Raw genomic sequence first — 115,343 nt, 5'->3', positions numbered from 1 at the left:
CGAATGGGCGGAGATCACGAACACCGTCCTCGTCACGCAACTGGAAGAACACCTCGGGTTCACGAAGGTGCACGCCGGCGAGAACTGGCGCGTGCTGGCCGACGTGCGGTTCGCGCCGCGCACCTCGCCGCTGTACCGGACGGTGTGGGTCAAGCCCTTGCCGCGCAAGCAGATCACCTCCGTGCTGCGGCCCATGCGCCGTTACCTGCAGACCGTCGGCCTCGCAGCGGACCGGCCCGACACCGCCGCGCTCGCGCGTTCGTTCGTCTCGGTCGGCGTGCAGCGGATCACCACGCCGGGTTCGATGCTCGGCGGCTACAGCGGCGAGCCGCACGACGGCGTCTACGCGTTGCAGCGCTACAGCAACCGGGTGTCCGTGCGGCTCGACGACAGGTTCGCCGCGGACGCCTCGCTGGACGACCTGGCCGAGTCGCGCCAGCTTCCGGTTCCCCCGGTCCCGGTGACCCCGAAGGCGGACTTCGAGACGCTGCAGGACCGTCCGGCGGACGTGTACTTCCGCAGCGGTGGCAGCTCCGGCGCGCCCAAGCTGTCCGCGTACACCTGGGCCGACTGGGACGAGCAGATGTGGGTCGGCGCCGAGGCGTTGCTCGCCACCGGGCTCGACCCGCGCCACGACCGCGTCATGAACCTGTTCTTCAACGGCCACATGTACGCGAGCTTCGTGAGCTTCTTCTCCGCGCTGGAGCGGATGAACGCCGTGCAGTTCCCGATGGGCGGCGAGTGGGGCCAGCTCGACGCGATCGCCCAGGCCATTGTGGACAACCGCGTCGACACGCTGCTGACCGCGCCGTCGTTCGTGCAACGGCTCTTCGCCGAGCACGGCTCGATGCTGAAGGAGTACGGCGGCATCCGCAAGATCTTCTACGCGGGCGAGCACTTCGGCGCGCAGGCCATCGCGCGGTTGCGGGACGAGTTCGGCGTCGAGACCATCCGCTCGGCCGCCTACGCGACGGTCGACGCGGGGCCCGTCGGCTATCAGTGCCAGGCTTCGACCGGCAAGGTGCACCACCTGTTCACCGGTCTGCACACGCTGGAGATCCTTGATCGCGAGACGGACCGTCTCGTCTCGTCGGGCGAACCCGGCAGGCTCGTCTTCACCACGCACACGCGGCGGGGCCAGCGGCTGGAGCGCTACGAGATCGGCGACCTGGGCCGCTGGGTCCCCGGCGCCTGCCCGTGCGGCCGTCAGACGCCCCGGTTCGAGCTGCTGGGACGCACCGGAGACGTGTTCCGGGCCGCCGCGCAGACGTTGAACTACCGGCGGTTCCTCACGATCCTGGAGGACGAGCACAGCTACTCCGGCGCGTTCCAGGTCGAGCTGAACGAGGACGCTCGGGGCGAAGAGCTGGTCGTACGACTGGAAAACGGCCGCGCGCCGGAGCCCGCGGTCACCCATCGCACGCTGCTGTCGCTCTATCCGGAGGTGTCCGAGGCCGTCGAGCAGGACGGGCTGCTGACCGTGCGCGTCGAGAACGTGCCACTCGCGGACTTCCAGCGGACGAAGAGCAGCGGCAAGTTGATCGCGGTCGTCGACCGGCGCAGCAGCAGGAGTGTGTGAACGATGTCCGTGCTCGACCTCGTCTGCTACGCCCGCACGCACTCCCCGTTCTACCGGGACCTGTACGACGGCTACGACTCCTCGACGCCGTTGGCCGACCTGCCCGTGGTCGACCAGGCCGCGTTCTGGGCCGCGAACACCGTCCGCGACAACCAGGTGCTGACCAGCGCGCACACCGACGGCCTGATCTTCAAGACCGGCGGCACCACCAAGGCCCCTCGCGTCTCCTTCTACACCAACGGGGAATGGGACGCGATGTGCCGCACGTACGCGGAAACGCTGCCCGCGGCCGGACTGCGGCACGGCGACCGCATCGCGAACCTCTTCGCCGCCGGCGAGCTCTACTCCAGCTTCGTCTTCGCCCTGAACGCGTTGCAACACTCCCCGATCGACCTGGTGCAGCTGCCGATCACCGGCAGCGCGCCGGTCGAGTTCACGCTGACCACGATGCTGGACTTCGACGCCACCGTCGTCGCGGGCTTCCCGACGACGCTGTGCCGGCTGGCCGCGCACGTTCGTTCCGAGGCCGGCTCACTGCCGTCGGTGCGGCTGGTCCTGTTCAGCGGCGAGGCCCTGTACGACGACCAGCGCGCACTCCTGCTCGAAGCGTTTCCCGGCGCCGAGTTCCGGTCGTTCGTCTACGGCAGCGTGGACGGCGGGATCATCGGCACGGCGGTGCTCGGCTCGGACGACCCGAGGGTGTTCCGTTCCTTTGTGGACAGCTCGGTGCTGGAGATCGTCGACGCCGGCACCGGCAGGCCGATCACCTCGCCGGGCCGGCCGGGCCGGTTGCTGCAGACCGACCTCACCCGGCGGCTGCAGCCGATGATCCGTTACCCGGTCGGCGACCTGGCCGAATGGGTCGACGTGGAGGACGGGATCTTCCGCCTGCTCGGCCGCGCCGACGAGGGCGCGCGGGTCGGCCCCGTGACGTTGCACCTCGACCACCTGCGGGCCGCCGTCGACCGCGCCGGGATCACGCACAACGGCGTGCAGGTCGTCATCCGCCGGATCGACGCACGAGACCAGCTGGTGCTGCGCATCGCCGGTGCGGCGCAGGACGTCTCCGCCGTCCAGGACGAGGTGCACCGGATCAGCCCGCGGTTCGCACTGCAGGCCGGCCGGGGCGTCGTGGCACCGCTCGCGGTGGAGTGGGTGGCCACGCTGGAGGTGAATCCCCGCACAGGCAAGACCCTGCGGCTCCTCGACGAGCGCCCCGTGTAGTTAGTGTGTGCCGGTGCGAAAGATCCTGGTCATCGGTATCGGCGCGGGCAATCCCGACCACCTGACGGTGCAGGCCGTCAAGGCGTTGCAGACGGTCGACGTGTACTTCGTGCTGGACAAGGGTTCCGCGAAGCAGGAGCTCGTCGACCTGCGCGCGTCGATCCTGGCGGAGCACGTGACGCGCCCGTACCGCTGGGTCGAGGGCCGGGATCCGGAACGCGACCGCAACCCCACCGACTACAGGGCGACGATCGACGCCTGGCGCCGCGACCGCGCGGACGTCGTCCGGGGGCTGCTCTCGGAACTGGGCGAGGACGAGGTCGGGGCGTTCCTGGTGTGGGGCGACCCGTCCCTGTACGACTCGACGCTGGCGATCCTCGACGACCTGCTGGCCCGCGGCGAGTCGTTCGAGGTGGAGGTCATCCCGGGCGTGACGTCGGTGGCCGCGTTGACCGCGGGCCACCGCGTGTCGCTGAACCAGGTCGGCAAGCCGGTGCAGATCACGACCGGCCGCCGGCTGGCCGCCGGGTGGCCGTCCGATGTGGACGACGTGGCCGTGATGCTGGACGCGACGTACTCGTTCGAGGGCGTCGACCCGGACACGTGGATCTACTGGGGCGCCTACCTCGGGATGCCGGACGAGATCCTGGTGTCGGGGCGGGTCGGGGACGTGGCGGCGCGGATCCGCGAGGTGCGTGACGAGGCCCGTGCGCGCAAGGGCTGGATCATGGACACCTACCTGCTGCGCCGTAGCTGACGAGGAAACGCCCTACTCGGCGATCAGGCGGCTGACCGAGCGTTCGACGAGTGCAGGGGTCGCGTTCGGGGTGGTGAACGCCAGGATCGACATGTGCACGACCATGTCCAGGAGATCATTCCAACCAACCGGTTGGTCGGGACAACCAACCGGTTGGTTGACGGCTCGGGGCGCGGCCGATCCTGTTCGCGCAGGGTGCTGTCCGACCGGGCGTTCGACGCCCTGTTCGTCGGGGCGATGCGCCGGTTCGCCTAAGGCGGGTTCCTACTGTCCGGCCAGGTACCTTCGGTTCAGAACCACCGAGGGGAGTCGTGTGCACGAGGGGCTGTCGCCGGAGGCCGAGAAGCTCTACCTGGCGATGCTGCGCGGAGACGTCACCGAGCCCGGCCCGGCACATGAGGAGCTCGAACGGCTCGGGCTGATCCGGAACAACGACGTGCGCCCGCCGCGTTCCGCGCTGGCCGCGGTCGCCTCGGGGCACGAGGTCGCGGCAGCGCGGGCCAGGGAGACCGCTGAGGTCCTGGCCGCCGCCTATGCCGAGCGCGGTGCGAAGGAGGTCGACTTCGTCGAGGTCCTCACGGAGGCGGACGAGGTGATCAGCGCGTTCGAGGAGATGCAGAGCCAGGCCAAGTCGGAGATCCGGGCGCTCGATCCCGGTTCGTACCTGAGCCCTCAGCCGGAGGCGAGTCCCGCGCAGCCTCCGGCGCTGGCCCGCGGTGTCGCCTACCGGGTCGTGTACGAGTCGGCGTTGCTGCAGACCGAACGCGGATTCGCGTCCGTGCAGGAGAGCATCGCGGTGGGCGAGCAGGCGCGGACGTTCCCCGGCGTGCCGCTGAAACTCGTGATCGCCGACTCGGACCGGGCGTTGATCGCGGTGCCGACCGTCACGGGCGGGAACGTGGTCGCGCTTCTCATTCACCCGTCCGTGCTACTGAGCGCGTTGATCGAGTTGTTCGAGGCGTTCTGGCGGATGGCGGTGTCGATCACCCCCGGCGGCCAGGAGGACACCCAGCAGGAGCCGACCACGGCTACCCGGAGGCTGATGGCGCTGCTCAGCGCCGGTCTGACGGACGAGTCGATCGCGCGCGAGCTCGGCGTCAGCGAACGCACGGTGCACCGCCGGGTGAGCCGGCTGCAGCAGTTGCTGGGGGCGCAGACCCGGTTCCAGCTCGGCGTCCAGGCATCACGGCGGGGTTGGCTTTAGTCACCCGATGTCACAGAGCTGACGATCTTCATCACTCTGTGAACACGATCGGTGACGGTTTCCAGACATGGCGACTTTCTGCCATCACCCACGAGTGTTAAACGCGGTTTTTTCCTTTCTCCTCTGTTGCAAGCGCGGTCTTACCCAGGCCGTGCGGGGGCAGGAAGGGATCTACCGTGAGGCAGTACTTCAGAGGCGGCATCGCCGCGGTCACAGGGGCGCTGATCGCGACGAGCATCGTGCTCACGCCGACGGCGAGCGCGGCCGCCAAGCAGGACCCGGACACCCAGGCACTCGCGGGTGCCCTCGCCACGCAACAGGTGACCTGGGAGGAGTGCACCTTCCCCGGCGTGGCCGAGGAGACCGTCAAGAGGTTCAAGACCGTCAAGGGTCTCGCCTGCGCGACCATCCAGGTCCCGCGCGACTGGCACAACCCGGCCGACGGCAACACGATCGGCATCCGCGTCTCCAAGACCGAGACCGCGTACAAGGGCACCAGCCGTCAGGGCATCGCGCTGGTCAACCCCGGTGGCCCCGGCGGCTCCGGCCTGCCGTGGGGCGCGGCGATGGCCCTGCGCACCCCGGTCCTCGCCGGCCAGTACGACTTCATCGGCTTCGACCCGCGCGGTGTCGGCCTCTCCACGCCGCTCAAGTGCAGCTACACCGTCCCGAACAGCACCGACATCAACGTGCTGAACAAGGCGAAGGTCGACGGCTGCCTCGAGAACCCGCTGACCAAGTTCATCACCACCGAGCAGACCGCATACGACATGGACTTCATCCGCGTCGTGCTCGGCGAGAAGAAGATGAGCTACATCGGCTACTCCTACGGCACGTGGCTCGGCACCTGGTACGCCGCTACGTTCCCGGGCAAGGCGCACCGCTTCCTGCTCGACTCGGCCGTCGACGCCTCGCAGACGACCCTCGAGAACACCTGGGACCTGCAGCCGCGCACCCGCGACCGCCAGTTCCAGGAGGCGCTGCTGCCGTACATGGCGCGCAACGACGCCGAGTACGGCCAGGGCACCGACCCGATGGAGATCCGCCGCAACTGGGAGAAGGCCGGCGGCACGCGTGAGTTCCTGGGTCAGCTGTTCGTCGCGTGGTTCGTGATCCCGGCCATGTACGACACGTCCCAGTACCCGACCGCGGCCGCTGCGGTGTCCGCGGTGATCGGCACCCCGGCCGCCGGCACGGACGCGGAGAAGGTCGAGCAGCTCGTCTCGAAGATGCTGGCCACCAAGGGCCTCAGCGACGAGAACAAGGCGTTCATCGCGAAGGCCAAGTCCAACGCGCTCGCCGCCATCGCCAAGAAGGAGCGCGTCGCGGTGAAGACCACGACCGCCGCCGCCGAGGTCGAGACCTGGGACGCGACGTTCGAGGCGATCCGCTGCCAGGACGGTCAGTGGAACCAGAACCTGCACTACTGGAACTACTGGCTCGCCGACCTGACCGTGAACGCGCCGTTCATCGCGCCGTTCATGGGCACCCCGCTGTGCGCGTACTGGCCGACGAAGAACGCGATGCCGAAGCCGGACAAGAAGACGTTCCCGCGTCTGCTGGTCGCGCAGTCCGAGCTCGACGCCGCCACCGCCTACGAGGGTGGCCTCGCCACGGCGAAGGCGCTGCCGAAGGCCAAGCTGATCAGCGTCGACAACGAGGGCTCGCACGGCCTGTTCCCGTACAACACGGACTGCGTCGACGACCCGATCGTCTTCTTCTTCCAGACCGGTGCCACCCCGCGCAAGCAGTTCACGGGCTGCCAGGCGCTTCCGCTGCCCGGTGAGGACAAGACGTTCGAGGTCGGCGGCAAGCTCACCAACGGCAAGGTCAAGATCAAGATGATCACGCCCGCGGTGAAGGAAGCCAACAAGATCGTCAAGGACCTGCTGAGCGGTTCCTCGACGGCGGCTGCCGACGAGTCGGGCATGCCGGCCAACCTGTAACACCCTTGCAGAGCAACGGTCCCCGGCACGCTGTGCCGGGGACCGTTTCCATCTGCGGGCGGTCGCTCTCGCTTCCCGTCCCGCCGAGCAGCTTTCCCTAGCGCTGCCACCATTTCTTGCGGACCACGTCGATGACGACGCAGGTGATGTTGTCCGGGCCGCCGTTGCCGTTCGCCAGTGCGATCAGCTGCCAGGCCGCCTCTGTTCCGTCCTCCGTGGACAGCAGGATCTCGTGGACGTCACCGAGGTCGGTGTAGTCGGTCAGGCCGTCGCTGCAGAGCAGGTAACGGTCCTCGATCTTGGCCTGGTGCCACGAGAGATCGGGGTCGTGCGAGTTGCCGGACTGCAGGGCGCGCAGCACGTAGGCGCGGCGCGGGTGCACCAGGGCTTCTTCCGGTGTCATGCGACCGGCGTCCACCAACGCCTGGACCATGGTGTGGTCGTGGGAGATCTGGCGGAGTTCGCCTTCCCTGAGCACGTACGCGCGGGAGTCGCCGATGTGCGCCAGTTGGAAGGCGAGGCCCTCCCACCGGATGGCGGTCAGCGTGGTGCCGGCGCCCTGGGGCGTCTCGGCGTCGAGTCTGCGCGCGATCTCGGCCACGGCGGGCCCCAGGTCGCCCTCCCAGCCCGCGAGGACGTTGACCGCGAGTGCGCTGGCCACTTCGCCGTGCTCGTGGCCGCCCATGCCGTCCGCCACGGCCTGCAGATCCGCGCGGACGTAGACCGAATCCTCGTTGTGCTCACGGACGAGCCCAGGATCGGTCGCCACGGCGATGCGCAGCTCGTGTGTCATGTTCTCCAGTAGATCAGTTGTGAAGTGAGTTCACAAGCAATACGGTTGTGAACATGGATGAGACTGTCAATGCCGGTGACATAGCGCGCCTCGCCGATGTGGGGCGGGCGGCCGTGTCGAACTGGCGGCGGCGGTTCGAGGACTTTCCGTCGCCGGTCGGTGGGACGGCCTCCAGTCCGTTGTACCTGTTGCGCGACGTGGAGTTATGGCTTCGGCGCAACGGGAAGCCGTTCCGGGTCTCCCCGGCCGAGCGGCTGTGGACGCGGTTGCGGACCGCGGACGATCTGAAGCTCGGCCAGGCACTGGCCGCGGTCGAGGCCGACGCGGAGACGTTCGAGTACCTGCACGAGCGGTACCTGGAGGCCCACTCGCGGCTGCTGAACCCCACTCCGCCCGAGGTCGTCGAGGTCGTCCTGGCCACGACGGACGGCGACACGGTGATCGATCCGGCGTGCGGCACGGGGAGTCTGCTGAAGGCCTCCAGGGCGCGGAACAAGATCGGGCAGGAGCTCGATCCCGTGTCGGCCGTCATCGCGCGGCGCCGGATGCCGGCCGCGCAGATCTTCACCGGCGACTCGTTGCGGCACAACGGGGTGCAGGTGAAGGCAGACGCGGTGGTGTGCGATCCGCCGTGGCACGACCGGGCGTGGGGGCACGAGGAACTGGTCGGCGACGCCCGGTGGACCTACGGCCTGCCGCCTCGCGGCGAACCGGAGCTGGCCTGGTTGCAGCACTGCCTGTCGCTGGCGAAGCCCGGCGGGCTGGTGGCGGTGCTGCTGCCGTCGGCGGCGGCGTCGAGGAGGCCGGGCAAGCGGATCCGCGGCAACCTGCTGCGCGCCGGGGCGTTGCGCGCGGTGATGACCGTGCAGCCGGGGCGTGATCTGTGGCTGCTGCGCAACCCGATCGGCCGCGCACTCGAGTACATCGCGCTCCTGGAGACACCGGGCCCGCTCGACCCGAACACGCGGGTCATCGACCTGCTGGACGACGACGTCGACCTCAGTCCGTCGCGCCGCAGCGGCACCGACGCGTCCGCCTACCTCGCGGCACAGCCGACGTTCGGCCTGCCGCCGTTGCCCGAGCTGCGGCAGCAGGACGATCCCCCGATGACCACGATCGGCGAGCTGGTCCGCGCGGCCCCCGGCCGGCACGTCGTCACGTCCCCCACCGGCGCGACGTACGAGATCGACCCACGCAAGCTCGACCCGGACTTTCTCGAAGGCGTGCTGCGCGCCGCGTTCGCCAGGACGCCGACCGGCTCGACCCGGCTCGATGTGCGCCGGACGCAGGTCCCGTCGCTGCCGCTGGCGGGACAACAGCGGTACGGCCGGGCGTTCGCGCAGCTCAAAGCGCTGGAAACAGGCCTGGACGAGGCCGCCACGCTGGTCCGTCTGGGCTACAGTGGACTCCTGAGCGGACAGGTCGGGCCGGCGTGATGGCGGCAGATTCACCCGATCGGGATGTCCTGAAACGCTGTTACCGTCGCCTCGCGTACGAGGAAGCGCGGGGTGGGCGAACAGGTGACGGCAGTTAGGCTCCCGGGGTGCTGATCGCCGACCGCTATGAGATCGACGACCTGCCGCTGGGGCGGGGTGGCATGGGGGCCGTGCACAAGGGCCGGGACCTGCGGCTGGATCGGCGCGTCGCGGTCAAGCTGCTGCGGCTGCCCGGCAGCGACGACGAGGTGGCGCAGCGCTTCGCGCGTGAAGCGCGGATCGTCGCCAGGCTGGAACACCCCGGAGTGCCCGTCCTGTACGACTTCGGGACGTTCGAGCAGCGCCTCTTCCAGGTCATGCAGTTCGTCGACGGCGTCACGGTCGCGGACCTGGTCGGCGAGTTCGGCCCGCTGCCGCAGGCCTGGGCCGCGAACATCGCCGCGCAGACCGCCGCGGTGCTGGCCGCGGCGCACGAACGCGGCATCTGCCACCGCGATCTCAAGCCCACCAACCTGATGCTGTGCCCGGACGGGGCGGTGAAGGTGCTGGACTTCGGCCTCGCGCTGCTGCGGGAGAGTGACGTCGCGCCGTTCAGCCGAGCCGGTCAGATCCTCGGCACACCCTCGTACATGGCGCCGGAACAGATCCAGCGTGGCACCGCAGAGCCGCGCAGCGACCTGTACGCGCTGGGATGCGTGCTGCACGAGATGCTGACGGGCGAACAACTCTTCACCGGGCCGACGGCCTACGCGGTGTTCGACAAGCACGTCAAAGAGGTGCCCCGCGCGGTCGAGGGCGCGCTCGACCCGTTGGTGCAACGGTTGCTGGCCAAGGAACCCGACGGGCGGCCGGCGACGGCGCTGGAGGTTTTCGAGGACCTGCAAGGGTTTGCGCAGGATCCGCCGGCGTTGCCCGGTTTCGTGCGGGACGGCTCGACGGCGATGTACTCGAGCGTGCAGGTCAGGCCGGGATTCGGTTCACCTCGTGATCACCGGTCGCCCACAGGTGCTGCACCGCGTACGCACGCCACGGCCGCCACGCCTCCGAACGCCTGACCAGCGCCGCGGGCGTCGACGGCAGTCCGAGAGCCTCCGCGGCCAGCCGAATCCCGAGATCGGTCGGCAGGAACGCGTCGGGATCGCCCAAAGAGCGCATCAGGATCGACTCGACCGTCCACGGGCCGAAGCCCGGCAGCGACGAAAGCCATTCGCGCGCAACGGCTCGGTCCGCGCCGGGAGACAGGTCCAAACCGGACTCGAGGGCGTCCAGCAACGCGGCCATCGTGCGGCGGCGGGACTCGGGCATCGCCAGCGCCGCGGGATCGAACGACAGCGGGAACAGGTACAGGTCCCCCACCGGCGTACCGAAAGCCGCCACGAGGCGTGCGGCGTGCGTGCGCGCGGCTTTCGTCGACACCTGTTGACCCAGCACGGCGCGAATGGCGAACTCCGCGCCGTCGACCGTGCGCGGCACACGACGCCCCGGAGCAACCGAAACCAGCGGCGCCAAAAGAGGATCCGCGGACAACGCCGCATCGATCGCCAATGGATCAGCGTCGAGGTCCAGCAGAAACCGGCAAAGGTCTAGAGCACTAGCCGAATCGCGAGAATCCGACAGTTGCAGCGTGCACTCGACGTGATCCGGGAACGGCCGCAAAGACGCGATGCCGAAACCGCAAGGAAGCCGCAAGCTGCGCCGGTAGACACCGTTCCGCCACTCCTCCACACCGGGCACGGCGGTGGCGATGAGGTGGCCGAACAGGTTGTCAGGACACAATGGTGCTTGAAAGTGCAACTGTTCTGAGAACGTGGCCGGCGGCATACCCGCCAGCATGGCGCCATTCCAATCGGGACGCTGGCGGGAAAGCGACATCATTCCGGACGGGGCCAACCGGGTGACCTGCTTCGCGGCGCGAAAATCCGTGGCTAGGCTGACCGTCGCGCCGTGGCAAGAGTTGTCGGTTTCAGCATGGAAGGGCGGCGTCGCGTGCGATGAGAGCGGCCTGGACGCGGTTGTCGCACCGAAGTTTCGTCAGCAGTCGGCTGACGTGGGCCTTGATAGCCCCTTCTGAGAGGTACATGAGCCGTGCGATCCGTGCATTCGCCATGCCCTGCGCCAGGTACACCAACACTTCCTGCTCACGTCGGGTGAGCAGGCCGATGCGGCTGCGCGCGGCGTCACGGCGTTCCGAGTCGGCGCCGGTGAAGTGGTCGATCAACGCACGCGTCGCGGACGGCGAGAGGATCGCCTCTCCGGCGGCGACGGCGCGCACGGCGTTCACCAGCGCGTCGGGTTCACCGCTCTTGAAGAGGAATCCCGCCGCGCCGGCGCGCAGCGCGGGGAAGAGCATCTCCTCGGTCGGCGGGGTGCACAGCATGATCACCTGCGTGCCCGGCACGTGCCTGCGCACCAGCCGCACCGCCGCGAGGCCTTCCATGCCCGGCATGGAGGCGTCCATCAGCAGTACCTGCGGACGCTGGCGCCGCGCGAGTTCGAGCGCTCCGCCGCCGTCACCGGCCTCGCCGACCACCACGACGTTGCCGGCGCGCTCCAGCACACCGCGTACTCCAGTGCGGATCAGAACCTCGTCGTCGGCGATGCCGACGGTGATCGTGCGCGGTTTGTCCACCAGTTGCAGACCTGCGCTCGCCCACGAGGTGCTCGTCGTCAACGTCATGCGCACTCCCTGTCAGACCGGACCAGTCACCAGTTTGTTCCCGAACGAGGACTACGGGAAGGCAGGCATAACGAAGAGGTTGCGAACCGTCTCACGCACACGCAGGCGTAACGGGTTGCACATAACGGGTCACCACACACGACCTGCGAGAACGCCGGACCGAGACAGGAACAACCTGCCGTTACGGCTTGAGGAGAGGGACTCATGACCAGCAACGGGCGTTGCGCGCTGTGCGACGGCACGATGCCTCCCGCCACCTCCGAGCAACGCAGGTCCTACTGCTCCAACGCATGCCGCCAACGGGCGTATCGCCGCCGCGTCACCGTGTCCACGGCAACGCCCGTCACCAGGCAGAACATGCGGGTGCTCTCGAACCTGCCCGCCGCGCGCGACACGTTCGTCGGCCGCCAGCAGGAGCTCTCGAAACTCGACCAGCTCCTGCGCAGGCATCGTCTCGTTACGCTCGTCGGCAGTGCGGGTGCGGGCAAGACGAGGCTCGCACTGGAGGCCGCCGGAAGACTGCGACGCGGGAGAACCGACCGGGTCCTCCTCGTCGCGCTGGGCGAGATCACCGCTTCCCGAGACGTCATGCCAGCCCTCGCTGACGCGCTCGGGGTCACCGTTCAGTCCGACGAACCGTTGCGCGACACCGTGGTCGAGACGCTCGTGAACATGAAAGTGCTCGTGGTCCTCGACAACTGCGAGCACCTCCTCGACACGTGCGCCGAACTCACCGACATGCTGCTCAACCGCTGCCCCGGCGTCCGGGTGCTCGCGACGTCACGCGAAGCCCTCTGGATCACCGGTGAGGTCAGCTTCCACGTCGAGGGTCTGCCTGTTCCCTCAACGGATCGGGACCTGGTCACGACGGCGGCGCCGCGCTCGGAGGCCGTGAAGCTGTTCGTGGACAGGGCCCGTGAGCGCAAGCCCGACTTCCGGCTGACCCTCGACGACACCGCCGCGGTCGCCCTGTTGTGCGCACGGCTGGAAGGCATGCCGCTCGCGATCGAACTGGCGGCGCGCTGGGTGCAGTTGTTGCCGGTCACGGCCATCTGCGACCGCATGGACGAGCCGCTGGAACTGCTGACGCTGGGCTGCCGCAAGTCGCCGTCGCGCCAGAGTTCGCTGCGCGAGGCCATCGACTGGAGCTACCAGCTGCTGCGGCCGGACGAGCAGTTCGCGCTGCGGCGGCTTTCCGTCTTCGACGGCGGGTTCGACCTGGCCGCGGCCAACGAGGTCTGCTCGTCGGAACGCTCCGCGGAACCCGTGCTGGACGTGCTGTCGCGGCTGCAGGCGAAGTCGTTGCTGGCGGCCATCCCCGGCACGACGCGGTTTCGTCAACTGGAAACGATTCGCTTGCACGCCAAGGAGAAGCTGCTGGCGGCCGGCGAGCTGGACGTCGCCTACGAGGCACTGGCCCGCTGGTTCACGGACCTGTCGGACGTGCTGATCACCGCACCCCTGTCGATGCCCGCGGACGTGCAGCACAAGCTCGACAACCACGTCGACAGCCTGCTCGGCACCGTCGAGTGGGCGGCCGATCGCGCCGACGAACGGTTGCTGCTGCTCACCGCTGCCCTGGCGGACTGCACCGCTCGGCGCGGACTGCTCGGCCAGGCGCGGGTGATGCTGCGGGACGCGCTGCGGCGACCATCCACCCGGGACGACTACCGTTGCGTGGCGCTGAACCACGCCGCCAGGTTCGCGGCCGAGCAGGGCGATCACGACGAGGCCGCCGAACTCTCCGCCGAGGCGTCGCGGCTGGTCAGGGACATCGGACAGCCCGCGCTCGTGATGAGCAGCCGCAGCACGCTGGCGGCCGTCCAGCAGTCGTCCGGCGAGTGGGAGGCGTCGGTCGAGAACAACACCGAATGCCTGCGCGTCGCGGAGTTGCTGGGCGAACCCCTCGCCCGTGCGACGGCATTGGTCGATCTGGCACGCACGGCGTTGTCGCTGGGCAAGCACGAACGCGCCGAGAAGAACGTCATGTCCGCGTTGCCCATCTCGCGCGCGTCGGGCGTTCCCGCGCGCATCGCCTCCGCTCTCAACACACGCGGCGCCGTCGCGTTGGTGCAGGGCGACCTGGACGAGGCCACGCACGCCTTCCAGGAGGCGCTGCGGATGGACGGCCTCAACCCGATGACCGCTCCCGACGCCCTGGAAGGTCTAGCCGTGGTCGCCTTGACGCGCGGTCAGGCCGAGCGCGCGCTACGACTCGAAGCGACCGGACGGGCCATGCGCCGGTCTGTCGGTGTGGTGCCGAACCCGTTCTGGGCGGAAAAGGTCGCGGGGGCCATGCGAACCGCACGGCTGATGCTGCCCGTCGCGCGCGCAGAGGCCGCGGCCACCCCGTTGACCGCCGCCGACACCGAGGCGTTCATCCAGGACGAGGTGTGGCTGGACCGCACCGAGGCGGCGTTCGACTCGCTCGACGACCACGAGCGGCGGGTGATCGCGTTGCTGGCGAGCGGGCTCACGAACCAGCAGATCGCGAACCGGCTCAACGTGTCCGTGCGGACCGTGGCCTCCCGGCTGCAGCGGCTGCGGGACAAGCTGGGGCTGCGGAGCCGGGAGGACATCGCGGCCTGGGGTGCGGAGCGCGCTATCGGCTGAGCGTGTAGACGACCAACCACAGTCTGCTCGACGGGCTAGGCGGTTTGACCCGATGGTGCGAACTCGCCGGCCTTCACGGAGAGCAGGAACGCGGACCACGTGCCGGGCGCGACCGCGATGTGGGTGGCGGGTGCCTTGCTGTCCCGGATGCCGGTGTTGCGGCCGACCTCAACGCAGTTGCTGGTGTTCGCGCTATAGCTGCTCTTCCGCCACATGCCAGACGGCTCCTCAGATCGCGAGCTCGGAAATCCTCCTCCGGGATTCTTCCGCATCGAGCGCAAGCCGGTCGAGCGCTTCCACCACCTTCTCGTAGCCCTTGACCGAGTCCTTCCGCTCGACGATGAGGTTGGCCTTCTCGGTGTCCAGGAAGACCACCGGTTCGATCCTGTCGAACCGCATGAGCTCGAACGTCCCCGCAGCGCCTGGATGAGCCCCTACGGAGAGCGGCACCATCCGGATGTCGATGTACGGCCTTACAGACATCTGCAGCAGGTGGTGAAGCTGTGCGCGCATGGTGTCGGCACCGCCCACCGGCGCGAGAAGCACCGCCTCATGGATCAAGAAGGTGCACGCAAGCCTCTGCCTGAAGACTTCCTGCATCGCAGTCCGTGCAACGACAGCTTGATCGATCGCGTCCTGCGGAAAGCTGGCCGAGGCGAGACACACCGCCCGCATGTAGTCAGGGAGCTGAACCAGTCCAGGAACAACCAGCGGGCACCAGCTCACGAATTCCTTGGCTTTGAACAGGTGCTCAAGGAAGGTCCGCGGGAGGATCGGCTGCGTTGTGCCGTGGCGCTGCCACCAGTCCTTCTCATCCGTCTGACGGAAGACCTCCAGTATGTGTTCACGCTCTTCCGGCGGCGTACGGCAGAAGCCCAGCAACACGGCCAGGTCCACCTCTGAGCAACCACCCTTGCCGTTCATGAGGTCCGAGAGCTTGCCCGGGTCCCAGTCGATCTTCTCGCAGATCTCGCGCGCGGTCATGCCCGTGGCGGACAGCGCGGCTCGTACCGCGTCGCCGAACTCGCGCCCGCGCGCCGTGGAGAAACGCTTTGGCATGGAACGAAGTTAGGCCCGACCGTCCTCTTTGTGCACTCACCGGCCGAAACTCGACCCGAAGGGAGTTCGTCTCGGAACCCCTCCAATGGTTAACCAACCAGACCGAAACAGGACAACCCGACCTTACTAAACCGTTTTCGAACTACTCCATTCGAGTGACGGCAGAGGTCTAGACCTTGACCTTCGAGTGGTCTAAACCACATCGTTCCGGTACCCCCTGCGACTGAGGAGACCGATGTCCAAGTCCCGATGGCATCTAGCTGCTCTCTTCGCGGCTGTCGCCGCGATGGTCCTCGGAATCGTCGTCGTGCCCGCTGCTAGCGGCGCCGGTGGCGTTTCCGCCACGTTCTCCAAGGGTTCTGACTGGGGAACGGGCTTCGAGGGCAAGTACACGATCAAGAACAACAGCGCGGCGGCCCTGACCTCGTGGACCGTCGAGTTCACGCTCCCCGCCAACCACAAGGTCACCTCGCTGTGGGACGGCTCGTACACGACGAGCGGTCAGACCGTCACGGTCAAGAACACCTGGAACGGCAGCATCGCTGTCGGTGGGTCGGCGAGCTTCGGCTTCAACGGCTCCTACTCCGGCACGTTCGGTGCGCCGACCAACTGCAAGCTCAACGGTGGCTCGTGTGAGGCCGGCGGGACCAACCCGACGACGACCACGACGACCAGCACCACGACTACGACCACCACCACGACGACGACCACGACCGGTCCGCCGCCGCCTCCCGGGAAGATCAACCTGGGCTACTTCGCGGAGTGGGGTGTGTACCCGGCGCGCAACTACCAGGTGAAGAACATCGACACCTCGGGTTCGGCGTCGAAGCTCACGCACATCAACTACGCGTTCGGCAACGTGACCGGCGGCAAGTGCACCATCGGTGAGGCCTACCCCGCCATCGAGAAGTCGATGACGGCGGCGGAGAGCGTCGACGGCGTCGCTGACACCTGGGACGCGCCGGTGCGCGGCAACTTCAACCAGCTGATGAAGCTCAAGAAGAAGTACCCGCACCTCAAGGTGCTCTACTCGTTCGGTGGCTGGACCTGGTCCGGTGGTTTCGGGGAGGCGTCGAGGAACCTGCAGACGTTCGTCGACTCCTGCTACAGCCTGCTCGAGGACCCGCGCTGGGCGAGCCTGTTCGATGGCATCGACATCGACTGGGAGTACCCGAACGCGTGTGGTCTGTCGTGCGACACCAGTGGCTTCGCGGCATACAAGAACATGATGCAGAAGCTGCGCGAGCGGTTCGGCCCGAACTACCTCGTCACCTCGGCGATCACCGCTGACGGCTCCAACGGCGGCAAGATCGACGCTGCTGACTACGGTGGCGCGGCGCCGTTCCAGGACTGGTTCAACGTCATGACGTACGACTACTTCGGTGCGTGGGCGGCTCAGGGCCCGACGGCTCCGCACTCCCCGCTGACGTCGTACACCGGCATCCCGCAGGCCGGCTTCAACTCCGAGGCCGCGATCTCCAAGCTGCGCTCCAAGGGCATTCCGGCCAGCAAGCTCCTGCTCGGCATCGGCTTCTACGGCCGCGGCTGGACGGGTGTGACGCAGGCTGCCCCCGGTGGCACGGCGACGGGTCCGGCTCCGGGCACCTTCGAGGCGGGTATCGAGGACTACAAGGTCCTGAAGACCAAGTGCCCCGCCACCGGCACCGTCGCCGGTACGGCCTACGCGTTCTGCAACGGCCAGTGGTGGAGCTACGACACCCCGCAGACGATCACCAGCAAGATCCAGTGGGCACGCGGCCAGGGTCTCGGCGGCGCGTTCTTCTGGGAGCTCACGGGTGACACCGCGAACGGTGAGTTGATCACAGCGATGAAGAACGCCCTCGGGTAGTCCTTCTCAACGCCGGGAGGGGAGCTGGGTCAACCCAGCTCCCCTTTTGTTTTGCCGAAAAGTCAGCAGAACACCTGGTCCAGCAGCCTGCGGTAGCCGTCGCCAGGGGTACCGCCGCCGGCGGCCTCGGTGATGGACAGTTCGAGGCGCTTGCCGTTCGGCGAGCCGACCATCATCGTCCCGTAGCCGTGGATCTGGCCGTCGTGGCCGTAGATCTTCGTACCGCAGGGCAACGACGCGACCGCGACGCCCAGACCGTAGTCAGGGCTCACCGCCGACGTCTTCGTCAGCTCCTTCTGCTGCATGGGTTTGAGCAGCTTTCCGGCCAGCAGGGCCGTCAGGAACGTGTCCAGGTCGCGGGTCGTCGAGATCATCTCCCCCGCCGCCCAGCCCCACGACGGGTTGAGCCGCGTGACGTCCACGGGCTTGCCGGAGGCATCGGGGAAGTACCCGTGCGCGTGCGGTCCGGGCACCTCCACCGAGTTCCCCGGCAGCACGGTGTCCTTGAGTCGCAACGGCTTGAGGATCCGCTGCTCGACCTCTTGCTGGAACGGCCTGCCGGTGATCTTCTCGACCAGCAGGCCCGCCACGACGTAGTTCGTGTTGGAGTAGCTCCATCGCGTGCCGGGCTCGAAGTCGAGCGGCTTGCTCGTGGAGAACGCGAGCAGCTCCTGCGGAGTCCAGGTCCTGAAGCGGATCGACGGGAACCCGGCCGGGTCGAGCGGCATCGAGTCCGTGTAGTTGTGGAGGCCGCTGGTGTGCTGCAACAACTGCCGGACGGTGATGCGGTGGTCGACCAGGCCGGGCAGGTGGCGCGACACCGGCGCGTCCAGGCCGAGCTTCCCCTCCCCCGCGAGCTGCAGGACCACGGTCGAGACGAACGGCTTGGTGACGCTGCCGATGCGGAAGGTTCCGTTGTGCGGCACGGGTTTGCGAGAGCCCAGCTCGGCGATGCCGGAGCGGACGGTGTCACGGCCGTTGATCCGTGCCTGGATGCCCAGTGCGCCACCGGACTTCGTCAGCTGGTCGATGATCTCCTGCACGGCACCCTGCCGGGCCGGTGCCGCGGAGGCGACACCGGCCGTGGCGAGCAGGGTGGCCGCGGTGAGTGCGGCTACCAATTTCATGATCAGCAGAAGACCTCGGTCAGGAGCTTGGTGAAGGCGTCACCCGGGTCGCCTTCGGTGGGCCCGCTGGTGGCGTTCAACTCGAAGCGCTTCTTGCTGTCCGGCGTGGTCAGCAGCTGCGACGAGTAGCCCGGGATGCCGCCGCCGTGGCCCCACACCTTGGTGCCGCACGGCAGGGTCTCCACCTGCAGGCCGAGACCGTACTGCGGGCTCACGGCGGTGGTCTTGCTGATCTCCTGCTGCTGCGCGGGCTTGAGCAGCTTGCCGCTCGACAGGGCGGTGACGAAGGTGTCGAGGTCACGCGTCGTGGAGATCATCTCGCCGGCGGCCCAGGCGACCGACGGGTTCATGCGGGTGATCTCGGCCGGCTTGCCCGCCACGGTCCAGTACGCGCGGGCGTGCGGGCCGCTGATGCCGACCTTGCCGCCCGGCACCTCGGTGTCGTTGAGGCGCAACGGCTTCAGGATCCGCTGCTCGACAGCCCTCTCGTACGGCTTGCCGGTGATCTTCTCGATCAGCAGGCCGGCGACGACGTAGTTGGTGTTGGAGTAGCTCCACCGCGTGCCGGGCTCGAAGTCGAGCGGCTTCGAGGTCGAGAGGGCGAGCAGCTCCTGCGGCGACCAGTTCTTGTAGCGGATCTGCTCGAACTCGTCCGGGCTGAGCGGCAACGTGCTGGTGTAGTTGAAGAGTCCGCTCGTGTGCTGCAGGACCTGGCGGACGGTGATGCGGCTGTCGACCAGGCCGGGCAGGTAGCGGACGACCGGTGCGTCCAGGTCGACCTTCCCCTCGCCGGCGAGTTGCAACGTCACCGTCGACACGAACGTCTTGGTGATGCTGCCGACGCGGAACCTGCCGTTCTCCGGCACCGGCCTGGCGCTGTTCAGTGCGGCCTTGCCGGAACGGGCGGTGAAGCGCTGCCGTCCGTCCGTGATCCTGGTCTGCACGCCGAGCGCCGCCCCGCTCTGCGTGATCTGGTCCAGAGCCTGCTGGACGACCTGGCGGTCAACGCTCGACGTGTCCGCCGACGCGACGCCCACCGTGGTCAGAGCCAGCAGGCTCGTCGCGGTGACTGTGGCTACCAATCGAATCCCCATGCGCACACCTTGTCGGGGCGGGGCACCGGCGCGCATCCACCTTCAGTCGTACGAAGACCCTAGGGGTTTTGCTGAGAACGTCGGCGAAGACCCTTGCTCCGTTCAGTACGGGCGTTTTGCTGCGTTCATGGCCGAAACGAGCATGGGACGCACTTTCGGCCAATGCACGTCCTTCTGGCAGGAGAACGGCGGCAGGAAGCCACCGCACCTGCCGAAGCCGGCGCCGATCTCCCAGACGAAGCTCGGCACGCCCAGGTCGTCGTACACCCAGTCGTCGGTGGCTCCGGACGCGTTGTAGAGCACCTCGCCCGGCTGGCCGGCCGTGAAGCCGGACAGCGCGGCCATGTCGTTCGCGATCCTGCGCAGGGCGGCGTCGTTGCCCGTCTTCTGCGTGCTCCAGCCCCACGGGAAGAGCACGTAGTCGCCGTAGCTGTGCATGGAGATGACGGCGCCGGTCGTGTCGGCGGAGGCCGCCGCGGTGTCGCCCGGCGCGCGGGTGTCGCGGTAGAGCTTGCGCCACAACGACTCCAGTGCCTGCACCTCCACCTCGGAGTCGGCGCGCGAGCCCCGGTAGGTCTCGCTGCACTTGTTCGTGGACGAGCCGACCTCGCCCCAGTGCGAGCCCGCGTTGCGGTTGAGGTCGACGCCACGCGGGCCGGAGGTGCACGTGCCGTTGGCGTTCTTGCGCTGCAGCACGGGCAAGTCGCCGCCGGACTCTACGATCTCGACGCCGTCCGGGTTGGCGATCGGGACGACCCAGACCTCCAGGTCAGCGAGCATCGCGGTGAGGTCCGAGCCGACCAGGTCGTCGACGAACCGCCACGCCATGTCGCCGGTGGTGATCTCGCGGGCGTGCAGCTGGCCCATCACGAACAGGCGCGGTTTCGGCGCGGTGGGGGTCAACGCGCAGTCACCTGGGCTATTCCGGGTGATGCAGATGGCTTTCAGGTCGTGTCCGCCGCTGCCCTGGGTCTTGCGCCAGGAGTCGCCGTAGTCGACGACGGTCGCGAGTCCGGGGTGTGCCCGGGCGACTTCGTCGAGGTGGGCGAGATGCGCGGTGATCGTCCGGTAACCGCCGTAGTACGTCGTGTCTCCGAGTGAACGTGGTGCCCATTGGGCCGGGGGCATCGCGGTCTCGACGGTGGACGGGAAGCCGTCGGCGCGGAGCTCCTGAGAGGTCCGCGGGTCGCCGACGACGAACAGGTCGTCGCCGTCGCGCTGCTCCAGCACGTCGTAACCGAGGCCCAGCAACCGTTGCGCGGATTCACCCATCGGGGCGGGCACGCGCAGCACGTATGTCGCTTGTGGACCCTCCGCTGGAGCCGGGGCGGGACTGAACAGGAGGGCCAGGCAGGCGAGCAGGGCGACGGCGGTCCGCATGATCAACGATGATCGACCGTTCGGCCGAGTACCGCCAGTCCGTTCGACCGACCGGATGACTACCGGTCGGTGCTGAGGCGGTGGGCCAGTGCCGTGTGGCGGCGGCCCGCGCCGACGGTGCGCACGGCCTGGCCGATGGCTCTCTTGCTGCCCACGAGCACCACGAGCTTCTTCGCGCGCGTGACGGCGGTGTAGAGCAGGTTCCGTTGCAGCATCATCCACGCGCTGGTCGTGATCGGGATGACCACGCACGGGTACTCGCTGCCCTGTGAGCGGTGGATGGTCATGGCGTAGGCGTGGCTGAGCTCGTCCAGCTCGGAGAACTCGTAGTCGACCTCCTCGTCCTCGTCGGTGCGGATGGTCAGCTTCTGCTCGACGGTGTCGAGCGCGATGACGACGCCGAGGGTGCCGTTGAAGACGCCGTTCTTGCCTTTGTCGTAGTTGTTGCGGATCTGGGTGACCTTGTCGCCGACCTTGAACACCCTGCCGCCGAAGCGCTTCTCCGGCAGGTTGTCGCGGGAGGGCGTGAGGGCTTCCTGGAGCACCGTGTTGAGCGCGCCCGCGCCGGCCGGGCCGCGGTGCATCGGGGCGAGGACCTGGATGTCCTTGCGCGGGTCGAGGCGGAACTTGCGCGGGATGCGGTTCGCGACGACGTCGACGGTCAGCGTGGCCGCGTCCTCGGCCTCGTCGGCGCTGAAGAGGAAGAAGTCCGGGAGTCCCTGGATGATCGGGTAGTCGCCGCTGTTGATGCGGTGGGCGTTCGTGACCACGCCGGACTCCTGGGCCTGGCGGAAGATGTGCGTCAGGCGGACGTTCGGGATCGGGCTTCCCTGTGCCAGCACGTCCCTGAGCACCTCCCCCGCGCCGACGGACGGCAGCTGGTCGACGTCGCCGACCAGGAGGAGGTGCGCGCCGGGCGGAACGGCCTTCACGAGTTTGTTGGCCAGCAACAGGTCGAGCATCGAGGCCTCGTCGACGACCACCAGGTCGGCGTCGAGCGGGTGGTCGCGGTCGTACGCCGCGTCACCGCCGGGCCTGAGTTCGAGCAGGCGGTGGACGGTGCGGGCCTCGTGGCCGGTCAGCTCGGCGAGGCGTTTCGCGGCGCGTCCGGTGGGCGCGGCCAGCACGATCTTGGCGCCTTTCGCCTGGGCCAGGCGGACGATCGAGCGGACCGTGAAGCTCTTGCCGCAGCCGGGGCCGCCGGTCAGCACGGCGACCTTCCGAGTCAGAGCCAGCTTGACCGCTGCCTCCTGGTGTTCCTCGAGATCCGTGCCGAGCCAGGCGAGGGCCTTGTCCCAGTCGACGGTGGCGAAGCTCGGCATCCGGTCGGTGTCCGCGTGCAGCAGGCGTTTGAGCTGCGCCGCCATCGAGATCTCGGCGCGGTGGAACGGGACCAGGTAGACGGCGATCTCGTCGTCCGGGAGCTCCTCGCGGACCACGCCCTCTTCCTCGACGAGCTCCGCCAGGCAGTCGATGACCAGGCCGGTGTCGACCTGGAGGATCTTGATGGCCTCCGCGATGAGGGCCTGTTCCGGCAGGTAGCAGTTGCCGTCGCCGGTGGCCTCGGAGAGCGTGAACTGCAGGCCGGCCTTGACGCGTTGCGGGCTGTCGTGCGGGATGCCGACGGCCTTCGCGATCACGTCGGCGGTCTTGAAACCGATGCCCCAGACGTCGCCCGCCAGCCGGTACGGCTCCTCCCTGACGACCTCGATGGCCTTGTCCCCGTACTGCTTGTAGACGCGGACGGCGAGGCTCGTGGAGACGCCGACGCCCTGCAGGAAGACCATGACCTCCTTGATGGCCTTCTGCTCCTCCCAGGCGTCCGCGATGAGCTTGGTGCGCTTGGGGCCGAGCTTCGGGACCTCGATCAGGCGTTCCGGGGAGTGCTCGATGACGTCCAGGGCGTCCACGCCGAAGTGGGTGACGATCTTGTCCGCGAGCACCGGGCCGATGCCCTTGATCAGGCCGGAGCCGAGGTAGCGGCGGATGCCCTGGATCGTCGCGGGCAGGATCGTCGTGTAGTCGTCGACGTGGAACTGCTTGCCGTACTGCGGGTGCGAGCCCCAGGTACCGCGCATGCGGATCGACTCGCCAGGCTGCGCACCGAGCAGCGCGCCGACGACCGTGACCAGGTCACCGCGGCCGGTGTCGACCTTGGCGACGGTGTAGCCGTTGTCCTCGTTGGCGTACGTGATCCTCTCCAGGACCGCTTCGAGGACGTTCATGGTGCGAACCTACAGCGCGGGTCTGCACACGATCTTCACAACTTGTCCCGGCGTCCTCCACGACATACCCATAAAGTCGCCGTCATGACAGGTCAGCGCAGGGTGCTCGTCGTGGAGGACGACATCACGATCGCCGAGTCCGTGGCCGTGCGGCTGCGGGCCGAGGGGTTCCTGGTGTCGGTGGCTCATGACGGGCCCTCCGGGGTCGCCCAGGCGGCCGCGTTCCTCCCTGACCTGGTCGTTCTCGACGTGATGCTGCCGGGGTTCGACGGGCTCGAGGTGTGCCGGCGGATCCAGGCGTCGCGGTCGGTGCCGGTGCTGATGCTGACCGCGCGGGGGGACGAGACCGATCTGCTGGTCGGGCTCGCCGTGGGGGCGGACGACTACCTGACGAAGCCGTTCTCGATGCGCGAGCTGGCGGCACGGGTGCACGTGCTGCTGCGCCGGGTGTCGAGGGCGACGTCGACGCAGTCGATGGAGCTGGGTGACCTGGTGATCGACCTGGCTTCGCGGCGGGTGTCGCGGTCCGGGGTCGAGGCCCACCTGACGCCCACCGAGTACGACCTGCTGGTGTTCCTGGCCGAGCGGCCGTCCGCCGTGCAGGCCAGGGAACGGTTGCTGGCGGAGGCGTGCGGGTGGCACGAGGGAGCGTCGTCGCGGACGGTCGACAGCCACGTGAAGGCACTGCGGCGCAAGCTCGGGGCCGACCTGATCCGGACCGTGCACGGGGTGGGGTACGCGCTGGAGGTACCCGTGAAGAAGGTGTCCTCGTGAGGCGGTTGCTGGATCTGCTGGACATGCTGCCGCGGCCGCTGGACTCGGTGCAGTCGATCAAGCTCAAGCTCGGCATCGTGATCGTGGTGTCCGGGTGTGTTTCGTTCGCCTACTTCCGTTACGTGACCGGGTGGTTGCCGCCTCGGACGACGCTGATCGCTCTCGTGCTGGGGTTGCTGACCTCGCAGTTGCTCGCGCACGGCATGACCTCGCCGTTGCGGGAGATGACCTCTGCCGCCCGGTCGATGGCCTCCGGGGACTACTCGCGGTCGGTCCGCGCCACGTCGTCGGACGAGGTCGGGCAGCTGGCCGAGGCGTTCACGGTGATGGCCGCCGATCTCGCCGCCGCGGACCAGCAGCGGCGGGAGCTGATCGCGAACGTGTCGCACGAGCTGCGGACCCCGATCACGGCGTTGCAGGCCGTGCTGGAGAACGTGGTCGACGGGGTGGCGGTGGCCGACGCGGCGACCATGCGGACCGCGCTGGCGCAGACCGAACGGCTGGGGCGGCTGGTCACCGAACTGCTGGACCTGTCGAAGATCGACGCGGGCGTGCTGTCCCTGAACCGGGAGACGCTGTCCGTCTCGTCCCTGGTGGCCGACGTGGTGGCGGAGGCAGCGGTGGCCGCCCCTTCGGCCTCGTTCTCGATCGACGTCGCCGGGGACCTGACCGTTCTCGCCGACGGGGAGCGGCTGCACCAGGTGCTGGTGAACCTGGTGGACAACGCTGCCCGGCACGGACCCACCGGGGGGTTGGTGTCCGTGGCCGGGTACTCCACGGCGTCGTCCGTGGTGCTGGAGGTCCGGGACGAGGGACCCGGCATCGCGCCGGCCGACCGGTCGCGGATCTTCGAGAGGTTCACCCGAGGGGAGAGGGCGGGCGGTGGCGGGACCGGGCTCGGGCTCGCCATCGCCCGATGGGTGGTGGACCTGCACGGCGGAACGATCGCCGTGGTGGAGCCCGGATCCTGCATCCGGGTGACCTTGCCTCGCTGACGTTTGCCCCGAACTGACCGCTTGCTTGTGTGGCGATGAAGCACGCCCGTTTTCCGGGCTTGGGAGAGAGACATGACTGACGACAAGGCCGCTCGGCGGCCGAAGTACCGGAACTTCCGCAAGGCCGGGTATCGGCCGGTGTCCGGGAGCGGGAAGCCGGTGGGCGCTGGGGGCTCACCGGAACCCGCGGAGGGTGCGGATGTCGAGGCCCCGAAGGTTTCGGAGGCCCCCAGGGTTTCCGAGACCCCGAAGGTTTCGGAGCGGAAGCCCGTCGAGGTCGAGGAGGAGCCCAAGCCCGCCGAAGTACCGTCTCCTGCTCCTGTCGTCACCGCCACCCTGCCGCCGCCGTCTGCGTGGCAGGGCCAGCCCCGCTACCCGGCCCCGATGTCCGCCATGGCGACCCCGGGGGTTCCGTTCATGCCCTGGTGGCGGCCACCCACGACCGGCGCACCGGGCAAAGCCCTGGTCGCGGGCCTCGTGGCGGGGCTGGGTGGCGCGTTCCTCGCCGTGCCGAACAACGGCATCGGCTGGTTCCTGGCGGGGCTGGCCGGTGTCGGCGGGGTGCTGTTCTACGCGGGCAGGCCTACCGTCGAGCGGGCGCTGTGGCTGGCGGGTGCGCTGGCGTTCCTCGCGATGGGCTTCCTGCGCGCCGCGGAGTGGGTGTTCCCGCTGTCGCTGATGGCGTCGATGTTGTGCGGTTCGATCGCCATGGCCGGCGGCAGGACCGTGCGGGGGCTCGTGTTCGGCACGCTGGGTGTCGGGCTGGGTGGGCTTCGGTCCATTCCCTGGGTTGCCAAGGGGCTCCGCAGGCGGGGGCGGATCGGGATCCGGCCGTTCGTCTCCGCCGGTGTGGCGCTGGTGTTGCTGGTGGTCTTCGGGTCGCTGCTGGCCGGGGCGGACAAGGGGTTCAACGACTTCCTCGAAGGCCTGGTGCCGGACCTCGAACTCGGCACGTACGTGCAGAAGGCGTTCTTCGGAGTCGTTGCGGCGCTTGGTGCTCTGGGGGCCTGCTATCTGGTGGCGGCGCCGCCGGAGATCGACGAGGACGCCGAGGCGAAGCCGGGATCGTTGCGGCTCAAGGACTACGGGCTGCCCGTCGGTGTGCTCGTGGTGTTGTTCACCGGGTTCGTGGGCACGCAGCTCGCGGTGCTGTTCGGTGGCGAGACCTACGTGATGAAGACGGCGGGCGTGACGTTCGCCGAGTACGCGCGGACCGGGTTCTGGCAGCTGCTGTGGGTCGCCGTTCTCACGCTCGGCGTAATTGCCGGTGTCGCGCGGTTCGCCGTGAAGAAGACGAAGCAGGAACAGTTGTGGCTGCGGGTGTTGCTCGGTTCGCTGGCTGTTCTCACGCTGGTCATCGTGGCGAGTGCCTTGAGCCGCATGTGGTTCTACCAGCAGGCGTACGGCTGGACGGTGCTGCGGCTGCTCGTCGCGTCGTGCGAGCTGTGGCTGGCGGTCGTGTACCTGATGGTGATCGCGAGCGGGATCTCGTTGCGCGCCAACTGGTTGCCCAAGGCGATCGTCGCGAGCGGTGCCGCGTTCTTCCTTGCGGTGCTGGCGATGAACCCCGAACGGATGGTCGCCGACTACAACGTGTCGCGGTTCGAGGCGACGAAGAAGATCGACACGTACTACCTGTCGCAGTTGTCGGAGGACGCGGTGCCCGCGTTGGTCAGGCTGCCCGCGCACGAACGCTCGTGTGCCTTGCGGTGGATGAAGAATCGCACCGTCGAGCAGGACTGGCGGGAGTGGAACCTCGCGCGCCACAACGCAAGGAAGTCACTCGAAAGTGTTGCGGTGACTGAGGTCACCTGTGAACGTGCATACTCCGGAGAGAGGTAGTCCGTTACGCGGCTGTAAAGTTGTGCAGCTACCGGTTGCCGAGAGGGTGAGAAGTGACGCTGACGTGACGATCGCGGCTGAACCCGTTGTTCTTCGATCGATGTTCACCGCAGGCGAGGCGCCCACACCGCGCACCCTCCTGGACATCCTGCGCGCGAGTGCCGAAAAGCACCCGGACGCGCTGGCCGTCGACGACGGCACCACCGCGCTGACGTACCGCGCACTGATCACGGAAGTACTGGAACTCAAGGACAAGCTCGCCGCCGAGGGCGTTGGGGTCGGCGACCGGGTCGGCATTCGAGTGCCGTCCGGCACGGTCGATCTCTACGTCTCGATCCTGGCGGCCCTCGCGGCCGGCGCGGCCTACGTGCCGGTCGACTTCGAGGACCCGGACGAGCGGGCCGAGCTCGTTTTCGGTGAGGCACAGGTGGGTGCCGTGCTCGGCGAGGGCCGTTCCCTCGTGCGGCACGGCACCACGCTCGGCGTACCCGGCGAGCCGGGTCTGGACAACGACGCGTGGATCATCTTCACGTCCGGTTCGACCGGTAAGCCCAAGGGCGTCGCGGTGACGCACCGCAACGCCGCCGCGTTCGTCGACGCCGAGGCGCGCCTGTTCCTGCGGGACGAGCCGATCGGGCCGGAAGATCGTGTGCTGGCCGGGCTTTCGGTCGCGTTCGACGCCTCCTGCGAGGAGATGTGGCTCGCGTGGCGCTACGGCGCCTGCCTGGTGCCCGCGCCGCGCTCGTTGGTGCGCACGGGCATGGATCTGGGCCCGTGGCTGGTCGAGCAGGAGATCACCGTCGTCTCCACGGTGCCGACGCTGGCCGCGCTGTGGCCCGTCGAGGCGCTGGACGACGTCCGGTTGCTGATCTTCGGCGGCGAGGCCTGCCCGCCCGAACTGGCCGAGCGGCTCGCCGTCGACGGCCGCGAGGTCTGGAACACCTACGGGCCGACGGAAGCGACGGTCGTCGCCTGTGCCGCGCAGATGACCGGTATCGGTCCCGTGCGCATCGGCCTCCCGCTGGACGGCTGGGACCTCGTCGTCGTGGACGCGCAGGGCGAGGTCGTGCCGATGGGCGAGTCCGGCGAACTGGTGATCGGCGGCGTCGGCCTGGCGCGCTACCTCGACGACGAGAAGGACGCGCAGAAGTACGCGCCGCTGCCCTCGATGGGCTGGGACCGCGCGTACCGCAGCGGTGACATGGTCCGCGCCGAGCCGGAGGGCCTCGTCTTCCTCGGCCGCGCGGACGAGCAGATCAAGCTCGGCGGCCGCCGGATCGAACTGGGCGAGGTCGACGCGGCGCTGGCCGCACTGCCCGGTATCGCCGGAGCCGCCGCTGCCGTGCGCACGACGCGGGGCGGCAACCAGATCCTCGTCGGCTACGTGGTGGTCGACGGCGAGTTCGACCAGGAAACGGCTGTCGACCAGCTGCGTTCCGAGCTGCCGGCCGCGCTGGTGCCGTTGATCGCGGTGGTCGAGACCCTGCCCACGCGCACGTCGGGCAAGGTCGACCGCGCCGCGCTGCCGTGGCCGCTGGCGTCGATGGACACCGCGGGCGTGGTGTTCTCCGGTCTCGAAGGCTGGCTCGCGGAGCAGTGGGCCGCCGTGCTCGGCTCCGGTCCCGCCTCCGAGGGCGCGAACTTCTTCTCGTCCGGCGGTAGCTCGCTGGGCGCCGCGCAGCTGGTCTCCCTGATCCGCACGCGCTACCCGAGCACGTCGGTGCAGGACATCTACCAGAACCCGACGCTGTACAAGCTGGCCCGCCGCCTGGAGTCGTACGGCGAGACGGCCGAGGTGCGCGAGGTCGCGCCGACGCCCCGCTGGACCGGCGTCGTCCAGACGCTGCTGATGATCCCGCTGCTCACGATCTCCGGCGCCCGCTGGGTCGTCGCGCTGACGGCCCTGTCGAACGTGCTGGGCTGGACGTCCGTGTCGTGGTGGTGGGTGGCTGCGGGGTTCGCGGTGTTCCTGAGCCCCGCCGGACGCCTCGCGATCTCCGCCGGCGGCGCCCGGTTGCTGCTGCGCGGTGTGAAGCCCGGCGAGTACCCACGCGGCGGCTCCGTCCACTTGCGACTGTGGACCGCCGAGATGCTGGCGCAGATGTCGCGCGCCACCGAGCTTTCCGGCTCCTGGGTCACGCACTACGCGCGGGCGTTGGGCGCGAAGATCGGCCCCGGTGTCGACCTGCACTCGCTGCCGCCGGTCACGGGCATGCTGAAGGTCGGGCGCGGTGCCGCCGTCGAGCCCGAGGTCGACCTGTCCGGCTGGTGGCTGGACGGCGACCGGCTGCGCATCGGCCGCATCCGGATCGGCGCGGGCGCGACGGTCGGTGCGCGCAGCACGCTGTTCCCCGGCGCCCGGATCGGCAAGAAGGCCGAGGTGGCGCCCGGTTCGGGTGTCGTCAGGTCGGTGCCGACCGGTCAGCGCTGGTCCGGCGTGCCCGCCACCCGCGAGGGCAAGGCGGCGCGCTCGTTCCCGTCACGCCGCCCGGAGCGGTCGCGCTTCTGGAACCTCATGTACGGCGTCTCGTCCGGCCTGCTGGCCGCGCTGCCGCTGCTGGCGGCGGCTCCGGCCCTGCTCTACGTGCTGCGCCGGCCGGTCACCCTGACGTCGGCGCTGTGGGACGTTCCGGTCGCCTCGGCGATCTGGTTCGGCACCTACGCGCTGCTGATACTGGTCTCGGTGCGGCTGTTGGGCATCGGCATGCGCGAGGGCCACTACCCGGTGCACAGCCGCGTCGCGTGGGCGGCGTGGACGACCGAGCGGTTGATGAACAACGCGCGCACGGCCCTGTTCCCGCTGTACGCGTCGCTGTTCACGCCGGTGTGGCTGCGGCTGCTCGGCATGAAGGTCGGCCGCCACGTGGAGGCCTCGACCGTGGTCGCGCTGCCGAAGATGACCCGAGTGGGCGACGGCGCGTTCCTGGCCGACGACACGATGGTCGCGACGTACGAGCTCGGCGGCGGCTGGCTGCGCATCGCCACGGCACGCGTGGGCAAGCGGGCGTTCCTGGGCAACTCAGGCATGACGGCGCCCGGCCGCAACGTGCCGAAGGGCGGGCTCGTCGGCGTGCTGTCGGCGGCGCCGAAGCGGGCCAAGGCCGGCTCGTCGTACCTGGGCATGCCCCCGATGAAGCTGCCGCGCGCCGCCGAGGTGTCGGACCAGTCGCGCACGTTCAACCCGCCCAAGCACCTGATGTGGGCGCGGGCGCTGGTCGAGCTGTGCCGGTTCGTCCCGGTGATGCTGAACGTCGCTCTCGTCGTGCTCGTGCTGTTCGCACTGAAGGAGTTCGGGCTCTGGTGGTCCGGCGTCGTGCTGCTGGGCGCGGGCGTCGCCGCGTGTCTGGTCGCCGTCGTTGCCAAGTGGACGCTCGTGGGCCGTTTCAAGGTGCGTGAGTACCCGCTGTGGTCGGCGTTCGTGTGGCGCAACGAGCTGGCGGACACGTTCGTCGAGGTGCTCGCGGTGCCGTGGCTCGTCGGGTTCTCCGGTGGCACGCCGCTGATGAACCTGTGGCTGCGCTCGCTGGGCGCGTCGGTCGGCCGTGGCGTGTGGTGCGAGTCGTACTGGCTGCCCGAGGCGGATCTGGTGAAGCTGGGTGCCGGCGCGTCGGTGAACCGGGGCTGCGTCGTGCAGACGCACCTGTTCCACGACCGGATCCTGCGGATGGACCGCGTGGAGCTGGGCGCCGGTTCTACTTTGGGCCCGCACGGCATCGTGCTGCCCGGAGCGTCCGTGGGCGCTCACACCACGATCGGACCCGCCTCGCTCGTCATGCGCGGAGAGGATGTACCGTCGGGAACCCGTTGGCTGGGCAACCCGATCTCCGCGTGGACATGAGCCTCTCCGTACAGCATTACGCACTGGAGCTTGACTACAAGCCGTACTCCGCGCGCCTCTCCGGACGCGCGGTGTTGCAGGCTTCCTGCACCTCGCTGTCGTCGTTCTCGTTGTCCTTCGGTCCGCTGCGGATCTCGAAGGTGCTGGTGAACGGCAAACCCGCGCGCTACGGCCACTCTGGTGGCGTTCTGAACATCCGCGCCGCCGTGCGAGGGGCCTTCTCGGTCGAGGTCCGCTATTCGGGCATGCCGGTGCCGGTCTCGACGCCCGAGTGGGGCGATCTGGGCTGGGACCAGCTCACCGACGGCTCGATCGTGGCGTCCCAGCCGATCGGGGCGCCGTCGTGGTTCCCGTGCCTGGACGACCCGTCCTCGAAGGCCTCCTACCACCTGGAGGTGACGGCGCCCTCGCCGTACACGGTGGTGTGCAACGGGGTGCTGGTCGACGGCAAGGTGTCCGGCAGCACGACCCGGTGGACGTACTCGATGGCCGCGCCGATGGCGACCTACCTGGCGACCGTCCAGATCGGACAGTACGTCGAGGCCCTGCCGGACGTGTGGGCACCTGCCCGGCTGGGCCGGCTCGTGGCGCACGACTTCGGCCGGCAGGCCGCGATGATCGAGCTGTTCTCGTCGTTGTTCGGGCCCTACCCGTTCGAGAGGTACTCGGTCGTCGTCACCGATGACGAGCTCGACGTTCCCGTTGAGGCGCAAGGGTTGTCGACGTTCGGGGCCAACCACGTGGACGGCCGCCGCGGTTCGGAACGGCTGGTGGCGCACGAGCTGGCGCACCAGTGGTTCGGCAACTCCGTCGGGATTGCCGCGTGGGAGCACATCTGGCTCAATGAGGGCTTCGCCTGCTACTCGGAGTGGCTCTGGTCCGAGGCTTCCGGCGGCCGGTCCGCGGACGCTTGTGCTGCCGCAGCAGGAGATCTGCTGCGCCGGTTGCCGCAGAACCTGGTGATCGGACGGCCGCCGCGCGCGGACTGGTTCGACGACCGGGTCTACAAACGCGGAGCGTTGACGTTGCACGCGCTGCGCCGCGAGATGGGCGACGACTCGTTCTTCGCGCTGCTGCGGGAGTGGTGCGCCCGCCACCGGCACGGCGTGGTGACGACCGAGGACTTCCTCTCGCTCGCCGGGCACAGGGAGTTGCTCACCAGCTGGCTCTTCAAGCCCGAGTTGCCTCGCTAGACCACTTCCACACCAGCGGCGGGCGGCCTCCCTTGGGCAACGCGGCCGCGTGCTCGCTGGTGCGGCCGAGGCCCGGCACGCGGTCCATCGTGCGGCCCAGGTTGGCCGGGTAGGGCCGGTCGCCGGTGAGCGACTCGGTGACGTCGAGTGCCTGCGCCGTCGTGAACTCGGGCCCGAGCAGGCCCGCGGTGAACGGCACGTCGCGCCAGAGCTTGTCCGCGAACAACGGCCGGCAGTCGGCGACGATCCGGTCGTGGTCGAAGGCGAGCGCGGGCATGGCGTCGAGCCGGCTCCAGACGGCCAGGTCGCCGGTCGGACTGGTCACCGTGGCCCACAGGGCGATCGACAACGTCGGGCCACGCGGGTCACGCGACGGCTCGTCGAACGTGGCGAGCTGGCCGGTCGCGGTCACCGACTTCTCGCTGAGGCCCAGCTTCCCGGTGACGGCCCTGGCGGTCGCGTCCCGCAGCCGCTCACCCCTGCCCAGCAGCACACCGGGCAGTGCCAGCTCACCCGCGAACGGCTCCTGTGCGCGCGGTGCGACCCCCACGAGCACCGTGCGTGCCTCCGGATCAAACCGGAGCACGATCACGTCTACCGAGACCAACGTCGACTCGATCATGCCGTGGATTGTCCCGCACCGCGTAGTCCGCCCTGGCCGGCCCCGCGCCGGTGACGAGCACGTCGACATCGAGCAGGTCCTCCAGGTACGCGACGGGGTCGGGCATGTCCTCCAGGCTCGACCCGGTGGCGACCTTCAGGCCGTCAGCGTCCAGGTGCGTCACGGCCAGCCCGTCGATGCCCCCACAGCAATCGACGGAATAGCGCAGCAACGCGGCGTCCAGGTGCCCGGCCCGCCATGCGCCCTGGAACTCCCCTGTGCCGTTGTGCGGCTCCGGGAAGCGTGCCAGGACGGCCTGGTCCTCGGTCGGCAGCGGACCGGCGCCGTGGCGCGTCTGGTAGGTCCTGGTCACGCCGATCACGCGGGCCGGACGTCCTTGCAGCAGTTCCCGGGCGTTGCGCGGCACGACCGTGGACCAGGTGGTGTGCGGGTGGAAGCCGTAGGTCTCGTCGAGCAGGACGCCCTGCGCGCCCTCGAAGACGACTCGGCCCGCGTCGAGCAGCCCTTCGTGGCCCTCGGTGATCCGGACGGCGTCCGCGAACGCGCCGTAGAGCCCGACCAGTTCGTCGACGCTCGGGCCGTCGCCGATCAGCGGCTCGTAGAACCTGGCGAGCGCGTCCAGCCTCGTGCGCAGCACCGCGGGGTGCAGGCAGTCGCCGACGGTCGGGGCGGGGCCCGGCTCACCGAGCACCCGTTGTCCCTCGACCACGTCCCCCTCACGCGCCCCGGCGAGCAGCCCGTACCAGGCGGTTTCGCCGATCCCCTTGCCGCACGACCCGTGCCGGTCGCCGCCCCTGGCCCTCTCCCGTGCCCGGTTCGCGGCGACGTGGAACGGCGTGGTGAGCAGCGCGTCAGCGTCGATCGACATCAGCGAGAGCGGGTTCGCGACGCCGAGCGCCTCCAGTTCGCGTGACTCGGTCGCCAGCGCGATCGGCTCGACGAGCACGTACCGCGACAGCCAGGTCGGCACACCCGCGAGCGTGCCGGACCCGAACTGGCTGAAGGTGTGGTGCCTGCCGCCGGCGATCACGTTGTGCGCGGCCTGCGCTCCCCCGTTGAACCGCACGACGGCGGACACCGGTCCGTCGGCGCACAACGCGTCTACGACGGCTCCCTTGCCCTCGTCGCCGAACCCCAGCCCGACGACGATCACGTGGTCGTTCATCAGCTCAGCGCCACGTCGTCGGGACCGTCGATGCCGAGCGGTGCGGCGACGACCGGCCGTACGGCGTTGCCGACGGCGACCAGGGCCTTGCCGACGGCCTTGCTCTCGGCGACCGACCCGATCTCGGCGAGGTCCACCAGGGCCTGGTCGAGATCGACCACACGTTCCTCCATGCCGATCGTCGCCGCGATGAGCTCGCACACCGCGCCGGGGTCGTCCAGCTTGAGGAAGTTCTGCCCGAGGATCGTCCGCCAGTGGTCACCGATGCTGTCGTCGTTGAAGTACGACGACTGGTTGGGCAGGATGAAGTAGACGTTCCACTTGAGAGCGAGCTCGCGGTAGACCGACACCGGGTCGATGTCCTGTTTGACGTCGTCACCGATGATCCGGCGGATGTGCTTGGCCTCCAGCCGCGGCTTGTTCAGCTCGTCGCCGATGATGAACAGGTAGCCCTTCCGGCCCCGCTTCTGCCACGCGTCGGTGACGACGTGCCGTGCCACGAAGTACGCGGCGAGCTCGTAGGACTCGCTCTTCTGCCCGCCGCCATTGCCTTCGAGGAAGATGTCCCGCAGCTGCTCGTCCATGCGGTTGTCCGACTCGAACTGGCCGACCTGCAGCGGCACGCGGTCGCTGTCGGCGTCACCGATCCCGCCGAACATCAGCTGCGGGTCGGCGAGATATCCCTTGCGCTGCAACAGTCCGTGCAGCTTGCCGAGCTTGCCCTGCATGATCCGCGGCACCGCGCCCATCGACCCGGTCACGTCGAACAGCACCGCGATCGGTGTCGAGTCGGCGTGGTCGGGCGAGTCGCGGCACTCGCGGTACTCGACGTTCAGCGGGTCGAGCGACGGCGCCGCCTTCCAGCTCGACGAGGGCGCCGACTTGATCGAGGCGGTGTAGCCGAAGTCCGCGATTCCCTTGGCCGCGCGGAAGGTCTTCGCCGCCGCGTACGCGTTGTCATCCCACTTGCCGTGTCCCATGGTCATTCTCCTTTTGGCAGAGCGAACGGGCGGAAAACCCTTGGTCCGTACAGTTCTTCGAGCAGGTCGTCGTACTCGCGCAGCAGGTCGGCGGCGTCAGGCCGGCGCGACGGGCGTTCCTGCAGGCAACCTCGCGCGAATGCTTGTTGCCTATGTTCGTTGTGGTTCAACAGATCAAGCATCAGCGTGTGTGCCATGTGGACGTCCGTGGCGGCCGTGACCGGTTCGCCTTGGACCACCTCGGGCGGATAGCTGATGCTCTTGCTGGTCGCGAGGAGTCGCTGGCCTTCCTCCACGGCGAACGACCAGCCGGCCAGCACGATCCCGTGCTGTTCCGGGTGCACCAGGACGTTCTCGGCCGTGACGGCCCCGTGCACCAGACCGATCCGGTGCGCGCCGGCCAACGCCTTGAGCAGCCTGCGATGCATCCACGCGTAGTCGCGCCCATCCAGGCCCTGTGGGAAAGCGGTCTTGACGTCGGCGAGCGTCACGAACCCGTCCACCAGCGGGTCGAGCACCGTGAACGCCCTTGAGCCCTTGGCGACATCACCGGACGTGTCGAGCAGCCGCGGGTAGAAGGGCCGCAACCAGTGGTGCACGTCGGTGAAGCGCTCCAACGCCCTCAACGCCTGCCATTCGCCGTGCAGCAACGGGTTGAGCGCCGGATTGCGCACGACCTTCACGACGTATGGCCCGTCGGCTTCGTACAGGTTGGCGATGCTGCCGACCGCGAACGGCTCCCCGATGCGGTAGACGCCGGTCCTCGTTTTCAGTTCGACGCTGGTGTTGTTGGCCCACTCGTGATGCAGCCGCGTCAGGTTCGCCGAGGCCGCGTGCGCCCGAGCGTTGGCCGGTCCGACCACGTCGGGGTGCAGCACCGAGGCCAGCGCGTGGTAGCGGCGCCGCACCTCCCTGCGCCTGCCGGGATCGGCGCTGCGAGGCCCGAACAGGGCCTCGGCCGATGCGGCGCGCTCGAGGAGTTCCAGCGCCTCCGATGTGGTGAACATGGGTTTGAGTCTATAAGACTCAAACCAGGAACGCAATGGTGAGCCGTGACATGGTGTTCTTCGCCCCGAAGGCCGGGTACCCGGCCTCGACACGGGAGGAGGCACAGTGCTGTTCGTCGTCATGGGCTGTTCGGTGGTCTTCGCGCTGCTAGCGGTGGAGGTGATCCACCGCCTGGTCCGCCGCTTCGCCCACAGCGGCAGGATGTACCGGCCCGGCCAGGTGTTCGGAGCGTTGCTGGCCGCACAGATAAGCCTGAGCGCGTACCCGGTCGACGCCCCGGTCGCGTTGCACGCGCTGGGGATCGCGTTGATCCTGGCGGGAGCGTGGCTGCTGGCCGCGCTGATCAGCACCCTTGTGGACGTTTCGCTGTCGCGGATTCGCACTGATGTCACGGACAACCGGCACGCGCGGCGGGTGCACACGCAGGTCGTGCTGGTGCGGCGGCTGGTGCTGGTGGTCATCGGGGTGCTGGCGGTCGGCGCGATCCTGATGACGTTCCCCGGCGCTCGGGCGGTCGGGTCGACCGTGCTGGCGTCCGCCGCGCTCATCGGTGCGGTGGCGGCGTTCTCCGCGCAGTCGTTGCTGGGCAACCTGATCGCGGGGCTGCAGATCGCGTTCAGCGACGCGGTGCGGCTCGACGACGTCGTGGTGGTCGAGGGCGAGTGGGGGCGGGTCGAGGACGTCACGCTGACGTACGTGGTGCTGCACCTGTGGGACGACCGGCGGATGGTGTTGCCGACCTCGTACTTCCTCAGGACGCCCTTCGAGAACTGGACGCGCACGCAGTCGGCGTTGCTCGGGACCGTGGAGCTCGATCTGGACTGGACGGTGCCGGTCGAGGCGATGCGGCAGGAGATGCGGTCCATGCTGGAGGGCAGCGATCTGTGGGACGGGCGGGTGTCCGTTCTGCAGGTCACGCAGGCCACGAACGGGTTCGTGCGGTTGCGTGCGCTGGTGAGTGCCGCTGACGCCGGCAAGCTGTGGGACCTGCGGTGCCTGACGCGCGAGCACCTGGTGGATTGGGTGCAGCGCCAGCACGGCGGCGCGTTGCCGCAGGTCAGGACCAAGACCGTGACCGGGGTCAAGAAGGCTCAGCCCGCCGGTGACCAGCACACGGACGCTCGGGTGTTCGGCGAGAGCGCCGATGGGACACTGCGGGAGCAAGCGTTTGCGGGACCCAAGCAGTGACCGGCTGCAAACAGGATGCAACCGTCCGCGGAGCCCGTCCCGTCCTCACCACATGAGAAGACCGCTCGCCGTCGCGTTCTGCGCGCTGGCTCTCGGCAGTTGTGGTACGAACGGGTCTCCAGCCGTGCCCTTGGCGGAGGTGCCGACCGTGTCCTCAGCAAAACCGGACAAGCTCCGGGTCGAGCAGGCGAAGCGCGACGGCCACCTCACAGTGCCACTGATGATCTCCGTGCAGCCGGGACGCGACAAGGAGGTCGAGCAGGCACTGGAGAGGCTGGGCGCGACCGTCGAGTCGCGGGATCGGAGAATCGGCTACCTGCGCGCCGAGATGCCGGTCGACAAGGTGGAAGACGCGTATCTGATCACCGGTGTGTCCAAGGTGGACCTGGACGAGCCGCTCGGCAACAAGCTGCCCGAACCGTAGAAAGAGCCCCAGGATCTCGTGGACCCTGGGGCTTTCTACGTTCTGTCGAACTGCTAGCTGACTGCCTGGATGATCACGGCCCCGCCACCGACGACGGTGTTGTCGGCCGTGCGCACCTCGAGCTCACCGCGCAGCACGCGGCCGGCACCGGGCTGGCCCAGCGGCGTGATGACGCCCGTCGCGTTCCACGACGCACCGGCGACGCGGTCGGCGTTGCTGTCCGTGACGGACAGCGTGCCGAGAGCGGCCGAGGTGAAGACGTCGAAGTAGTCGAACGCCGTGGTGCCCGCGGGCACCGCGTAGCCGTCCACCAGGGCGACCCAGGTACCGGCGGCCGGGTTGCTGATCGTCACCGATTCCTCGGAGTCCGCGTCCGCATCCTGACCGGCGAGCACGCAGCTGCCCGACGTGCAGTTGTAGACGGACAGGTCGAGGTCAGCGCCCTGGTCGGCGGGGTTGCCGATCGTGACGGTGAGCTTCGACGCGCCGGCCGGTACCACGATCGGGTACTGCTGGGACTCCAGGTTCGCGATCGTCGGACGGGCCGACTTGGCACTGCCGACAGCGCCCGCCGCGAGCCGGCCGGTGAAGCCGGCCTGCGTGTTCGTGACGGTGTAGGCGCGCTCGATCGGGGTGCCCAGCGTGCCGGACGCGATGGTGTCCGGGTTCGGGCTGACCGTCGTGCCGAGCACGGACGCGGTCACCGAGTACGGCGCCACGGCGGCGTCGGAGGTGCGACGCGCCTCGATCACGATCTCCCACACGCCGGCCATCGGGCTGACCACCGTACGGCTGGTCGGTGTGCCACCGGCACAACCGGCGCCCGCGTCCGGGTTGTAGCAGTTGAGCGAACTGGTCGAGTCGGCCGCCGTGCCCTGCGGGGTGTAGCGCAGGAAGCGGACCTGACCCTTGCCGGCCTCGGCGCCACCGGCGTTCATGTCGACCTTCAGCGCGGTCGTGCCCTTGGGCACGTTCACGAAGAGGCTGGTCGACTGGTTGCGCGCGATCGTGCCGGACTTGGTGACCGAGAACTTGTTGGCGGCGTTGAAGTTCTCCGCCGCGAACACGGTGTTCAGGGTCTGCGAGTCGACGCCGGGGGTCTCCGGGTTGTCGAGCTGCAGGACGGCGCTGTGCACGCCCGCGGTCCTGGCCTTGACCTTGACGGCGAACTGGACCGGCGTGTTCAGCGGCAGGTCGACCTTCTTCGGCGCCGAGAACGTGCCGTCGTTGCCCTTCCACGAGACGTTGTAGCGCTCGTCGTCGTGGCCCGTGGTGCGGGTCAGCGTGTAGGTGCGGGTGTACTCCTGGCCCGCGGTCACGCCTTCACGGTCGTGGATGCCGACACCGACGTTCGGGGTGGCCAGCAGTCCGCTGAGGACGGTGTTGACCGCGACGGACGTGGTGACCTGGTCCGGCACGGAGTGCTTGTCCAGCAGCTTCCACGCGGCGTTGGTGTTGAAGAGGCCCGCGCCCTGCTCGTAGGCACCGAGGGCGCTCACGTAGTTCGCGCTGCGCTGGATCGCGTAGCGCAGCTCGGCGCTGGTGGGCCGCTGGCCGTCGTGCGTGGCCTTGAACGCGCTCACGAGCAGCGCGGCGGCACCGGTCGCCTGCGGGGCGGCCATCGAGGTGCCGTTGAACATGGCGTACCCGGCCGGGAGCTCGTACGTGCCGGCCACCGGGCCGCCCGCCTGCCAGCGCGGCGTGGTGGAGATCGCCGAGCCGGGCGCGATGATGTTCGGCTTGAAGCCGCCGTCCTCACGCGGGCCGCGCGACGAGAAGCCGTGCAGGCTCTGCTTCTGCTCGGTCTTCGAGCCGTAGTTGGAGAGCCAGGTCTCCTTGGTGATGGACGAGCCGACGCTCAGCGCGTTCGTCGCCACCGACGGGTCACCGACGGTGTTCGCGCCCGCACCCGAGTTGCCCGCCGAGATGAAGAGCTGGACGTTGTACTCGTCGATCGTGCGGTTGTAGAGCTCCGCACGGGCGTTGTTGCCGTCGTTGAGCGCCGGGAGGCCACCGATCGAGATGTTCACGACGTCGGCGCCGTTGCGCGCGGCGTAGAGGACACCGTCGATGAGACCGGAGCTCGTGCAGGCCGGCGTGGAGAGGCAGGCCTTGATGGACATCAGCTTCGCGCCGGGTGCCGCGCCGGCCATCCGGCCGTCGAACAGCCGGTGCGCCGAGGTGATGCCGGCGACGTGCGTGCCGTGCGCACCGGCGGAGATGCCGAGGCTGACGTACGGCGTGCCGCCCGTGTCGTAGATCGACTTGTCGGTCTGCACGACAAACGCCACACGGTCGATGACCGGCGTCGCGGGGTTGTCGGTGCCGAAGAACCCGGAGTCCTTCTTGACCTTGTAGTCGATCATCCGCGGGTTGTTGGTGAAGTTGGCGTCACCATCGGTGTCGACGAAGACTTCCTTCGTCGTGATGTCCTGGAGGACACCCCACGAGTCGAGGCGGTCGCCGTCGCGGTTGATGTCACCGCCGATCTCGCTGCCGGCGCCGCCGAGGTCGCCGGCGATCTCACGGAAGAGACCGAACGAGTAGGGGCCACCGGTCGCGGGCGCCGTCCACTCCTGGCCGCCCTCGGTGAACTTGCCGACCTTGCCGGTCTTGGTCATGGTGACCCAGGTGCCGTCGCCGGACGCTGGGTTGTTGGCCGTGAACCAGTCGACGATCTTGCGCTCACCGGTACTGGTGGTCGCCAGCGCGGGGTGGTCCAGGTCGACACCGGAGTCGATCACGGCGATCGTGGTGCCGCGGCCGTCCCACTTCGGGTTCGCGAGGGCGAACTGCGCCGCCTGCGTGTCCTTCGTCGGCATGTACGGGTTGGTGCGCGGCGTCTTCGAGTCCGGCGCCTTCTGCGGAGCGGGCTGCTCCATGCCTTCGGGACGCGGGTCGTCGAGGGCGACGAGGCCGTCGACGTCCACGGTGCTGACCGAGGCCAGCTTGGCGGCCTTCGCCGCGTTCTCCCGCGGGATGGTCACCTTGACGTAGTCGACGTCCTTCTCGGTCTTCTGGACCGTGGCGCCGAGCGCCTTGAGGTCGTTGACCGCGGCGTCGGTCTTGCCGTCCTCGGCGGCGACCAGCAGGTCGACGGTCGGCTTGCCCTCGCGGGCCGCCTGGTCGACGAGTGCCCGGTCCTGCTTGTCCAGCTGCTTGTCAGCGGCCGGCTGCTGCTGCGGTGCGTTCTGCGCGATGGCAGGGGTGGCGGCGAAGCCGAACCCGGTAGTGCCCAGCACCGCGGTCAGCAAGACCGTGCCGGTGCGGCGTCTCCAGTTCTTCACGGCGCATGTGCCCTTCGTGGGGTAAAGAGTGCTCCGAAGCACATCTCTTCGCATCGCGAGGGGCAATCGTCGGACCGGACTAATTTTCAGATCCACATTGGACTGTTCAGCGGCTTGTACAGGCACGCTTTTAATGCTGCGCGTTTCTTTTTCACCGTGGAACGAGCAACCGTCCTCCAGTCAAGGGCTGATGGAGGGGAATGTCAAGGCTGCGTCAACGGTGAACGGCGTTGGCGTGTAACAGGATCCCGGTATCAGGCGATGGACTGATCGCTATTTCCGCCCATTAGCTCACGCAATCTCGCCCGCAGGCGACCGACGATCCCCTGCGGGGTGGCGAGCACTTCAGGCTGCGCTCCACACGCGGGACAGTGAGCGCGATGTGCGACGAGGGCCTGCTGGAGTTCCGTCACGTGTTTCGCGGTCCGTTCGGGCACCGAGTCCTTTTTGATCGAGAGCAGGCTCAGCTCGGTCAGCGCGTGCCGGCCCCGGCGCAGCCGTGCCGTGGGCGCGATGGTGTGAAAGAAGATCAGGTTCCTCTTGCGGGCGGGTTCGATCACCTCGACGTCACACCACTCGACGGTGACCTGCCGGTCGAGCCCGTTCGACGTGATGCCCTCGCTCGTGACCCTGGTGCCCATCTTGAAGGTCCGCCACGCCACCGTGCCGCCCATGAGGAACCACAGGCCGCCGAAGACGTAGCCGTACCAGGGACCGTCCACGGCCGCGAGCGGACCGACCGCGGCCACGGCGGCGCCGAGGCCGAACAGGACCCATCTCCACCTGGTATGCATCTCCCCATCCTGTTTACCCGATCCTGCCTCTTGAACGCCGCCGGAGCTCGTCTCGTTGAACGCCGTTCGGCAGGACTGAGGGCCGGTCAGGCGCTACCTTGCGCCCATGGACCTGAAGCCGGTCGCCGACGAGCTCTACGGCCTGCCTCCGAAGGACTTCACCGCGGCCCGCAACGCCGCGGCCAAGCAGGCCGACGACAAGGACCTGGCCAAGGCCATCCAGGAGCTCCGCAAGCCCACCGTGGGCGCTTGGGCGGTCAACAAGCTCGTGCGGGACGCGCCTGAGGGTCTGGAGGAGGCGCTCGGCCTCTCCACGGCGCAGCTGACCATGCGGGAGCTGGGCCGCAAGCGCAAAGAGCTCATGGAAGCGCTGGTCTACCGCACGCTGGAGCTGACCGGACCGCTCGCGGACGACGCCGTCACGCAGGTGCGCAACACGCTGACGGCCGCGATGGCCGACCCCGAGTCCGCCGAACAGGTGCGCGACGGGCACCTGTCCAAGGCGCTGGAGTACTCGGGCTTCGGCTTCGCGCTCCCCACCCCCGAGCCGGCTCAGGACGGCGAGGACGCGCTGGCCCGCAAGCGGCGGGAGCGGCAGGAACGCAAGCGGGCCGAGGCTCAGCAGGCGCTGGACGAGGCCGAGCAGGCACTCGGCGAGGCCCAGGCCGACCAGCTGGCGGCGCAGCGGGCGTTCGACCGGGCCGCGGAACGGCTGGAGGACGCCAAACGGGTCACGAGCGGGGCCGAGAAGGCGCGGAAGGCCGCCGAACGCAAGCTCAATGATCTGAGTTAGAACGGTCGAGCGGCCCCCACTCGTCGGAACGCTGGGCGCCGACCAGCGCCGAGCACTCCCGCAGTGCGCTGTCAGCCACCCAGGCGAGCGCGTCGAGGCAGCGGACCAGGGGTTCGTTGTCCGGGCCGCGGCCCACCTCGGCGCCGCGCAGCACCCACGCGCGGACGCCGGGCCCGCGCAGATCGCGCAGGTGGCGGTAGTCGAAGAGGCGGCGGGCCACCCACAGCTCGCGGGAGCGGTCGCCCCACCACGGTTCGATGTGCAGCGGACTCGCGGACAGGCCAGGGAGCTCCACGCCGGTCAGCGAGTCGCGCGACGTCGAGGCTTCGTCGGCCTCGGGGCCCTGGGACCAGCGCAGGTAGACGTCGTCGCCGATGAAGCCCGTGAGCTCGGCGAGGCTCGTGATCGTCGGCAGCCGTGCTGTCACACTTCGTGACGTACCCGGCCGAAACTGAAGGAAACCTGAAGACCGGCTGAAGGAATTGAGCCTGGTCACAGTGAAAGCCGACCGGAACACCACGCTCCGGTTGTACGTTCAACAATGTGGTTGGCCGCTGGCGCTCGAGCTGGTCGCCAGGGCGATCCGGCACCCCCAGGCCGGAAAAGCCCTTCCGCAGGCGTCGCGTGCTCGCGCCGCGGTCAACCCGCCGTCGACCGGCACTCCGGTAAACCCCCCTCACCGGTAGTGACGGTCGACGGCACCCTCAGAACGCGACCAACTCGCCGTTCGTGACGGACCCCGGCGCCACAAAACGCGTGGTCGACGTCGTGAAACCCACCTCGGAAGCCGGTCGGAAGCTCATCGAGCACCCTCCCGCAAAAAGTGAAACTGACTCAGGTCTCGTGCGTGACCAGCGGTAGATCTAGACTCGCCCGATGGCACATGACGCGGATGTCATCGTCGTCGGCGCGGGCCTCGCAGGTCTCGTCGCGACCGCAGAACTCGCGGACGCGGGTCGCAAGGTCATTCTCCTCGACCAGGAGCCGGAGGCGTCGCTCGGCGGCCAGGCCTGGTGGTCGTTCGGCGGGTTGTTCATGGTGGACACCCCCGAGCAGCGCAGGCTCCGGGTCAAGGACTCGCACGACCTGGCGTTGCAGGACTGGATGGGCTCGGCGGCGTTCGACCGGGAGGACGACCACTGGCCGCGGCTGTGGGCGCAGGCCTATGTGGACTTCGCCTCCGGCGAGAAGCGCTCCTGGCTGCACAACATGGGAATGCGCTGGTTCCCGTTCGTGCAGTGGGCCGAGCGCGGCGGCTACCTGGCGGACGGGCACGGCAACTCGGTGCCGCGCTTCCACGTGACGTGGGGCACCGGGCCGGGCGTCGTCGAGCCGTTCGAGCGCCGGGTGCGGGAGGCCGTCGCGAAGGGACTCGTGACGCTCAAGTTCCGCCACAAGGTCACGAACGTCAACGTCACCGACGGCGTGTGCGACGGCGTGTCCGGCGACGTGCTGGAGGCCTCGGCGACCGGCAGGGCCGAACCGAGCTCACGGACCGTGGCGGGCGACTTCTCGTTCAGCGCCCAGGCCGTGATCGTCACGTCCGGCGGCATCGGCGGCAACCACGACCTGGTGCGCAGGAACTGGCCCGAGCGGATGGGCACGCCACCGAAGTTCATGCTGGCCGGTGTGCCGGACTTCGTCGACGGCTCGATGATGGAGATCACCCAGAAGGCCGGCGGCGCGATCATCAACGCCGACCGCATGTGGCACTACCCCGAGGGCATCGCGAACTACGCCCCGGTGTGGTCGCGGCACGGCATCCGCATCCTGCCCGGCCCGTCGTCGCTGTGGCTCGACGCCGAGGGCAGGAGGCTGCCGATCCCGCTGTTCCCCGGTTTCGACGCGCTGGGGTCGTTGCAGCACATCACCTCCCACGGCCACGAGCACTCGTGGTTCGTGCTGAACAAGAGGATCATCGGCAAGGAGTTCGCGCTGTCGGGCTCCGAGCAGAACCCGGACCTCACGGGCAAGGACACGAGGGCCGTCCTCAAGCGCGCGCTGCCGGGCGCCGTGGCACCCGTGGAGGCGTTCGCGCAGAAGTCCAAGGAGTTCATCCAGGCCGGCACGGTCGCGGACCTGGCCCGCGGCATGAACGCGCTGACCGGCGACTCGCGCATCGACGCGGCGCAGCTCGAGAAGACGATCGTCGAGCGCGACCGCCAGGTCACCGCGGGTCTCAGCAAGGACATGCAGGTCAACGCGATCCGCGCGGCACGGCACTTCCTCACCGACAAGCTGATCCGCGTCGTCGAGCCGCACCGGCTGCTCGACCCCAAGGCCGGTCCGCTGATCGCGGTCAGGCTCTCGGTGGTCACGCGCAAGACGCTGGGCGGCCTGCACACCGACCTGTCGTCACGGGTGCTCGACACGTCCGGCGCGGTGCTGCCGGGCCTGTACGCCGCCGGTGAGGCCGCCGGGTTCGGTGGCGGTGGTGTGCACGGCTACCGCGCGCTGGAGGGCACGTTCCTCGGCGGTTGCCTGTTCTCCGGCCGGGTGGCCGGGCGTGCGGCGGCGGAAGCCGTCAAGTAGGCCCGGCGCCAATGGTGGCTGTGCTCACGTACGAATACACATCTCGCTGACAATTGGCCGATTCGACCTTCGGGCAAGGTGATTCATTAGTTCAAACGAGTGATTTCGTGGCGGATCCGTCGATTCTCAGCCGGGGTTCGGGGTTCGGTTGGACAGGCCCTGACTGATCAGTAAGCTTTCCCGGTCCCCCACGAACGGCCACCTGAGCTGAATGAACATGGTCGACAGCCGAGAGCCCGCCGTTCGCTGGGCGGCGGCGATCTCCAACACCCTCGTCGCGAACTTCACGCGCGAGAAGCTCGAGCAACTGCTCGGCGGCTACGTCGAGCAGTTGCTCAGTGGTGGTGTGGACGAGGCGCGGCAGGTCGGCCGGTCCATGGTCGAGCACGACTTCATCGCCTCGGCGACGCTGGAGCACTCGCTCACGTCCCTGGGTGAGCACACCCCGGTCACGCCGGCCCAGCTGGCCGCGCTCGCCGCCGGGTACGCGGAGGGGCTGCGCGACCGCACGCTCGACCAGCAGGAGCTGAGCCGCACGGCCGCGATCACCACGATGCGCCGGGCCGAGGCCGCGGTCAGGGCGAGCGAGGCCAAGTTCCGCGCGGTCTTCGAGAGCTCGGCGTTCGGCATCATCGTGAGCGGCCTCAAGGGCGAGATCATCGACGTCAACGAGGCGTTGCTCGCAATGCTCGACTACCGGCACGAGGACCTGCTCAGGATGAGCGGCCGCGACATCGTGCACCCGGACGACAGGGCCGGGCTGCGGGAGCTGACGAAGCAGCTGATCGCGTCCGAGTACGACAACATCCGGGTCGAGAAGCGGATGGTCCGCAGCGACGGCGAGACGATCCAGACGCACATGGCGATCTCGGTGGTGCGCGAGGAGGACGGCACGCCGCCGTACCTCGTCACCATGATCGAGAACATGAGCGAGATGCGCGCGCTGCAGACGCAGCTCGTGCGGCAGAGCCTCAACGACGTGCAGACGGGCCTGCCGAACCGCGCGCAGTTCCTCGGCTGGCTGGAGGGCGTGGCCGGCTCGAAGGGGCCGGAGAGGCTCGCGCTCGTGCAGGTCGACATCGACGGGTTCCGCGGCGTGAACGACGCGTTCGGGCACGAGGCCGGCAACCGGGTGCTGATGCACGTCGCGACGCACCTGCGGGCGGTGTTCTCCGAGGGGGTCGCCAAGGTCGCGCGCATCGGCGAGGACGAGTTCGGCGTGCTGGTGAAGGACCCGCAGGACGTGCGGAGCGTGGTCGCCCTGGTCGAGGACTTCACCGCACGCCTGGAAGAGCCGATCTGGATCGGCTCGCACGGCGTCGGCGTGACCACGAGCGTCGGCATCGTGGCGCGGGAGGCGCGCGGCGGCGACTCGGCGGACCTGTTGCGCGCGGCGGACGTCACGGTCGGCTGGGCGAAGCGCGACGGCAAGGCGCAGTGGGCGCTGTACGACCACGAGCGGGACGTGCACGACAAGCAGAGGTACGCGCTCGCGGCCTCGATCCCCGGCGCGCTGGAAGAGGGCCAGTTCCGCGTCGACTACCTGCCCGTCCACTCGCTGGCCGACGGCTCGGTGCTCGCGCTGGAGGCCAAGATCATCTGGGACCACCCCGAACGCGGGGTGCTGTGCCCGGACGCGTTCCTCGATCAGTCGTCGAACAACGGCATGATCGTCCGCCTGATGCACTGGGCGCTGGTGGCCGCGTGCCGGCACGCGGCCGACTGGCACCTGGCGCTGGGCTCGCGGATGCCCGCGCTCTCGATCGACCTGCCGCCAAGGCTGTGCCAGGAGCCCGAACTCGTCGCCGAGGTCGCCCGCGTGCTGGAGCGCACCGGCCTGCCCGCGTCGTTGCTGCGCTTCGAACTGCACGAGCACCTGCCGGCGTTGCTGAACGACGAACAGCTCGACGAGCTCACGATCCTCGCCGAGCGCGGCATCGGGCTGGTGCTGGACCAGATGAACGGCGGCAACGTCGGCGTCGACCGGCTGCGCCAGTTGCCGTTGAGCGGCGTGAAGTTCACCGGCGCCGTCGTGCACGGTCTCGACGAGGGCGCGAACCGCGTGGAGGAGAGCGCTTCGGTGGCCCTGCTGCGGTGGGCGACGTTGCTCAAGCTGCCGCTCTACGCCGAGGACGTGCGGACTCCCGCCGAGGCCGCGAGGCTGGCGAAGCTGGGCGTGACGGGCGGGCAGGGCGCGCACTTCGGGCCGGCGCTGTCGGCCTCGGAGGTCTCCGCGCTTCTTCTCAGCTAGTTCTTATCAGGGTATTCCAGGGTTTCGGCACAGCTGGTTCACATGATGGGGGTCCATCGTGGAGTCATGACCGAGCAGAGCTTCCCCGCGATGAGCGGGTCACTGGTGGAACCGCAGCCCGCCGTCGTCGCCCCGAAGTTCTGGCGCCGAACGGCCCCGATGCTCACGGCCGCGGCACTCGTCGCCGGCCTGTTCGGAGGCGTCACCGGAGCGGTGATCGCCTCGCCGGACTCCACCCCTGCGACTTCCTCCGTCTCCGCGCAGACGATCGCGAACACGTCCACACTGGACTGGAGCGCCGTCGCCTCCGACGTGCTGCCCTCGGTCGTCCAGGTGAACGTCGGCAACGGTCTCGGCTCCGGCGTGATCCTCTCCGCGGACGGCAGGATCCTCACCAACAACCACGTCGTCGCCTCGTCCGGCGGCCAGATCACGGTGAAGTTCAACGACGGCCGCGAACTGCCCGCCACCGTCGTCAACACCGACCCTGCCTCGGACCTCGCCGTGCTGCAGGTCTCCGGGGCGTCCGGTCTCACGCCGATCAAGTGGGCGGACTCCGGTTCGGTGAAGGTCGGTGACGCGGTGATGGCCATCGGCTCGCCGTCCGGGCTGCAGGGCACCGTGACGACCGGCATCGTGTCCGCGCTGGACCGCAAGGTGACCGTGCCCGGCGAGACCCGCCGCGCGTCTTCCGTGTCGTACCAGGCGATCCAGACCGACGCGTCGATCAACCCCGGCAACTCCGGTGGTGCGCTGGTGAACGCGGCCGGTGAGCTGATCGGGATCAACTCGGCGATCTACTCGCCGGCGGCGAGCAGCGGTGAGGCCGGGAGCGTGGGCATCGGGTTCGCGATCCCGTCCAACACGGCCAAGCAGATCGTGGACGAGCTGAGCTGACCGGCGAAGCGACCAGGCCCTGTCCTGCAGGTCCGTTTGATGAGAGTCACGGTCGAGAGTCCCGGAGGCGGTGCCGCCGCGATGCCCTCATACCGGGCGCGGTGCCGTCTCCGGGGCCCTCGGCCGCGACTATCGCGGACGAGACCTGCGGGACAGGGCATGGGGCCGCGGCGACGCCGCGGCCCTCAGCCGAAGATCAGGACAGCCAGTCCGGGCGCAACGGCATGTGCGACGTCGTCCCGTCCAGCCTCACCCCGAGCACCTGGTGCAGCTGGATGTTGTTGCGCTCGAACCCGAGCCGCGAGGCCGCGAGGTACAGCCGCCACACCCGCGCCCGAGCCTCGCCGACCTCGTCGACCGCCTCTTCCCAGTGCGTGTCGAGGTTGTGACTCCAGGCGGCGAGCGTGAGGGCGTAGTGCTCGCGGATGTTCTCCTCGTGCCGCACCTCGAACCCGGTGTCGTGCATCAGCGACACGAGGTGGCCGGGCCCGACCAGCTCACCGTCCGGGAACACGTACCGGTCGATGAACGGCCCCGACAACGCCCGCTGCTTGTTGTCCGGCCGGGTGATGCAGTGGTTCAGCAGCCGGCCACCGGGCTTCAGCTTCCCGTACAGGGACGCGAAGTACGCGGGCAGCTTCGCCTTGCCGATGTGCTCGGTGAGGCCGATGGACGACACCGCGTCGAACCCGGTCTCCCGCACGTCGCGGTAGTCGAGGTGCCGCACCTCGGCCAGGTCCGACAACCCGGCCTCGACGATCGCCTTCTGCGCCCATTCGGCCTGGTTGCGCGACAACGTCACGCCGATCGCCCGCACGCCGTACTCGCGGGCCGCGTGCATGACCATGCCGCCCCAGCCGCAGCCGACGTCCAGCAGTCTCATGCCGGACTTCAACCCCAGCTTGCGCGCCACCAGATCGTGCTTGGCGAACTGCGCTTCCTCCAAAGTGGACTGCAGGGTCGGGTACACCGCACAGGTGTAGGCCATCGACGGGCCGAGGACCCACTCGTAGAACTGGTTCGAGACGTCGTAGTGGTGCGCGATGGCCTGCGAGTCGCGGGCCTTGGAGTGCCGCAGGCCGCGCAGGCGCGTCTCCTGCGGCGGCGGAGACACCTTGTGCGACAACCGGATCCGGCCGAGGAACCGCAACAGCTCCACCCGTTGCAGCCACGGGAGCTCTCGCAGCGAGAACTCCGACAGCCGGGAGAGGCCGGCGTGCACGTCGCCGAGTATCTCCAGGTGACCCGTCACATAGGCACGGGCCAGACCCAGTTCACCCGGCGCGGAAGCCAGGTAGGACAGGGCTTCCGGTGTTTTGATGTCGATGGACACCGAGGCTGCCGAAGGCCCGGCGGTACTGCCGTCGTAGGCCTGGAAGCGAACGTCGCTGCCACCTGTGATGCTCTGGAAAATGGAGGCCAACCGCATTCATCGTCCCCTGACACACTTGGCGTACAGATCAGGCAGGCGGTTCGTCTGGTCGTACCGGGCCTTCACGGACCGGTAGTGCGAACCGTTGTAGTGCCGCCAGAACTCGTCCTCGGTGTAGTAGGAGTCCGAGTACAGCGACTTGTGGCCGCCCAGCCGCGCCACCTCGCGCTCGATCAGCCGGTTGCGGTCACCCATCTTCTCCCCCGGTCGTACCGGGACCTCCGACCAGAACCCGACGTTGACGTACAACGTGTCCCTGTCCATCGGGTACAGCGGCCAGCCCGTGGTGTCCCGCAGGCGAACGGGACACAGCCACACCGGCGTGATGCCGATCTCGCGGTCGAAGAAGTCGAGGAAGTCGGCCAGTCCGGCGACCGGGATCTCCACGTCCTGGATCACCGGCTCGACGTCCGTGCGCGGCCTCAGCCGCCGGTGCTTCGCGACGAGCCCGCGGTACACGTCCGAACGCAGGTAGCGCTTCGGCCACAAGCGACGGACGACCGGGTTCTGCGCGCCGAACGCCCGCGAGCACCAGAACCAGTCGGTGTCCCAGCGCCACAGGTAGTCGTGGATCGTCAGGTGGTCCGTGCGGCGGTTCTGGATGGACCGGTAGTAGATCTGGTTGCCGGTGTAGTCCGACGTGTAGGGCGCGATGTCGGCGTAGTGGCCCAGCGTCAGGTACATCTCGCCCCGTGAGAACACGGTGCCGTCGACGAAGTCCGCCGAGCCGTCCTCGCAGACCTCCTCGATGACGGCGGCGCACTCCTCGAAGGAGCCGAACGGCACGTGTCGCAGCCGGACGTACTGGCGCACCGGCTCCAGCTCGATCTCCAGCCGCAGCGCGTAGCCCAGCGTCCCGTAGGAGTTGGGGAACGCGCGGAACAGGTCGTCGTCCGGTTTGGCGACGACCACCTCGCCGTCGCCGGTGAGGATCTCCAGCTCCCGCACGGACTCGTGCGGCAGCCCGTTGCGGAACGACGTGGACTCGATGCCGAGTCCGGCGACCGCACCGCCGATGGTGATGGTTTTGAGCTGCGGCACCACCAACGGCATCATGCCGTGGGGAAGTGTCGCGGCGACGAGGTTCTCGTAGGTGGTCATGCCCTGCACCTGTGCGGTGCGTCCGACCGGGTCCACGGACAGGACCCGGTCGAACCTGCCGACGTCGAGCCCGCCGGCCTGGTCGGCCCGGAACCGGAAGAGGTTCGACGTCTTCTTCGCGAGCCGCACTGGCGCACCTTCGCGCATCGCGGCGTACTGCGCGCTCAGCGCAGCCACGGCCGAGCTGTGCCCATGGTCACTCACCAGAACGACGTTATTCCTCGTCAGCGTCCTTGGCACGCCCAAAAGCCCGAATGGGCCAGCGATCTTCACCGGCACCCTGCCCAAAGTTACTTACGAGTAGTAACGTGCGGGCATGGCTACGCACGAGGTGACCAACCAGGTCCCGCCGCTGAGCGGCCACGACGTCGCGGACGACCCGGCCCTGCTCAGCTGGGTCGACGATGCCGAACTGCACTCGCTGGGCAGGCTCGCGGGCAGCCCCGAGTGGCAGGAGCACGGCAGGCTCGCGAACGCCTACCCGCCGGTGCTGCACACCCATGACCGGTTCGGGAACAGGATCGACGAGGTCGAGTTCCACCCCGCCTGGCACGAACTGATGGACGTCGCCGTTTCGCACGGTTTGCATGCCTATGTCGACGGCGGGCACCTGGAGCGGGCGGCCAGGTTCTACGTGTGGTCCCAGGTCGAGGCCGGCCACGGATGCCCGATTTCGATGACTTACGCGTCCGTGCCCGCTTTGCGCGTCGCGCCGGATCTGGCCGAAAGCTACGAACCTCTGCTCACCGCGCGGAACTACGACTTCGGGCTGCGCGCACCGCTGTCCAAGCAGGGCCTGATCGCCGGCATGTCGATGACCGAGAAGCAGGGCGGATCGGACGTCCGCGCGAACACGACCGTCGCGCAGCCGGTCACCGACGGCTACCTGCTGACCGGGCACAAGTGGTTCACCTCGGCACCGATGTCGGACGTGTTCCTGACCCTCGCGCAGGCACCCGGCGGGCTGACGTGCTTCCTCGTGCCGCGAGTGCTCCCGGACGGCACGCGCAACCGGTTCTTCCTGCAGCGCCTGAAGGACAAGCTGGGCAACAAGTCCAACGCCTCCGCCGAGATCGAGTACGACGAGGCGTTCGCGCACCGGGTCGGCGACGAGGGCCGCGGCGTGCGGACCATCATCGAGATGGTCAACATGACCCGGCTCGACTGCGTTCTCGGCAGCGCCGCGGGCATGCGCGCCGGACTGAGGCAGGCCGCGCACCACGCCGCGCACCGCAAGGCGTTCGGTAGCTACCTGATCGACCAGCCCGCCATGCGCAACGTGCTGGCGGACCTCGCGATCGAGTCCGAGGCGGCGACCACGGCCGCGATGTGGCTCGCGCAGCACCGGCCGCGGCTCGGCCTCGCGGTCACCAAGTACTGGGTGTGCAAGCGCGGCCCCGTGCACGCCGCCGAGGCGTTGGAGTGCCTGGGCGGCAACGGGTACATCGAGGACAGCGGGATGCCGCGGCTGTTCCGCGAGTCGCCGCTGATGTCGATCTGGGAGGGCTCCGGCAACGTCGCCGCGCTCGACGTCCTGCGCGCGATGAAGAAGGAACCCGACTCGGTGCAGGAGTTCCTCGCCGCCGTCACCGGGGTCGACCAGCGCATCGACAGGGCGTTGCACGAGCTCGGCACCGCACTGTCCGATGTGGACGAGTCGCAGGCTCGCCGGGTCGTGGAGAGGATGGCGCTGATCCTGCAGGGTGCCCTGCTGGTGAAGCACGGGCACCCCGCCGTCGCGGACGCGTTCCTCGGTTCACGGCTGGGCGGGGACTGGGGAGTCGCGTTCGGCACGCTCCCCAAGTCCACCGACTTCGCCTCGATCATCGACCGGGCTGTACCTAAAGTCTAGGCAGGGCAACCGTTGGCCAGCTTCGGCGAATCCGTGCTGTAGAGGTCACCGGTCGCGAACACGCACGTGGGCTGCTCCTCGAAGTCGTGGATGTTCTTGAGTTCCAGGATCGTGAAGTTGCGCCGCTCCCCCACGCGAGACGCGGCGAAGTCCGTGCGTCCGGTGGCGCCGTGGGAGTTCAGCTCACGCAGCTCGCCTCCGATCGCACCCCGCTGTGGCGTGCGTCCTGGCTGGTTGCCCAGGCGCTTCTGGGCGTTGCGCACGGCGTCGAGGAACAGTCCGGTCGCGTCGTAGGCGACACCCATGTGCTCACCGGGCCACGGCTTGGCAGGTTTGTCCTCCGGCGCGAGCGGGGTCTCCTGGATCTCCTTGGCGAGCCTGCTGTAGCCGGCGCAGAACGCGTCCAGCGGCTGGCCGCCACGCACCTTCGTCGGATCCGGTTTGCCCTGCACGCAGTCCTTTCCCGCGAGCACGATCAGCCCGGCCATGCTCACGTAGGACACCCGCATACCGGCCAGTGAGTCGTGCGTGCGGCTGGCCTTCTGCGCGATGAACCGGATGATGGCGTCGTCGGCGACGATGCGGGGCAGCCGGCTCTTGTCGTAGCAGTCCCTGCCGACCGCACGCAGGAACTCGCCGAAGTCCTCCTCCCGCCCCGCGAAGAACGCCATCTCGCTGGAGTGGTCCTCCGCGCACTGCGACCGCAGTTCCTGCGGGCTGTTGACCCACGGAACGGCCTGGGCGTTGACGGACGCGGCCGCGAGGTGCTTGCCCAGCACGTCGACCAGGTCGGTGAGGTAGATGTCGTTCTTGCCCAGCGGCGGGTGGTAGATCGTCACCTTGCTCACGCCGAGGTGCTGCGCGTACCTCTGGACCAGGTCGGCCTGCCGGACGTTGCCGGGGATCAGCTGGAAGTACGTCGCCGACTTGCTCGGCAACGAGGCCTCGGTGAGCGTGGTGCCGACGGTCGGCACCCCCAGCGCCCCGAGTTCGGTGATGACGGCCTGGGTCTCCGCGACGCTGCGGTCGAGCCCGATCACGCCGATGATGCTGGGATCGCGTTCCAGCAACGGGGTCAGCATGTCCCGCAGCACCTCGGGCGCCTTCTTCATCGTCGCGCCGCCGTTCGCGATCACGATGCGCAGCAACGGTTCCGAGCGCGACCTGTCGTTCTGCTGCCGTTGCTTGAGCAGCATGCCCTCCAGTTCCTCGGCACGGGAGTGGTCGGCGTCGGGGTTGGCGTCGCGGTGGGTGAGGCTGGAGAAGTACAGCAACGAGACCAGCGGACGGCCGGGAGCGTCCTCGTGCAGCCGTTCGGCCACCGCGTTCTGCGCGAAGACCGCCTGCTGCGTCCACCGCAGCCGTTCGTTAGAGCCGAACACCTGGTTGTCGTTGTCGCTGTAACCGACGCATTCCAGGTGGCCGTCGACGTCCATCAGCCTCGTCGACACTCCCGGCGAGATCGCGGAGCCGACGATCGAGCAGTTCGCCTCGATGTTCGCCTGCACCTTCGTGAACCCCGGCACCAGCAGCAACAGGACCATCGCCGAAATGATCAGCTCCAGCCTGCGCGACTTGGCGAGCCACCGCACGGGCGCCGCCCGGAAGACCGGTGCGCCCAGCCACGTCACCCGCTCCGGGTCGGGGAACGGCAGCTTGATCATGAGATAGCGCGCGGCCACGTCGAGCTGCTGGCGCTTGCCCGGCAGCTCCTGCCGCCACGTCGCCAGCGCTTCGACGGCGTTCTCCGCACGCCACGGCCTGGTCTTGAACGTCTCCGACAGCGCGGGCCGCGCCGAGCTCGCCGCGATCACCAGCAACGGGTCCAGTTCGCCGGTCCGGTTGCGCACCTCGTTGATCAGCTGGAGCAGCTCCCAGCCACCGTTGCTCTCGTTCACGCCGTCGAGCAGCACGGGAACGTACGCGGTGCGCCGCCAGCCGACCCTGCGCGGCAGGAACCGTCCGCGCCGCCGGTACGCGATCCGCAGGTCCTCCAGGAACGCGTGCACGAGCAGCAGCTTGATCTGCTTCTCGCTCTCGGCCTCGCGGCGGCCCAGCGTGAGCCGCTCAGCGAACCCGAGGAACTCGATGGAGTGGTTGGGCAGCGCGAAGTTCTGCCCCTTCATGAACCACTTCGACTCGCGCGCGAGCCCTGGCACCCTCTTGGCCAGCCACCGGAAGCCCAGCTTCGTGCCGACCCAGGCGACGAGCCCGAGCCCCAGCCTCGTCACGAGACCCGGGATGAACGCGTCGACGGCCCGGTTGACCGCCTCGCCGTCCTGGCCCGTCCGGCCGGTCCAGCTGCGCAACAGCTCGATGACGCTCGCCCGGTCGTCCTGCCGTCCCGGTTTGCTCGGCAGCTTCTTGCCGGTGAGCCAGTCGGCGAGCCGGTAGTGGTCGAACCTGGTCAGTCGTTCGGTGCCGATGTGGATCTGGGACAACCGAAAGGACAGCTCGTCCAGCAACGGCAGCAGCGGTGGCGTCTCCCGCGACTTCGGTGGCCATCTTTTGTCAACTTCTGCGGCCACCGCGGACACGTCGACATATGCGTGCGGTATTCCCGGAACGCCGGTGTCGAGCTTCGCCTCCAACGCGCGCAGGAAATCCGTCGGACTGGCTTCGCTCTCCACGTAGAGCAGCGGAAGCGGCTGGTCACCGACCACTTCCTCGGTCGGACTCCGATAGAAGAACCCCGGTCGGTCGCACAGCCCGCGAATCACTTCGAGGAGCTGGTTCAATCCGGGAAAGACCGGTTCTGGCCGACTACCTGTCATCTGCACCCTCACACTCGTGCGGAAGGCAAACGACGGTAGCCGGACAGCTCGATTCGGATCGGCGTTTTGAAGTTATTTAGATGGAACGGACCAGCGACGTGACCCGGCCCGTTGGCGTGCGCATTCACGGTCAGCAGGGCGCCTCGCGGCACCGCCCCCACGCCCCCATACGTCCAGTATGAGGACGTAGGGGCGGCACCACGATGCACCCGTCTGACCGCGAATGCGCCCGGCAACGTTCCGGGCCACGCCGCTAAAGTCCCAGCTCGCGGGCGATCAGCATCTTCTGCACCTCGGAGGTGCCCTCGCCGATCTCCAGGATCTTGGCGTCGCGGTAGAACCGGCCGACCGGGTACTCGTTCATGAAGCCGTAGCCGCCGAAGATCTGCGTGGCATCGCGGGCGTTGTCCATCGCCGCCTCGGACGAGACGAGCTTCGCGATGGCCGCCTGCTTCTTGAACGGCTCGCCGCGCAGCATCCGGGACGCGGCCTCGTAGTAGGCCAGGCGCGCGGTGTGCACGCGGGCCTCCATCTCGGCGATCTTGAACTGGATCGCCTGGTAGGTGCCGATCTTCGCGCCGAAGGTCTCGCGCTCGTGGGCGTAGCGGACCGACTCGTCCACGCAGCCCTGGGCGAGGCCGACCGACAGCGCGGCGATGGCGACGCGGCCCTCGTCGAGCGTGCGCAGGAACTGGGCGAAGCCGCGGCCTCGCGTGCCGAGCAGGTTCGCCGCGGGCACGCGGCAGTCCTGGAAGGACAGTTCGCGGGTGTCGGAGGCGCTCCAGCCGACCTTGGAGTACTTCTTCGACACCGTGAAGCCCGGGGTGCCGGACGGGACGATGATCGAGGAGATCTCCTTGCGGCCGTCGGGCCGGGTGCCCGTGACCGCGGCGACCGTCACCAGGCCGGTGATGTCCGTGCCGGAGTTCGTGATGAACGCCTTGGTGCCGTTGATGACCCACTCGTCGCCTTCAAGGCGTGCGGTCGTGGCCAGGGCGGCCGCGTCGGAGCCGGAACCCGGTTCGGTGAGGCCGAAGGCACCCAGCTTCTGGCCGGACGTCAGGGAAGGCAGCCACTCGGCCTTCTGCTCGTCGGTGCCGAAGCGGTAGATGGGCATGGCGCCCAGCGACGTCGCCGCCTCCACCGTGATCGCGACCGACGAGTCGACGCGCGCGAGCTCTTCGAGCGTGATGCACAGGGCGAAGTAGTCGCCGCCCATGCCGCCGTGCTCCTCGGGGAACGGCAGGCCGAGCAGGCCCATCTGCCCCATCTTCGCGACGATCGGGTAGGGGAACTCGCAGCGCTCGTAGTAGTCGCCGATGACCGGCGCCACCTCGTCGCGCGCGAACTCCTCGACGGTCTTGCGCAGGTCCTCGTACTCGCTCGGGAGCCTGAAGTCCAACATTGCTGTCACTCCTCGTGAGAGACGACGAGGGCCAGTACCTGGTCGAGTGCGACCTGCTGGCCTGCTTGCACGTTCACTTCGGCGAGCACGCCGTCGACCGGTGCGGTCACGGTGTGCTCCATCTTCATGGCCTCGACCACGAACAACGCCTGACCGGCGGTCACTTCCTCGCCCTGCCGGGCTCGGACCACCAGCACGGTGCCGGGCATCGGCGACTTCACCGGGCCACCGGAGGCGGCGGCACCAACCGCGGCGCCCACCAGGAACTCGGCCTCGACCAGCGCCCAGGAGGCACCGTCGTGGCCCAGCCACAACACGTCTCCGTCGCGGGCCATCGCGTAGCGGCGCGAGCCGACGAGCAGGTCGGCGCCTTCGCGGCGGGCCCGAGCACGGACCGGTTCTCCTGCGCCCACAGCGACTTCCTCGCCGCGCACGCGGACGTCGACGTCGTTGATCCGCCAGGTCGTCCAGGCGTGTTCACCGACGCGCCAGCCGCCCAGCTGGTCCCACGGGTCGTCGCCGTGTGGCTGCAGCGAACGCTCCAGGCCGGCCGCCACGTACACGTCGTCCGGGATCTCGGCGGAGGTCAGCGAGTCCAGCTTCCGTTCGACCAGGCCGGTGTCCAGCGCGCCGGAACGGACGTCCTCGTCCCGCAGAAGTGCGCGCAGGAACGGGATGTTCGTCGTGACGCCGAGCAGCACCATCCGGCCCAGCGCGTGGTCCAGGCGCCGGAGAGCTTCCTCGCGGGTGCGGCCGTGCGCGATGACCTTGGCGAGCATCGGGTCGTAGTCCGAACCGACGACAAGTCCCTCGTACAGACCGGAATCCACGCGGACGTCCGTCGGCTCGCTCAACGCCAGCACGCGGCCGCCGGTCGGCAGGAAGCCGCGGGCCGGGTCCTCGGCGTAGACGCGGGCCTCGACCGAGTGGCCGTTCAGTTCGACCTGGAGATCCAGTTCTTCACCGGAAGCCACGCGGAGCTGCCACTCGACGAGGTCGACGCCCGTGACCATCTCGGTTACCGGGTGCTCGACCTGCAGCCGGGTGTTCATCTCCATGAAGAAGTAGTCGCCGGACGCACCGTCCACAATGAACTCGACGGTGCCCGCGCCGACATAGCCGACGGCCTTCGCCGCGTCGACCGCGGCGGAACCCATGGCCTCGCGGACCTCGGGCGTGAGGAACGGCGACGGGGCTTCCTCGATGATCTTCTGGTGCCGGCGCTGGAGGCTGCACTCGCGTTCGCCGAGGTGGATCACGGTGCCGTGCGCGTCACCGAGGACCTGGATCTCGATGTGGCGCGGGTTCGTGATGAACCGCTCGATCAGCAGCGTGTCGTCACCGAACGAACCGCGCGCCTCACGCCGTGCGGACTCGATCGCCTCGCGCAGCGCCGATTCCTCGTGCACCAGCCGCATGCCCTTGCCGCCACCACCCGCGGAAGGCTTGAGCAGCACCGGAAAGCCGATCTCCAGGGCCGCTTCGACGATCTCGTCGTCGGACATGTCCGGACGAGTGCGGCCCGGCACGACGGGAACGCCCGCCGCCGACACCGTCAGCTTCGCGCGGATCTTGTCGCCCATCGCGTCGATCGCCGACGCCGGTGGCCCGACGAACACGATTCCGGCCTCGGAGCAGGCCGCCGCGAACGCCGTGTTCTCGGCGAGGAAGCCGTAGCCGGGGTGAATCGCCTGCGCGCCAGTGGAAACGGCGGCCGCGACGATCTTCTCGATGGACAGGTAGCTCTCGCGGGCGGCCGCAGGACCGATTCGCACTGCCTCGTCGGCCAGCCTGACGTGCAACGCCTCGGCGTCCGCGTCGGAGTACACGGCGACGGAACGAATCCCGAGCGACCGCAACGCGCGGATCACCCTGACCGCGATCTCTCCGCGGTTCGCCACCAGAACGCTGTCGAACATGATCACATCCGGAAGACGCCGTAGGAAACATCGTCGATGGGGGCGTTCGCCGCACTGGACAAGGCAAGTCCCAGCACCGTGCGGGTGTCACGCGGGTCGATCACGCCGTCGTCCCAGAGCCGCGCGGTCGAGTAGTACGGGTTGCCCTGGTCCTCGTACTGCTGGCGGATCGGCGCCTTGAACGCCTCCTCGTCGTCCGCGGACCACTCGTCACCGAGCTGGTCGCGGCGGACGGTCGCGAGCACGGACGCCGCCTGCTCACCGCCCATCACGGAGATGCGGGCGTTGGGCCACATCCACAGGAAGCGCGGCGAGTACGCCCGGCCGCACATGGAGTAGTTGCCGGCACCAAAGCTGCCACCGATGATCACGGTGAACTTCGGGACGCGCGCACACGCCACCGCCGTCACCATCTTGGCGCCGTGCTTGGCGATGCCGCCCGCCTCGTACTCGCGGCCGACCATGAACCCGGTGATGTTCTGCAGGAACACCAGCGGGATGGACCGCTTGTCGCACAGCTGGATGAAGTGCGCGCCCTTCACGGCGGACTCGCCGAACAGGATGCCGTTGTTGGCGATGATGCCGACCGGGTGGCCGTGGATGCGCGCGAAGCCGGTGACGAGCGTCTGCCCGTACTCCTTCTTGAACTCCTGGAACTTCGAGCCGTCGACGACCCGCGCGATCACCTCGCGCACGTCGTAGGGCGTCCGGGAGTCCGTCGGCACGACGCCGTAGAGGTCGTCCTTGACCGCCGGCGCCTCGACGGGCGCGACGTCCCAGGGCTTCTGGATTCGCGGCCCCAGCGTCGAGATGATCGAGCGGACCATCCGCAGCGCGTGCGCGTCGTTCTCCGCCAGGTGGTCGGTGACGCCGGACGTGCGCGAGTGCAGGTCGCCGCCGCCGAGGTCTTCAGCTGACACGACTTCGCCGGTCGCGGCCTTCACCAGCGGCGGACCGCCGAGGAAGATCGTGCCCTGGTTGCGGACGATGATCGCTTCGTCGCTCATCGCCGGCACGTACGCGCCACCGGCGGTGCAGGAGCCCAGCACGGCGGCGATCTGCGGAATCCCGCGCGCCGACATCGTGGCCTGGTTGTAGAAGATGCGGCCGAAGTGCTCGCGGTCGGGGAACACGTCGTCCTGCCTGGGCAGGAACGCGCCACCGGAGTCGACGAGGTAGATGCACGGAAGGTTGTTCTGCAGCGCCACTTCCTGCGCGCGCAGGTGCTTCTTCACCGTGATCGGGTAGTAGGTCCCGCCCTTGACCGTGGCGTCGTTCGCGACGATCACGCACTCACGGCCGGAAACGCGTCCGACGCCCGTGATGATGCCCGCGGCCGGTGCGTCGTCGCCGTACATGCCGTTGGCGGCCAGCGGCGACAGCTCCAGGAACGGCGAACCAGGGTCGACCAGCGTGTCGACGCGCTCGCGCGGCAGCAGCTTGCCTCGGTCGACGTGCCGCTGACGTGCCTTCTCGGGACCGCCGAGAGCGGCGGTGGCGAGCTTGCCGCGCAGCTCGTCGACGAGCGCGGTGTGCTCCTTGGCGTAGCGGTCCGACGGCTCGGCTGCGCTGCGCAGGACAGGTGCGTCCATGCTCCCCAGACCTCAGGTTAGCGGGCGTTAACAAGGCCATGTTAACGCCCGCTCACCTGGCGGTCCACCGGAACGGCTCGAGAGTGACCCGAACGCAGGTCAAGCAGCCTTTCAGGCACTCTCACGTTCCGGAAAACGCTAGCCGACGGCCGACCGCAGAGCGGGCAGATAGCCGCTCTGGTGCCCTGCCCTGTTCGGGTGGTACGACTCCTCGACCGGCCAGCTCAGGCTGTTGAGCCACCAGCTCGACGAGCAGATCTCGTGCCCGGTGAACACCCCGCGCACGTCGACGTAGCGGAACCCGGCCGCTCCCGCGCGAGCGGAGATGGTGTTGTGCAGCGCGTCGGAACCGGAGTTGATCGCGGCGCGCTTGGTGTCGCTCAGGCCGACATTGCACGAGCCCGGCACCTTGTAGAGACGCGGGTAACCGAGCACGACCACGCGTGCGGACGGGGACTTCGACTTGATCGTGTTGTAGACGTTGGTGAGCAGGCCGGGAAGCGTGTTGGCGGCGTAGGTCTTGGCCTGGTTCACCCGGTTGACGCAGTCCTGGTCCGAACCGAAGGTGCACGTGGTGATGACATCGGTGAACCCGGCGTCGTTGCCGCCGACCTGCACGGTGACCAGGTTCGTCGCCGCCGTGAGGTTGCCGGCCTGGGTGATGACGTCGCCTGTTCGTGCGCCGGAACAGGCCACGGACTTGAATGTCGCGGGCGCTGTCGCCGCCGCGTAGAGGGCCGGATACGCGAGCGGGCCGCGCTTGCAGCCACCGCTGGCACCGTCGTAACTGCCGGTCCCGAGCCCGGAGGCGTAGGAGTCGCCGAGCGCGACGTAGTTGATCGGGGCCGCGCTGGCAGGGTTGGCGAGCGCGATGACGGCCGCGGCGGCGGTGACCACCGAGGCGAGGAAGTGAGCAGGACGCATCGAAGACTCCCGAAGGGGCCGCAGGGGTGTGATGCAGTGCACGTCAATGGTTACCCACGAGTAAGGCCTGTGTGAAGTATTGGTCAATAGTCAACAATCAGGGCTTGCACCTGCGTGAATTCCACCCATCGGACGACAAAGTGAACGGCTGCTAACCTCCTTCCGTGGTCGAGAAACCCTCACGTCGGGACCAGATCCTCAACGCCGCGGCCGAACTCTTCGCGCGCCACGGCTTCCACGGCGTGGGCATCGACGACATCGGTGCGGCCGTGGGCATCTCCGGCCCGGCCCTCTACCGGCACTTCCGCAGCAAGGACGCGATGCTCGGCGAGATGCTGACGTCGATCTCCGAACGGCTGCTCGACGGCGGCCAGTCGAGGGTGGACGCCGCCTCGGACGCCGAGGAGGCGTTGCGGGAACTGGTCGGCTGGCACGTCGACTTCGCGCTGGACGACCCCGCGCTCATCACCGTGCAGATGCGCAACCTGGCGAACCTCACCGATCCGGACCGCCGGCGCGTGCGTGCCTTACAACGCCGGTACGTCGAGGTCTGGGTGGAGACGATCCGGCGCACGGTGCCGGGCTTCGACGAACCGACCGCGCGGGCTGCCGCGCACGCCGTGTTCGGGCTCATCAACTCGACGCCGCACAGCGCCCACCTCGACCGCGACCAGATGGCCGCGCTGCTCTCCCGCATGGCGCTCGCCTCGCTCACACCCGCCGTGGTGGCGTCCTAAAGCAACCCTCGCTGGTGCGCGGCGGACACGGCCGAAGCCCGGTCCGGCACCTCCAGCTTGGCGTAGACGTGCTGCAGGTGCGTCTTCACCGTCGCCTCGCTGATGTGCAGCGCCGCACCCACCTCGCGGTTCGTCTTCCCTTGTGCGACAAGGGTCAGCACCTCCCGCTCCCGGTTGCTCAGCGGCGCGGCGGACACCGGCGTGCGCACCCGCTGCACCAGCCTCGCGGCGACCGAGGGCGACAACACCGTCTCGTCGCGTGCCGCCGCCCGCACCGCGCGGAACAGCTCCTCCCGGGGTGCGTCCTTGAGCAGGTACCCGGTCGCGCCCGCCTCGATCGTCGACAGCACGTCGGCGTCGGTGTCGTGCGTCGTCAGCACCAGCACCCGCGTCGAGGGCACGCGTGAGCGGATCAGCCGCACCAGTTCGGCCCCGCTCGGCGCGGGCAGCCGCAGGTCGGTGACCGCCACGTCCGGGCGCACGGCCGCGATCACGGTCAGCGCCTCCGTTCCGCTCGCGGCCTCGCCGACGACCTCGAAGTCGTCCTGCGTGCCGAGCATGCCGCGCAGGCCGTCCCGCACCACCGGGTGGTCGTCGACGACCACCACGCGGATCATCGGGCGTCCAGCGTGACGTTGACCGCGGTTCCGTTGCCGTACGCGGATTCCACGGTCACGGTGCCGCCCAGCAACGCCACCCGTTCCTCCATCGCGGTCAGGCCGAAGCCGCGCACCGACGGGTCGAACCCGACGCCGTCGTCGAGAACGTCCAGCACCACGACGTCCTCCATGTAGGACAGTGTGACGTCCACTCTTCCGGCGCGGGCGTGCCGTCCCGCGTTCGCCAGTGCCTCCTGGGTCGCACGGAGCACCGCGACCTCGGTCTCCGCCGACAACGGACGCGCGTCGCCGGTCACCGTGCAGTGCACCGGCACGCCGTGTTCCTCCCGCCACGCCACCACGGCCCGTTCCACCGCCTCGCCGAGCCGGGCGTCGCGCAACGGGCCCGGCCGCAGGGCCTCGATCGACCGGCGCACCTCGACCAGGCTGTCCCTGGCCAGCCGGCGGGCGGTGGTGATGCGGCCGCGCACCGGATCGCCGGCGGACGTCAGCTCCTCGGCGACCTCCAGCTGCGTCACGATGCCGGTGAGGCCCTGGGCGACGGTGTCGTGCATCTCGCGCGCGACCCGCGCCCGTTCCTCCAGCACCTGCAGCCGCGCGTTCTCGGCGGACAGCACGGTGAGCCGCTCGTTCATCTCGCGCCGGCGGATCACCTCGCGTTCCATCACCCGGATGATCCAGCCGATCAGGATGGCCATCGGGGTGGTGACGCCGAGGTTGACCAGCAGGGTCGTACCGAGGTCGGTGCCCTGCGGCACCAGCCACAAGCCACTCACCGCCAGCACACCCGCGTAGGCGACCCAGCCCGGCAGCGCCAGGAACGCGAGGCCGTAGCAAGCCGGCACGAAGATCGCGAACGCGCCGTCGTGCAGCAGCAGCAAGGAGGTCGCGCCGAGCAGGCCGGCGAAGTACAGCAGCATCAGCCCGGTCCTGCGCTCCCACCACTCGGGGTGCGCCATCACGAACCACCAGTGCCACACCGCCAGCGCGGCGACCACGACCAGCGGCACCGGGGCGACCGGCCGGCTCACCAGGTAGACGCCCGTCGCCACGGCCAGCAGGCCGTACGGCGCGAGCGCCCACACCAGGTTCCACCGGCGTTCCTGCTCCACCATGGACTTCACGCCCGTGAGCTTCGCAGCTCCCGCGCCTTTCGGAGCAGGGTCTCCGCAGGTCCGCGCATGTCCCTGTGCCGCAACAGGTCCGCGAGCAGCACCGAGACCAGCCACGTCGCCAGCGCCAGCACCGCGACCTCCGCGGACCCGAGCGTCCCGCCCAGCCCGAGCGTGTAGGGCTTGAGCAGCAGCACGAAGACCACGGACTGGAACAGGTAGCAGCTCAGCGACCGCTCCCCGCACGCCGCGATCGCGCGCACGACCGCGTTCGGCCGCTTGATCCGCGTCGAGAGCAACCCGATCAACGCGGCGTACCCGAGACCGCCGGCGACACCGGTGACCGCGTGCACCGCGGCCAGGAGCCACAGCCCGCCGGGGTGCCAGACGCCCGCGACCGCGAGGCCGCTGGGCAGCCCGCCGAGCACCGCCGCGGTGATGCCCCAGGTCGCGACGTGCCGCAGCAGCCGCCGGTGCCGTTGCGGCTCGGCCAGGACCTCGCGGCGAGCGGCCCAGACGCCGACGAGAGCGGCCGCACCGACCCCGAGCAGCCCGAACGGGGTCATCAGCCATTCGACCGGGTGCAACGCGAGCGCGGCCAGCGGGTCCGCGGTCTCGAACGACCAGAAGAACGACCGCTCACCGTTCGACGGCATCGAGTAGGCCCCGCCCTGGATCACGGCGGTCAGCACGAGCCAGCCGACCGCGAGCACGAGCAGGGTCCTGTCCCGCAGCCTGCTCATCGCGATCACCCCGAACCCGAGCAGGCCGTAGAGCCCGAGCACGTCGCCGGGGAACAGCAGCACGGCGTGCACGAACCCGAAGACGATCAACCAGACGTTGCGCGACCTGGCCCGCTCCGGCGCCATCCGCGCGACGCCGTACGCGAACAGGAAGGCGAACATCGGATAGGCGCGGGAGTCGGCGAACACCACCACCAGGGCACTGACCACCCGGTCTGTCAGGTCCGTCTCGACGATGTGATTACGCACTCCGTACGGGCGGCCGTAGAGGTACACGGCCGAGTTCACCAGCGCGATCAACGCGAGCATGGCGCCTCGAGCGAGATCGGGTGTGAGCAGGCGTTTCATGCTTCGAGCCTGTCGTCGTGACCGGCCGGGCGACATCGTCCGTGTCGTGCACCGCGCACTCCACCGGGGCTGGCCCGGGATCCACCGATCGGCGGATGGCGTGCGCCTGACCTGGCGAACTGGCGATCTGCCGAGACCCTTCCGTAACCTGGCGCGACAATGGGTGCGCGCAAACTCCTCCTCCGACTCCCGGCCTGGTTCCGGTTCACGGTGATCACGCTCGCGGTGTTCGTCTGCGGGGTGATCGCCTCCCGCCCGGCGACCGGTGACAACGGGGTTCCGCCCAGCGCCGACGTGATCGCCGCGGCCAACGCCGTCGATGCGTTCGTGGCGCCGTCCGCGACGCACGACCCGTACCTCAACCTGCCGTCGGACTTCGCGCGCGAGATGGGGCGCGATCCCAAGACCATCACGGCGCCGGACGGGACGCTCCGGGTCGTCGACGCGGGTGGCGGGTGCTCCGGGCCGGCCGGTGACACGGAGTGGGACTTCAGTGCCGCGTGCCGGGCGCACGACCTGGGCTACGACCTGTTGCGCTACGCCGACCACAAGGGCGATCCGCTCGGGCCGCAGGCACGCAAGGCGTTGGACGACAGGCTCGCGACGGACCTGCACGCGCAGTGCCGGTCAAACCCGCGCGGTGCCGAGCAGAGCTGTCACGCGGTGGCCGAGACCTACGCGATGGGGCTGAAGTTCAACTCCTGGCGGCAGCGGTGGGGAGCGCCCGGCCACGAACCCGTGGTGGCGTGGGCGTTCGGCAGTGCTGTCGTAGCGTTCTTGCTGCTGGCGCGGCTGCACGGCCGCCGTCGGGAAAGCACGAACTCGCTGCCCCTGGTGCTCGCCCACGCGGAGCAGGATCGGTACGCGACTTTCCTGCGGCTCTTCAGTCTCGCGCTGCTCGTGCTCGGCGAGACGGTCGCGACGCTCGCGCACCTCAGAGGGTTCGGCACGTCGTGGTTGTGGGCGTTGCAGGCGGTGCCGCTGTTCTTCTTCGCCGGCGGGCACGCGAACCTGCGCAGCTGGCAGGCGCACCAGGGCGGCTTCGGCTGCTGGGTGTCGAGCCGGACGTCGTGGCTGCTGCGGCCCGTGCTGGCGTTCGTGCTGCTGTGGGTGGTGCTGTTCGCGGCGCTGAACCTGATGGACGTCGAGGTCGAGGCGTACAGCCGGCTGATCACGCATCCGTTGTGGTTCCTCGGGGTCTATCTGCTCGCCGTGGCGGCGACGCCGGCGGCCGCGTGGCTGCACGAGCACTTCCGCCGCACCGCGCCGTTCGTGCTGGTGCTGCTGACGCTCGCGGTCGAGATCGCGCGCACGTCGACGGACTGGAAGACCGGCGGATACGTGAACCTGATCGTCGGCGCGTTGCTGATGCAGCAGATCGGCTTCTTCTACGCGGACGGCACGCTGACCGGTCTCTCGCGCAGGCTGCTGGCCGCGCTGGGTGCCGTCACGCTGCCCGCGCTGGTGTTCTTCAGCGACTACCCGCGCTCGATGATGGTGCTCGGGGTGGCGCAGGTGTGCCTGGCGCTGCTGGCCCGCGGGCGGGTCACCTCGTGGCTCGACGGGCGGTGGTGGCACGTCGTGGACTTCGCCCGCCGCGCGCCGATGACGGTGTACCTCGCGTACCTGGCCGGGGTCGGCGCGCTGGTCGGGTTGCTCGGGCTCACGCAGGCGCCGGTCTGGCTGGTGTTCGGGCTGGTGCCGCTCATCCTGCTGTTCCACCGGTTCGAGCGGCGCCTGGTCCGGCTCCAGCTCCTGCCGCACGAGTCGCACCGCACGCGGCTGGCGACGGCCATGGGCGTGTCGTTCGGAACGCTCGGCGTGCTCGGGTTCGTGGTGAGCGGGTTCCTCGGTGACGGCGTGCTGGTGCTGCTGCCCGTGGACCCGTTGCAGAACGTCATCCACCTGCTGCTCGGCTGGTACCTGATCCACACCGCCCGTACCGGCAGCTGCGACACCCGGCTGCCGTGGCTGCTCACGGCGCTGGCGTGCGTACCGCCGATGCTGGCACTGGACCCGGGCCCGCCGGTGGTGGTGCTGCACGCCGTGGCGATCGGCCTTGCAGCGCTCGGAGCCATCCCCAGGTCACGGCCGCGCACACCGGCAGCCACAGCACTCGCTGCCACACCCAGTCCGGATGATCTGGTGGCTGCTGGAGCCCCGGCAACGAGCCCCACGCGCTGAGCGTCAGCGTCACGGTGATCAACGCGCTCTGGTGCGTCAGGAAGATCCCGAGCGCCCGCCTGTTCAGCCACGCCACGGGTTTCGCCGTGCCGAGCCTGGTCAGCAGCGGCGCGATCGTGAGCACCAGGCCGATCTGCGCGAACGCCAGCGCGAGCGTCGCGTAGTTCGGCGGGTTGAGGTTCGAGACGGCCTCGCCGGGGATGCCCACCGCCGACAGCGGATAGCCCCCGAACGTCGTCAGCAGCGCGTACCCGAGCACGCCCAGCACCAGCAGCGGCGGTCCGGGAATCCTCCTGCGCGCCAGGGAGTAACCGAGCTGCCAGGCCGCCCACCACACCGCGTACGGCACGACCAGCACCAGCAGGACCGGGACGAGCACACCCCACGAGTGCTCGTCCAGCCTGCGCACCAACGGTTTCAGCGCGAGCAGCACCAGGTAGACGCCGAAGAACCACAGCGGCGTCGTGACCAGGAACCCGATGTTCCAGGCGGTGCCCTGGTCCACGCCGCGCAACGTCAGTCCGAAGAGGACAGCGGCCCAGCAGCCGAGCATCAGCACCGTGGGCACGGCAAGCTGCTTCAGCCGGACGAGGAACGGCGTCTTCGAGTGCGCGGCCGCATATCCGCCCACGAAGAAGAACAGGCCGAGCGTCTGCAACACCCACGAAACCGGTGTCAGCGAAGAAAAGTGTTTCAACGGACTGTCGATGTACATGCCGGTGGGTGTGTCGACGAGCGCGGTCACCAGCCAGTGGCCGAGCACGACCGTGACGACGGCGATCGCCCGCACGGCGTCGATGAACGGATTCCTCACAGCTTCTCCCCCGAACCCGAAGCGATCCGGACGAGTGCGTTCAACGGCTCGCTGCCCGGCTCGTAGTACGTGTCGTGCTTTCCGCCTTCGAACCGCAGCACGGTCGCCCCGAAGCCGTCCGCTGCCGGATCGGTGCCGTGCCCGAGGTCGAACAACCGCGCGTTGGGCACGAACCTCATCCAGTCCCCACTGGACCGCAACGCCCAGACCCGAGCACCGGTCCCCAGTTCCGCGACCGAGTCCGCCCGCACACCAGGACTTCCGGTGAACACGATGTCCGCCACGTCCAGCTCGTGTGCGGCGAGTCCGACCACCACCGACCCGTAGCTGTGACCGATGACGTGCACACACGCCTGGGTTTGCAGCGACCGCACGAAGTCGACGAGCGCGGCCGCTCCTTGGCGCGCCAAGGAGCCGGTCATCGCGTCCACGCCGAGGCCCTGCGGCGTCCGGTACCCGAGCCAGGCGATCACCGCGAGGTCGTCGCGGTGTGCCTGCTCGTACAGGTTGGACGCCATCCGCCCGACCGTGCGCTCGAACCTGCCGACGTCCACATCGGACCCCGGCACGATGACCACGACGTCACGCGCGGTGCTCAGGTCACCGACGATCGCGACGCGGCGGGCGACGTCGGCACGCCACTGCGCGATCGACGGCGCGACCGACGGGAGGGCGATCAGCAGGAGGAACAGGACGGCTCGGCGCATGAACCGAAACTAGGAAGACCACAGGCCCCGGATCGTCACCCCGGCGTGCCGTTTCCCGTTGCTACCCCGGTATCACGAGCCCGCTCTCGTAGGCCGCGATGACGGCCTGGGCGCGGTCGCGCAGGCCGAGTTTGGTGAGCACGCGGCTCACGTGCGTCTTGACGGTCTGCTCGGCCAGCACCAGGTGCGCGGCGATCTCGGTGTTCGACAGGCCCTGCGCGACCAGCACGAGGATCTCGGTCTCGCGTTCGGTCAGGACCGACAACTGCGCGGGCCGGACGCGCTCGGAGCGCCGTGACCGCACGAAGTCCTCGATCAGGCGCTTGGTGATCGACGGCGCCAGCAGGGCCTCGCCCGCGGCCACCACGCGGACGGCGTTGAGCAGCTCACGGGCGGGCGCGTGCTTGAGCAGGAACCCGCTCGCGCCTGCCTGCAACGCCTCGTAGACGTAGTCGTCGAGGTCGAACGTGGTCAGCACGAGGACCTTCAGGTCGTCCGACCCGCCCAGCAGCAACCGCGTCGCCGTCAGTCCGTCCATTTCGGGCATGCGGATGTCCATCAGCACGACGTCCGGTCTGACCGTACGCGCCAGTGCGACGCCCTGCACGCCGTTGCCCGCGGCGCCGACGACCTCGATGTCGTCCTGCGCGTCGAGCAGTGCGGAGAACCCCTCGCGCACCATCTCCTGGTCGTCGACCACGACCACCCTGATCACTTGTCCCCCAACGGAATTCTCGCCCTGACCAGGAACCCGCCGTCCTCGGTCGACTGCGCGGTCAGCGCGCCACCGTGCACGGCGACGCGTTCCCGCATCCCCACCAGACCCTGCCCGCTGCCGCCGCCCCTGGACGGTCCGCCGGCAGTGTTGGTCACCAGCACCTCCAGCACGCCCTCGTCCTCGTGCACGCGGACGGACGCCTTCGAGCCGGGCGCGTGCCTGGTGGCGTTCGTGAGTGCCTCCTGCACGATCCGGTACGCGGTCAGGCCGACCGCCTCCGGGACGTCGCCCACGTCGACCTCGGCCTCGTCGCCGGGCCGCACCAACTCCGCGATGCGGCTGACGCCCGGCTGCGGTTCCCGTTGAGCGACCTCACCGTTCGTCCGCAGCACGCCCAGCAGCCGTTGCATGTCGGTGATCGCCTCGCGCGCGGCCTCACCGACTTCCGCGAACTCCCGCTGCGCTTCCTCGTTCAGTCCGTTGAGACGGTAGGGCGCGGTCTCGCACCTGACCACCACCAGCGACATGTGATGTGCCACGACGTCGTGCATCTCGCGCGCGATGCGGGCACGTTCTTCCAGCGCGGCCTTCGCGTCGCGCTCGTCCTCAAGTTCGCGTTCGGCTCTGCCGCGCGCACCGAACAGGTAGACCGCCGCGGCGACGATGGGCACGAAGAGGGCCCTGTCCGCGGCCTGTGGTTGGGAGGCGATGATCAGCGCCATGCTGATCACCGTGGCCGTGATCACGATCGCGCGCGAGTAGAACGCCGCGACCGCGACGAACAGCGGTACCGCGGTCCAGTACTGGAAGGCCTCGGCGCCCTCGCCGGCACACAGGAGGCTGACGAAGTAGAAGCCCGGTACCGCCAGCCGCCAGGCGTGCAACGGCGACCAGATCAGCAGCACGTACGGCACGAGCGTCACCAGGAAGATGACGACCCACCAGCCGTCCGAGTCCTCCTGGCGCACGTAGCCGGCGCTCGCGATGATCGCCCACACGGCAGCGTAGATGATCAGCGCGCCGTGCACCGGGACGCGCCACCGCCCGAGCGCCTTGGCGAGCACTCGGGTGCGATCGGGGCCGAGAACGGTTCGGTACAACGCGCGGAACACCAGCCGATGCTAGGTGGATCCGTTGATTCGCACATTGACCTGCGGAGTGACATACCCCGGTAGCACTCTGATCAAGATGGGGCATTGCGAACGCGTGACACCGCGCGGTAGGCAGTACCTGTGACACCACCACAGGATCCAGATCGCTGGTCACGGCTGACGGCCGTGGCCGGTGAGGCGCTGGCTGCCGCCAGTGCCGGGGAAGACGCTGTGGCGGTGGACCTCGTGACCGGGTACCTCAGCGGGTCGCCCGAGGGCAACGAGGAGATCCGTGAGCTCGTGCTGCTGCTGTTCGCCGAGTGCAGCAGCATGGTCAGCTCGCTCGGTTCCGGCGGCGCCACCCCGGTGAAGATGCAGGTCTTCGACGAGGAGGGCAACGAGGTCCAGATCGACGACGCGGACCCGCCCGTCCGCACGGCGATCCGCGCGTTGCTGGCCGAGGTGCACGGCGACCAGGACGCGGCCTCGGAGCAGATCGAGATCGCCCTGGCCAACGGCCAGCCGCAGGAGCTTGCGACAGTCGTTTTACAAGCCCTGCGGTGGACCCTGAAGCTGGCGATCGAGTGCGACACGCGCGACCTGCCCGTCGCGCCGTGGATCACCGCGTCGCTGGACGACCAACCCTGATGTGCAGCAGAGCGTCCACGCCGTCCATGAGGTGCTGGTCGAGCGGGAAGTAGGCCATCGCCAGCATGGGATCGTCGCCGGTGTCGGTGCGCGACGAGCCCTCCGGCTTGTCCTTCGTGATGCCCCAGGTCGTGAACCGGTCCTGCAACCGGCCCTCGAAGGTGGCTTTGCCCGGTTCACCCAGCCCGATCGAGTCGTTGCGGCCGAGCGTGCCGCCGATCACGGTGTACTGGTCACCGAGGATCGGCGCCACGAGCGCGCCCGCGGAGAACCACTCGATCCGTTCGCCGCCCATCTCCATCGAACTGTTGGTGCGCTGCAGGTGAGCGTTGTGCGCGAACACGAACGTCGGCCCGTTCGCGGCCTCGGCGCGCCGGATCTCCAGCAGGTTCCGCGCCATCACGCCGTCCCGCAGCTGACACAGGCGGTTGAGGCGCACACCCAGCGGGCTCGGTTCCGCGCACTCCCGGTGGTACTGGAGCAGGCTCAGCCCGGCCACCAGGTACGTCTCCGCGCGGGCCCAGGCCTCATCGGTGGTCCTGCGCTCGTGCAGCCGCCTGAGCATCCCGGTACCGATCTCACGCAGCCTGATCGCCTCCTCCGACCGCCCCGGCGACTGGGTCAGGTCGAGGACGGCCTCGTCGCGGCTCCACTTCTCGTCGTCGGTCGTCAGGTCCACGTCCTCACCCAGGTAGTCGCGGGCGTGTTCGAGGTAGGGACGCGGGCTGGGCGCGCTGGTCGTCTCGGTCTGGAAGTCGAAGCCGTGGAACGACAGGCGTTCCCGCTCGGGTTTGTCCGCGTTGTACTCGCGCATCCACTGCACGAGCTCGCGGTTGGCGGGCCAGCTCTCCCCGAACGAGTGGGAGAAGCCCTCCTTCATGATCGTGTCGAGGTCGCCAGGGCCGCCGTGGACGTAGTCGTTGACGCTCAGACCCCGGATCCGACATGTCTCCAGGGCGATCGACCGAAAGCCCAGGCCCGCGAGCTGCTCGAACAGCTCGTTGCGGATCCAGGTGTGGGCGTGCTCGAGGTGCGTCGGCTCCCCGAACCCCAGCAGCTCGGTGAAGGGGGTGATGAACTCGCGAATGTCCTGGCTCATGTGGCTCAACCGTAACATTGAAGGCTCCGTTGAGACTTTGATCCGATCCACTACGCCTTTTACCCCTAAAGTCTCAACCGTGCGACCAACCGACCTCGCCCGCGAGCACGGCCTTTCGACCCAGGCGGTGCGCAACTACGAGGAATCCGGCTTCCTCCCACCCGCCGAACGAACGCCGTCCGGCTACCGCGTCTACACCGAGGTCCACGCCACCGCGCTGCGCACGTTCCTCGCGCTGATCCCGGCCTTCGGGCACGCCACCGCCGGCCAGATCATGAACGCGATCCACGCCGGCCAGCTGGACGACGTGCTCACGGCGATCGACCGGGGCCACGAACAACTGCTGCGCGACCGCTCGACCCTCGACTCGGTCAGCCGCGCGGTGCAGGACCTGACCGACTTGGAACCGGTCCTGGAACCACGCACGATCGGCGAACTGGCCCGGCGCCTGGGCGTGACCCCGGCGACGCTGCGCGCGTGGGAGCAGGCCGGCATCCTCGCGCCGTCCCGCGAACCGACCGGCTACCGCCTGTTCCGGGCCGAGGACGTCCGCGACGCCGAACTCGCCCACCTGCTCCGACGCGGCGGCTATCCGTTGGCACGCATCGCTTTGGTGGTAGAACAGATCCGCACGGCAGGCGGCACCGACACCCTCGGCACCGCCCTCGCCGACTGGCGCCGCCGCCTGACCGCACGAGGCTTGGCGATGCTGGCCGCCTCCGCACGTCTCAACGAGTACCTGACCGCACAGGCACTCGCCGCACGGTGGTCCAAATAGGACTCAACCTGGAGCGGCGTGGTCATGGTCACGAACGCAGGGGCCCGGAGCGTCCCTCCAACACCCCGTCCACCAGGTGAGACCGCTTAGGCTGACCGCATGCGCACAGCTCTGGTCGGCTACGGACTAGGTGGGGCGGCCTTCCACGCCCCGTTCATCGAGGCAACGGAAGGCCTGGACCTCTCCGCCGTCGTAACGTCGAACCCGAGGCGCCAAGCCGAGGTAGCGGCCCGCTACCCGAACGCAAGCCTTCTGTCCTCTCTGGACGAAGTCTGGAAAGGCAACTTCGACCTGGTGGTAATCACCACCCCAAACCGCTTCCACGCAACCCACGCCCGCCAGGTCCTGGAACACGGCCTGAACGTGGTGGTGGACAAACCCTTCGCAGGCTCAGCGATGGAAGCAAGAGCCCTGGCCTCAATAGCCTCCTCAAGAGGCCTGATGCTAGTCCCGTTCCACAACCGCCGCTGGGACGGCGACTTCCTGACGGTAAAGCGCCTGCTAACCGAAAACACCCTGGGCACAGTCCACAAGTTCGAGTCCCGCTTCGAACGCTACCGCCCAGAAATCAAGTCCTCCTGGAAGGAATCAGGCGACCCGGCAGACCTGGGCAGCATCCTCTTCGACCTGGGCACGCACCTGGTAGACCAGTCAGTGGCCCTGTTCGGCCGCCCAACCACAGTCCACGCCGAAATCGCCACCGTCCGCCCAGGCGCAAAGGCAGACGACGACGTCTTCCTCTCCCTGACACACGAACACGGCGTCCGCTCCCACCTATGGATGAGCGCCCTGGCAGCAGACCAGGGCCCACGCTTCCGCGTACTGGGCCACGACGCCGCCTACGTGAAGTACGGCATGGACCCCCAGGAAGACCGCCTGAAGGCAGGCGAAACCCCAGCCACCCCAGGCTGGGGCGAAGACCCAGAAGAAGCCTGGGGCACCCTGAACGGCAAGCCCCACCGCACAGAACCAGGCGCATACCAAGACTTCTACGCCAACGTAGCAGCAGGCAACCCCCCAGTATCACCCCAAGACGCAGTAGCAGGCCTAGAGGTAATCGAGGCAGCAAAGCAGTCGGCAACAACAGGCGACGCAGTCCACCTCTGATCGAACGCGAAGCCGAAGGCGAGCCGTCCTTACCAAGCGGGCCAGGCGGTGGGGTCCCATCACGAGTCGCGCCACAGCTCTTGCTGCATGAGAGAAGGGGTGTCAAGCGGACACGCTTTTCGTCCGCTTGACACCCCTTCTCTCATGTGGCCCGCTCTTGGCTCGGCTCGTGATGGGACCCCACCGCCAACGCAACCCTCTAACCAACAGGCAGCCGCCCACAGCAACAGGCGTGCCATCTACCTACGCACGGCGTGGACCCCCTGATCAGATTGCCGGGGGTCTGGGGGCAGCGCCACCAGGGGAAGCACGCAAGGCGACCCGCCAATGCAACAGGGGAACGCATCCCAACCGGTGCGCCCCGCAACCCAAGCCGGAGTCCGCCCTAAAACCGCACCGGAGACAACGGCGGTCCAGCCTCCCCACCCACCGGCTCAGCCTCATGCGCCGACCCGATCACCAGCAGGCACACCCCGGACAGCAAGGCAGCCGCGATCAGGTAAAGGGCGATGGCCCAAACCCCAACCCCCAACAACGACTGCGCAACCAAAGGCGCCAGCCCACCCCCCAACACCGCCCCAAGCTGAAAACTCAACGCCACCCCGCTATACCGAACCCGAGTCCGAAACAGCTCAGCAAAGTAAGCGGCGGAAGGCCCGAACAACGCCGCCGAGCCAACAAACCCAAGCACCATCGCAAACGTGAACCACCCAGAACCCGTCAACCAGAACAGCGGAAACGCGAACGCAGCCTGAAAGATCGCCCCACCGAACATCACCGGCAACCGCCCAACCCGGTCAGACAGCAACGCAAACGCAGGCACCGCGACAACCTGAGCCAAAGACCCCACCACCGTAGCGATCAGCAGATCGTCCGCGGAGATCTTCAAAGCCGTACGCCCATACCCGATCATGAACACGCTCAGCACGTAGATGAAGATCGTGAACCCAAGGTTCACACCGGCCCCCAGCAGCACCACCCGCCACCGGTCACGCAGCACCTCAGCGATCGGCAGCCGCGACTTCTCGGCCGCCACGAACCGCGGCGACTCGGACACGCGCAGCCGGATGTAGAGCCCGATCCCGACCAGCACGATGGAGAACAGGAACGGCAGCCGCCACCCCCAGCTGAGAAAGTCCGGCCCGGAAGCGCGCGACGACACGTACATCGCGAGGTTCGCCAGCACGAGCCCGACCGGCGACCCGATGAACACCCAGCTGCCGTACCAGCCCCAGCGCCCCGGCGGCGCGTGCTCGACGGCCATCAGCGACGCGCCGCCCTGCTCGCCGCCCATGAAGAAGCCCTGCACGATCCGCAACAGCACCAGCAGCACCGGCGCGAGGATGCCTACCTGGGCGTACGTCGGCAGCAGGCCGATCAACGCCGTCGACAGACCGGTCGCGGACAGGGTCACCACGAGCATCGAGCGGCGCCCGATCCGGTCGCCGAGGTGACCGATCACCGCACCGCCCAGCGGCCGGGCGAAGAAGCCCGCGCCGAACGTGGCGAACGCGAGCAGCACGCCGACGCGCGAGTCGAACTGCGGGAAGAAGATCTTGTCGAACACGAGCGCCGACGCCGTCCCGTAGAGCAGGAAGTCGTACAGCTCGATCGTGTTACCGACCGCGGATGCGGCCGCTACTTTGCGTACCCCCGTCATCGTTCCAGCCTGGTCGAGGGATTGACACTGCGCAATGGCCCGGTCACCCTTCGTCCTACGTTCCTACTCTTCAGTAACGAGGTAGCAATGACGCGCCGAGTGACTGTCGTTTCCCTGCTCACGGCCCTGATAGCGGCAATGCTGGCACCGCACGCCAGCGCCGCCCCGCAGTACCGGAACTACGTCTCGCTCGGAGATTCGTTCGTGTCGGGACCGTTCATCCCCCTGCAGCGGCTCGACCCGCTGAGCTGTTTCAAGTCCACCCAGAACTACCCGTCCGTCCTCGCGAAGAGGCTCGGCATCGCCAACTTCACCGACATCTCCTGCGGTGGCGCGCAGACCAAGGACATGGCGGGTGTCCAGAGCGGCATCCCCGGCCAGTCCGTACCGCAGTTCTCCGCCCTCAAGCCCGACACGGACCTCGTCACCGTCTCCATCGGCGGCAACGACATCGGCTTCTCCGACATCATCCTGACCTGCGCCGGCCAGAGCGTGCTCGACCCGCACGGCGCTCCCTGCAAGGCGAACTACGGCGACACGCTCACCCAGCGCGTCAACGCCACCGCCGCCAAGGTGGCCGCCGTGCTCGCCGGCATCAAGCAACGCTCGCCCAAGGCCAAGATCGTCGTCGTCGGCTACCTGCGCATCCTGCCGTCGTCCGGCGGGTGCTGGCCGATCGTGCCGATCTCGAAGGGCGACGTGCCGTACCTCGACAACGTGCAGAAGCAGCTCAACGGAATGCTCGGCGCCCAGGCGAAAGCCGCAGGCGCCACGTTCGTGAACCCGTACGACATCAGCTCCGGTCGCGATACGTGTGCGGCGCCGTGGGACAAGTGGGTCGAGGGCATCATCCCGACGAGCCTCGCGTTTCCGGTTCACCCGAATGCCAAGGGCATGGCAGCGGTGGGTAAGCAGGTAGCCGCCGCTCTCGCCGGGACGGAACTGACCGGCGTCTAGTTGCACGCACTTTCGGCGGTTTACACGATCTGGTGTTACCGCTCGGTTGAATGGAATTCCGGGTCCTTGCCGCGCCAGAGTGTTGGCATGGCAAGGACCCGACTTCTGTTTGCCTGTCTCGCGCTCGCCGCACCGCTCGTCCCCGCGACGGCCCAGGCGGCACCCCTGACAGCGCCTCTCCTTCCCGCATCCGGCCTGGTGCTGTCGGTGCGGCCGGAGATGGGCACACCCAGCACCACGCAGCTGAACTGCGAACCCGCAGGCGGACTGCACAAGAACGCCGAACAGGCGTGCGACCAGCTCATGCCCGTCGAAGGTGACTTCCGCAGACTGGAAGAGACCGGCGCGATGTGCACGATGGAGCTGAACCCGACCAAGGCCACGTTGCGCGGCAAGTGGCGCTCCAAGAAGATCGATTTCCAGCAGGTGTTCTCGAACCCGTGCGTGCTGCGCGCGTACACCGGCAAGGTCTTCGACTTCTAGTGGCGCGACCCGGAACGTCGGCGAGGTAATCCACGCCCAGCAGGGCGCCTCGCGGCGCCGCCCCCACGCCCCCGTACATCCAGTACGAGGACGTGGGGGCGACACCACGATGCACCCGTCTGACCGCGAATTCCCCCGGCGACGTTCCGGGCCACACCACTAGACCGCACGGCCGGTGTCCCGCCGCACCGCCGTCGCGGCGGGGCACCGGCCGTGTTCCTAACCCGGCAGACCCCAGGACGGTGCCGGCGCACCGCTCACGGGACCCACCCCCAGATCAGGCTCATCACCGGCTCGGTGAATCACCGCCTCCTCACCGCGCCGCAGGTCGATACGCAGATCCCCGTTGGGCAGCAACGAGAACCGCTTCGCACGCCCGGCGCGGTCCCTCACGACCGGATCCTTGATGTCCGTGCGCACAACGCAAGGCGCACCGGCCTCACTGCGCAGCTTGATCCACCGCGTGACACCGTTCTCCCGCGAGGCCGACAGCAGGAACGCGCCCTGCGTCCGGAAGTCGCCGAGCGAAATATCCGGCCACGGCACCGCCGGGAACACCCGGATCACGCCACCCCAGCTCTGGCAGAGCATGTCGTACATCGACTGCACGGCGCTCAACGGCGTTTCGATGACCGGCCCGGACTCCTGGTACATCGTGTTCGGCTTGATGTACCGGCGCATCAGCTCGCCGAGGTAGAAGTCGGCCCTGTCGCCGCGCAGCATCTGCGCGCTGATCGACGCCGCACCCGTGAACGTGTAGCCCTGCAACGCGCCTTCGAAGCTGACCCAGTGGTTCAGCGAGGTCTCGATGAGCTGACGACTGGCGGCGTCCTCCCACGTGACCTCGTAGAGCGGATAGATCTGCAACAGGTGCGAGTAGTGCCGGTGCGACTTCGCGAACGGCACCCCGGCGCCGATCATGTACCCGTTGGCGTCCACCGGGTACGGCGTCAGGTGCGCGAGTGTGTCCTGCCACTTCGGGATCAGCGGATCGTTGACGCGCAACGACTTCGCGGCCTCCAGCAACGTCCGGCAGCCCCACCGGAGCAACGCGAGGTCGTAGGTGCAGTCGGGCGCGTTCACGCCGTACTCGGGCGAGAACGTGAACGGCAGGTGCCACTTCCCGTCCGGTCCCCTGGTCAGGAAGTGGAAGTAGTAGTTGACGGCCCTGCGCAGCAACGGGAACAGCACGCCCCGCAGGACACGGTCGTCCATCGTGTGCCGGTAGGTGAGCCAGACGTTGTGCAGCGTCCAGGTCAGGTTGCCGACCTCGGGCGTCGGCACGTCCCTGCCGGGAACGCCCACGCCGTAACCGGAGTCGCCGATGCCCGCGCCGTTGTTCAGCACGGTGTCGGTGGTGCGCGGCATGCCCGCCGAGTCGTGCCGGTACTCGGCGGGCACCTGCTCGACCAGGGCGTCGCGGTACCTGTCGACGGAGTAGGTGACGGCGTCGAAGTCGACGTGGTTGGAGCCGTGGATCAGCCAGTACTCCAGCTGCACGTTGAGGTTCCACCACGTGTTCGGCCACGGTGTGTTCTCGAGCCACGGCCCGCAGGTCGCGATCGCGGGTGCCTCTTTCCTTGCTGCCGAAGCGAACTTGTAGAGCTGGATCCAGTAGAACGCCTCCAGCCGTTTGTCCGGAATGGACAGGAAGCTCCTGCGGTAGAAGTCGTGCCACCACAACCGGTGGTCCACGGCAAGCGCGTCGATCGAGCCGCAGCGGACGTTGGTGATCGCCTTGCGCACAGCCGTTTTCGCCGGATGTGACCACGCGACGCTCGTGAACAGCGTGCGCCGCGTGCCACGGGTGACCTCACGCCACGCCGTCACGTGCTCGCCGCCGGAGTTGAGCGGCTGCACGGCGAGTTGCACGTCGCCGGCGCTGGTCCGCTGCACGGGCGGGTTGTCGGTGAACCCGGCCGGCGGCGGGCGTTTCCACTTCGGGTCGGTGCGCGGGCTGATCGCCTTCAGCGGGTGGAAGACCCACCGGAACGCCCGCTCGCCCTCGCTGGCCTGGACGTCGATCGCGTAGAGGTCGCGGCGGGTGTGGATGAACGCCCGCACCCGGAGGCTGCCGGCGGCCGTGGTGATCGTGCCGGTCAGCTCGGCGTTCCACAGGTCTAGCCGCAGGTCGACGCCGGTGATCGCGCCGACGGGTTCGAGCGTGAAGTAGCCGATGGGCAGCCGCGCGAGGCCGAACAGCGCCCCGAACTCCGGCCGGTGGTCCTGCACCTGGGAGTGCTGGACGTTGAACCGGACGGCGTTGGCGCCCGGCTCGGCGTAGATGCCGGAGCCGAGGTAGCCGTTGCCGAGGAACGGGCCCTCGAACCAGGTCGCGGGCATTTTCTTCCAGATCAGATCGGATGACCCGATGAAGTCCTTCCAGCTGAACCCGTCACCGGCGGACGCACTCCCTGAGAGCAGCGCACCACCCGCTACCCCAGCTAGAGCGCCTCCGAGTACCGTGCGCCGGTTGATTTCGACCACTGCCGAGCACCTCACTTCACTGTGCGGTCAGATCAACGCTGGCGGCGATTCATCCGATCTTTCGCGACCTCCCAGCCTGAGTCAAGTGGCACGCATAGGCTGCCGATCATGGGGGATTTCCTCGTCTACACGATCGGCTTCCCGATCACGTTCCTGCTGCTGGTCATGGGCATGGCCCTGGCCGCGCGGCGAATTCTCGGGCTGCGCATCGGCCTCATCCGCACCGCGCTGATGTGCGGGCTCGCGATGTCGATCGCGACGAGCATGTTCGGCGAGACGGCCACGGAGCCGTCCGCCGCGCTGGTCACCGTGCAGCTCGGGCTGTCGATCCTGGTGGTCATCGGGCTGCTGGCGTTCGCCGAGATCATCGTGCCGACCGGCTCGATCCCGCCGCCCACCGAGTGGTGGGGCATGGCGCGGCGCCGGATCGCGCGGACCCGGCGGTACTCGCGGATCACCGCGATCGCGTTCCGGCACGGCCTGGGGCCCTACCTGCGCGGCCGAGAGCGGACGTCCACGGGGCTCTCGCGGTCGCTGCGGCTCGCGTTGCAGGACGCCGGCGTGACGTTCGTGAAGCTCGGGCAGGTGCTGTCCACACGCGCCGACCTGCTGCCCCAGGACTTCGTCGACGAACTGAGCCTGCTCCAGGACAAGGTGCCGGCGGCGAAGTGGGACCAGGTCCGGGCGGTGCTCGACGCCGAGGTCGGGCTCGACGCGTTCCGGGAGGTCGATCCCGAGCCCCTGGCGGCGGCCTCGATCGCCCAGGTGCACCGAGCCGTGCTGAAGTCCGGTGCCGAGGTCGTCGTGAAGGTGCAACGCCCGGAGGTCCGGGCGACCGCGGAGGGCGATCTGGACATCGTCACCCGGCTCGCCGAGAAGCTGCAGCGCACACGGTGGGGCTCGGCGCTGGGCGTCCGCGACCTCGCGGCGGGGTTCGCCGCGGCGTTGCGCGAGGAGCTCGACTTCAAGATCGAGGCCCGCAACATAATGACGGTGGCGGCGGCGTCGGACTCGTCCGTCGGGCTGCCCCACGTCCACCTGTCGACGTCTCGCGTCCTGGTCATGGACCGGCTCCACGGAGTGCCGTTGCGCGGCGCCTCGGAGGACGTGGGGCTCGCGCGCACCCTGCTGCGGTTCGTGCTGCGCCAGGTGATGCTGGACGGCGTCTTCCACGCCGACCCGCATCCCGGCAACGTGCTGCTGCTCGCCGACGGACGCCTCGGCCTGCTCGACTTCGGCTCGGTCGGGCGGATCGACTCCGCGCTGCGCTCGGCGTTGCAACGGCTGCTGCTGGCGATCGACCGCAGTGACCCGGCGGGGCTCACCGACGCGCTGCTGGAGCTGACCTCACGGCCCGAGGACATCGACGAGCAACGGCTGGAGCGCGCTCTCGGCCAGTTCATGGCCCGCCACCTCGGCGCGGGCATGCGACCGGACGTGGAGATGTTCGGCGACCTGTTCCTGATCGTGTCGCGGTTCGGCCTGAGCATCCCGCCGGAGATCGCGGCGGTGTTCCGGGCTCTGGCGACGCTGGAGGGCACGCTGGCGGTGCTCGCGCCCGGCTTCAACATCGTCGTGGAGTCGCGGTCGTTCGCCGCCGAGCAGATCTCCGAACGGCTCACACCGGAGTCGGTGCAGCGGACCATGGCCGAGGAACTGCAGGCCGTGCTGCCGATGCTGCGCCGGTTGCCGCGCCGGATCGACCGGATCACCGGGGCGATGGAGCAGGGCCGCCTGAGCATGTCGATGAGGCTGTTCGCGGACGAGCGCGACAGGTCGTTCATCACGAGCCTGCTGCACCAGGTGATGCTGACCGCGCTGGGCGCGACCGCGGGCGTGATGGCGGTGTTGCTGCTCGGCTCGGCCGGAGGGCCTCAGATCGCGGCCGACGTCGGGCTGCACCAGGTGCTCGGCTACAACCTGTTGATCATCGCCGTGCTGCTGGGCCTGCGCGTCGTGGTCACGGTGCTCAGACCACGTTCCTAGAACTGCCTGCGGTAGACGGAGACGTCGTCACGCCACACACCGAACACGTCGGGCGCGGACTGGACGACCGTCATCTCGTTGAGGTGACCGAGCACCCTCCAGGCGCGCGCAACCGCTTGCGCACCCGCGTAGGCGATCGTGCAGAAACGGCGCGGCTCGATGACCGTACGCACGCGGTCGACGTGGCCGACGCTCATCGGCGTGTCCTGCCATAGGTCCAATGTGTACCCGGTGCGGATGGGATCACCGGACCCCAGCACGCCCTCGATGCTGACGACCAACCGGTCACGTTCGAGCCTCAGGTCGTAGTGACCACTTCGTGGCGGCGTGCCACCGGTGTACGCGGAGCGTGCCGGGTCGAGCACCCAGTGCCCGAGAAAAGGCACGAGATCGTCACTCATGTGTGTCCCTTCGCGGAACCTGCGCCACTGGCGGATTGTCCGGCGCATCGGCGTGGGCGACCATCACCCGATGAGTTATGAGACGGGCGTTCGGTGGAAGTGGATACCGGCCGTCGTGCTCGGCTTCGTGCTGCTGAGCTGGATCGTGTTCGAGGCGCTGGACCTCATCGACTTCGACGGGGTCGTGACGTGGGTGCGCGGCATCGACCCTGTCTGGGCGGCGGTGGCGATCTTCGCCCTGCTGGTCGTGGACGTGCTGCTGCCCGTGCCGTCCACCCCGCTCATCGTGCTGGCCGGAACGGCACTCGGCCTGCCTCTCGGGCTGGCACTCGCGGTCGTCGGATCACTGGGTTCCTCTGCCGCAGGGTACGCCCTGGGGCGCTTCGCGGGCCCGTGGCTGGTGCGCCGGGTGGTCACCATCGAGGAACTGACCGAGATGCGGCGCTGGGGCCGTCAGTTCGGGCCCTGGTTCTTCGGGGTGGCGCGCGGCATTCCGATGATGGCGGAGACGGTGTCGGTGTCCGCCGGGGTGTCGAGGGTGTCCTTCCGGGCCTTCATGTCGTTCACCCTCGTCGGCACCATCCCGATCTGCGCCGCCTACGTGTTCGCCGGATCGAGGGCGGACACCGTCGAGCAGATCGTGATGATCAGCGCCGTCGGTTTCCTGCTGACGGTCGGCCTGTTCTACCTGCTGCGCCGGCTCGTGAAGGCGGCGCCTTAGGAAAACCCTTTGCGCGGTGTGGTTGTATGAATGTGCGCCCGGTGCGCAGCGAAGGGTTACTTCGGTGATTACTCAGGTTCGACTCCTGAGGCCGGTTCCGGCCGGTCTCTGCTCACTCCGGTGAGCACGTCACCCTCCGCGATTTGATCTCGGGCGTCCAAAACTCCACATCTGCCGGAATTAAACCGCTGGCCAGGTGTGGTTGCATGAAATCGCACCCGGTGCGAAGCCGACGGATACTTCATCTGAAACGTGACCCCGTCGGCGGTTTTGAACTCGGGAGCGCACAACTCCACACGTGTCCGGTGCGAAGCAGAGGGTTACTTCCACTCCTAATGGGCAGGTTGCGGGTTCGAGTCCCGCCGGCCGGGAAACCGGCTGTAGCTCAACTGGCAGAGCAGCTACGTACCTTCCGCGACCTTGATCTCGGACACGTGTGGGGTTTGTGGGCTCCCTTTGTTTTCTTCGAGGGGGAAGAGCCAATGGCGAAGTTCAACATTTTCCGCGCGCGTCCGGCGGCTACCAGCCCCGTCACGACCGCGCCGGTTCCGACCAGCCGCACCTACGAGGGCGGCGACGGCTACGCGCGCGACACGAAGTCCGAGCTGTTCCTGCTTGCCGTGTCGAACATGGGCGGCGAGGACACCTTCTACGAGTCGGGCACCCAGCGCGACAACCGCTTCGCCCAGCTCGTGCACAAGGCCGCTCTGTCGGATCCCGAGTGGACCGCGCGCCTGCTCCAGTGGCTGCGCAACGAGGCGAACATGCGCACGGCGTCGCTCGTCGGCGCGGCCGAGTTCGTGCTCGCGCGGCTCGTGGCCGAGTCCGACGCCGGCGTCACCAACCGCGCCGTCGTGGCCTCCGTGCTGCAGCGCGCCGACGAGCCGGGCGAACTCCTGGCCTACTGGACGAGCCAGAACGGCCGGCGCGTGCCGAAGCCGATCAAGCGCGGCATCGCCGACGCCGTCGGGCGCCTCTACAACGAGCGCGCGGTCCTCAAGTGGGACAGCGACGCCCGCGGCTTCCGCATGGCCGACGTGCTGAACCTCGCGCACCCCTCGCCCGCCGCACCGTGGCAGGGCGCGCTCTTCCAGCACGTGCTGGACCGCCGCCGTTCCGCCGACGCCGCCGTGCCCGCCGAACTGCGGGTGATCGCGGCACGGCGGGAGCTGATGGCGTGGCCGGTCGAGCAGCGCCGCGCGTTGTTCGAGCGTCCCGACGCGGTCGACGTGCTGCGCCGGGCGGGGATGACGTGGGAGTCCGTGGCCGGCTGGCTGCAGGGACCGCTGACTCGCGAGGTGTGGGAGGCGCTCGCGCCGTCCATGGGTTACATGGCGCTTTTGAGGAACCTCAGGAACTTCGACGAGGCCGGTATGTCCGACGAGGCGGCAGCCGCCGTCGCGGCACGACTGGCCGACCCCGGCCAGGTCGCGCGCTCGCGGCAGTTCCCGTTCCGCTTCCTGTCCGCCTACGAGGCGGCGCCGAGCCTGCGCTGGGGCCACGCCCTGGACCAGGCGCTGCAGGCGTCGCTTTCGAACCTGCCCGCCCTGCCCGGCCGCTCGCTGATCCTCGTCGACACCTCGGCGTCGATGACGACCGGTGCGATCTCGGCGCGTTCGAAGGTCACCCCGGCGAAGGCCGCGGCGGTGTTCGGCGTCGCGCTGGGTGCGAAGGGTGAGCAGGTGGACGTGGTCGGGTTCGCGGACAGCACGTTCCGGCACGACATCAAGCCGGGCGCGTCGGTCATCCGCGAGGTGGACCGGTTCCTCAAGCGGATCGGCGAGGTCGGGCACGGCACCGACATCGTCGGGTCGCTGAAGCGCTCCTACCGGGGCCACGACCGCGTGTTCGTCATCTCGGACATGCAGACGATGTCCGGGTACTACGGGCAGGGCGTCTCGGACGTCGTGCCGGCGCACGTGCCGGTCTACGGGTTCAACCTCGGTGGCTACCGGAACGCCGCGTACGCCACCGGCAAGGCGAACCGCCACGAGTTCGGCGGCCTGACGGACGCGACATTTCGCATGGTGCCGTTGCTCGAAGCAGGTCAGAACGCCACCTGGCCGTTCTGAGGTGTGAGAGCTCTCCTGACGCGGAGAGCTCTCACACTTACTTTCCGTTAGCGTTGTGACCAGGTATGATGCCGTTATGGACTTCAACGTGTTCGCGAAAGCGTGCCCGTCGCGTCCCACGCTGGAGCACGTCACCGGCAGGTGGGGCAGCCTGACGCTGGGCGCGCTAGCCGACGGGCAGCTGCGCTTCAACGAGCTGCGCCGTCGCGTCGACGGGGTCAGCGAGAAGATGCTGTCCCAGACGTTGCAGGCGCTGGAGCGCGACGGGCTCGTGCTCCGGGAAGCCCAGAACACGAACCCGCCGCGGGTCGACTACAGCCTCACGCCGCTGGGCCGCGAGACGGCCGAGCGGTTGCTGGCGCTGGTCCACCTGCTCGAGGGCCGGATGCCGGAAGTGCTCGAAGCCCAGCGCCGCTACGACGCCAGGGCCTGATCAGCACTCGATGACGTTCACGGCGAGTCCGCCGCGAGCTGTCTCCTTGTACTTCACCGACATGTCCTTGCCGGTGTCCCGCATGGTCTTGATGACCTTGTCGAGCGACACGAAGTGCGAGCCGTCGCCGCGCAAAGCCATGCGCACTGCCGTGATCGCCTTGATGGACGCGACGGCGTTGCGTTCGATGCACGGGATCTGCACCAGGCCGCCGATCGGGTCGCAGGTCAGGCCGAGGTTGTGCTCCATGGCGATCTCGGCGGCGTTCTCGACCTGCTCGGGGGTGCCGCCGAGCACCTCGGCGAGGCCGCCGGCGGCCATCGAGCAGGCCGAGCCGACCTCGCCCTGGCAGCCGACCTCGGCGCCGGAGATGGACGCGTTCTCCTTGAACAGCACGCCGATCGCGGCGGCCGTGAGCAGGAAGCGCACCACGCCGTCGTCGGACGCTCCGGGCACGAACTTCGTGTAGTAGTGCAGGACCGCGGGAACGATGCCGGCCGCGCCGTTGGTCGGTGCGGTGACGACACGGCCGCCTGCCGCGTTCTCCTCGTTGACCGCGAGCGCGAAGAGCGTCACCCAGTCCATGACCCGCAGCGGGTCGGTGACGAAGTGTTCGCCCTCCAGGCTTTTGCGCATCTCGGCGGCACGGCGGCGGACCTTCAGGCCGCCGGGCAAAATGCCTTGTTCGTTGCAGCCGCGTTCCACGCACTCCTGCATGACGTGCCAGATGTGCAGAAGTCCTTGGCGGATCTCGGCTTCCGTGCGCCACGACAGCTCGTTGGCCATCATGATCTCGCTGATCGACAGGCCGGTCTCGCGGCAGCGCGCGAGGAGCTGGTCGCCAGTCAGGAACGGGTGCGGCAACGGCGTGGAGTCCGGCTTGATCCGGTCGGTGCCGCTGGCGTTCTCGTCGACGACGAACCCGCCGCCGATCGAGTAGTAGACGGCGTGCTCGACCGGCTTGTCGTCCACGTACGCCTCGAAGCGCATTCCGTTGGGGTGCAACGGAAGCGACTTGCGGCGGTGCATGACGAGGTCGCGGTCGTGCACGAAGTCGATCTCGTGCGTGCCGCCGAGCCTCAGCCGGCGGCTGGAGATGATCTCCTCGACGCGGACGGCCGCGGCGGTGGGATCGACTTCTTCCGGGAGGTTGCCTTCGAGGCCAAGGAACACGGCCTTGGGGCTGCCGTGGCCGTGGCCGGTCGCGCCGAGTGAGCCGAACAGCTCGACGTGCACGCGGTCCACTTCGGACGCACGCGCGCCGAGCTTCTCGACGAACATCGCGGCCGCGCGCATCGGTCCGACCGTGTGGGAGCTGGACGGTCCGATGCCGACGGAGAACAGGTCGAAAACGCTGATCGCCACTGATCAGTCCTTCGCGGTGGTGGTGCGGTCAGTCAGTCTTGGTGAGTTCGGCGTACTTCGCCGCCGTGAGCAGGTTCTCGGCGGAGTCCACCCGGACCCTGAACAGCCAGCCGGCGCCGTACGGGTCGCTGTTCACCACGGCCGGGTCGGCCACGACGGCGCTGTTGACCTCGATCACCTCACCGGTGACGGGCGAGAACAGGTCGCTCACGGACTTGGTGGACTCCAGCTCGCCGCAGACCTCGTTGGTGACGACCTTGGCACCGACCTCAGGCAGCTGGATGTAGACGATGTCGCCGAGCGCATCCGCTGCATACTCGGTGATTCCGCAGGTCAGCGGGTCCTGGGTGCCCGGCGTCCAGTCGACCCACTCGTGCTCGACGGTGTAGAGCAGGTTCTCGGGGAACTCCACGGCGCGACTCCTCTGGCTGTGACGGGTCAGGAAACTTCCGCCCCCTCCGCCGTGCAGAGTTGCCTACCCCGGGTGGTCTTGCTGCCTGAGAGTGTGCGGGAGCTTGCCCCTTCGGCGCCTCGACCAGTTCGTCGAGGTCTCTCCCACGCGGGTTCTGGCGCTGGCGCGCCGCGGCCGGTGTTCAGTTGTCCGGGTCGAACGCTATGTGTGGCCCCCGCCGAGTGTCAACGCGGGACGGTCGGGCGGAACGCGAACGTGGCTCAGGTCGCTTTGTCCTAGGCGAACAACCAGCCGGGTACCAGATAGTGCGACCAGCACAGTGACATGACCTTGCGACTGCCCCACATTGTGAGATGTCGGCCACCGAACGGAGGAGTAATCGTGCGGATCGCAGTTCCTCGCGAGATCAAGAACCACGAGTACCGCGTCGCTCTCACGCCTGCCGGTGCGCACGAACTGACCAGCCGCGGGCACGACGTCTACGTCGAGCAGGGCGCCGGTCTCGGTTCCGCGATCACCGACGAGGAGTACCTCGCCGCGGGCGCCAAGATCCTCCCGACCGCTGACGACGTGTGGTCGGAAGGTGACCTGGTTCTCAAGGTCAAGGAGCCGATCGCCGAGGAGTACCCCCGTCTCCGCGCCGGCCAGACCCTCTTCACGTACCTGCACCTCGCCGCCGACAAGCCGCTGACCGAGGCGCTGCTGGCGTCCGGCACCACGGCCATCGCCTACGAGACCGTGCAGTTGCCGAACCGCTCGCTGCCGCTGCTCGCCCCGATGTCCGAGGTCGCGGGCCGGCTGGCCCCGCAGGTCGGCGCGTTCTCGCTGATGAAGCCCTCAGGCGGCCGCGGCGTGCTGCCCGGCGGCGTCCCCGGTGTCGCCCCGGCCCGCGTGGTCGTCATCGGCGGCGGCGTGGCCGGCATCAACGCGGCCACCATCGCCGTCGGCATGGGCGCGGACGTGCAGATCCTCGACACCAACGTCGACCGCCTGCGCCAGATCGACGCCCAGTTCCAGGGCCGTCTGCGGACGCTGGCCTCGAACTCGTTCGCGATCGAGCAGGCCGTCCGCGAGGCCGACCTGGTCATCGGCGCCGTGCTCGTCCCCGGTGCCGCGGCCCCGAAGCTCGTGTCGAACGCGCTCGTCGCCGACATGTTGCCGGGCTCGGTGCTCGTCGACATCGCCATCGACCAGGGCGGCTGCTTCGAGGACTCCCGCGCGACCACGCACGCCGAGCCGACCTACGAGGTCCACAACTCGGTCTTCTACTGCGTCGCGAACATGCCGGGCGCCGTCCCGCGCACCTCGACCTACGCGCTGACCAACGTGACGCTGCCGTACGCCGTCGCGCTGGCCGACAAGGGCTGGAAGAAGGCGCTCAAGGACGACCGTTCGCTCGCCCTGGGCCTGAACGTCCACGCCGGTCAGCTGACCTACGGCCCGGTGGCCGAGGCGACCGGCCTCGTGCACACGCCGCTGGAGTCCGTCGTCTGAAAGCCAACTGAATGACGGAGGCCCCCGCACGCGTCAATCGCTGCGGGGGTTTCGCCTATCTGAGGGCTGCGACGCGCGCCTTGATGCCGTCGATCACGCAGTTCAGTCCGAACTCGAACTGCCCCTCCAACGTCCAGATCTCCTGCACGTCGAGCATCCTGACGTAGTTCGGATGCTTCTCCCGGTACATGTCGGCGATCTTCGCCAGGTCCGGCGGCGGCGAGTCCATTCCGCCGCGGGCGATGAAGTTGACCTCGGCGATCGAGTACCCGACGACGAAGCTCGACACCGTGGAGATCGACTGCGCCGCCGCGCCCAGCGACAGGCCGGCCCGCAGCAGGGGTTCGAACATCGAGTCGGACATCGCCACCGCCTTGGGGCCGATGCTGTTGAACTCGCCGATGCCGCGCACCCACCACGGGTGCTTGAGCGCGAGATGACGCAACGCGTGCATCATCCCGCGCACCGCGCTCTCCCAGTCCGCGTCGGGGTCCGGCAGGGGGAACTCGCCGTAGATCTCGTCGAGGCAGAGCTCGATCAGCGCGTCCTTCGTCGGCACGTGCCAGTACAGCGACATGGGGGCCGCGCCCAGTTCCGCCGCGAGCTTGCGCATGGAGAGCTTCTGCCTGCCGTGCGCGTCCAGCATCTCCATCGCCTTGCGGACGATCGCCTCCCGGCTCAGGCCGAGGGGCTGACCGCCGCCGGGCCTGGGCTTGCTGAACCACACGCTCTCCACGGACCGATCCTATGCACGCCGCAGCAGGACGCTGGCCACAACACCTCCCAGGAACACGGCCACGGCGCCGATGATCAGGCTGACGCTCATGCCGTTCGAGAACGCCTCGCGCACGACCGTGACGTCCGCGCCGCTGTGCAGGGCCTCGCTCAGCGACCGTCCCGGAACGCCGTCCGGCAGCGACGCCACGAACCGCGCCGACAGCAACGCCCCGAGCACCGCGATGCCGAACGAGGAGCCCAGTTCCGTCAGCGTGCCCGACAGCCCGGACGCGATGCCGGCGCGTTCCGGTGGGATCGAGCCCATCAGCGCGTTGACCGCAACCGGTTGGGAGACACCGACACCCACGCCGATGAGGATCAGCCCGGCCAGCGTCGGCGGGTAGGTGGTGCCGATGGACAGCAGTGCCACGCCGCCCGCGACGATCGTCATGCCGAGCAGCATCGCCTGGCCCGCGCCGAGCTTCATCACCAGCTGTCCCAACGTGTTGCTGGTGACGAGCAACGCGATCGCCATCGGCGCCACCCGGAGACCCGCTTCCAACGGGCTGTAGCCGAGCACGCCCTGAAGGTGTTGTGTCAGCAGGAAGAGCGAGCCCGCCATGCCGAACGCCGCCAGCACGCCCGAGGCCACCGCGCCGGTGAAACGGCGGTTCCGGAAGAACCCGAGATCGAGCATCGGATCGTCGGTGTGCCGTTCCCACAACGCGAATCCCGTCATGGCCACCAGCCCGATCGCGACCGGCACGCCGAACTCCGCCGAGCCGAACCCGTGCTCCGGCACCTCGATCACCGCGTACACGATCGACACCATGCCGACGACCGACAGCACCGAGCCGAGCACGTCCGGCTTGCGCACCGTCGGGTCCTTGGACTCCGGCACCAGCAGCGCGACGGCCGCGATCGCGAGGACCGCCACCGGCACGTTGATCAGGAACACCGAGCCCCACCAGAAGTGCTTGATCAGCGCGCCACCGATCACCGGCCCCGCCGCGAAGCCGAGACTCGTGACGGCGGCCCAGATGCCGATGGCCTTCGGGCGTTCCCGGTCGTCGAACAACTGCATCAGCACGGCCAGCGTGCCCGGCATCAGCACCGCGGCACCGATGCCCATGAACCCGCGGGCCGCGATCAGCGCCTCGGACGAGCTCGCGTACGCCGCGACCGCACTGCCCGTGCCGAACAGCACCAGGCCGGCCAGGAGAGCGCGCCTGCGGCCGAACCTGTCGCTGAGCGAACCGGTCGTGAGCAGCAGGCCCGCCAGCGCCAGCGAGTAGGCGTTGATCATCCACTGGATGTCCGCGGTGCTCGCGTCCAAGCCCGTCGAGATCGACGGGATCGCCACGTTCAGGACGGTGTTGTCCAGCACCACGACCATCACGGACAGGCAGAGCACGCCGAGCACGGCCCAGCGTTGAGGGTGCGGGTGCACCACGGCCTTCTCGGTCGTCGAAGTCATCGTTCTCCCCCCTTACGGTGTACGAGCAACTTACAGCGTACGAGGCCGGAGAACGCAAGAGATTTTCACTGCGAGAGGAAAGGGAGAGGGGAGAGGAAGGAAATAAAGGGGCGGCCGCGCTCAACCAGCCTGGGGGTCACTGGGAGCGGGGCCGCCGTCTCCAAATATAGCGGGCTCTGGCGCACGGCGCCCAGCACCCCCACCGAAACGCGACCCGAAAGTTTCCCCGAGTGGACCACTGCCCGTGTCCGACCCATCCAGCAAACGAGTGAATTACCGGGATCGCGGTGCGGCGAGCAGGGGGTTCGGCCGATGAAGACGGAGTCGGGTGTCCCTCGAAGGGAGATTCCATGGCTGAACCACAGGGATGGATCCACTGCCACGACCCGTTCGGGCGGGACAGATCGATGACCGTTCTGGTGGAGAACGACCGGGTCCTGCTGGTCACGCCACCGGGCGAGACCGCTGTGATGTCCGCCACTCAGACGCGTCGACTGGGCTCTTTGCTCGACCAGGCGACGGCGAAGATGTGATGGACGAGACCCTGCGCGACGCGGTGCTGCAACGCCTGGCACTACTGGACAAAGTCGCGGAGCACGGAGCAGCCGAAGCACTGGTTCCGTTGGCCCGCGCGGAGATCCACCGCCTCGCGGACGGCTGGCGGCTGTTGCTGACGGTGCACCAGCCCGACGAGGACGGCCGGTGCAAGGCCTGTCCCGGCTGGCTGCGCCGCCGCCGATGGCCGTGCCAGATCTGGAACATGGCGCACCAGCACCTGATCGGCGAGGGGCTGCCCCACCGCGAGCGGCGGCGGCCGTTACGCAACCCGTTCACTCGATCAGGTGTTATCGAGCTGCCGGAGGAGACACCGGCCGAGATGACCACCGAACTGCCGGTCCTGATGGCCGAACCGCCGGTGGTGCACCGCGCGCCCGTCGTGTCTCGTCCCAAGCACGCCTTGCCCGACTGACGTTTCAGGCAGGATGGGCCGCATGCATGACGGCAGCGGCCTCATCGCGGTCCAGAACCTGACCAAGCAGTTCGGTTCCGTGACCGCGGTGCAGAACCTGAGCTTCACCGTGTCACCCGGCAGCGTGACGGGCTTCCTCGGCCCGAACGGCGCGGGCAAGACGACGACCCTGCGAATGCTGCTGGGACTGGTGAAGCCGACGAGCGGTACGGCGACGATCAACGGACGGCCGTTCCACCAACTCGGCCGGCCCGGCCGCGTGGTGGGCGCGGTGCTGGAGGCGCAGGGGTTCCATCCGAACAGGACGGCGCGCAACCACCTGCGCGTGTACGCGTCGGCGATCGGTGTGCCGGACGCTCAGGCGGACCAGGTCCTCGGCCTGGTCGGTCTGAGCACCGCCGCGGGCCGGAACGTCGGCGGGTTCTCGCTGGGCATGAAGCAGCGGATGGCGGTCGCCACCGCGTTGCTCGGAGATCCGCAGGTGCTGGTCCTCGACGAACCGGCGAACGGGCTGGACCCCGAAGGCATCGCGTGGCTGCGGAACTTCCTGCAGTCGTTCGCGCGCATGGGCCGCACCGTGCTGATCTCGAGCCACCTGCTGGCCGAGGTCGAGCAGACCGTCGACCAGGTCGTGATCGTCTCGCGCGGGCAGACGATGTACTACGGGCCGCTGGAGCACCTGCGCCAGCAGCAACAACGCCGCGTCTTCGTGCAGCCGTCGGACGTCGGCGCCCTCGCGACGGCGTTGCGGGAGGCCGGTGTCCAGGCGCTCGAACAGCTGCCGGACGGCCGTCTCGCCGTGTCCGGAATGGACGCCAAGCAGGTCGCGGACGCCGCGTTGCGCGCGGGCGTGTCGGTCTACGGCATCCAGGAGGAGCAGGCCGATCTGGAACAGATCTTCTTCCGGCTCACCAGCGGCCAGTTCGCCGGACACGCGCCGGCTCCGTACCAGCAGCAGCAGGGTGGTTGGGCCTGATGGGCGACCTCGTACAGGCGGAGCTCCGCAAGACCACGACGACCACGCTGTGGTGGGCGCTGCTCATCCCGACCGTGCTGGTCGCGCTGGGCGGAGGACTGCTGTCCGGCCTGCTCGGCCAGTCGATCGTCGAGGTCTTCTCGTCGTCCGAGGCGGAGCAGCTCTCCGACGCGCTCGGGGTGACGCCGGACCAGTGGAAGTTCTCGCTGCTCGGCATCGGGCGGACGATCAACCTCGCCACGATGTTCCCGTTGATCTTCGGTGCGCTGGCGATCGCCAACGAGGTCGGCACGCGCACCATCACGACGACGTTCCTCACCGCGCCGTCGCGGGTGCACGCCATGGCGGCCAAGATGATGGTCTACGCGCTCTGGGGCACGATCTACGGCCTCGCGATCATCGGCTTCACCGCGCTCGGCATCGTCCTCACCAGCAACTCCGGCCAGATGCCCGACGCGGGTGGCTGGGCGATGCTCACCCTGGTCTGCGTGCTGTCCTCGATCCTCATGACGATGTTCGGCGTCGGCCTCGGCGCGCTGATCCCGAACTCCGCCGGCGTGGTCGTGCTGCTGATCATGTACTTCCTGGTGATCGAGAACGCGCTGCAGCTCGGGCTCCGGATCGCGGGCGTGCCGGAGACGGCCGTCGGGTTCCTGCCGAACGGGTCGGTGGACGGGCTGACCGGTTCGGTCGCGGTCGACCTGTTCCTGGCCGACGCGGGGGTCGTGCCGGAGGAGGGCGTCTACTGGCTGCGGGTCATCGCGGGCGCGGGTGGCGCGCAGGCGTGGTGGCTGTCCGGGCTGATCTTCCTCGCCTGGGTCGCGGCCGCGTTCGGTGGCGGCTGGGCCCGGATGACTCAGAAGGACATCACCTGACCTGCGGTTTCTGACGTCGAAATTTTATGTCGGACCCCGAACGTACTGTGGGTCCCGTGACGAAGGGCTGGATCCGCCGACTGACCGCAGCGTGCTGGCAGCACCCCCGCCTGGTGGTGCTGTCGGTCCTCGCCGCGGTCGTCGGCGTGGGTCTGCAGGCGGCGGGGCCGTTGCTGCTCAAGACGGCGATCGACGACTCGACGGGCGGCCGCACCGATCGGCTGTGGCCGTTGATGGTGGCGTTGATCGTGCTCGAGTTGCTGACGTTCGGGTCGGCGTTCCTGCGACGCTACCTGGGCGGGCGGCTGGCGCTGGGCGTGCAGCACGACCTGCGGCTCGGCGTGTTCTCGGCGGTGCAGCGGCTCGACGGCGCGAAGCAGGACGAGCTGCGGACCGGGCAGATCGTGTCGCGCTCGATCACCGACCTGCAGCTGGTGCAGTCGCTGCTGATGATGGCGCCGCTGGCCGTGGGCACGGTGGTGTTCGCACTGGCCGCGCTGGCGGCGATGATCTACCTGTCGATCCCGCTGACGATCATCGCGGTGATCGTGCTGCCGCTGGTGGCGTGGCTGGCCGGGCGCACCCGGCTGACGCTGTTCCCCGCCACGTGGTCGGCGCAGCAGCGGGCCGCGGATCTGGCGCAGCACGTCGAGGAGACCGTCACCGGTGTCCGCGTCGTGAAGGGCTTCGGCCAGGAGGCGCGTGAGGTCGCCCGGCTGGAGAAGCACGCCAAGTTCCTGTTCGCGGAACGGATGCGCGCTGCCCGGCTGTCGTCGAAGCCGCTCGCGACCGTGACGGCGCTGCCGTTGCTCGGCCAGGTCGCGGTGCTGGGCCTGGGCGGCTGGCTGGCGTTGCACGGCCAGGTCACGCTGGGCACGTTCCTGGCCTTCACGACGTACGTGGCGAACCTCGTCGGACCGACGCGGCTGCTGTCGAGCCTGATGGTGTCCGCCCAGCTGGCGAGGGCCGGTGTGGAGCGGGTCTACGAACTGATCGACTCGCAGCCGGACGTGACGGACGGCCCCGACGAGGTGCCTTCGGGCCCGCTCGGCGTCTCGTTCTCCGGCGTGTCCTTCGGTTATGCCCGCAGTGAACCGGTCCTGAAGGACTTCTCGATCTCGGTCGAGCCGGGCGAAACGCTGGCGCTGGTGGGCACCGCGGGTTCGGGCAAGTCGACGGTGTCGTTGCTGCTGCCGCGTTTCTACGACGTGCACAGCGGCTCGGTCCGGGTCGGCGGCGCGGACGTGCGCACGCTGAAGCTGGAGTCGTTGCGCGGTGCGGTGGGCGTGGTGTTCGAGGAGGCTTTCCTCTTCTCCGACACGGTGTTCTCGAACATCGCGTACGGCAGCCCCGACGCCTCGCGCGAGGAGGTCGAGCGCGCCGCGAAGGCCGCCGAGGCCCACGACTTCATCGAGGCCCTGCCGCTCGGCTACGACACGGTGGTCGGCGAACGCGGCCTCACCCTGTCCGGCGGCCAGCGCCAGCGCGTCGCCCTGGCCCGCGCCCTGCTCTCCGACCCGCGCATCCTCGTGCTGGACGACGCGACGTCCGCGGTGGACAACGCTACGGAGGCCGCGATCCACGCAACGCTTGCCTCGGTCACGGCCAACCGCACGACTCTTCTGGTGGCACACCGGCGTTCGACGCTGTCCCTGGCCGACCGGATCGCCGTCCTGGACGCGGGCCGCGTGATCGACATCGGCACACACGCCGAACTGACCGCGCGCTGCGCCCTCTACCGCGACCTGCTGGCGGGACCGGGCGAGGCGATCGAGTCCGCCGCGCCGGCCACGGCCGGCGAACTGTGGCCGAAGCTGTCGCAGGAGGATCTCGACGAGCGCCTGATCGCCGAGGCGAAGACCTCGGCACCCGCCGCGCCTGGCCGGCGTGGCGGCGGAGGTGGCACAGGCGGCGGCATGGCGGCGCTGGCCGGCGGCCCACCCACTCCCGAGCTGCTGGCCCAGGTCCGTTCGCTGCCACCGGCCACCGAGGTCCCGGTCCTGCACGGCGAAGACCCGCGCGCCCCCGACCCGGCCTTCCGCCTCGCCCGCCTCCTGCGCCCGGTCCGCTGGGCCCTGGGCGGCGTGACGGCGTTGGTGGTGCTCGACGCACTGGTCGGCATGGGCATGCCCTCACTCGTGCGCCTCGGCATCGACGGCGGCGTGGTGGGCGGCGCCGAGTCGGCGCTGTGGCAGGCCGTGGTCCTGGGCATCGGCCTGGTCATGGTCGGCTGGCTGACCACGGCGGGCAGCACGGTCTTCGCCGCCCGCCTGGGCGAACGCCTGCTCTACCTGCTCCGCGTCCGCAGCTACGCCCACCTGCAACGCCTCGGCCTCGACTACTACGAGCGCGAGATGGCCGGCCGCATCATGACGAGGATGACGACGGACGTCGACGCCCTCTCGACGTTCCTGCAGACCGGCCTGGTCACCGCCGTGATCAGCCTCATCACCGTCGTCGGCATCACCGCGGCCCTGGTCGTCACCGACGCCTCACTGGCCCTGATCGCCCTCTCGGTACTCCCTCTCCTGGCCGCCGCCACGGTGCTCTTCCAACGCCTCTCCTCCACCGCCTACGCGGAAGCCCGCGAACGAGTCAGCGCGGTGAACGCCGACCTCCAGGAGAACGTCTCGGGCCTCCGCGTCTCCCAGGCCTACACAAGAGAACGCCGCTCAGCAGAAGCCTTCGCCGAACGCAGCGACGCCTACCGCCGCACCCGCCTGCGAGCCCAGCGCTACATCGCCACCTACTTCCCGTTCGTGGCAATGCTCTCCGGCGTGGCCCAGGCAGTAGTCCTGGCCGTAGGCGCCCACCGAGTAGCCGCAGGCACCATGACCCCGGGCGTCCTGCTCGCCTTCCTCCTCTACCTGGGCCTGTTCTTCAGCCCGATCCAGCAACTCTCCGGCGTCTTCGACGGCTACCAGCAGGCCAGGGTGGGCCTCCGCAGGATCGGCGACCTGCTCCGCACCCCAAGCACAGTCGAACCATCGGCAACCCCGATCGAGGTCCCACCCCGCCTGCAAGGCGAGGTAGAGCTCCGCAACGTCTCCTTCACCTACGCAGGAGCGGAAACCCCGGCCCTGGACAACGTCACGCTCCACGTGAGCCCAGGCGAAACCATCGCCCTGGTAGGCGAAACAGGCGCAGGCAAATCGACCCTCGTCAAACTCATAGCCCGCTTCTACGACGCCACCAAGGGCACAGTCCTCATCGACGGCGTAGACGTCCGCGCCTACGACCTCTCCGCCTACCGCCAACGCCTCGGCGTAGTCCCCCAGGAAGCCCACCTCTTCGGCGGCGACCTGGCCACCAACGTCGCCTACGGCCGCCCCACAGCAACAGAACAAGAAATCCAACAGGCAACAGAAGCCGTAGGCGCCCTCCCAATGGTCGCCACCCTCCAGAACGGCTTCCACCAACCCGTGGGCGAACGAGGCAACCACCTCTCCGCAGGCCAACGCCAACTAGTAGCGCTGGCAAGAGCAGAACTGGTCAACCCAGACCTCTTACTCCTAGACGAGGCAACAGCAGCCCTGGACCCAGCAACAGAATCCGCAGTGCTACAAGCCAGCGACCACCTCGCAGGCGCCAGAACCACCTTCGTAGTGGCCCACCGCCTGGCCACCGCAGCAAGGGCCGACCGAATAGTCGTCCTGGCCAACGGCCGAATAGTCGAACAGGGCACCCACGCCGACCTCATGAAGTCCAACGGCACCTACGCCCGCCTATGGCGCCACGGCGACACCCCAGAAGCCGCCTAACCACCCCCACACAAGCAACAACGACAAAGCCAAGGCGTCCGCACGCAACGGGGCAACGGGTGACGGGCGATGGCGGAGCCGAGCCACCCTGCCGCCCAACGCAACGGCGGAGCCGAGGCGTCCCTCCGCACACAACGGGCAACGGCGGAGCCGAGCCGCCGTTCCGCCAATGGCGATGGCGGAGCCGAGGCGTGTGAACCTCTCCCTGCCGGTCAAGCGGTGATGACGCAACCAACCCGGCGATTGGGGCTTGACCTTGAGTGGGCGGGATGCTCCCCTCACGGGCACGGCCGGGCGCTTTTCAGCCCGGCCTTTTCCGGCCGTCAAGCATCCCGCCAGAGGCTCAAGGTCAAGCCCCAATCGCTATCGACGCGCAGCGGCGATGACCGGCACCGACCCGGTCCTGCCCGCCCGGCCACCCACGCACGGCGACCGCTCGCACGGCAGGCGACCACCCCGCTGGAACGCGACACGCCCACGCAAGCCGACCCGCACGGTCCCAACCCGCCCGCCCACACAAGGCGACCGCTCGCACGGCAGGTGACCGCCCGCTGGAACGCGACATGCCCACGCAAGCCGACCCGTTGGTGCCCCTGGGCGAACCAATGCAAGCTGGCCCGTTGGGCGCCCCGGCAAGCCCGAGCGCAAGCCGACCCCGTTGGACGCCCCCGGCAAGGCCGAACGCAAGCCGACCCGTCGGACGCCCCCGCCAAGCCCGAACACAAGCCGACCCGTCGGACGCCCCCGCCAAGCCCGAACACAAGCCAACCCGTCGGACGCCCCCGCCAAGCCCGAACACAAGCCAACCCGCAATCCAACCCCGTGGCCCCCACCACGAACCCTCGTCCAACCCCCACCCAATCCCGTAGAAACCATCTCCCCAGACCACCAAGGTCAAAGGAGCCCGAACGATGCCCTCCCACCCCTCCAGCCGAGCCCGCCCCTCAATCCTCTACGTCTCCAACCTGGCCTACCCAGCCAAAGGCCGCCGCTACTGCGACGAGGACATCTACCTGACCTCCCACCTGAGACAACACTTCGACCTGGCCATCTGCCACCCAGAAGACGCCGCAGCCGTGATGGCGAACTTCGACACGGTGGTGGTTCGCAACAGCGGGCCGGTGATCGACTACCTCCCCGCCTACCACCACTTCCGCGAGCAGGCGAAGGCGACGAACCAGCGCGTCTACAACCCGCTGACCGGCAAGGCCGACATGGCCGGCAAGCAGTACCTGATCGACCTGACCGAGCAGGGCTACCCGGTCATCCCCACGGTCGGCGACGCCAGTGCCCTGAGCCGCCTTCCGCAGACCGGCACCTACGTCGTGAAACCCAGGACGGGCGCCGACTCGCACGGCCTGGAGTTCGTCGCCCGCGACGAAATAGCGAGCAAAGCCGGTGACCTGCTCATCCAGCCCAAGATCGATTTCCGGTACGAGGTGTCGTTCTACTTCGTGGACCACGACTTCCAATACGCCCTGTACGCGCCGGACCCGGCCAAGCGCTGGGAACTCACGCGGTACGCGCCCGGCAAGGAAGACCTGGAGTTCGCGCAGAGGTTCATCGACTGGAACGCGCTCGGCCACGGCGTGCAGCGGGTCGACGCCTGCCGGACCCAGGGCGGTGACCTGCTCCTGGTCGAGTTGGAGGACCTGAACCCGTACCTGTCGCTGGACCGGACGACGGACGAGACCAGAACCGCCTTCACCAGAGCGTTCACGGCCTCGATCAGGCGTTCACTGGCGTGAACAAGCACAACAAGATCAATCCGCAGGGTGGCCGCGTTGTACCTATCGTGAACTGATCAGTACTCCCGGTGCGTATGCCCGTCCGACAGCCAGGTGAGCATTGCTCGAAAGTGAGGCGACGATGTGAGACGCACATCAAGAACTGCTCAACTACGGGTGACGACGGGCCCGTCCTGATCGATCCTGTGACAGAGCACTCCTTGCCATGTGCCTCCAGCGTGTGAAGGCCCGGGCCAGGGGGACTAACCTGACTACCGCATGAGTCAACACCAAGAGCGAGATGGATAGAGGCGAGCGCCAGCCGTGTCCAGCAGCAGTCCTGCGTCACAGTTCGGGCCGAACGAATGGCTCGTCGAGGAGATGTACGATCAGTTCCTCGCGGACCCGTCATCCGTAGACCCGGCATGGCACGACTTCTTTGCCGACTACAAGCGTGGGGGCGGCAACGGTAGCGCCGCCACGGCCAGCGCGGGTGGCTCCACTGCCACCACGACCGCGACCGTGACGCCGCCGGCCGCCGACAACGGCAAGCCCGCGCCCGCCACCGCACCCAAGCCGGCCTCAGCGCCGCCGAAGTCCGCGGCCACGTTGCCGCAGACCGGCAAACCCGCGCCGCAGCAGGCAGCGAAGGCCGCCCCGGTCAAGCCGAGCGCACAGCCCGAGCAGAAGCAGTTGCGTGGTGCCTCCGCCGCGATCGCGAAGAACATGGAGCTCTCGCTCACCGTTCCGACCGCGACCAGCGTGCGTGCCGTGCCCGCGAAGCTGCTGGCGGACAACCGCATCGTCATCAACAACCACCTGAAGCGGACGCGCGGCGGGAAGGTCTCCTTCACGCACGTCATCGGCTACGCGGTCGTCCGGGCGCTGCAGGCGTACCCGAACATGAACCGCCACTACGCCGAGGTCGACGGCAAGCCGTTCGTCGTCACGCCGGAGCACGTCAACTTCGGCCTGGCGATCGACCTGCCCGGCAAGGACGGCAGCCGCACGCTGGTCGTCGCGTCGGTCAAGGGCTGCGAGAACATGACGTTCACGCAGTTCTGGCAGGCCTACGAGGACCTGATCCGCAAGGCCCGCGGCGGTTCGCTGACGGCGGACGACTTCTCCGGCACCACGATCTCGCTGACCAACCCCGGCACGATCGGCACGAACCACTCGGTGCCGCGTCTGCAGGCAGGTCAGGGCGCGATCATCGGCGTCGGCGCGATGGAGTACCCCGCGCACTTCCAGGGCACCAGCGAGCAGGCGCTCACCGACATGGGCGTCAGCAAGATCATCACGCTGACCAGCACGTACGACCACCGCATCATCCAGGGTGCGGAGTCGGGCGAGTTCCTCAAGCGCATCCACCAGCTGCTGCTCGGCGAGGACGGCTTCTACGACGAGATCTTCGCGTCGCTGCGCCTGCCCTACGAGCCGATCCGCTGGGTCGCCGACATCCCCGAGGGCGCCGTCGACAAGACCGCGCGCGTCATCGAGCTGATCGACGCGTTCCGCACGCGCGGTCACCTGATGGCCGACACGGACCCGCTGAACTACCGCCAGCGCTCCCACGCCGACCTGGACGTGCTCAGCCACGGCCTGACGCTGTGGGACCTGGACCGCGAGTTCCCGGTCGGCGGCTTCGCCGGCAAGGAGCGGATGAAGCTCCGCGACATCCTGGGTGTGCTGCGCAACTCGTACTGCCGCACCGTCGGCGTCGAGTACATGCACATCCTCGAGCCCGAAGAGCGCCGCTGGATCCAGGAGCGCGTCGAGGTTCCGCACGAGAAGCCGCCGGCCACCGTGCAGAAGTACATCCTCAGCAAGCTGAACGCGGCTGAGGCCTTCGAGACGTTCCTGCAGACGAAGTACGTCGGCCAGAAGCGCTTCTCGCTGGAGGGCGGCGAGACCGTCATCCCGCTGCTCGACGCGGTGCTGGACAAGGCCGCCGAGCACGAGCTCGACGAGGTCGTCATCGGCATGCCGCACCGCGGCCGCCTGAACGTCCTCGCGAACATCGTCGGCAAGCCGATCTCGCAGATCTTCCGCGAGTTCGAGGGCAACCTCGACCCCGGTCAGGCGCACGGCTCCGGCGACGTGAAGTACCACCTCGGTGCCGAGGGCAAGTACTTCCGGATGTTCGGCGACGGCGAGACCAAGGTGTCGCTGACGGCGAACCCGTCGCACCTCGAGGCCGTCGACCCGGTCCTCGAAGGCATCGTGCGCGCCAAGCAGGACATGATCGACAAGGGCGGCGACTTCTTCCCCGTCCTGCCGGTCGCCATGCACGGTGACGCGGCGTTCGCGGGCCAGGGTGTCGTCGCCGAGACGCTGAACCTGGCGCTCGTGCGCGGCTACCGCACCGGTGGCACGGTCCACATCGTCGTGAACAACCAGGTCGGCTTCACCACGGCGCCGGAGCACTCGCGGTCCTCGAAGTACTCGACCGACGTCGCGAAGATGATCGGCTCGCCGGTCTTCCACGTGAACGGCGACGACCCCGAGGCCTGCTACTGGGTCGCGAAGCTGGCCGTCGAGTACCGCCAGGCGTTCCACAAGGACGTCGTGATCGACATGGTCTGCTACCGCCGCCGCGGCCACAACGAGGGCGACGACCCCTCGATGACGCAGCCGGCGATGTACGACGTGATCGACCAGAAGCGCTCGGTGCGCAAGACCTACACCGAGTCCCTGATCGGCCGCGGCGACATCACGGTCGAAGAGGCCGAGAAGGCGCTGCAGGACTTCTCCAGCCAGCTGGAGCACGTCTTCAACGAGGTCCGCGAGCTCGAGAAGCACCCGGTGACGGTCAGCCCGTCGGTGGAGGCCGAGCAGCAGATCCCGGCGAAGCTGCCCACGGGCATCAGCCGCGAGGTGCTGGAGCACATCGCCGACTCCCACGTGAACCTGCCGGAGGGCTTCACGCCGCACGCGCGCGTCAAGCCGGTGCTCGAACGCCGCGCCAAGATGGCGCGCGAGGGTGGCATCGACTGGGCGTTCGCCGAGCTGCTCGCCTTCGGCTCGCTCGCGATGGAGGGCCGCAACATCCGTCTGGCCGGCCAGGACTCGCGCCGCGGCACGTTCGTGCAGCGCCACGCGACCCTGATCGACCGCAAGACGGGCGCGGAGCACACGCCGCTGCAGCACCTGTCCGACGACCAGGGCAAGTTCATGGTCTACGACTCGGTGCTGTCGGAGTTCGCGGCCGTCGGCTTCGAGTACGGCTACTCGGTGGCGAACCCGCAGGCGCTGGTCCTGTGGGAGGCGCAGTTCGGTGACTTCGTCAACGGCGCGCAGCCGATCATCGACGAGTTCATCTCGTCCGGTGAGGCGAAGTGGGGTCAGCGTTCCGACGTCGTGATCCTGCTGCCGCACGGCCACGAGGGCCAGGGCCCCGACCACACGTCGGGCCGCATCGAGCGCTGGCTGCAGCTGTGCGCCGAGGGCTCCATGACCGTCGCGGTGCCGTCGACTCCGGCGAACTACTTCCACCTGCTGCGTCGCCACGCCCTCGACGGCGTCGACCGGCCGCTGATCGTGTTCACGCCGAAGTCGATGCTGCGCCTCAAGGCAGCGGTGTCCGGCACGGACGAGTTCATCAACGACCGCTTCCAGTCGGTGATGGACGACCCGACGATCAAGGACCCGAACGAGGTCACGAAGGTCCTGCTGTGCAGCGGCAAGATCTCCTACGAGCTGCACGCCGAGCGCGAGAAGCGCGGCGGCGGCGACGTGGCGATCGTGCGCGTCGAGCAGCTCTACCCGGTCCCGGCCCGCAAGCTGACCGAGACCCTGGAGCGCTACCCGAACGCGAAGGACGTCCGCTGGGTGCAGGAGGAGCCGGCGAACCAGGGTGCCTGGCCGTTCTACGGTCTGGCCCTGCCGGAACTGCTGCCCGAGCACCTGGGCACCGTCCGCCGCGTGTCGCGCCGCCCGATGGCCGCCCCGTCGGCCGGTTCGAGCAAGGTGCACGAGGTCGAGCAGCGCGAGATCATCACCCGCGCGTTCGACTAGGCCCTGTACGAACGGACGAGCCGCCGGATCCCCAGGGGTCCGGCGGCTTGTTTTCTAAAGCCCTCACAGGAGTTTCGCCATGTACCACACCGATCGCGGCATCGAGGAGCTCGAGCAGCGGCGCGGCGAGGAAGAGGTCACGTTCGCGTGGCTCGCCGACAAGCTGCGGGAGTTCGTCGACGCCAACCCCGACTTCGAGACGCCCATCGAGCGCTTCGCCACCTTCCTGGCGCGCGACGACGACGACTTCGAGGACTAGTCACCTTTTGAGTTTTGGCTTTTCACCAACCTTTTTGAGCACCCCGATACTCAGGCGCTCCCCCTCGTGCGGCCACGACGATCGTCAGGTCACATCAGGAAGAACTCCGAGGGGGAGTCATGCTCAGGAAGACGATGGTCGCCGCGGCGGCGATCACGATGACGTTGTCGGGCACCGCGCTCGCCGCCGCCCAGGACAAGACACCGAGCCCGGAGGCGGGCGCGATGGCCGTGTCCGGGCCGTTCAACCTGCGGGTCGGGTTCAGCCCGTTCCGCAACCTCGAAGCGGTCCGGTCGACGGTGGACCAGGCGGGCGGAGCGATCCGTCAGTGGCAGTTCGACGGCACCGACGAGCAGGAATGGCTGTTCTTCAGCGACGCCAGCATCCGGCCCGTGCTCAACACCAAGATGTGCCTCGACGCCAACCCGGACGACAACCGCAACGGCGGCAAGGTCTACGTCTGGCCGTGCCACGGCGGCGGCCCGCAGCAGTGGCGGCCCTGGAACGGACAGGGCCTCACGCTGCAGAACGCCGCCACCGGCCGTTGCCTGGACGCGAACCCGGACGACAGCCGCAATGGCGGCGTGATCTACCAGTGGGAGTGCCACGGTGGCACTCCCCAGCAGTGGACGCGCGTCCGCCGCGGCTGATCCGGCCTACCAGGCGTAAGCCTCCGGCGCCGGCTTCGACCCGTTCGGAGCCGGTGCCGGGAACAGCTCGTCGAGCTTCGCCAGCACGTCCGCGTCGAGCTTCAACTCCGCGGCACGCAACGAGTTGTCGAGCTGCTCGATGGTGCGCGGGCCGATGATCGGCGCCGTCACACCCTCCTGGTGCAGCAGCCACGCGAGGCCGACGTTGGCCGGGTCCTCGCCGATGTCCGCGCACAGCTTCTCGTAGGCGTCGATCGTGTCGCGGTGCTTCTCCAACGCATCCGCGGAACGGCCGGACGCGCTACGGGACGTGCCACCCTCACGCTGCTTGCGCAACACACCGCCCAGAAGGCCGCCGTGCAGCGGTGACCACGGGATCACGCCGAGGCCGTAGTGCTTGGCCGCCGGCAGGACCTCCAGCTCGACCCAGCGGGTCATCAGGTTGTAGATCGACTGCTCGGACACCAGCCCGAGGAACCCGCGGGTGCGCGCGGCCTCGGCAGCCTGGGCGATGTGCCAGCCGGCGAAGTTGGACGAGCCGAAGTAGATGACCTTGCCCTGCTGGCGCAGCACGGAGAAGGCTTCCCAGATCTCGTCCCACGGCGTGTCACGGTCGACGTGGTGCATCTGGTAGAGGTCGATGTAGTCGGTCTGCAGGCGCTTGAGCGACGCGTCGGCGGCGCGGCGGATGTTCAGCGCCGACAGCTTGGTCTCGTTCGGCCAGTCGCCCATGCTGCCGTAGAGCTTGGTGGCGACGACGGTCCGTTCGCGCCGCGTGCCGCCCTGGGCGAACCAGTTGCCGATGATGTTCTCGGTGACTCCCTCGCCCTTCTTCCAGCCGTAGACATTGGCCGTGTCGAAGAAGTTCAGGCCGTGTTCGTGGGCGCGGTCCATGATCGCGTGGCTGTCGGCCTCGGACGTCTCGGGACCGGAGTTCATCGTGCCGAGGCACAGGCGGGAGACGGACAGGCCGCTGCGACCGAGGTTGGTGTACTCCATACCTCTCACCCTGCCTCGCGGCGCGGCATTGTGCCACGTGGAGCTGCTCCAGCTCGCCACAGTCTTGACAGTATTGGCGGCCAAATATTCTCCACTGTCATTTCACCCACTCGTGAAGTTACTTTTCATCGGGTCAAGCCTGCCTGGAGGACTCGATGAGAATCAACACCTGCATTGCCGCAGCATTGTTCGCAGCCGTTCTCTGCACTCCCACCGCCAATGCGCAGCAAGCACTGCGCGGTGAGGGTGAGGCCGTTCCCGGCAGCTACATCGTCGTCCTCAAGGACGGCGTCAGCGCCTCTCCGCAGAGCCTGCTGAGCAAGTACGACGGCAGGCTCAAGCGCACCTACAAGGCCGTGCTCAACGGCTTCTCCGTGCGGGACATGTCCGAACCGCAGGCCAGGCGGCTCGCCGCGGACCCGAAGGTCTCCTACGTCCAGCGCAACCTGGTCCTCTCCGGCCAGACCACCCAGTGGAACGCGCCGTGGAACCTGGACCGGATCGACCAGGGCACCCTGCCCCTCAACAACCGGTACACCTACCCGGACAATGCGGCGGCAGGTGTTCGCGCCTACGTTCTCGACAGCGGCGTGCGAATCACGCACAACGAATTCGAAGGTCGCGCGTCGCACGGTTTCGACTTCATCGACGACGACGCGGACGCGAGTGACTGCGCGGGCCACGGCACCCACGTCGCCGGCACGATCGCGGGCCGGACGTCCGGTGTCGCCAAGCGGGCGCGGGTGGTCAGCGTGCGGGTGCTCGGCTGCGACAACAGGTCCGTCCAGGACAGCGTGGTCGCCGGCATCGACTGGGTCACGCTCAACGGCGTGCGTCCCGCGGTGGTCAACATGAGCCTCGGCGGGCTGGGCCAGGACGAGCTCATGGAGAACGCCATCAGGCGCTCGATCGCGGCCGGGTTCACCTACGTGCTCGCGGCGGGCAACGACGGCCGTGACGCGTGCGGTTTCACCCCGGCCCGGCTGCCGGAGGCGATCACGGTCGGGGCCACCGACCGCAACGACAACCGGTCGCTCTGGCCGCGGTGGGGCACGGCGTCGAACTGGGGCCGTTGCGTCGACCTCTGGGCGCCCGGCTCGGACATCAGTTCGGCCTCGCACGTCAACAACTTCGGTCTCCGGCTCGACAGCGGCACGTCGATGGCGGCGCCCGCCGTGGCCGGGGCGGCGGCGCTGCACCTGAGCGCGAACCCGAACGCGACGAACCAGCAGGTGCGGGACGCGCTCGTGAACGGCGCGAGCGCGAACATCCTGCGCGGCCTGCAGTTCGGCTCGCCCAACAGGCTGCTGCGCATCGGGTAGTAGGGAACAGGAAACCCGATGCGCAGTCGTGGGAGTAGCGAGCGAGGGCCGCTACTCCCACTCCCATTTGATGCCGTGCACGGAGCCCGCCTGGGCTTCGTGCACGACCAGGTGCGCGGACGCGGTCGTGCCGATCCAGAGGTCCCCCGTCTCCACCTCGGGCGCCCCCTTCTCGGACCGCATGAAGCCGTAGCAGCGCACCGGCACCGCGTCGGGGTGGAACTCGACCTCCAGCACGTAGTCACGCAGGTTGCGGATGAACGTGCGGTCCGCCGAGGCGCTTTCCGCACCGGGGTCGGCGATCATCCTGAGGTCGACGAGCGCGGTGTCGCCCGCCCGCAGCACCCGGTCGAGGATGACCTCGGCGACGAGCAGGTTGTGCTCGTCGTCCCTGCGCACACGACCTACCCGGCACGACCTCTTGGCGACGATGTCGCCGGTGGAGAGGTCGGTGTCCTCGGCGACCTTCGCGACGAGGAGCCGGTCGACGCCGTCCTCGAACGCCTCGATCACCGAACTGGTCCGCATCTCGATCTCACGCCGGTCGGAACCGATCACGACCACGTCTCGCAGGCTGATGTACTTCGCAGGGGACGCCAGCAGCCTGTCGACCCGGTTGATGGCACGACCGAGATCGACCGCAGCCTCCTGCCAGATCCCCTCCAGCGCGGCGGCGCGCTCGACCCATCGCCCGCGCGGTCGCTTGTCGCCGAGGCTCCCGGTCAACGTTCCCGGCGGCAGCTTCAGGATCTCTTCGAGCACCGCGACGGCGTGCAGCGACTCCGGCCGTTCCGGGCGGCTGCGGCCCCGGCGCCAGTAGCTCAGCGTCGACTGGCTCACCTGCACGCCGCGCAACTCGAGGTGGCGCTGGATCCGTTCCAGACTGAGCCCGCTCGCCTCCACGGCCTTCGCCAGCGCCACAGCGAAATCCTGCATGGAGGAATGCTACGGCCAGTGATCAGAACCGGCTCGCCCAGCACTGCGAGTGCGCAAAACTCCTGTGCGCCACAGTTTTGACAGTATTGCGCACTGAAGTTTCGAACCTGTTATTCAGAGCACAACTCGCGTTAGTTTCTTGGTGTTCCCCAGTTCATTCCCTGCCAGGAGGAACCCCCCATGGCACTTCGGCGTCATGTCGCCATCGCGGCGGCATTGGGCATCGCTTCCACAGCTCTGTGGACGCCCACCGCGATCGCTGAAGAAGCAGTGTTGCCCGGTGCGGGCGCACAGGCGGTCGAGGGCAGCTACATCGTGGTGCTGAAGGACGGAGCGCGCACCCCTGCCGGCGCGTTGGCGTCCCGCTACCAGGGCAGCGTCAAGCACACCTACAGCGCCGCGCTGAACGGGTTCTCGGTCACCGGAATGTCCGAACGTCAGGCGCGGAGGCTCGCGGCGGACCCGGACGTGCAATTCGTCGAGCGGAACACGTTCGCCACGATCCAGGGAACACAGTCGAACCCGGTCTGGGGTCTCGACCGGATCGATCAGGCGAACCTGCCGCTCAACCGGTCCTACACCTACCCGAACACCGCGTCGAACGTGACGGCGTACGTTCTCGACACCGGAATCAGGAAAACTCATTCCGAATTCGAGGGCCGTGCTTCCGACGGTTACGACTTCATCGACAACGACGCCGTCGCGCAGGACTGCCAGGGCCACGGCTCGCACGTCGCCGGCACCGTCGCGGGCAGGACCTACGGCGTCGCGAAGAAGGCCAAGGTCGTCGGCGTCCGCGTCCTCGACTGCAACGGCAGCGGCGCGTGGGACGGCATCATCCGCGGCATCGACTGGGTGACGGCCAACGGCAAGAAGCCCGCCGTCGTCAACATGAGCCTCGGTGGCAGCGGCACGAACACCTCGCTGGAGAACGCCGTCAGGCGCTCGATCAGCGCGGGCTTCACCTACGTGCTGGCGGGCGGCAACAGCGGCCAGGACGCGTGCAACTTCACCCCGGCCCGCACGCCGGAGGCGATCACGGTCGGTGCGTCGGACCGTGCCGACAAGCGTTCGATCTGGACGGCCGGCTCGTCCAACTACGGCAGGTGCCTCGACATCTGGGCACCCGGTAGCGACATCGTGAGCGCCTCGCACAGCAGCGACACCGGCACGCGGTCCATGGGCGGCACGTCGATGGCCTCCCCGCACGTCGCCGGAGCGGCCGCGCTCTACCTGAGCGCGCACCCGGCCGCGACGCCCGCCCAGGTGCGCAACGCCCTGGTCGGCGCCGCAACGCCGAACAAGCTGACCGATATCAGGACGGGTTCACCGAACCTGTTGCTGAAGGTCTAGGAACTCGCTGTCGCCGCCCCCTGCAGCGGTGACGGCCATCCTGGGCGCCCTTGATGAGCAGGCCGAATGCGGCTCGGCCGAGCGCATCGTTTCGACTGGGGGCGCTTGCGGTGGGAGTGGGAGTAGCGGCTACTCCCACTCCCACCGCACTCCATAGATCCCGGGCTTCGAGTTCCGCACGTGGATGTGCGTTGAGGCCGTCGTCCCGATCCACAGGTCGTTCAGCGCGGTTTCCGGTTCGTGCAACGACGGCCGCGCGAACTGGAAACATCGCGCGGGCACCGCGTCCGGGTGGAAGTCGATCTGCAGCGTGTACTCGTTCACCGGCCGCAGGAACCGCCGGTCGCAGACCTCGCTGTCCGCGCCGGGTCTCATCCGGACCGTGTAGTCGACGAGAGCCGTCTCGCCCGCTCTGAGCATCCGGTCGAAGAGGATCTCCGCGACGAGGAACCCCGTGGAGTCCTCGCTGCGCACCCGGCCGAGCCGGCACGGCGGTCCCGCCTCGATCGACGGCACGCCGAGGTCCGTGGCATCGGCCAGCTGGATCGCGAGGAACCTGTCGACGCCGTCCTCCAGCGCCTGGATCACGCCGGTGCAGTGGTTCTGGACCTCACGACGGTCCGGCCCGACCACCTGCCGGTCCTGCACGCTGAGGTACGTCGTCGCCGTCGGCTGCAGCCGGTCGATCCGCGACATGACCTCGCCGAGGTCGGTCGCCCGCGAGTCCCACATGTCCTCGATCGACAGCGACTGGTCCACCCAGCGCCCGCGCGGCCGCTTGTCGCCCAGCCGGTCGGTCAGGAAGCCCTCACCGAGGTCGAGCAGCTTCTCCAGGGCGGCGACGACCTTCAACGACTCCGGCCGTTCCGGGCGGCTGCGGCCGCGGCGCCAGTAGCTGAGCGTCGAGATGCTGACCTGCATGCCCCTGGCGGCCAGGTGGTGCTGGATGCGTTCGAGGCTGAGGCCGCTGTTGTCGACGGCTTTCGTCAGGGCCTCCGCGAAGTCCACCACGGGGACACCGTACGGCCCGGCACCTTCCGCCAACAGGCCCACGCGGAGGGTAATGAGACGCCGGTCTCAATTGGTACGTTCCCCCCGACGCCACACCGAGTGGGTCAACGGGACGCCCGGACGGTAGGCCAGATGCGTGATCGAGGGTGCGTCCAGCACGTGGAGATCCGCCCGCGCACCAGGCCTGATAACGCCGACATCGGTGCGCCGCAACGCCTGCGCGCCGCCCGCCGTCGCCGCCCAGACCGCTTCCTCGACGCTCATCCGCATCTGCAGGACCGCTGTCGTCACGCAGAACGCCATCGACGAGGTGTACGACGAGCCCGGGTTGCAGTTGCTGGCCAGCGCGACCGTCGCGCCGGCGTCGAGCAGGGCACGGGCGGGCGGCAGCGACTGGCGGGTCGAGAGATCACATGCCGGAAGCAGCGTGGCGACGGTGTCCGACGATGCCAGCGCGTCGATGTCCGCAGCGGACAAGTACGTGCAGTGGTCTACCGAGGCGGCGCCGAGCTCCACGGCCAGCCGCACGCCGGGACCCTCGCCGAGCTGGTTGCCGTGGACGCGCAGGCCGAGGCCCTTCGCCGCGGCCGCCTGGAGCACGGCCTTCGACTGGTCGTAGTCGAAGGCGCCCTTCTCGCAGAACACGTCGGCCCAGCGCACGAGAGGCGCGACGGCGTCGAGCATCTCGCCGCGGACCAGGTCGACGTAGGTGTCGGCGTCCTCGCCGGGCGGCACGAGGTGGGCGCCCAGGAACGTGACCTCGTCGGCCTGCTCGGCGGCGATACGGGCACTGCGGACCTCGTCGGCGACGTTGAGGCCGTAGCCGGTCTTGGTCTCGATGAACGTCGTGCCCTGCTTGAGCGCTTCGGCGATGTGCTTGCGCACGACCGCGGCCAGCTCGTCGTCGGTCGCGGCACGGGTCGCGTTGACGGTCACGGCGATGCCGCCCGCGGTGTACGGCTTGCCGGCCATGCGCGCACCGAACTCGGCGGTCCGGTCGCCCGCGAACACCAGGTGGGTATGGCTGTCGACCCAGCCGGGCAGCACCGCGCGGCCCTCGACGTCGACGCGCTCGTCCGCCGCCGGGGCGTTGCCCGCGTTGCCCACCCAGGCGATCTCGGCGCCGTCGATCACCAGCGCGTCACCGGTGACCTCGCTGTTCGTGGTCAGCTCACCGATGCCGGTGATCAGCACGCTCATGCCCACAGCTCCTCGATCGCGTCCGCCAGCAGCCTGCCGACGTCACCCAGAGTCTCGTGCACTCCCCCTGCGGCGACCACCCGGCCGCCGACGACCACGGTGTCCACATCGGACGCCGTCGCCGACAGGAGAACCTGCTGCGGCAACGAACCCGCGGTGCGCGGCGTCGAGCAGCCGATCGCCACGAGGTCGCACGGCGCACCCGGCTCGATCCGCCCGCCGTCCCGGCCGAGCGCCGAGTGACGGGTGGCCGCGCCGAGCAGTTCGGCCGGCGAGAACCGGCCGCGCTGGCCGGTGCGGAGCCGCTCGTTGTGCTCCAGGGCGCGGGTTTCCAGCAGTGGGTCGATCACCGCGTGCTGGTCGCTGCCCAGCGAGAGGGGACTGCCCGCGTCGGCCAGTTCGCGGGCCGGGCCGATGCCGTCGGCCAGGTCCGCCTCGGTCGTCGGGCAGAAGCACGCGCCCGTGCCGGAGCCGCCCAGCAGCGCGATGTCCTCGGGCGTCAGGTGCGTGGCGTGCACGGCCGTTGTGCGAGGTGAGAGTGCACCGGCTTCGTGCAGGAGTCCGGTCGGCGTGAGGCCGTACGCGGCGAGGCACGCTTCGTTCTCGGCGGGCTGCTCGGAGAGGTGGACGTGCAGCGGGGCGTCCGGGAACGCCTGCGCCACCACGGAGAGCTCGGCTCGTGGCACGGCGCGGACCGAGTGGATCGCGGCACCGACGCGCATCACGTCGTCGGACTTCAGTTCGGCGACCCGCGAAGCCCACGCCTCGGCGGTGCCGTCGGAGAACCGTTGCTGCACCTCGTTGACGGGCTGGTCGATGCCGCCCGCGAGGTAACAGGTGTCGAGCAGCGTGAGGCGGATGCCGGCGTCCTTCGCTGCCTCGCGCAGGGCGTAACCGAACTCGTTCGACCTGTCGTGGACGTAGTGGAACTCGCCCACGGCCGACACCCCGGCGAGCGCCATCTCGCCGTAGACCGCGCGGGCCAGGCGGTAGTACGACTGCGGGGTGAGGCGGGAGGCCAGCGCGTACATGCCCTCCCGCCACGTCCAGAACGTGCCGCCGCCGTCGTGCGTCCGGCCCCTGAGGGCCCGGTGGAACGCGTGCGAGTGGGCGTTCGCGAAGCCCGGCACCACGATGCCGTGCAACCGCCGCACACCCAGCGGAATCGTGTCCACTGTGGACACGTTGGCGATCACGCCGTTCTCGACCCTGATCAGGACGCGTTCGGCGAGCCCGGCGGGCAACCAGGCTCGCTCGCACCAGAAGTTCATGAGCCGAGGTGTTCGATCGTGGCGGCCAGCGCCCTGACGCCCGCGTCGACGTCGGCCTGCTCGGCGAACTCCTCCGGCGCGTGACTCACGCCGGTGGGGTTGCGCACGAACAGCATCGCGGTCGGCACGTGCGCGGCGAGGATGCCCGCGTCGTGGCCCGCGCCGGTCGGCAACGCGGGAACGCCACCGAGCGCCCCAGCGATGTCGTCCCTCAGCGCCGAGTCGAAGTACACCGTGTCGCCGTACGACTCCTCGGTGATGGCGACCTCGCAGCCTTCCTCCTTGGCGGCCTGGTGAGCCGCCTCGGAGATCTCCGCGACCATCGCACGGGTGCGCGCGTCGTCGCTGTCCCGCGCGTCCAGCCAGACGTCCACAGTGGACGCGATGACGTTGGTGCCACCGGGGTTGGGGACGAGCCTTCCCACGGTGGCACGCCCGCCTGCCCTGGCCGCCTTCCTGGCGGCGAGGACGAGTTGGGAGGCTGGCAGCATCGGGTCGCGGCGGTCTTCGATCAACGTCGCCCCGGCGTGGTTGCCCTCACCGGAGAACGTGAAGCGCCACCGGCCGTGCGCGAGGATGCTGCTCGCCACGCCGACCGGCACCGTCAGGCCTCGCCCCTGTTCGACGTGCAGCTCGACGAACTGGCCGATGCGCCTGAGTGCGCGCTCGTCTCGGCCGGCCAGATCGGGGTTGTAACCGGCGGCTTTCATGGCCTCGGCCAGCGTGATGCCATCCGGGTCCTTGAGCGCCAGCGCCTTCTCCGGGGAGATGGCGCCGGTCAGCAACCTCGAACCGAGGCAGGCGACACCGAACCGGCCGCCTTCCTCCTCGGCGAAGACCGTGATCGCGAACGGCCGCGCGGGCGTGAACCCCTTGGCCTGCAGGAGGTCCACGGCTTCCAGCGCCGACGTCACCCCCAGCGGGCCGTCGAACGCGCCGCCACCGGGCACCGAGTCCAGGTGGCTGCCGGTGATGAGCGCGTTGTCGCCGCGCTCGCCCCACCACGCCCAGAGGTTGCCGTTCTGGTCGGTCTCGACGTTGAGGCCGCGCTTGACGGCCTGCTCGACGAACCAGTGCCGCAGCTCCAGCTCCGGCTTGTCGTAGCCGTGGCGGGAGTAGCCGCCGCGCCTGGTGTCACGCCCGACGTCCGCGATCTGGTCGAGCATCACGCCTCCATCGGCAGGCTCACGCAGGGGTCCCCTCCAGGGGGTCCCCCAATTTCAATTATCCCAGCGAGGTCTGACAATTTTCAGCCCTCCATCGGGATGCGCACGCCCTTGTCGGCGGCCACCGACTTCGCCTCCTCGTACCCGGCGTCCACGTGCCGGATGACGCCCATGCCGGGGTCGTTGGTCAGCACGCGCTCGATCTTCTGCGCGGCCAGCGGAGTGCCGTCCGCCACCGTCACCTGGCCGGCGTGGATCGAACGGCCGATGCCGACGCCGCCGCCGTGGTGGATCGACACCCAGGTGGCGCCGGAGGCCGTGTTGACCAGGGCGTTGAGCAGCGGCCAGTCCGCGATCGCGTCGGAACCGTCGGCCATCGCCTCGGTCTCGCGGTACGGGGAGGCCACCGAGCCGCAGTCGAGGTGGTCGCGGCCGATGACGATCGGCGCGGACAGCTCGCCGGACGCCACCATCTCGTTGAACTTGAGGCCCGCGAGGTGCCGTTCGCCGTAGCCGAGCCAGCAGATGCGGGCGGGCAGGCCCTGGAACTCGACGCGCTCACCGGCCATCTTGATCCACCGGTGGAGCTGCTCGTTCTCGGGGAAGAGCTCCAGGATGGCGCGGTCCGTGGCAGCGATGTCGGCGGGGTCACCGGACAGCGCGGCCCAGCGGAACGGGCCCTTGCCCTCGCAGAACAGCGGCCGGATGTAGGCGGGCACGAAGCCGGGGAACGCGAACGCGCGGTCGTAGCCGCCGAGCTGCGCCTCGCCGCGGATCGAGTTGCCGTAGTCGAACACCTCGGCGCCGCGGTCCATGAACCCGACCATGGCCTCGACGTGCGCGGCCATCGACTCACGGGCGCGCTCGGTGAACTCCTCGGGCTTGGAAGCGGCATACGCAGCCCAGTCCTCCAGCGGGACGCCGACGGGCAGGTACGCCAACGGGTCGTGCGCCGAGGTCTGGTCCGTGACGATGTCGACGGCGACCTCGCGGCGGAGCAGTTCGGGCAGGATCTCGGCCGCGTTGCCCACGACACCGACCGACACGGCCTCACCGGCGGCCTTGGCGGCCAGACAACGCTCGATCGCCGAGTCCAGGTCCGAAGCCATCTCGTCCAGGTAGCGGGTCTCCAGACGACGCTGGGCGCGGTGCGGGTCGACCTCGATGCACAGCGCGACGCCTTCGTTCATCGTCACGGCCAGCGGCTGCGCACCACCCATGCCGCCGAGGCCGGCGGTGACGGTCAAAGTGCCGCGCAGCGTGCCGTTGAAGCGCTTGGTGGCGACGGCGGCGAACGTCTCGAAGGTGCCCTGCAGAATGCCCTGCGTGCCGATGTAGATCCACGAACCGGCGGTCATCTGCCCGTACATCGTGAGGCCCTCGGCCTCCAGGCGGCGGAACTCGGGCCAGTTCGCCCAGTCCGGCACGAGGTTCGAGTTCGCGATGAGCACGCGCGGCGCCCACTCGTTCGTGCGCATGACGCCGACCGGGCGTCCGGACTGCACGAGCAGCGTCTCGTCGGCTTCGAGGTTCTTGAGCTCGCGGGTGATCGCGTCGAACGACGGCCAGTCGCGCGCGGCCTTGCCGGTGCCTCCGTAGACGACGAGGTCCTCGGGACGCTCGGCGACGTCCGGGTCGAGGTTGTTGTGGAACATCCGCAGGGCGGCCTCGGTCGACCAGTTCTTCGCGGTCAGCTCGGTGCCGCGGTCAGCGCGAACAACCATTCCAGAGGAATTCACTGAAGTGCTCCACTTCGGATCAGGGCCTCGGCGGCGGCGATCTCGGGCGCGAGGTGACGGTCGGGACCGGGTCCCTGGACCGTCTCGCGCAGCTTCGCCACGGCGGCGGCCGTCGCGGGGGCGGGTTTGAGGGGCGCGCGCAGGTCGAGGGCCCGCGCGGCGGTGAGCAGTTCGATGGCCAGCACGGTGGTGAGCCCGTCGACGGCCTTGCGCAGCTTGCGGGCGGCGGACCAACCCATCGACACGTGGTCCTCCTGCATCGCGGAGGACGGGATCGAGTCGACGGAGGCCGGCACGGCCAGGCGCTTGAGCTCGGACACGATCGCCGCCTGGGTGTACTGGGCGATCATGTGGCCGGAGTCGACGCCGGGGTCGTCGGCGAGGAACGGCGGCAGGCCGTGCGAGCGCGAGACGTCGAGCATGCGGTCGGTGCGGCGCTCGGCGATCGAGGCCACGTCCGCGAGCGGGATGGCGAGGAAGTCCAGCACGTAGGCGACCGGGGCGCCGTGGAAGTTGCCGTTGGACTCGACGCGGCCGTCCGCCAGCACGACGGGGTTGTCGATCACCGACGACAGCTCGCGGTCGGCCACCGTCGCCGCGTACGCCACGGTGTCGCGCGCCGCGCCGTGCACCTGCGGGGAGCAGCGCAGCGAGTACGCGTCCTGCACGCGAGTGCAGTCCGGACCGCGGTGGGAGGCGACGATCTCGGAGTTCTTGAGGAACGCGAGCATCCGGGCGGCGCTGACGTTCTGGCCGGGGTGCGGGCGCAGGGCGTGCAGCTCCGGGGAGAAGACGCGGTCGGTGCCCAGCAGGGCCTCGACGCTCATCGCGGCGGTGAGGTCGGCGATGTCCAGCAGCCTCGTGAAGTCGGCGATCGCCAGCGACAGCATGCCGAGCATGCCGTCGGTGCCGTTGATCAGCGCGAGGCCTTCCTTCTCGGCCAGCTGAACCGGTTCGATGCCGGCCTCCGCCAGCGCCTCGGCGGCGGGGACGAGCTCGTTGCGCGAGTTGCGGACCATGCCCTCGCCCATCAACGCCAGAGCGCTCGCCGACAACGGCGCGAGGTCGCCGGAGCAGCCCAGCGAGCCGAACTCGTGCACGATCGGCGTGATGCCGGCGTTCAGCATCCCGGCCATCGCGTCCACAGTGGACAGGCGGACGCCGGTGTGGCCGGTCGAGAGCGTGCGCAGGCGCA

General features: G+C 68.8%; 89 protein-coding genes, 1 pseudogene and 1 riboswitch (2 of these 91 only partly in view). Of the genes and pseudogenes, 44 read left to right on the top strand and 46 right to left on the bottom strand.

The window, feature by feature from the left end; translation table 11 throughout:
• The 5 genes from BLR21_RS10015 to BLR21_RS09995 form a co-directional block, all read left to right on the top strand.
• Positions 1 to 1,579, top strand: partial view of an acyl-CoA reductase gene (locus tag BLR21_RS10015; RefSeq protein WP_090005513.1) — the 3' portion only. It extends 893 nt beyond the left edge of the window; 1,579 of the gene's 2,472 nt are visible here — the last part of the coding sequence; its start codon lies beyond the left edge, outside the window; it ends in the stop codon at positions 1,577 to 1,579.
• Between the two features lie 3 nt (positions 1,580 to 1,582).
• On the top strand, positions 1,583 to 2,803 hold the full coding sequence (locus BLR21_RS10010; protein WP_090005512.1) for a phenylacetate--CoA ligase family protein: 1,221 nt from the start codon (positions 1,583 to 1,585) through the stop codon (positions 2,801 to 2,803).
• Between the two features lie 13 nt (positions 2,804 to 2,816).
• A complete protein-coding gene (gene cobF, locus BLR21_RS10005) occupies positions 2,817 to 3,560 on the top strand; it encodes a precorrin-6A synthase (deacetylating) (RefSeq protein ID WP_090005641.1) in 744 nt (247 codons plus the stop codon).
• Between the two features lie 313 nt (positions 3,561 to 3,873).
• Complete coding sequence (locus tag BLR21_RS10000) at positions 3,874 to 4,764, top strand: helix-turn-helix transcriptional regulator (protein WP_256334593.1); 891 nt, start codon at positions 3,874 to 3,876, stop codon at positions 4,762 to 4,764.
• A gap of 176 nt (positions 4,765 to 4,940) precedes the next feature.
• The gene (locus BLR21_RS09995) at positions 4,941 to 6,710 is read left to right on the top strand and encodes an alpha/beta hydrolase (protein WP_256334592.1); all 1,770 of its coding nucleotides are present in this window, start codon (positions 4,941 to 4,943) and stop codon (positions 6,708 to 6,710) included.
• Between the two features lie 97 nt (positions 6,711 to 6,807).
• On the opposite strand, the gene BLR21_RS09990 is transcribed toward BLR21_RS09995, so the two are convergent.
• Complete coding sequence (locus BLR21_RS09990; protein ID WP_090005511.1) at positions 6,808 to 7,503, bottom strand: PP2C family protein-serine/threonine phosphatase; 696 nt, start codon at positions 7,501 to 7,503, stop codon at positions 6,808 to 6,810.
• A 53-nt stretch (positions 7,504 to 7,556) separates the two neighbouring features.
• On the opposite strand from BLR21_RS09990, the gene BLR21_RS09985 reads away from it, so the two are divergent.
• Both BLR21_RS09985 and BLR21_RS09980 read left to right on the top strand, forming a co-directional pair.
• A complete protein-coding gene (locus BLR21_RS09985; protein ID WP_176929555.1) occupies positions 7,557 to 8,939 on the top strand; it encodes an N-6 DNA methylase in 1,383 nt (460 codons plus the stop codon).
• 107 nt (positions 8,940 to 9,046) lie between these two features.
• Complete coding sequence (locus BLR21_RS09980; protein ID WP_090005509.1) at positions 9,047 to 9,994, top strand: serine/threonine-protein kinase; 948 nt, start codon at positions 9,047 to 9,049, stop codon at positions 9,992 to 9,994.
• Here BLR21_RS09980 and BLR21_RS09975 read toward each other — a convergent pair.
• Together BLR21_RS09975 and BLR21_RS09970 are read right to left on the bottom strand one after the other, a co-directional pair.
• Complete coding sequence (locus BLR21_RS09975; RefSeq protein ID WP_256334591.1) at positions 9,900 to 10,760, bottom strand: DNA-3-methyladenine glycosylase family protein; 861 nt, start codon at positions 10,758 to 10,760, stop codon at positions 9,900 to 9,902. The two genes, BLR21_RS09980 and BLR21_RS09975, sit on opposite strands and share 95 nt — an antisense overlap.
• A 142-nt stretch (positions 10,761 to 10,902) precedes the next feature.
• Positions 10,903 to 11,616, bottom strand: coding sequence for a response regulator (locus tag BLR21_RS09970; RefSeq protein WP_090005507.1), 714 nt, complete (start codon positions 11,614 to 11,616; stop codon positions 10,903 to 10,905).
• A 204-nt stretch (positions 11,617 to 11,820) separates the two neighbouring features.
• Between BLR21_RS09970 and BLR21_RS09965 the strand changes: the two genes are divergently transcribed.
• Complete coding sequence (locus BLR21_RS09965) at positions 11,821 to 14,229, top strand: ATP-binding protein (RefSeq protein WP_090005506.1); 2,409 nt, start codon at positions 11,821 to 11,823, stop codon at positions 14,227 to 14,229.
• Between the two features lie 35 nt (positions 14,230 to 14,264).
• On the opposite strand, the gene BLR21_RS09960 is transcribed toward BLR21_RS09965, so the two are convergent.
• Both BLR21_RS09960 and BLR21_RS09955 read right to left on the bottom strand, forming a co-directional pair.
• Entirely contained in the window at positions 14,265 to 14,444 is a 180-nt protein-coding gene (locus BLR21_RS09960; RefSeq protein ID WP_143027671.1) for a DUF397 domain-containing protein, read from the bottom strand.
• Positions 14,445 to 14,457: 13 nt separating this feature from the next.
• A complete protein-coding gene (locus tag BLR21_RS09955) occupies positions 14,458 to 15,288 on the bottom strand; it encodes a helix-turn-helix domain-containing protein (RefSeq protein WP_090005504.1) in 831 nt (276 codons plus the stop codon).
• 235 nt (positions 15,289 to 15,523) lie between these two features.
• Here BLR21_RS09955 and BLR21_RS09950 point away from each other — a divergent pair, with 235 nt between their 5' ends.
• Complete coding sequence (locus BLR21_RS09950; protein ID WP_090005503.1) at positions 15,524 to 17,137, top strand: glycosyl hydrolase family 18 protein; 1,614 nt, start codon at positions 15,524 to 15,526, stop codon at positions 17,135 to 17,137.
• A 62-nt stretch (positions 17,138 to 17,199) separates the two neighbouring features.
• Here BLR21_RS09950 and BLR21_RS09945 read toward each other — a convergent pair whose 3' ends face one another.
• From BLR21_RS09945 to recD2, 4 genes are all read right to left on the bottom strand, one after another.
• Entirely contained in the window at positions 17,200 to 18,264 is a 1,065-nt protein-coding gene (locus BLR21_RS09945; RefSeq protein ID WP_176929554.1) for a serine hydrolase domain-containing protein, read from the bottom strand.
• Between the two features lie 2 nt (positions 18,265 to 18,266).
• Positions 18,267 to 19,358, bottom strand: a complete 1,092-nt coding sequence (locus BLR21_RS09940; RefSeq protein WP_090005501.1) for a serine hydrolase domain-containing protein — start codon at positions 19,356 to 19,358, stop codon at positions 18,267 to 18,269.
• Positions 19,359 to 19,460: 102 nt separating this feature from the next.
• Positions 19,461 to 20,738 (bottom strand): M14 family zinc carboxypeptidase, encoded by a 1,278-nt coding sequence (locus tag BLR21_RS09935; RefSeq protein ID WP_090005500.1) that lies wholly within the window; start codon positions 20,736 to 20,738, stop codon positions 19,461 to 19,463.
• A gap of 59 nt (positions 20,739 to 20,797) precedes the next feature.
• Positions 20,798 to 22,963, bottom strand: a complete 2,166-nt coding sequence (gene recD2, locus BLR21_RS09930; protein ID WP_090005499.1) for an SF1B family DNA helicase RecD2 — start codon at positions 22,961 to 22,963, stop codon at positions 20,798 to 20,800.
• A gap of 84 nt (positions 22,964 to 23,047) precedes the next feature.
• Here recD2 and BLR21_RS09925 point away from each other — a divergent pair, with 84 nt between their 5' ends.
• The 5 genes from BLR21_RS09925 (at position 23,048) to BLR21_RS09905 (ending at position 31,605) form a co-directional block, all read left to right on the top strand.
• Entirely contained in the window at positions 23,048 to 23,737 is a 690-nt protein-coding gene (locus tag BLR21_RS09925; protein ID WP_090005498.1) for a response regulator transcription factor, read from the top strand.
• A gap of 23 nt (positions 23,738 to 23,760) precedes the next feature.
• Positions 23,761 to 24,732, top strand: a complete 972-nt coding sequence (locus BLR21_RS09920) for a HAMP domain-containing sensor histidine kinase (protein WP_090005638.1) — start codon at positions 23,761 to 23,763, stop codon at positions 24,730 to 24,732.
• A 72-nt stretch (positions 24,733 to 24,804) separates the two neighbouring features.
• Complete coding sequence (locus BLR21_RS09915) at positions 24,805 to 26,574, top strand: DUF4153 domain-containing protein (RefSeq protein WP_090005497.1); 1,770 nt, start codon at positions 24,805 to 24,807, stop codon at positions 26,572 to 26,574.
• A gap of 100 nt (positions 26,575 to 26,674) precedes the next feature.
• Positions 26,675 to 30,412, top strand: a complete 3,738-nt coding sequence (locus tag BLR21_RS09910) for a Pls/PosA family non-ribosomal peptide synthetase (protein ID WP_090005496.1) — start codon at positions 26,675 to 26,677, stop codon at positions 30,410 to 30,412.
• On the top strand, positions 30,409 to 31,605 hold the full coding sequence (locus BLR21_RS09905; protein ID WP_090005637.1) for a M1 family metallopeptidase: 1,197 nt from the start codon (positions 30,409 to 30,411) through the stop codon (positions 31,603 to 31,605). The genes BLR21_RS09910 and BLR21_RS09905 overlap by 4 nt, the downstream gene beginning before the upstream one ends.
• Here the strand turns inward: BLR21_RS09905 and BLR21_RS09900 are convergent.
• Genes BLR21_RS09900 through BLR21_RS09885 form a run of 4 tightly spaced genes read right to left on the bottom strand, consistent with a single transcriptional unit; the run spans position 31,583 to position 35,379 of the window.
• Positions 31,583 to 32,227, bottom strand: a complete 645-nt coding sequence (locus tag BLR21_RS09900) for an NUDIX hydrolase (RefSeq protein ID WP_090005495.1) — start codon at positions 32,225 to 32,227, stop codon at positions 31,583 to 31,585. The genes BLR21_RS09905 and BLR21_RS09900 overlap by 23 nt on opposite strands.
• On the bottom strand, positions 32,178 to 33,392 hold the full coding sequence (locus BLR21_RS09895) for an adenylosuccinate synthetase (RefSeq protein WP_090005494.1): 1,215 nt from the start codon (positions 33,390 to 33,392) through the stop codon (positions 32,178 to 32,180). Before BLR21_RS09895 ends, BLR21_RS09900 begins: the two co-directional genes overlap by 50 nt.
• Positions 33,392 to 34,372: a hypothetical protein gene (locus tag BLR21_RS09890; protein WP_090005493.1), complete on the bottom strand. Its 981-nt coding sequence runs from the start codon at positions 34,370 to 34,372 to the stop codon at positions 33,392 to 33,394. Before BLR21_RS09890 ends, BLR21_RS09895 begins: the two co-directional genes overlap by 1 nt.
• Positions 34,373 to 34,374: 2 nt before the next feature.
• Positions 34,375 to 35,379: a protein kinase family protein gene (locus BLR21_RS09885; RefSeq protein ID WP_090005492.1), complete on the bottom strand. Its 1,005-nt coding sequence runs from the start codon at positions 35,377 to 35,379 to the stop codon at positions 34,375 to 34,377.
• Between the two features lie 106 nt (positions 35,380 to 35,485).
• Between BLR21_RS09885 and BLR21_RS09880 the strand changes: the two genes are divergently transcribed.
• Together BLR21_RS09880 and BLR21_RS09875 are read left to right on the top strand one after the other, a co-directional pair.
• Complete coding sequence (locus BLR21_RS09880) at positions 35,486 to 36,568, top strand: mechanosensitive ion channel family protein (RefSeq protein ID WP_256334589.1); 1,083 nt, start codon at positions 35,486 to 35,488, stop codon at positions 36,566 to 36,568.
• 52 nt (positions 36,569 to 36,620) lie between these two features.
• Entirely contained in the window at positions 36,621 to 36,992 is a 372-nt protein-coding gene (locus BLR21_RS09875) for a hypothetical protein (RefSeq protein ID WP_143027670.1), read from the top strand.
• 53 nt (positions 36,993 to 37,045) lie between these two features.
• On the opposite strand, the gene BLR21_RS09870 is transcribed toward BLR21_RS09875, so the two are convergent.
• Positions 37,046 to 40,279, bottom strand: a complete 3,234-nt coding sequence (locus BLR21_RS09870) for a S8 family serine peptidase (RefSeq protein ID WP_420843866.1) — start codon at positions 40,277 to 40,279, stop codon at positions 37,046 to 37,048.
• Positions 40,280 to 40,533: 254 nt separating this feature from the next.
• The gene (locus BLR21_RS09865; RefSeq protein ID WP_090005489.1) at positions 40,534 to 41,073 is read right to left on the bottom strand and encodes a hypothetical protein; all 540 of its coding nucleotides are present in this window, start codon (positions 41,071 to 41,073) and stop codon (positions 40,534 to 40,536) included.
• 106 nt (positions 41,074 to 41,179) lie between these two features.
• Between BLR21_RS09865 and BLR21_RS09860 the strand changes: the two genes are divergently transcribed.
• Positions 41,180 to 41,866, top strand: coding sequence for a hypothetical protein (locus tag BLR21_RS09860; RefSeq protein WP_090005488.1), 687 nt, complete (start codon positions 41,180 to 41,182; stop codon positions 41,864 to 41,866).
• Here BLR21_RS09860 and BLR21_RS09855 read toward each other — a convergent pair.
• Positions 41,850 to 42,293, bottom strand: a complete 444-nt coding sequence (locus tag BLR21_RS09855) for a DUF6098 family protein (RefSeq protein ID WP_090005487.1) — start codon at positions 42,291 to 42,293, stop codon at positions 41,850 to 41,852. The two genes, BLR21_RS09860 and BLR21_RS09855, sit on opposite strands and share 17 nt — an antisense overlap.
• Before the next feature lie 449 nt (positions 42,294 to 42,742).
• On the opposite strand from BLR21_RS09855, the gene BLR21_RS09850 reads away from it, so the two are divergent.
• The 3 genes from BLR21_RS09850 to BLR21_RS09840 all read left to right on the top strand — a co-directional run bounded on the left by BLR21_RS09850 (position 42,743) and on the right by BLR21_RS09840 (position 47,546).
• Entirely contained in the window at positions 42,743 to 44,398 is a 1,656-nt protein-coding gene (locus BLR21_RS09850; protein WP_090005486.1) for an FAD-binding dehydrogenase, read from the top strand.
• Between the two features lie 217 nt (positions 44,399 to 44,615).
• Positions 44,616 to 46,649 carry a putative bifunctional diguanylate cyclase/phosphodiesterase gene (locus tag BLR21_RS09845; protein ID WP_176929553.1) on the top strand — a complete coding sequence of 678 codons (2,034 nt, stop codon included), beginning with the start codon at positions 44,616 to 44,618 and terminating at the stop codon, positions 46,647 to 46,649.
• Between the two features lie 66 nt (positions 46,650 to 46,715).
• Positions 46,716 to 47,546 carry a S1C family serine protease gene (locus BLR21_RS09840; protein WP_090005484.1) on the top strand — a complete coding sequence of 277 codons (831 nt, stop codon included), beginning with the start codon at positions 46,716 to 46,718 and terminating at the stop codon, positions 47,544 to 47,546.
• Between the two features lie 196 nt (positions 47,547 to 47,742).
• Here BLR21_RS09840 and BLR21_RS09835 read toward each other — a convergent pair whose 3' ends face one another.
• The gene (locus BLR21_RS09835) at positions 47,743 to 48,975 is read right to left on the bottom strand and encodes an SAM-dependent methyltransferase (RefSeq protein WP_090005483.1); all 1,233 of its coding nucleotides are present in this window, start codon (positions 48,973 to 48,975) and stop codon (positions 47,743 to 47,745) included.
• Entirely contained in the window at positions 48,976 to 50,226 is a 1,251-nt protein-coding gene (locus BLR21_RS09830; protein WP_090005635.1) for an FAD-binding oxidoreductase, read from the bottom strand.
• Positions 50,227 to 50,395: 169 nt separating this feature from the next.
• Between BLR21_RS09830 and BLR21_RS09825 the strand changes: the two genes are divergently transcribed.
• Positions 50,396 to 51,931 carry an acyl-CoA dehydrogenase family protein gene (locus BLR21_RS09825; RefSeq protein ID WP_090005482.1) on the top strand — a complete coding sequence of 512 codons (1,536 nt, stop codon included), beginning with the start codon at positions 50,396 to 50,398 and terminating at the stop codon, positions 51,929 to 51,931.
• Here BLR21_RS09825 and BLR21_RS09820 read toward each other — a convergent pair.
• The 5 genes from BLR21_RS09820 to BLR21_RS09800 all read right to left on the bottom strand — a co-directional run bounded on the left by BLR21_RS09820 (position 51,928) and on the right by BLR21_RS09800 (position 60,545).
• Positions 51,928 to 54,594: a hypothetical protein gene (locus BLR21_RS09820; RefSeq protein ID WP_176929552.1), complete on the bottom strand. Its 2,667-nt coding sequence runs from the start codon at positions 54,592 to 54,594 to the stop codon at positions 51,928 to 51,930. The two genes, BLR21_RS09825 and BLR21_RS09820, sit on opposite strands and share 4 nt — an antisense overlap.
• A gap of 364 nt (positions 54,595 to 54,958) precedes the next feature.
• Entirely contained in the window at positions 54,959 to 56,110 is a 1,152-nt protein-coding gene (locus BLR21_RS09815; protein WP_090005480.1) for an acyl-CoA dehydrogenase family protein, read from the bottom strand.
• A gap of 5 nt (positions 56,111 to 56,115) precedes the next feature.
• The gene (locus BLR21_RS09810) at positions 56,116 to 58,029 is read right to left on the bottom strand and encodes an acetyl/propionyl/methylcrotonyl-CoA carboxylase subunit alpha (protein ID WP_090005634.1); all 1,914 of its coding nucleotides are present in this window, start codon (positions 58,027 to 58,029) and stop codon (positions 56,116 to 56,118) included.
• Positions 58,030 to 58,031: 2 nt separating this feature from the next.
• Positions 58,032 to 59,621, bottom strand: coding sequence for a carboxyl transferase domain-containing protein (locus tag BLR21_RS09805; RefSeq protein ID WP_090005479.1), 1,590 nt, complete (start codon positions 59,619 to 59,621; stop codon positions 58,032 to 58,034).
• A gap of 138 nt (positions 59,622 to 59,759) precedes the next feature.
• Positions 59,760 to 60,545: an SGNH/GDSL hydrolase family protein gene (locus BLR21_RS09800; RefSeq protein ID WP_090005478.1), complete on the bottom strand. Its 786-nt coding sequence runs from the start codon at positions 60,543 to 60,545 to the stop codon at positions 59,760 to 59,762.
• A 164-nt stretch (positions 60,546 to 60,709) separates the two neighbouring features.
• Here BLR21_RS09800 and BLR21_RS09795 point away from each other — a divergent pair, with 164 nt between their 5' ends.
• The gene (locus tag BLR21_RS09795; RefSeq protein WP_090005477.1) at positions 60,710 to 61,282 is read left to right on the top strand and encodes an SACE_7040 family transcriptional regulator; all 573 of its coding nucleotides are present in this window, start codon (positions 60,710 to 60,712) and stop codon (positions 61,280 to 61,282) included.
• Here BLR21_RS09795 and BLR21_RS09790 read toward each other — a convergent pair.
• Genes BLR21_RS09790 through BLR21_RS09780 form a run of 3 tightly spaced genes read right to left on the bottom strand, consistent with a single transcriptional unit; the run spans position 61,279 to position 64,105 of the window.
• Positions 61,279 to 61,899 carry a response regulator gene (locus BLR21_RS09790; protein WP_090005476.1) on the bottom strand — a complete coding sequence of 207 codons (621 nt, stop codon included), beginning with the start codon at positions 61,897 to 61,899 and terminating at the stop codon, positions 61,279 to 61,281. The two genes, BLR21_RS09795 and BLR21_RS09790, sit on opposite strands and share 4 nt — an antisense overlap.
• Positions 61,896 to 63,017, bottom strand: a complete 1,122-nt coding sequence (locus BLR21_RS09785; protein ID WP_256334606.1) for a sensor histidine kinase — start codon at positions 63,015 to 63,017, stop codon at positions 61,896 to 61,898. The genes BLR21_RS09790 and BLR21_RS09785 overlap by 4 nt, the downstream gene beginning before the upstream one ends.
• A gap of 5 nt (positions 63,018 to 63,022) precedes the next feature.
• Positions 63,023 to 64,105 (bottom strand): DUF418 domain-containing protein, encoded by a 1,083-nt coding sequence (locus BLR21_RS09780; RefSeq protein WP_256334588.1) that lies wholly within the window; start codon positions 64,103 to 64,105, stop codon positions 63,023 to 63,025.
• 159 nt (positions 64,106 to 64,264) lie between these two features.
• Between BLR21_RS09780 and BLR21_RS44525 the strand changes: the two are divergent.
• Positions 64,265 to 64,732: pseudogene (locus BLR21_RS44525) on the top strand (hypothetical protein); the annotation flags it as partial.
• 1,348 nt (positions 64,733 to 66,080) lie between these two features.
• On the opposite strand, the gene BLR21_RS43645 reads toward BLR21_RS44525, so the two are convergent.
• From BLR21_RS43645 to BLR21_RS09755, 4 genes are all read right to left on the bottom strand, one after another.
• The gene (locus BLR21_RS43645; RefSeq protein ID WP_256334587.1) at positions 66,081 to 67,103 is read right to left on the bottom strand and encodes an acyltransferase family protein; all 1,023 of its coding nucleotides are present in this window, start codon (positions 67,101 to 67,103) and stop codon (positions 66,081 to 66,083) included.
• Positions 67,100 to 67,810, bottom strand: a complete 711-nt coding sequence (locus BLR21_RS09765; protein WP_090005471.1) for an alpha/beta hydrolase — start codon at positions 67,808 to 67,810, stop codon at positions 67,100 to 67,102. The genes BLR21_RS43645 and BLR21_RS09765 overlap by 4 nt, the downstream gene beginning before the upstream one ends.
• 61 nt (positions 67,811 to 67,871) lie before the next feature.
• Entirely contained in the window at positions 67,872 to 68,525 is a 654-nt protein-coding gene (locus tag BLR21_RS09760) for a response regulator transcription factor (protein ID WP_090005470.1), read from the bottom strand.
• Positions 68,522 to 69,640 (bottom strand): sensor histidine kinase, encoded by a 1,119-nt coding sequence (locus BLR21_RS09755; RefSeq protein ID WP_090005469.1) that lies wholly within the window; start codon positions 69,638 to 69,640, stop codon positions 68,522 to 68,524. Before BLR21_RS09755 ends, BLR21_RS09760 begins: the two co-directional genes overlap by 4 nt.
• A gap of 120 nt (positions 69,641 to 69,760) precedes the next feature.
• Between BLR21_RS09755 and BLR21_RS09750 the strand changes: the two genes are divergently transcribed.
• On the top strand, positions 69,761 to 70,267 hold the full coding sequence (locus BLR21_RS09750; RefSeq protein ID WP_090005468.1) for a hypothetical protein: 507 nt from the start codon (positions 69,761 to 69,763) through the stop codon (positions 70,265 to 70,267).
• Here BLR21_RS09750 and BLR21_RS09745 read toward each other — a convergent pair.
• Entirely contained in the window at positions 70,239 to 71,366 is a 1,128-nt protein-coding gene (locus tag BLR21_RS09745; RefSeq protein ID WP_090005467.1) for an erythromycin esterase family protein, read from the bottom strand. The genes BLR21_RS09750 and BLR21_RS09745 overlap by 29 nt on opposite strands.
• Before the next feature lie 79 nt (positions 71,367 to 71,445).
• Here BLR21_RS09745 and BLR21_RS09740 point away from each other — a divergent pair, with 79 nt between their 5' ends.
• Together BLR21_RS09740 and BLR21_RS09735 are read left to right on the top strand one after the other, a co-directional pair.
• Positions 71,446 to 72,144, top strand: a complete 699-nt coding sequence (locus BLR21_RS09740) for a TioE family transcriptional regulator (protein ID WP_256334586.1) — start codon at positions 71,446 to 71,448, stop codon at positions 72,142 to 72,144.
• Between the two features lie 99 nt (positions 72,145 to 72,243).
• Positions 72,244 to 73,251, top strand: coding sequence for a Gfo/Idh/MocA family protein (locus BLR21_RS09735; RefSeq protein ID WP_090005466.1), 1,008 nt, complete (start codon positions 72,244 to 72,246; stop codon positions 73,249 to 73,251).
• A 385-nt stretch (positions 73,252 to 73,636) separates the two neighbouring features.
• Here the strand turns inward: BLR21_RS09735 and BLR21_RS09730 are convergent, their stop codons facing one another.
• A complete protein-coding gene (locus BLR21_RS09730; RefSeq protein ID WP_090005465.1) occupies positions 73,637 to 74,911 on the bottom strand; it encodes an MFS transporter in 1,275 nt (424 codons plus the stop codon).
• An 87-nt stretch (positions 74,912 to 74,998) separates the two neighbouring features.
• Here BLR21_RS09730 and BLR21_RS09725 point away from each other — a divergent pair, with 87 nt between their 5' ends.
• Positions 74,999 to 75,868 (top strand): SGNH/GDSL hydrolase family protein, encoded by an 870-nt coding sequence (locus BLR21_RS09725; protein ID WP_090005464.1) that lies wholly within the window; start codon positions 74,999 to 75,001, stop codon positions 75,866 to 75,868.
• An 87-nt stretch (positions 75,869 to 75,955) separates the two neighbouring features.
• Positions 75,956 to 76,351, top strand: coding sequence for an SSI family serine proteinase inhibitor (locus BLR21_RS09720; protein ID WP_090005463.1), 396 nt, complete (start codon positions 75,956 to 75,958; stop codon positions 76,349 to 76,351).
• Positions 76,352 to 76,570: 219 nt separating this feature from the next.
• Here the strand turns inward: BLR21_RS09720 and BLR21_RS09715 are convergent, their stop codons facing one another.
• On the bottom strand, positions 76,571 to 78,694 hold the full coding sequence (locus tag BLR21_RS09715; RefSeq protein ID WP_256334585.1) for a glycosyl hydrolase family 95 catalytic domain-containing protein: 2,124 nt from the start codon (positions 78,692 to 78,694) through the stop codon (positions 76,571 to 76,573).
• Between the two features lie 252 nt (positions 78,695 to 78,946).
• Between BLR21_RS09715 and BLR21_RS09710 the strand changes: the two genes are divergently transcribed.
• Complete coding sequence (locus BLR21_RS09710; protein WP_090005461.1) at positions 78,947 to 80,824, top strand: ABC1 kinase family protein; 1,878 nt, start codon at positions 78,947 to 78,949, stop codon at positions 80,822 to 80,824.
• Here BLR21_RS09710 and BLR21_RS09705 read toward each other — a convergent pair.
• On the bottom strand, positions 80,821 to 81,225 hold the full coding sequence (locus BLR21_RS09705; RefSeq protein WP_090005460.1) for a hypothetical protein: 405 nt from the start codon (positions 81,223 to 81,225) through the stop codon (positions 80,821 to 80,823). The genes BLR21_RS09710 and BLR21_RS09705 overlap by 4 nt on opposite strands.
• Before the next feature lie 70 nt (positions 81,226 to 81,295).
• Between BLR21_RS09705 and BLR21_RS09700 the strand changes: the two genes are divergently transcribed.
• The 3 genes from BLR21_RS09700 (at position 81,296) to BLR21_RS09690 (ending at position 84,451) form a co-directional block, all read left to right on the top strand.
• Complete coding sequence (locus BLR21_RS09700) at positions 81,296 to 81,946, top strand: TVP38/TMEM64 family protein (RefSeq protein WP_176929551.1); 651 nt, start codon at positions 81,296 to 81,298, stop codon at positions 81,944 to 81,946.
• A 482-nt stretch (positions 81,947 to 82,428) separates the two neighbouring features.
• Positions 82,429 to 84,018 (top strand): TROVE domain-containing protein, encoded by a 1,590-nt coding sequence (locus tag BLR21_RS09695; RefSeq protein WP_090005458.1) that lies wholly within the window; start codon positions 82,429 to 82,431, stop codon positions 84,016 to 84,018.
• Positions 84,019 to 84,094: 76 nt separating this feature from the next.
• On the top strand, positions 84,095 to 84,451 hold the full coding sequence (locus BLR21_RS09690) for a winged helix-turn-helix transcriptional regulator (protein WP_090005457.1): 357 nt from the start codon (positions 84,095 to 84,097) through the stop codon (positions 84,449 to 84,451).
• Here BLR21_RS09690 and BLR21_RS09685 read toward each other — a convergent pair whose 3' ends face one another.
• Positions 84,452 to 85,816: an L-serine ammonia-lyase gene (locus BLR21_RS09685; protein WP_090005456.1), complete on the bottom strand. Its 1,365-nt coding sequence runs from the start codon at positions 85,814 to 85,816 to the stop codon at positions 84,452 to 84,454.
• Between the two features lie 28 nt (positions 85,817 to 85,844).
• The gene (gene gcvH, locus BLR21_RS09680; protein ID WP_090005455.1) at positions 85,845 to 86,228 is read right to left on the bottom strand and encodes a glycine cleavage system protein GcvH; all 384 of its coding nucleotides are present in this window, start codon (positions 86,226 to 86,228) and stop codon (positions 85,845 to 85,847) included.
• A gap of 63 nt (positions 86,229 to 86,291) precedes the next feature.
• A riboswitch (glycine riboswitch) is annotated at positions 86,292 to 86,384 on the bottom strand.
• A 225-nt stretch (positions 86,385 to 86,609) separates the two neighbouring features.
• On the opposite strand from gcvH, the gene ald reads away from it, so the two are divergent.
• A complete protein-coding gene (ald, locus tag BLR21_RS09675) occupies positions 86,610 to 87,722 on the top strand; it encodes an alanine dehydrogenase (RefSeq protein ID WP_090005454.1) in 1,113 nt (370 codons plus the stop codon).
• 55 nt (positions 87,723 to 87,777) lie between these two features.
• On the opposite strand, the gene BLR21_RS09670 is transcribed toward ald, so the two are convergent.
• The gene (locus BLR21_RS09670; RefSeq protein WP_090005453.1) at positions 87,778 to 88,458 is read right to left on the bottom strand and encodes a TetR/AcrR family transcriptional regulator; all 681 of its coding nucleotides are present in this window, start codon (positions 88,456 to 88,458) and stop codon (positions 87,778 to 87,780) included.
• A gap of 9 nt (positions 88,459 to 88,467) precedes the next feature.
• On the bottom strand, positions 88,468 to 89,916 hold the full coding sequence (locus tag BLR21_RS09665; protein ID WP_090005452.1) for an MFS transporter: 1,449 nt from the start codon (positions 89,914 to 89,916) through the stop codon (positions 88,468 to 88,470).
• A 350-nt stretch (positions 89,917 to 90,266) separates the two neighbouring features.
• Here BLR21_RS09665 and BLR21_RS09660 point away from each other — a divergent pair, with 350 nt between their 5' ends.
• From BLR21_RS09660 to BLR21_RS09620, 9 genes are all read left to right on the top strand, one after another.
• Positions 90,267 to 90,449, top strand: a complete 183-nt coding sequence (locus BLR21_RS09660; RefSeq protein WP_045312139.1) for a hypothetical protein — start codon at positions 90,267 to 90,269, stop codon at positions 90,447 to 90,449.
• Positions 90,449 to 90,886, top strand: coding sequence for a hypothetical protein (locus tag BLR21_RS09655; protein ID WP_256334584.1), 438 nt, complete (start codon positions 90,449 to 90,451; stop codon positions 90,884 to 90,886). The genes BLR21_RS09660 and BLR21_RS09655 overlap by 1 nt, the downstream gene beginning before the upstream one ends.
• 22 nt (positions 90,887 to 90,908) lie before the next feature.
• Positions 90,909 to 91,862 carry an ABC transporter ATP-binding protein gene (locus BLR21_RS09650; protein WP_090005451.1) on the top strand — a complete coding sequence of 318 codons (954 nt, stop codon included), beginning with the start codon at positions 90,909 to 90,911 and terminating at the stop codon, positions 91,860 to 91,862.
• Positions 91,862 to 92,737: a hypothetical protein gene (locus BLR21_RS09645; RefSeq protein WP_090005450.1), complete on the top strand. Its 876-nt coding sequence runs from the start codon at positions 91,862 to 91,864 to the stop codon at positions 92,735 to 92,737. Before BLR21_RS09650 ends, BLR21_RS09645 begins: the two co-directional genes overlap by 1 nt.
• A 26-nt stretch (positions 92,738 to 92,763) precedes the next feature.
• Positions 92,764 to 96,498, top strand: a complete 3,735-nt coding sequence (locus BLR21_RS09640) for an ABC transporter ATP-binding protein (RefSeq protein ID WP_090005449.1) — start codon at positions 92,764 to 92,766, stop codon at positions 96,496 to 96,498.
• Between the two features lie 911 nt (positions 96,499 to 97,409).
• Complete coding sequence (locus BLR21_RS09635) at positions 97,410 to 98,246, top strand: ATP-grasp domain-containing protein (RefSeq protein WP_090005448.1); 837 nt, start codon at positions 97,410 to 97,412, stop codon at positions 98,244 to 98,246.
• A 303-nt stretch (positions 98,247 to 98,549) separates the two neighbouring features.
• Positions 98,550 to 102,242, top strand: coding sequence for a multifunctional oxoglutarate decarboxylase/oxoglutarate dehydrogenase thiamine pyrophosphate-binding subunit/dihydrolipoyllysine-residue succinyltransferase subunit (locus BLR21_RS09630; RefSeq protein WP_090005447.1), 3,693 nt, complete (start codon positions 98,550 to 98,552; stop codon positions 102,240 to 102,242).
• 79 nt (positions 102,243 to 102,321) lie between these two features.
• Positions 102,322 to 102,501 (top strand): DUF6104 family protein, encoded by a 180-nt coding sequence (locus tag BLR21_RS09625; RefSeq protein WP_090005446.1) that lies wholly within the window; start codon positions 102,322 to 102,324, stop codon positions 102,499 to 102,501.
• Between the two features lie 119 nt (positions 102,502 to 102,620).
• Entirely contained in the window at positions 102,621 to 103,151 is a 531-nt protein-coding gene (locus BLR21_RS09620; RefSeq protein ID WP_090005445.1) for an RICIN domain-containing protein, read from the top strand.
• A 6-nt stretch (positions 103,152 to 103,157) separates the two neighbouring features.
• On the opposite strand, the gene BLR21_RS09615 is transcribed toward BLR21_RS09620, so the two are convergent.
• The gene (locus BLR21_RS09615) at positions 103,158 to 104,150 is read right to left on the bottom strand and encodes an aldo/keto reductase (protein ID WP_090005444.1); all 993 of its coding nucleotides are present in this window, start codon (positions 104,148 to 104,150) and stop codon (positions 103,158 to 103,160) included.
• 155 nt (positions 104,151 to 104,305) lie between these two features.
• On the opposite strand from BLR21_RS09615, the gene BLR21_RS09610 reads away from it, so the two are divergent.
• Positions 104,306 to 105,472, top strand: a complete 1,167-nt coding sequence (locus BLR21_RS09610) for a S8 family peptidase (RefSeq protein ID WP_090005443.1) — start codon at positions 104,306 to 104,308, stop codon at positions 105,470 to 105,472.
• Positions 105,473 to 105,523: 51 nt separating this feature from the next.
• On the opposite strand, the gene BLR21_RS09605 is transcribed toward BLR21_RS09610, so the two are convergent.
• Positions 105,524 to 106,408, bottom strand: coding sequence for a hypothetical protein (locus BLR21_RS09605; RefSeq protein ID WP_143027668.1), 885 nt, complete (start codon positions 106,406 to 106,408; stop codon positions 105,524 to 105,526).
• A 180-nt stretch (positions 106,409 to 106,588) separates the two neighbouring features.
• On the opposite strand from BLR21_RS09605, the gene BLR21_RS09600 reads away from it, so the two are divergent.
• Positions 106,589 to 107,761, top strand: a complete 1,173-nt coding sequence (locus BLR21_RS09600; RefSeq protein ID WP_090005441.1) for a S8 family peptidase — start codon at positions 106,589 to 106,591, stop codon at positions 107,759 to 107,761.
• Between the two features lie 129 nt (positions 107,762 to 107,890).
• Here the strand turns inward: BLR21_RS09600 and BLR21_RS09595 are convergent, their stop codons facing one another.
• The 6 genes from BLR21_RS09595 to hutH form a co-directional block, all read right to left on the bottom strand.
• Positions 107,891 to 108,772: a hypothetical protein gene (locus BLR21_RS09595; RefSeq protein WP_176929550.1), complete on the bottom strand. Its 882-nt coding sequence runs from the start codon at positions 108,770 to 108,772 to the stop codon at positions 107,891 to 107,893.
• 66 nt (positions 108,773 to 108,838) lie between these two features.
• Positions 108,839 to 109,972: an imidazolonepropionase gene (hutI, locus tag BLR21_RS09590; protein WP_090005632.1), complete on the bottom strand. Its 1,134-nt coding sequence runs from the start codon at positions 109,970 to 109,972 to the stop codon at positions 108,839 to 108,841.
• The gene (locus BLR21_RS09585; protein WP_090005439.1) at positions 109,969 to 111,243 is read right to left on the bottom strand and encodes a formimidoylglutamate deiminase; all 1,275 of its coding nucleotides are present in this window, start codon (positions 111,241 to 111,243) and stop codon (positions 109,969 to 109,971) included. Before BLR21_RS09585 ends, hutI begins: the two co-directional genes overlap by 4 nt.
• Entirely contained in the window at positions 111,240 to 112,409 is a 1,170-nt protein-coding gene (locus tag BLR21_RS09580; protein WP_090005631.1) for an allantoate amidohydrolase, read from the bottom strand. Before BLR21_RS09580 ends, BLR21_RS09585 begins: the two co-directional genes overlap by 4 nt.
• 83 nt (positions 112,410 to 112,492) lie before the next feature.
• The gene (gene hutU / locus BLR21_RS09575) at positions 112,493 to 114,133 is read right to left on the bottom strand and encodes a urocanate hydratase (RefSeq protein ID WP_090005438.1); all 1,641 of its coding nucleotides are present in this window, start codon (positions 114,131 to 114,133) and stop codon (positions 112,493 to 112,495) included.
• A gap of 11 nt (positions 114,134 to 114,144) precedes the next feature.
• Positions 114,145 to 115,343, bottom strand: partial view of a histidine ammonia-lyase gene (hutH, locus tag BLR21_RS09570; protein ID WP_090005437.1) — the 3' portion only. Its footprint extends 310 nt past the window's final position; the window shows 1,199 of its 1,509 coding nt (coding positions 311–1,509); the start codon falls outside the window, past its right edge; its stop codon occupies positions 114,145 to 114,147.

The organism is Lentzea albidocapillata subsp. violacea (genome assembly GCF_900100275.1).
Classification (GTDB): Bacteria; Actinomycetota; Actinomycetes; order Mycobacteriales; family Pseudonocardiaceae; genus Lentzea; species Lentzea violacea.
Note: the sequence above shows the minus strand (reverse complement) of the source record. Positions and strands in the feature narration are given on the sequence as shown.

Coding starts and splice junctions, on each gene's coding strand:
- BLR21_RS09850 (WP_090005486.1), top strand. CDS start 42,743: ATGGCACATGACGCGGATGTCATCGTCGTCGGCGCGGGCCTCGCAGGT.
- BLR21_RS09725 (WP_090005464.1), top strand. CDS start 74,999: ATGACGCGCCGAGTGACTGTCGTTTCCCTGCTCACGGCCCTGATAGCG.
- BLR21_RS09900 (WP_090005495.1), bottom strand. CDS start 32,227: ATGATCGAGTCGACGTTGGTCTCGGTAGACGTGATCGTGCTCCGGTTT.
- BLR21_RS09965 (WP_090005506.1), top strand. CDS start 11,821: ATGACCAGCAACGGGCGTTGCGCGCTGTGCGACGGCACGATGCCTCCC.
- BLR21_RS09985 (WP_176929555.1), top strand. CDS start 7,557: ATGGATGAGACTGTCAATGCCGGTGACATAGCGCGCCTCGCCGATGTG.
- BLR21_RS09585 (WP_090005439.1), bottom strand. CDS start 111,243: ATGAACTTCTGGTGCGAGCGAGCCTGGTTGCCCGCCGGGCTCGCCGAA.
- BLR21_RS09645 (WP_090005450.1), top strand. CDS start 91,862: ATGGGCGACCTCGTACAGGCGGAGCTCCGCAAGACCACGACGACCACG.
- BLR21_RS09885 (WP_090005492.1), bottom strand. CDS start 35,379: ATGTTCACCACATCGGAGGCGCTGGAACTCCTCGAGCGCGCCGCATCG.
- BLR21_RS09730 (WP_090005465.1), bottom strand. CDS start 74,911: ATGACGGGGGTACGCAAAGTAGCGGCCGCATCCGCGGTCGGTAACACG.
- BLR21_RS09620 (WP_090005445.1), top strand. CDS start 102,621: ATGCTCAGGAAGACGATGGTCGCCGCGGCGGCGATCACGATGACGTTG.
- BLR21_RS09970 (WP_090005507.1), bottom strand. CDS start 11,616: ATGACGTTGACGACGAGCACCTCGTGGGCGAGCGCAGGTCTGCAACTG.
- BLR21_RS09780 (WP_256334588.1), bottom strand. CDS start 64,105: ATGAAACGCCTGCTCACACCCGATCTCGCTCGAGGCGCCATGCTCGCG.
- BLR21_RS09945 (WP_176929554.1), bottom strand. CDS start 18,264: ATGAAATTGGTAGCCGCACTCACCGCGGCCACCCTGCTCGCCACGGCC.
- BLR21_RS09715 (WP_256334585.1), bottom strand. CDS start 78,694: ATGCCCGCGACCTGGTTCGAGGGCCCGTTCCTCGGCAACGGCTACCTC.
- BLR21_RS09905 (WP_090005637.1), top strand. CDS start 30,409: ATGAGCCTCTCCGTACAGCATTACGCACTGGAGCTTGACTACAAGCCG.
- BLR21_RS09610 (WP_090005443.1), top strand. CDS start 104,306: ATGAGAATCAACACCTGCATTGCCGCAGCATTGTTCGCAGCCGTTCTC.
- BLR21_RS09745 (WP_090005467.1), bottom strand. CDS start 71,366: ATGAGCCAGGACATTCGCGAGTTCATCACCCCCTTCACCGAGCTGCTG.
- BLR21_RS09935 (WP_090005500.1), bottom strand. CDS start 20,738: ATGCGGACCGCCGTCGCCCTGCTCGCCTGCCTGGCCCTCCTGTTCAGT.
- BLR21_RS09655 (WP_256334584.1), top strand. CDS start 90,449: ATGGACGAGACCCTGCGCGACGCGGTGCTGCAACGCCTGGCACTACTG.
- BLR21_RS09940 (WP_090005501.1), bottom strand. CDS start 19,358: ATGGGGATTCGATTGGTAGCCACAGTCACCGCGACGAGCCTGCTGGCT.
- BLR21_RS09765 (WP_090005471.1), bottom strand. CDS start 67,810: ATGCGCCGAGCCGTCCTGTTCCTCCTGCTGATCGCCCTCCCGTCGGTC.
- BLR21_RS09975 (WP_256334591.1), bottom strand. CDS start 10,760: ATGCCGCCGGCCACGTTCTCAGAACAGTTGCACTTTCAAGCACCATTG.
- BLR21_RS09815 (WP_090005480.1), bottom strand. CDS start 56,110: ATGTTGGACTTCAGGCTCCCGAGCGAGTACGAGGACCTGCGCAAGACC.
- BLR21_RS09960 (WP_143027671.1), bottom strand. CDS start 14,444: ATGTGGCGGAAGAGCAGCTATAGCGCGAACACCAGCAACTGCGTTGAG.
- BLR21_RS09600 (WP_090005441.1), top strand. CDS start 106,589: ATGGCACTTCGGCGTCATGTCGCCATCGCGGCGGCATTGGGCATCGCT.
- BLR21_RS09955 (WP_090005504.1), bottom strand. CDS start 15,288: ATGCCAAAGCGTTTCTCCACGGCGCGCGGGCGCGAGTTCGGCGACGCG.
- BLR21_RS09705 (WP_090005460.1), bottom strand. CDS start 81,225: ATGAGTGACGATCTCGTGCCTTTTCTCGGGCACTGGGTGCTCGACCCG.
- BLR21_RS09690 (WP_090005457.1), top strand. CDS start 84,095: ATGGACTTCAACGTGTTCGCGAAAGCGTGCCCGTCGCGTCCCACGCTG.
- BLR21_RS09650 (WP_090005451.1), top strand. CDS start 90,909: ATGCATGACGGCAGCGGCCTCATCGCGGTCCAGAACCTGACCAAGCAG.
- BLR21_RS09580 (WP_090005631.1), bottom strand. CDS start 112,409: ATGCTCGACCAGATCGCGGACGTCGGGCGTGACACCAGGCGCGGCGGC.
- BLR21_RS09635 (WP_090005448.1), top strand. CDS start 97,410: ATGCCCTCCCACCCCTCCAGCCGAGCCCGCCCCTCAATCCTCTACGTC.
- BLR21_RS09990 (WP_090005511.1), bottom strand. CDS start 7,503: ATGACACACGAGCTGCGCATCGCCGTGGCGACCGATCCTGGGCTCGTC.
- BLR21_RS09910 (WP_090005496.1), top strand. CDS start 26,675: ATGTTCACCGCAGGCGAGGCGCCCACACCGCGCACCCTCCTGGACATC.
- BLR21_RS09840 (WP_090005484.1), top strand. CDS start 46,716: ATGACCGAGCAGAGCTTCCCCGCGATGAGCGGGTCACTGGTGGAACCG.
- BLR21_RS09735 (WP_090005466.1), top strand. CDS start 72,244: ATGCGCACAGCTCTGGTCGGCTACGGACTAGGTGGGGCGGCCTTCCAC.
- BLR21_RS09700 (WP_176929551.1), top strand. CDS start 81,296: ATGAGTTATGAGACGGGCGTTCGGTGGAAGTGGATACCGGCCGTCGTG.
- BLR21_RS09665 (WP_090005452.1), bottom strand. CDS start 89,916: ATGACTTCGACGACCGAGAAGGCCGTGGTGCACCCGCACCCTCAACGC.
- BLR21_RS09925 (WP_090005498.1), top strand. CDS start 23,048: ATGACAGGTCAGCGCAGGGTGCTCGTCGTGGAGGACGACATCACGATC.
- BLR21_RS09825 (WP_090005482.1), top strand. CDS start 50,396: ATGGCTACGCACGAGGTGACCAACCAGGTCCCGCCGCTGAGCGGCCAC.
- BLR21_RS09615 (WP_090005444.1), bottom strand. CDS start 104,150: ATGGAGTACACCAACCTCGGTCGCAGCGGCCTGTCCGTCTCCCGCCTG.
- BLR21_RS09790 (WP_090005476.1), bottom strand. CDS start 61,899: ATGATCCGCGTGGTGGTCGTCGACGACCACCCGGTGGTGCGGGACGGC.
- BLR21_RS09950 (WP_090005503.1), top strand. CDS start 15,524: ATGTCCAAGTCCCGATGGCATCTAGCTGCTCTCTTCGCGGCTGTCGCC.
- BLR21_RS09845 (WP_176929553.1), top strand. CDS start 44,616: ATGGTCGACAGCCGAGAGCCCGCCGTTCGCTGGGCGGCGGCGATCTCC.
- hutU (WP_090005438.1), bottom strand. CDS start 114,133: ATGGTTGTTCGCGCTGACCGCGGCACCGAGCTGACCGCGAAGAACTGG.
- BLR21_RS10010 (WP_090005512.1), top strand. CDS start 1,583: ATGTCCGTGCTCGACCTCGTCTGCTACGCCCGCACGCACTCCCCGTTC.
- BLR21_RS09805 (WP_090005479.1), bottom strand. CDS start 59,621: ATGGACGCACCTGTCCTGCGCAGCGCAGCCGAGCCGTCGGACCGCTAC.
- BLR21_RS09785 (WP_256334606.1), bottom strand. CDS start 63,017: ATGGTGGAGCAGGAACGCCGGTGGAACCTGGTGTGGGCGCTCGCGCCG.
- BLR21_RS09915 (WP_090005497.1), top strand. CDS start 24,805: ATGACTGACGACAAGGCCGCTCGGCGGCCGAAGTACCGGAACTTCCGC.
- BLR21_RS09835 (WP_090005483.1), bottom strand. CDS start 48,975: ATGCGGTTGGCCTCCATTTTCCAGAGCATCACAGGTGGCAGCGACGTT.
- BLR21_RS09720 (WP_090005463.1), top strand. CDS start 75,956: ATGGCAAGGACCCGACTTCTGTTTGCCTGTCTCGCGCTCGCCGCACCG.
- BLR21_RS09895 (WP_090005494.1), bottom strand. CDS start 33,392: ATGAACGACCACGTGATCGTCGTCGGGCTGGGGTTCGGCGACGAGGGC.
- recD2 (WP_090005499.1), bottom strand. CDS start 22,963: ATGAACGTCCTCGAAGCGGTCCTGGAGAGGATCACGTACGCCAACGAG.
- BLR21_RS09865 (WP_090005489.1), bottom strand. CDS start 41,073: ATGCATACCAGGTGGAGATGGGTCCTGTTCGGCCTCGGCGCCGCCGTG.
- BLR21_RS09860 (WP_090005488.1), top strand. CDS start 41,180: ATGGACCTGAAGCCGGTCGCCGACGAGCTCTACGGCCTGCCTCCGAAG.
- BLR21_RS09875 (WP_143027670.1), top strand. CDS start 36,621: ATGAGAAGACCGCTCGCCGTCGCGTTCTGCGCGCTGGCTCTCGGCAGT.
- BLR21_RS09710 (WP_090005461.1), top strand. CDS start 78,947: ATGGGGGATTTCCTCGTCTACACGATCGGCTTCCCGATCACGTTCCTG.
- BLR21_RS09625 (WP_090005446.1), top strand. CDS start 102,322: ATGTACCACACCGATCGCGGCATCGAGGAGCTCGAGCAGCGGCGCGGC.
- BLR21_RS09810 (WP_090005634.1), bottom strand. CDS start 58,029: ATGTTCGACAGCGTTCTGGTGGCGAACCGCGGAGAGATCGCGGTCAGG.
- BLR21_RS09890 (WP_090005493.1), bottom strand. CDS start 34,372: ATGGGACACGGCAAGTGGGATGACAACGCGTACGCGGCGGCGAAGACC.
- BLR21_RS09640 (WP_090005449.1), top strand. CDS start 92,764: ATGTCGGACCCCGAACGTACTGTGGGTCCCGTGACGAAGGGCTGGATC.
- BLR21_RS09830 (WP_090005635.1), bottom strand. CDS start 50,226: ATGCGCGAAGGTGCGCCAGTGCGGCTCGCGAAGAAGACGTCGAACCTC.
- hutI (WP_090005632.1), bottom strand. CDS start 109,972: ATGAGCGTGCTGATCACCGGCATCGGTGAGCTGACCACGAACAGCGAG.
- BLR21_RS09800 (WP_090005478.1), bottom strand. CDS start 60,545: ATGCGTCCTGCTCACTTCCTCGCCTCGGTGGTCACCGCCGCCGCGGCC.
- BLR21_RS09660 (WP_045312139.1), top strand. CDS start 90,267: ATGGCTGAACCACAGGGATGGATCCACTGCCACGACCCGTTCGGGCGG.
- BLR21_RS09605 (WP_143027668.1), bottom strand. CDS start 106,408: ATGCAGGATTTCGCTGTGGCGCTGGCGAAGGCCGTGGAGGCGAGCGGG.
- BLR21_RS09695 (WP_090005458.1), top strand. CDS start 82,429: ATGGCGAAGTTCAACATTTTCCGCGCGCGTCCGGCGGCTACCAGCCCC.
- BLR21_RS09920 (WP_090005638.1), top strand. CDS start 23,761: ATGCTGCCGCGGCCGCTGGACTCGGTGCAGTCGATCAAGCTCAAGCTC.